Source organism: Psychrobacter halotolerans, from assembly GCF_039680845.1.
Classification (GTDB): domain Bacteria; phylum Pseudomonadota; class Gammaproteobacteria; order Pseudomonadales; family Moraxellaceae; genus Psychrobacter.
This window is the reverse complement of record NZ_JBDKWD010000001.1, coordinates 782,224-873,222: the sequence shown is the minus strand read 5'-3', so window position 1 is coordinate 873,222 and position 90,999 is coordinate 782,224. Positions and strand designations below refer to the sequence as shown.

Annotated in this window: 68 protein-coding genes, 1 tRNA gene and 2 pseudogenes (1 of these 71 only partly in view); 52 read left to right on the top strand and 19 right to left on the bottom strand. The window is 43.9% G+C overall.

The genetic code is table 11. The annotated features are described in order from the left end of the window. From AAJP47_RS03725 to AAJP47_RS03675, 11 genes are all read left to right on the top strand, one after another. On the top strand, nucleotides 1-363 hold a 363-nt coding region (locus AAJP47_RS03725; protein WP_497198672.1), incomplete at its 5' end, for an EF-Tu C-terminal domain-related protein. 375 nt (nucleotides 364-738) lie between these two features. Then, nucleotides 739-814, top strand: a tRNA-Trp gene (locus AAJP47_RS03720). A 51-nt stretch (nucleotides 815-865) separates the two neighbouring features. After that, nucleotides 866-1,351: a preprotein translocase subunit SecE gene (gene secE, locus AAJP47_RS03715; protein ID WP_346716542.1), complete on the top strand. Its 486-nt coding sequence runs from the start codon at nucleotides 866-868 to the stop codon at nucleotides 1,349-1,351. A gap of 107 nt (nucleotides 1,352-1,458) precedes the next feature. Beyond that, complete coding sequence (gene nusG, locus AAJP47_RS03710) at nucleotides 1,459-1,989, top strand: transcription termination/antitermination protein NusG (RefSeq protein WP_010201718.1); 531 nt, start codon at nucleotides 1,459-1,461, stop codon at nucleotides 1,987-1,989. A gap of 94 nt (nucleotides 1,990-2,083) precedes the next feature. Next, complete coding sequence (gene rplK, locus AAJP47_RS03705) at nucleotides 2,084-2,515, top strand: 50S ribosomal protein L11 (RefSeq protein ID WP_058025423.1); 432 nt, start codon at nucleotides 2,084-2,086, stop codon at nucleotides 2,513-2,515. Next, nucleotides 2,515-3,216, top strand: a complete 702-nt coding sequence (gene rplA / locus AAJP47_RS03700; protein WP_346716541.1) for a 50S ribosomal protein L1 — start codon at nucleotides 2,515-2,517, stop codon at nucleotides 3,214-3,216. Before rplK ends, rplA begins: the two co-directional genes overlap by 1 nt. 462 nt (nucleotides 3,217-3,678) lie before the next feature. Beyond that, complete coding sequence (gene rplJ, locus AAJP47_RS03695) at nucleotides 3,679-4,206, top strand: 50S ribosomal protein L10 (RefSeq protein ID WP_346716540.1); 528 nt, start codon at nucleotides 3,679-3,681, stop codon at nucleotides 4,204-4,206. 126 nt (nucleotides 4,207-4,332) lie between these two features. Continuing rightward, nucleotides 4,333-4,704, top strand: a complete 372-nt coding sequence (gene rplL / locus AAJP47_RS03690) for a 50S ribosomal protein L7/L12 (RefSeq protein WP_346716539.1) — start codon at nucleotides 4,333-4,335, stop codon at nucleotides 4,702-4,704. A gap of 719 nt (nucleotides 4,705-5,423) precedes the next feature. After that, the gene (gene rpoB, locus AAJP47_RS03685) at nucleotides 5,424-9,542 is read left to right on the top strand and encodes a DNA-directed RNA polymerase subunit beta (protein WP_346716538.1); all 4,119 of its coding nucleotides are present in this window, start codon (nucleotides 5,424-5,426) and stop codon (nucleotides 9,540-9,542) included. A 152-nt stretch (nucleotides 9,543-9,694) separates the two neighbouring features. Then, nucleotides 9,695-13,912 carry a DNA-directed RNA polymerase subunit beta' gene (gene rpoC, locus AAJP47_RS03680; protein WP_346716537.1) on the top strand — a complete coding sequence of 1,406 codons (4,218 nt, stop codon included), beginning with the start codon at nucleotides 9,695-9,697 and terminating at the stop codon, nucleotides 13,910-13,912. A 191-nt stretch (nucleotides 13,913-14,103) separates the two neighbouring features. Further along, on the top strand, nucleotides 14,104-14,625 hold the full coding sequence (locus AAJP47_RS03675) for a DUF6586 family protein (RefSeq protein WP_346716536.1): 522 nt from the start codon (nucleotides 14,104-14,106) through the stop codon (nucleotides 14,623-14,625). Nucleotides 14,626-14,728: 103 nt separating this feature from the next. On the opposite strand, the gene AAJP47_RS03670 is transcribed toward AAJP47_RS03675, so the two are convergent. Further along, a complete protein-coding gene (locus AAJP47_RS03670) occupies nucleotides 14,729-17,371 on the bottom strand; it encodes a penicillin-binding protein 1A (protein ID WP_346716535.1) in 2,643 nt (880 codons plus the stop codon). Nucleotides 17,372-17,564: 193 nt separating this feature from the next. Here AAJP47_RS03670 and AAJP47_RS03665 point away from each other — a divergent pair, with 193 nt between their 5' ends. From AAJP47_RS03665 to AAJP47_RS03615, 11 genes are all read left to right on the top strand, one after another. Then, nucleotides 17,565-18,620, top strand: coding sequence for a pilus assembly protein PilM (locus AAJP47_RS03665; protein WP_346716534.1), 1,056 nt, complete (start codon nucleotides 17,565-17,567; stop codon nucleotides 18,618-18,620). Continuing rightward, entirely contained in the window at nucleotides 18,620-19,273 is a 654-nt protein-coding gene (locus AAJP47_RS03660) for a PilN domain-containing protein (protein ID WP_346716533.1), read from the top strand. The genes AAJP47_RS03665 and AAJP47_RS03660 overlap by 1 nt, the downstream gene beginning before the upstream one ends. Then, nucleotides 19,270-20,007, top strand: coding sequence for a type IV pilus inner membrane component PilO (locus AAJP47_RS03655; RefSeq protein WP_346716532.1), 738 nt, complete (start codon nucleotides 19,270-19,272; stop codon nucleotides 20,005-20,007). Before AAJP47_RS03660 ends, AAJP47_RS03655 begins: the two co-directional genes overlap by 4 nt. Next, entirely contained in the window at nucleotides 20,007-20,540 is a 534-nt protein-coding gene (locus tag AAJP47_RS03650) for a pilus assembly protein PilP (RefSeq protein ID WP_346716531.1), read from the top strand. Before AAJP47_RS03655 ends, AAJP47_RS03650 begins: the two co-directional genes overlap by 1 nt. A gap of 27 nt (nucleotides 20,541-20,567) precedes the next feature. Then, nucleotides 20,568-22,952, top strand: a complete 2,385-nt coding sequence (locus tag AAJP47_RS03645) for a type IV pilus secretin PilQ (RefSeq protein WP_346716530.1) — start codon at nucleotides 20,568-20,570, stop codon at nucleotides 22,950-22,952. Between the two features lie 153 nt (nucleotides 22,953-23,105). Further along, nucleotides 23,106-23,666: a shikimate kinase AroK gene (aroK, locus tag AAJP47_RS03640; RefSeq protein ID WP_346716529.1), complete on the top strand. Its 561-nt coding sequence runs from the start codon at nucleotides 23,106-23,108 to the stop codon at nucleotides 23,664-23,666. A gap of 75 nt (nucleotides 23,667-23,741) precedes the next feature. Further along, nucleotides 23,742-24,860, top strand: coding sequence for a 3-dehydroquinate synthase (gene aroB, locus AAJP47_RS03635; protein WP_346716528.1), 1,119 nt, complete (start codon nucleotides 23,742-23,744; stop codon nucleotides 24,858-24,860). Nucleotides 24,861-24,974: 114 nt separating this feature from the next. Continuing rightward, complete coding sequence (locus AAJP47_RS03630; protein WP_346716527.1) at nucleotides 24,975-26,054, top strand: cyclin family protein; 1,080 nt, start codon at nucleotides 24,975-24,977, stop codon at nucleotides 26,052-26,054. A 911-nt stretch (nucleotides 26,055-26,965) separates the two neighbouring features. Then, nucleotides 26,966-31,429, top strand: coding sequence for a glutamate synthase large subunit (gltB, locus tag AAJP47_RS03625; RefSeq protein WP_346716526.1), 4,464 nt, complete (start codon nucleotides 26,966-26,968; stop codon nucleotides 31,427-31,429). Between the two features lie 178 nt (nucleotides 31,430-31,607). Continuing rightward, nucleotides 31,608-33,029, top strand: coding sequence for an FAD-dependent oxidoreductase (locus AAJP47_RS03620; RefSeq protein WP_346716525.1), 1,422 nt, complete (start codon nucleotides 31,608-31,610; stop codon nucleotides 33,027-33,029). A gap of 199 nt (nucleotides 33,030-33,228) precedes the next feature. After that, complete coding sequence (locus tag AAJP47_RS03615; RefSeq protein ID WP_346716524.1) at nucleotides 33,229-34,440, top strand: FUSC family protein; 1,212 nt, start codon at nucleotides 33,229-33,231, stop codon at nucleotides 34,438-34,440. Nucleotides 34,441-34,522: 82 nt separating this feature from the next. On the opposite strand, the gene AAJP47_RS03610 is transcribed toward AAJP47_RS03615, so the two are convergent. After that, nucleotides 34,523-35,665 carry an ABC transporter substrate-binding protein gene (locus tag AAJP47_RS03610; RefSeq protein WP_346716523.1) on the bottom strand — a complete coding sequence of 381 codons (1,143 nt, stop codon included), beginning with the start codon at nucleotides 35,663-35,665 and terminating at the stop codon, nucleotides 34,523-34,525. A gap of 289 nt (nucleotides 35,666-35,954) precedes the next feature. On the opposite strand from AAJP47_RS03610, the gene AAJP47_RS03605 reads away from it, so the two are divergent. Beyond that, the gene (locus AAJP47_RS03605) at nucleotides 35,955-36,752 is read left to right on the top strand and encodes a 3-oxoacyl-ACP reductase (RefSeq protein ID WP_346716522.1); all 798 of its coding nucleotides are present in this window, start codon (nucleotides 35,955-35,957) and stop codon (nucleotides 36,750-36,752) included. Nucleotides 36,753-36,770: 18 nt separating this feature from the next. Here AAJP47_RS03605 and AAJP47_RS03600 read toward each other — a convergent pair whose 3' ends face one another. Beyond that, nucleotides 36,771-37,610: a Cof-type HAD-IIB family hydrolase gene (locus AAJP47_RS03600; protein WP_346716521.1), complete on the bottom strand. Its 840-nt coding sequence runs from the start codon at nucleotides 37,608-37,610 to the stop codon at nucleotides 36,771-36,773. Between the two features lie 439 nt (nucleotides 37,611-38,049). Between AAJP47_RS03600 and AAJP47_RS03595 the strand changes: the two genes are divergently transcribed. The 4 genes from AAJP47_RS03595 (at nucleotide 38,050) to AAJP47_RS03580 (ending at nucleotide 40,649) form a co-directional block, all read left to right on the top strand. Continuing rightward, a complete protein-coding gene (locus tag AAJP47_RS03595) occupies nucleotides 38,050-38,640 on the top strand; it encodes a hemerythrin domain-containing protein (protein WP_346716520.1) in 591 nt (196 codons plus the stop codon). A gap of 130 nt (nucleotides 38,641-38,770) precedes the next feature. Beyond that, nucleotides 38,771-39,313, top strand: a complete 543-nt coding sequence (locus AAJP47_RS03590) for a BLUF domain-containing protein (RefSeq protein ID WP_346716519.1) — start codon at nucleotides 38,771-38,773, stop codon at nucleotides 39,311-39,313. A 96-nt stretch (nucleotides 39,314-39,409) separates the two neighbouring features. After that, nucleotides 39,410-39,895 (top strand): BLUF domain-containing protein, encoded by a 486-nt coding sequence (locus AAJP47_RS03585; RefSeq protein WP_346716518.1) that lies wholly within the window; start codon nucleotides 39,410-39,412, stop codon nucleotides 39,893-39,895. A gap of 265 nt (nucleotides 39,896-40,160) precedes the next feature. Then, nucleotides 40,161-40,649 carry a BLUF domain-containing protein gene (locus AAJP47_RS03580; protein ID WP_346716517.1) on the top strand — a complete coding sequence of 163 codons (489 nt, stop codon included), beginning with the start codon at nucleotides 40,161-40,163 and terminating at the stop codon, nucleotides 40,647-40,649. A 303-nt stretch (nucleotides 40,650-40,952) separates the two neighbouring features. Here AAJP47_RS03580 and AAJP47_RS03575 read toward each other — a convergent pair whose 3' ends face one another. Both AAJP47_RS03575 and parC read right to left on the bottom strand, forming a co-directional pair. Further along, nucleotides 40,953-41,441 (bottom strand): hypothetical protein, encoded by a 489-nt coding sequence (locus AAJP47_RS03575; protein WP_346716516.1) that lies wholly within the window; start codon nucleotides 41,439-41,441, stop codon nucleotides 40,953-40,955. 35 nt (nucleotides 41,442-41,476) lie between these two features. After that, on the bottom strand, nucleotides 41,477-43,807 hold the full coding sequence (gene parC, locus AAJP47_RS03570; protein WP_346716515.1) for a DNA topoisomerase IV subunit A: 2,331 nt from the start codon (nucleotides 43,805-43,807) through the stop codon (nucleotides 41,477-41,479). Between the two features lie 274 nt (nucleotides 43,808-44,081). Between parC and AAJP47_RS03565 the strand changes: the two genes are divergently transcribed. From AAJP47_RS03565 to AAJP47_RS03545, 5 genes are all read left to right on the top strand, one after another. After that, the gene (locus AAJP47_RS03565) at nucleotides 44,082-44,258 is read left to right on the top strand and encodes a hypothetical protein (protein ID WP_346716514.1); all 177 of its coding nucleotides are present in this window, start codon (nucleotides 44,082-44,084) and stop codon (nucleotides 44,256-44,258) included. 346 nt (nucleotides 44,259-44,604) lie between these two features. Further along, the gene (locus tag AAJP47_RS03560; RefSeq protein ID WP_346716513.1) at nucleotides 44,605-46,332 is read left to right on the top strand and encodes an AMP-binding protein; all 1,728 of its coding nucleotides are present in this window, start codon (nucleotides 44,605-44,607) and stop codon (nucleotides 46,330-46,332) included. A 574-nt stretch (nucleotides 46,333-46,906) separates the two neighbouring features. Then, complete coding sequence (locus AAJP47_RS03555; protein ID WP_497198679.1) at nucleotides 46,907-48,604, top strand: AMP-binding protein; 1,698 nt, start codon at nucleotides 46,907-46,909, stop codon at nucleotides 48,602-48,604. A gap of 281 nt (nucleotides 48,605-48,885) precedes the next feature. Next, complete coding sequence (gene rph / locus AAJP47_RS03550; RefSeq protein ID WP_346716511.1) at nucleotides 48,886-49,602, top strand: ribonuclease PH; 717 nt, start codon at nucleotides 48,886-48,888, stop codon at nucleotides 49,600-49,602. Between the two features lie 110 nt (nucleotides 49,603-49,712). Further along, nucleotides 49,713-50,216 carry a hypothetical protein gene (locus tag AAJP47_RS03545; RefSeq protein WP_346716510.1) on the top strand — a complete coding sequence of 168 codons (504 nt, stop codon included), beginning with the start codon at nucleotides 49,713-49,715 and terminating at the stop codon, nucleotides 50,214-50,216. 115 nt (nucleotides 50,217-50,331) lie between these two features. On the opposite strand, the gene AAJP47_RS03540 is transcribed toward AAJP47_RS03545, so the two are convergent. Beyond that, nucleotides 50,332-52,467, bottom strand: coding sequence for a WG repeat-containing protein (locus tag AAJP47_RS03540; RefSeq protein WP_346716509.1), 2,136 nt, complete (start codon nucleotides 52,465-52,467; stop codon nucleotides 50,332-50,334). 212 nt (nucleotides 52,468-52,679) lie between these two features. Here AAJP47_RS03540 and AAJP47_RS03535 point away from each other — a divergent pair, with 212 nt between their 5' ends. Continuing rightward, complete coding sequence (locus AAJP47_RS03535) at nucleotides 52,680-53,477, top strand: hypothetical protein (protein ID WP_346716508.1); 798 nt, start codon at nucleotides 52,680-52,682, stop codon at nucleotides 53,475-53,477. A 134-nt stretch (nucleotides 53,478-53,611) separates the two neighbouring features. Here AAJP47_RS03535 and hemJ read toward each other — a convergent pair whose 3' ends face one another. The 6 genes from hemJ to serB form a co-directional block, all read right to left on the bottom strand. Then, the gene (gene hemJ, locus AAJP47_RS03530; protein ID WP_346716507.1) at nucleotides 53,612-54,046 is read right to left on the bottom strand and encodes a protoporphyrinogen oxidase HemJ; all 435 of its coding nucleotides are present in this window, start codon (nucleotides 54,044-54,046) and stop codon (nucleotides 53,612-53,614) included. A gap of 83 nt (nucleotides 54,047-54,129) precedes the next feature. Continuing rightward, nucleotides 54,130-55,293: a biotin synthase BioB gene (gene bioB / locus AAJP47_RS03525; RefSeq protein WP_346716506.1), complete on the bottom strand. Its 1,164-nt coding sequence runs from the start codon at nucleotides 55,291-55,293 to the stop codon at nucleotides 54,130-54,132. Between the two features lie 225 nt (nucleotides 55,294-55,518). Continuing rightward, complete coding sequence (locus AAJP47_RS03520; RefSeq protein ID WP_346716505.1) at nucleotides 55,519-56,025, bottom strand: SCP2 sterol-binding domain-containing protein; 507 nt, start codon at nucleotides 56,023-56,025, stop codon at nucleotides 55,519-55,521. A 177-nt stretch (nucleotides 56,026-56,202) separates the two neighbouring features. After that, nucleotides 56,203-56,604 (bottom strand): AciT family ciprofloxacin tolerance protein, encoded by a 402-nt coding sequence (gene aciT, locus AAJP47_RS03515; protein WP_346716504.1) that lies wholly within the window; start codon nucleotides 56,602-56,604, stop codon nucleotides 56,203-56,205. Nucleotides 56,605-56,847: 243 nt separating this feature from the next. Further along, on the bottom strand, nucleotides 56,848-57,843 hold the full coding sequence (locus AAJP47_RS03510) for a DUF368 domain-containing protein (RefSeq protein ID WP_346716503.1): 996 nt from the start codon (nucleotides 57,841-57,843) through the stop codon (nucleotides 56,848-56,850). Nucleotides 57,844-58,006: 163 nt separating this feature from the next. Then, the gene (gene serB / locus AAJP47_RS03505) at nucleotides 58,007-59,188 is read right to left on the bottom strand and encodes a phosphoserine phosphatase SerB (RefSeq protein ID WP_346716502.1); all 1,182 of its coding nucleotides are present in this window, start codon (nucleotides 59,186-59,188) and stop codon (nucleotides 58,007-58,009) included. 437 nt (nucleotides 59,189-59,625) lie between these two features. Here serB and AAJP47_RS03500 point away from each other — a divergent pair, with 437 nt between their 5' ends. The 6 genes from AAJP47_RS03500 (at nucleotide 59,626) to AAJP47_RS03475 (ending at nucleotide 64,893) form a co-directional block, all read left to right on the top strand. Beyond that, on the top strand, nucleotides 59,626-61,092 hold the full coding sequence (locus AAJP47_RS03500; RefSeq protein WP_346716501.1) for a hypothetical protein: 1,467 nt from the start codon (nucleotides 59,626-59,628) through the stop codon (nucleotides 61,090-61,092). 181 nt (nucleotides 61,093-61,273) lie between these two features. Further along, nucleotides 61,274-61,510 carry a PA3496 family putative envelope integrity protein gene (locus tag AAJP47_RS03495; RefSeq protein ID WP_346716500.1) on the top strand — a complete coding sequence of 79 codons (237 nt, stop codon included), beginning with the start codon at nucleotides 61,274-61,276 and terminating at the stop codon, nucleotides 61,508-61,510. 291 nt (nucleotides 61,511-61,801) lie between these two features. Beyond that, the gene (locus AAJP47_RS03490) at nucleotides 61,802-62,359 is read left to right on the top strand and encodes a UPF0149 family protein (protein WP_346716499.1); all 558 of its coding nucleotides are present in this window, start codon (nucleotides 61,802-61,804) and stop codon (nucleotides 62,357-62,359) included. Nucleotides 62,360-62,488: 129 nt separating this feature from the next. Next, complete coding sequence (locus AAJP47_RS03485; protein ID WP_346716498.1) at nucleotides 62,489-62,935, top strand: YbjQ family protein; 447 nt, start codon at nucleotides 62,489-62,491, stop codon at nucleotides 62,933-62,935. A 78-nt stretch (nucleotides 62,936-63,013) separates the two neighbouring features. Further along, complete coding sequence (locus AAJP47_RS03480) at nucleotides 63,014-63,520, top strand: YbjQ family protein (RefSeq protein ID WP_346716497.1); 507 nt, start codon at nucleotides 63,014-63,016, stop codon at nucleotides 63,518-63,520. A 449-nt stretch (nucleotides 63,521-63,969) separates the two neighbouring features. Further along, complete coding sequence (locus AAJP47_RS03475; protein WP_346716496.1) at nucleotides 63,970-64,893, top strand: bile acid:sodium symporter family protein; 924 nt, start codon at nucleotides 63,970-63,972, stop codon at nucleotides 64,891-64,893. 223 nt (nucleotides 64,894-65,116) lie between these two features. Here AAJP47_RS03475 and AAJP47_RS03470 read toward each other — a convergent pair whose 3' ends face one another. Next, nucleotides 65,117-66,205, bottom strand: coding sequence for a formate/nitrite transporter family protein (locus tag AAJP47_RS03470; protein ID WP_346716495.1), 1,089 nt, complete (start codon nucleotides 66,203-66,205; stop codon nucleotides 65,117-65,119). A gap of 351 nt (nucleotides 66,206-66,556) precedes the next feature. Between AAJP47_RS03470 and AAJP47_RS03465 the strand changes: the two genes are divergently transcribed. The 8 genes and pseudogenes from AAJP47_RS03465 (at nucleotide 66,557) to AAJP47_RS03435 (ending at nucleotide 75,947) form a co-directional block, all read left to right on the top strand. Further along, nucleotides 66,557-69,511, top strand: coding sequence for a valine--tRNA ligase (locus tag AAJP47_RS03465; RefSeq protein WP_346716494.1), 2,955 nt, complete (start codon nucleotides 66,557-66,559; stop codon nucleotides 69,509-69,511). Between the two features lie 409 nt (nucleotides 69,512-69,920). Further along, nucleotides 69,921-69,986: a hypothetical protein gene (locus AAJP47_RS13445; RefSeq protein ID WP_497198678.1), complete on the top strand. Its 66-nt coding sequence runs from the start codon at nucleotides 69,921-69,923 to the stop codon at nucleotides 69,984-69,986. 246 nt (nucleotides 69,987-70,232) lie between these two features. Beyond that, nucleotides 70,233-70,907 (top strand): NYN domain-containing protein, encoded by a 675-nt coding sequence (locus tag AAJP47_RS03460; RefSeq protein ID WP_346716493.1) that lies wholly within the window; start codon nucleotides 70,233-70,235, stop codon nucleotides 70,905-70,907. A 41-nt stretch (nucleotides 70,908-70,948) separates the two neighbouring features. Further along, nucleotides 70,949-71,074, top strand: a pseudogene (locus tag AAJP47_RS03455) (hypothetical protein); the annotation flags it as partial. 157 nt (nucleotides 71,075-71,231) lie between these two features. Next, entirely contained in the window at nucleotides 71,232-72,695 is a 1,464-nt protein-coding gene (locus AAJP47_RS03450; RefSeq protein WP_346716491.1) for a Na+/H+ antiporter NhaC family protein, read from the top strand. 114 nt (nucleotides 72,696-72,809) lie between these two features. Next, nucleotides 72,810-72,953 (top strand): annotated as a pseudogene (locus AAJP47_RS03445) (hypothetical protein); the annotation flags it as partial. A 327-nt stretch (nucleotides 72,954-73,280) separates the two neighbouring features. Beyond that, complete coding sequence (locus tag AAJP47_RS03440) at nucleotides 73,281-74,477, top strand: hypothetical protein (RefSeq protein WP_346716489.1); 1,197 nt, start codon at nucleotides 73,281-73,283, stop codon at nucleotides 74,475-74,477. A gap of 162 nt (nucleotides 74,478-74,639) precedes the next feature. Next, nucleotides 74,640-75,947, top strand: coding sequence for a VWA domain-containing protein (locus AAJP47_RS03435; RefSeq protein WP_346716488.1), 1,308 nt, complete (start codon nucleotides 74,640-74,642; stop codon nucleotides 75,945-75,947). Between the two features lie 282 nt (nucleotides 75,948-76,229). Here the strand turns inward: AAJP47_RS03435 and AAJP47_RS03430 are convergent, their stop codons facing one another. Continuing rightward, nucleotides 76,230-77,360: a sterol desaturase family protein gene (locus tag AAJP47_RS03430; protein WP_346716487.1), complete on the bottom strand. Its 1,131-nt coding sequence runs from the start codon at nucleotides 77,358-77,360 to the stop codon at nucleotides 76,230-76,232. Nucleotides 77,361-77,984: 624 nt separating this feature from the next. Here AAJP47_RS03430 and AAJP47_RS03425 point away from each other — a divergent pair. Continuing rightward, nucleotides 77,985-79,652 carry a hypothetical protein gene (locus tag AAJP47_RS03425; RefSeq protein WP_346716486.1) on the top strand — a complete coding sequence of 556 codons (1,668 nt, stop codon included), beginning with the start codon at nucleotides 77,985-77,987 and terminating at the stop codon, nucleotides 79,650-79,652. A gap of 187 nt (nucleotides 79,653-79,839) precedes the next feature. Here AAJP47_RS03425 and AAJP47_RS03420 read toward each other — a convergent pair whose 3' ends face one another. Then, nucleotides 79,840-80,736 carry an ABC transporter substrate-binding protein gene (locus AAJP47_RS03420; RefSeq protein WP_346716485.1) on the bottom strand — a complete coding sequence of 299 codons (897 nt, stop codon included), beginning with the start codon at nucleotides 80,734-80,736 and terminating at the stop codon, nucleotides 79,840-79,842. Between the two features lie 495 nt (nucleotides 80,737-81,231). On the opposite strand from AAJP47_RS03420, the gene AAJP47_RS03415 reads away from it, so the two are divergent. Together AAJP47_RS03415 and AAJP47_RS03410 are read left to right on the top strand one after the other, a co-directional pair. Beyond that, entirely contained in the window at nucleotides 81,232-81,744 is a 513-nt protein-coding gene (locus AAJP47_RS03415; protein ID WP_346716484.1) for a YbaN family protein, read from the top strand. 242 nt (nucleotides 81,745-81,986) lie between these two features. Next, on the top strand, nucleotides 81,987-82,196 hold the full coding sequence (locus AAJP47_RS03410) for a cold-shock protein (protein ID WP_010201661.1): 210 nt from the start codon (nucleotides 81,987-81,989) through the stop codon (nucleotides 82,194-82,196). Nucleotides 82,197-82,487: 291 nt separating this feature from the next. Here the strand turns inward: AAJP47_RS03410 and AAJP47_RS03405 are convergent, their stop codons facing one another. Beyond that, nucleotides 82,488-83,615 (bottom strand): YeiH family protein, encoded by a 1,128-nt coding sequence (locus tag AAJP47_RS03405; RefSeq protein WP_346716483.1) that lies wholly within the window; start codon nucleotides 83,613-83,615, stop codon nucleotides 82,488-82,490. Between the two features lie 169 nt (nucleotides 83,616-83,784). Here AAJP47_RS03405 and AAJP47_RS03400 point away from each other — a divergent pair, with 169 nt between their 5' ends. Then, nucleotides 83,785-84,714, top strand: coding sequence for a LysR substrate-binding domain-containing protein (locus AAJP47_RS03400; RefSeq protein WP_346716482.1), 930 nt, complete (start codon nucleotides 83,785-83,787; stop codon nucleotides 84,712-84,714). Between the two features lie 219 nt (nucleotides 84,715-84,933). Here AAJP47_RS03400 and AAJP47_RS03395 read toward each other — a convergent pair whose 3' ends face one another. Both AAJP47_RS03395 and AAJP47_RS03390 read right to left on the bottom strand, forming a co-directional pair. Further along, nucleotides 84,934-85,395, bottom strand: coding sequence for a universal stress protein (locus tag AAJP47_RS03395; protein WP_346716481.1), 462 nt, complete (start codon nucleotides 85,393-85,395; stop codon nucleotides 84,934-84,936). A 199-nt stretch (nucleotides 85,396-85,594) separates the two neighbouring features. Further along, nucleotides 85,595-86,056: a universal stress protein gene (locus AAJP47_RS03390; protein ID WP_346716480.1), complete on the bottom strand. Its 462-nt coding sequence runs from the start codon at nucleotides 86,054-86,056 to the stop codon at nucleotides 85,595-85,597. A gap of 479 nt (nucleotides 86,057-86,535) precedes the next feature. Between AAJP47_RS03390 and AAJP47_RS03385 the strand changes: the two genes are divergently transcribed. Beyond that, nucleotides 86,536-89,616, top strand: coding sequence for an insulinase family protein (locus tag AAJP47_RS03385; RefSeq protein ID WP_346716479.1), 3,081 nt, complete (start codon nucleotides 86,536-86,538; stop codon nucleotides 89,614-89,616). Nucleotides 89,617-89,801: 185 nt separating this feature from the next. On the opposite strand, the gene AAJP47_RS03380 is transcribed toward AAJP47_RS03385, so the two are convergent. Then, nucleotides 89,802-90,999, bottom strand: the 3' portion of a protein-coding gene (locus tag AAJP47_RS03380; protein WP_346716478.1) for an AGE family epimerase/isomerase. It continues 86 nt past the right edge of the window; 1,198 of the gene's 1,284 nt are visible here — the last part of the coding sequence; its start codon lies beyond the right edge, outside the window; it ends in the stop codon at nucleotides 89,802-89,804.

Below are 90,999 nucleotides of genomic sequence, written 5' to 3'. Positions count from 1 at the left end.
TGTGGCGTACTACTACGTGGTACTAAGCGTGAAGACGTACAACGTGGCCAAGTACTAGCGAAGCCAGGTTCAATCACGCCTCACACCAAATTTGACGCAGAAGTATACGTACTGTCAAAAGAAGAGGGTGGTCGTCACACACCATTCCTAAACGGCTATCGTCCACAGTTCTACTTCCGTACCACTGACGTAACTGGCGCAATCCAATTACAAGATGGTACTGAAATGGTAATGCCTGGTGATAACGTTGAGATGGGCGTAGAGCTTATCCACCCAATCGCTATGGACAAAGGTCTTCGCTTCGCTATTCGTGAAGGCGGCCGTACGGTAGGCGCAGGTGTTGTTGCTAACGTATTAAACTAATCAATAAGTCTCAGCAATGAGCTTATGAGTTAGTCATAAAGAAAGCCATCCTAAACAGGGTGGCTTTTTTTTGGGTGATGGATAGAGCCTGTTTTAGAAAGACAGGATGAATGTATAAAACACGAGAGGATTGTAGTAAATGCAATCTATTACCGACTACGCTAACGAATTTATTTTCTCTTCTATTGTAATCTATGGCAGAGCTTGCTATATTAATGCTCCTCTTATCACGCGCTTATTTTATTAGTGACTTTAAAATACAAGCTAATAGAAATAGCCATTTAAGATAAGAGAAAAGCGAGATAAAAAACAATTTTACCGCTATAGGCTTGCATTTTATAATAAATATTGTATAATGCTGTCCTTTACACCCATAGGCGATTGGCTCAATTGGTAGAGCATCGGTCTCCAAAACCGAGGGTTGTAGGTTCGAGTCCTACATCGCCTGCCATCTTTTTATCATATCTTTGTTGTACCCCACCATCTCCGAAGTGAGTTCTTTATGAGCAATAATCAAGATAACCTCGAGACTAAGTTATCTGATGCCAAGGCGAGTGCGGGTGGAATGCTGTCTAAAGGTAACCACGTTTCAGCAAACAATACTTCTGCTGTAGAAGTGGCTAAGACCGGCTCAATGAAAGATGTGGTTTTGTGGCTACTTGCCGCAGTATTTTTGATAGGTGCGACTTTAGTCAACCAATACTTACCGGGTTACTGGCAACCTGCCAATGACGTCTGGACACGTATTGCGATTATCGTCGCCCTTATTGTATTTGCCTTAGTATGCTTGGCATTAACGCATCAAGGTCGCGCTTTTAAAATATTATTAAAAGATGCTGGCGTTGAGCTTCGCCGAGTCACTTGGCCAAGTAAAGACGAAACCTTTCAATACACATGGCAAGTCATTGTTATGATCGCTGTTGTTGGGTTTTTTGTTTGGCTACTAGATAACTTTTTTAATTGGTTCGTTGGTATATTTATCGGTTAATTTTTTAAAGCAAAATATTTACCGTACATTGCGGTTTATTTCAAATTAAATCTTTTAACTCGAATCTTAAATTATAACGACTTATTTATAATGATCAGGAGCGTAATATGCGTTGGTATATTGTCCAAGCATTTTCAGGATATGAAAAGCAAGTACAACGTTCATTAACTGATCGTATTAACCGTAGTGACTTTGCTGAGTCATTCGGTGATGTATTGGTTCCTACTGAAGAAGTCGTCGAAATGAAAGACGGCAAAAAGCGTAAAAGTGAGCGTAAATTCTTTCCAGGATATGTATTGATCCAGATGGAAATGAACGACAACACTTGGCACATTGTCAAAGATTGTCCTCGTATCATGGGCTTCATTGGTGGTACACCTGAAACGCCAGCACCTATTACGCAAGTAGAAGCGGATCGTATCTTAAATCGTCTCAATCAGACTGAAACTGACCCACGTCCTAAAACGCTATTTGAGCCGGGCGAAGAGTTGTTGGTTATTGATGGTCCATTTACTGACTTTAAAGGGTTGGTTGAAAAAGTGGATTATGAGAAGTCTAAGTTGCACCTAACCGTAAACGTATTTAATCGACCGACTCAGGTCGAGCTTGAGTTTAGTAAAGTTGAGAAACTAGACTAAACCGATACAAAGTTCATCAACCGGGGAGCTGTTAATCAGATTGGTATTGTTATCTAACACTGATTTAGCGCTAATACCCATTTAGGAGAAAATCATGGCTAAGAAGATTGATGGTTACATCAAACTGCAAGTGCCTGCAGGTAAAGCAAATCCTTCACCACCGATTGGTCCAGCATTGGGTCAAAAAGGCGTGAACATCATGGCGTTCTGTAAAGAATTCAACGCTGCAACTTCAGGTCAAGAGCCGGGTCTACCGATTCCAACTGAAATTACGGTATACAGCGATAAGTCTTTTACGTTCATCATGAAGTCTCCACCAGCTGCGTATTTGCTACGCAAGGCTGCGGGTATCGCTAAAGGCTCAGGTACACCAAATACCGCTAAAGTCGGTAAAGTTGATCGTGCGCAATTAGAAGAAATCGTTAAGACCAAAAATGCAGATTTAACTGCTGCTGACCTTGACGCTGCTGTTCGTACCATCGCTGGTACCGCTCGTTCAATGGGTATTACCGTGGAGGGTGTATAATGTCTAAGCTAACCAAACGTCAAAAAGAAATCCAAAGCCGTATTGATAACGAAAAACAATACACGATGGAAGAAGCGGTTCAAATCTTAAATGATTTGCCAGCGCTAAAATTCAAAGAATCTATTGATATCGCAGTAAACTTGGGCGTTGACCCACGTAAATCTGATCAAGTAGTTCGTGGCGCGACCAATCTACCTGCGGGTACTGGTAAAACCAAACGTGTTGCTGTATTTGCTCAAGGTGCTGCTGCTGAAGCCGCTAAAGAAGCTGGTGCAGATATCGTTGGTTTTGAAGATCTTGCAGAACAGATCAAAGCTGGCAACATGGATTTTGATGTTGTTATCGCTGCACCTGATGCAATGCGTGTTGTTGGTCAATTGGGTACTATCCTAGGCCCACGTGGTCTAATGCCTAACCCAAAAGTTGGTACCGTAACGCCAAACGTTGCTGAAGCGGTAACCAACGCTAAAGCGGGTCAAGCACAGTATCGTGTAGACAAAGCGGGTATCATCCATACCACTATCGGTCAGGTTGGTTTCACTGCTGAGCAAGTTATTCAAAACGCTCAAGCATTGCTAACGGATCTAAAACGCGCCAAGCCCGCTACTTCTAAAGGTACTTTCATTAAGAAAATTACCTTGTCTAGCACAATGGGCCCAGGTATCACGATTGATCCTGTTCCATATCGCGTTGCTAAATAATTAAGTGCTTTATCGATTCAAAGATTTTGAATGATGAGTACAACACATTTTAAAAAATTAGGTCAGCGTAGCGTTTGCTACGCTGTCTAAGACCGTAGGTAGAGAGTGGTTTAGCGGTATAAATAACGATTTTAAATGGTTAATTGTATCGATAAGTCATTTTTGTTAATCGACGACAGATGAAAATCTTAGTTGTCCTACGCAGACGGTGGCCCACACAGTTTAAGACACGAGCGAATAGACCGATAGGATTATTTATATATGACTATCGACTTATTACTCAACGTCATTCTGATAACGGTGCCGTAATCAGTCGTTACCAATAGATAATATTTGCAAGAATAAAATCGATTGGTAATGTGTCGTATCAAGTCAATATTAGCTTAAAGTTTAAGCGCACAAAAATTTCGATTTTTAGCGCTGTTACTATAAGCGGATTGATAAGATTAAAGGAGTCAACTTATGGCATTAACGCTAGAGCAAAAACAACAAGTTGTGGCTGAAGTGTCTGAAGTTGCTGCTAATGCTTATTCAGCAGTAGCTGCCGAGTATCACGGAATTGGTGTTGCAAAGCTTACTCAGCTTCGCGAACAAGCTCGTGATAAAGGTGTGGTTTTGAAAGTGGTAAAAAATACCCTAGCAAAACGCGCTTTTGAAGGCACTAAGTTTGAGAGCATGTCAGACCGTATGACTGGTCCACTACTTTTGGCTTTCTCTATGGAAGACTTGGGATCTGCAGCAAGAGTCGTTTTCGACTTTAGCAAAGATAACAAAGCTTTAGAGACCAAAATAGTATCAGTCGGTGGTGAAGTTTATGGTCCAGAAGAGCTAGAGCGCGTATCGAAGCTACCAACTCGCGACGAAGCAATCTCTATCTTGATGGCTACTATGAATGCACCAGTGACCAAGCTTGTCCAGACTATGAACGCTGTTCCTGGCAAGTTCGTTCGCACTGTAGCGGCAATCAAAGACGCAAAAGAAGCTGCTTAATTGCTTGTTTTAACGTAACTTTAACATCGCTAATTGCACTTTATTGCCAACCCTATTTTAAATTTTGGCAAGCAATCAAAGCGATATTAGAATCAATTAATTTTTATCAGATAACGGAGAGTTCTCATGGCACTATCTAAAGATGATGTGTTAAACGCAATCGCTGAAATGTCAGTAATGGATATCGTTGAATTAATCAGCGACATGGAAGAAAAATTCGGCGTAACAGCTGCTGTTGCTGCTGCTGCACCTGCTGCTGCTGGTCCTGCTGCTGCTGCTGAAGAAAAAGACGAGTTTGACGTTGTTCTTGCAAGCTTTGGCGAGAAGAAAGTTGGCGTCATTAAAGCGGTACGTGAAGCTACTGGTCTTGGCCTAAAAGAAGCGAAAGATTTGGTTGAAAGCGCTCCAGCTCCAATCAAAGAAGGCGCATCTAAAGCTGAAGCTGAAGAGTTGAAAAAGAAACTTGAAGAAGCTGGTGCAACTGTTGAACTAAAATAAGTTTAACACTGTACTAAAAAAGCTGGTAATGCCTTGCATTGCCAGCTTTTTTTTAGTATAATTCGTAGCTTGACCTTTTGTGTCTGCCAACATACGTATGCAACAACACGGTGGATACCCATCAAAAGGACAGACGATATACATGCAAGTACACATGCCAGTTTTTAAAATCAGTTAAATAAGCTAAACGTCTGTAGATGTTTGGCATTTTTTTGTGTCTGCATGCTTTTCCATTAACGCTATAGTTTATACTGATCTAAAAGTTATAGTCATTCCGATTATTAATTCTGAAAAGCTACTGATATTAGGTTATCTATTGAGTACGGCTTACTGTCAGTATGCAGACTCGCAGACAGTGTATATCGGCGACGACATTGGTTTTAGCGGTAAGCAGTTTAAATCTAAAGCAAGTTTAATAAAACTGGTTTGTCAGATTCCAATAGTATTTATTTTTCGTAAACATTGAACATATTGTCAGATTAGGCCGTGAAGGCATTGGATTGAATTTTTTGGTATGAGTAGTCATATACCATGACTTAGTTACCAATCACATTAAATAAGGTGTGTTGAATACACGCTGGTAAGTAAAGTTGTAATTTCTAAAAGATATGAATTGAATACCCGTTTTATATTATCGTTTACGTCGCTAAGTTTGCATCGTATTTATGCATACTGGCCACGCTTTTAATTTGTTTCCACGTTTACTGTAAGGACTCTCGATGGCATATTCTTATACTGAAAAAAAGCGTATTCGCAAAAGTTTTGCTGAATTGCCCACTGTAATGGACATTCCCTATTTACTGTCTATTCAAGTAGATTCCTACGAGCAATTTTTGCAAGAACACAAAAAGCCAAAAGCTCGTGAGAACACTGGGTTGCAAGCTGCGTTTTCCTCTATTTTCCCAATTGAGAGTCACTCTGGTAATGCTGAGTTACAATTTGTTGAGTACTATTTAGGTACGCCTGAATTTGATGAGCGTGAGTGTATCTTACGTGGTTCAACGTTTGCGGCTCCAATGCGCGTCAAAATCCGTTTGATCATCAAAGACAAAGATAGCAAAGATAAAGACAGCAAAGCGGCGATCAAAGATATTCGTGAGCAAAGCGTTTATATGGGCGAGATGCCATTGATGACGGCTAACGGTACTTTTATTATCAATGGTACTGAGCGTGTTATCGTATCACAGCTACATCGTTCACCAGGTGTATTCTTTGACCACGATAAAGGCAAGTCACATTCAAGTGGTAAAGTGCTTTACAACGCCCGTATTATTCCTTACCGTGGTTCTTGGTTAGATTTTGAATTTGATGCCAAAGACTTGGTTTTTGCGCGTATTGACCGTCGCCGTAAGCTATTGGCTTCAATCATTCTACGTGCACTTGGTCTGACGACTTCTGAAATCTTAGATCTTTTCTTTGATAAAGTGGCTGTATATAAAGGCGAAGAGCAGTTTGAAATTGATCTGGTAGCAGACCGTTTACGTGGCGAGATGGCTCAGTTTGATATCGTATCACCTGAAGGTGATGTGTTGGTAGAGCAGGGCAAACGTATCAACGCACGCCGTATTCGTCAGCTTGAAGAAGCAGGTATGACGAAAATTGCGGTACCTGATGAATATTTATATGAGCGCATTTTGGCAGAAGATATCGTTGTTAACGATGAAGTCATTGCCAAAGCCAACACGTTAATTGATCATGAGTTATTGGTTAAATTGAACTCGTTTGAAGCGAGTGGTGCTATTAAAGAATTTAGCATTCTGTTCACCAATGATATCGATCAGGGCAGTTACATTGCTGATACGATCCGTGCTGATAGCACGTCAACTCGCGAAGAAGCATTGATTGAAATCTATAAAGTCATGCGTCCAGGTGAGCCACCAACGGTTGAGACGGCTGAGAAGCTGTTTGAAAGCATGTTCTTTAATGCTGATCGTTATGACTTATCAAATGTCGGTCGTATGAAGTTTAACCGTCGCCTAGGCCTTGAATTTGATAACACTGATGATCCTGATATCCAGCGTGAACGCAGTGTATTGACCAATGACGATATCGTTAATGTGTTAAAAGAGCTGATCGAGATTCGTAATGGTCGCGGTGATGTTGATGATATTGACCATCTTGGTAACCGCCGTATTCGTTCAGTGGGCGAGATGGCAGAAAACCAATTCCGTGTTGGTCTAGTACGTGTTGAGCGTGCGGTTAAAGAGCGTCTAAGCTCAGCAGAATCTGATAACTTATCACCACAAGATTTGATTAACTCTAAGCCAGTGGCGGCAGCGGTAAAAGAATTCTTTGGTTCAAGCCAGTTGTCACAGTTTATGGATCAGAACAATCCATTGTCTGAAGTCACGCATAAACGCCGTGTATCAGCATTAGGACCCGGTGGTTTGACTCGTGAACGTGCAGGTTTTGAAGTACGTGACGTACATGACACGCATTATGGCCGTGTATGTCCGATTGAGACACCTGAAGGTCCAAACATTGGTTTGATTAACTCATTGGCAACTTTTGCCAAAACCAACAGCTTTGGCTTCTTAGAAACGCCTTATCGCCGTGTGGTTAATGGTCAAGTGACCGATGAGATTGAGTATCTATCAGCGATTGAAGAAGTCGGTACGGTGATTGCACAGGCGGATTCGCCAATGACTGAAGATGGTGCGCTTTCTGACGAGATGGTCAGTGTGCGTAGCTATGGTGAGTTTGTCCGTATGCCGCCAGAAAAAGTGACGCATATGGATGTGTCACCAAGTCAGGTAGTATCGGTCGCCGCAGGTTTGATTCCGTTCCTAGAGCATGATGATGCTAACCGTGCCTTGATGGGTTCGAACATGCAGCGTCAGGCAGTTCCGACGCTACGTGCTGATAAGCCGTTAGTTGGTACTGGTATGGAGCGTCACGTTGCTCGTGACTCTGGTGTTTGTGTCATCGCCAAGCGTGGCGGTGTGATTGAAGATGTGGATGCATCGCGTATTGTCGTTCGTGTCAACGAAGATGAGATGACTGCTGGTGAAGCGGGTATCGATATCTATAACTTGGTCAAATACACGCGCTCAAACCAAAACACCTGTATCAACCAACGTATCATTGTTAACCAAGGTGATGAGATTGCCTTAGGTGATATCTTGGCTGATGGTCCATCAACGGATCTTGGTGAGCTAGCACTTGGTCAGAACATTCGTATCGCATTCATGCCGTGGAATGGTTACAACTTCGAAGATTCAATCTTGCTATCTGAAAAAGTGGTTAAAGAAGATCGTTTTACCACCATTCATATTCAAGAATTGACGTGTGTGGCACGTGATACCAAGCTAGGTACCGAAGAGATTACAGCGGATATTCCAAACGTTGGTGAAGCGGCTCTATCAAGCCTTGATGAAGCGGGTATCGTCTATATCGGTGCTGAAGTTGACGCTGGTGATATCCTAGTGGGTAAAGTGACGCCAAAAGGTGAGACGCAACTGACGCCAGAAGAGAAGCTACTACGGGCAATCTTTGGTGAAAAAGCGGCGGACGTAAAAGACACGTCACTACGTGTACCGACGTCTAGTAAAGGTACGGTCATTGATGTACAGGTCTTTACCCGTGACGGCGTTGAAAAAGACTCGCGTGCAAGAGCGATTGAAAAGTCGCAACTTGACAGCTACCGTAAAGATTTAAAAGAAGAGCTACGTATTTTTGAAGAAGCCGCTCGCGGTCGTATTGGTAATCTATTAGATGGCCAAAAAGTCAGCGGTGGTGCAGGTCTAAAAGCGGGCACGGTTATGGCCATGGCTGATATGAAAGACATGAGCCTTGAGACTTTGCTTGATATTCAACCCGTTGAAGAAGAAATCTCTGAGCGTCTAACGCAAATTTCTGATTACTTGGTTGATAAGCAAAAAGACATCGATGTGAAATTTGCTGAGAAAAAACGCAAATTAACCGCTGGTGATGACTTGCAACATGGCGTACAAAAAATCGTTAAGGTATATCTAGCGGTTAAACGTCGTATTCAGCCTGGTGATAAGATGGCTGGTCGTCATGGTAACAAAGGTGTTGTCTCGCGCATCATGCCAGTTGAAGACATGCCTTATGATGAAAATGGTAATACCGTTGACATCGTATTGAACCCACTTGGTGTACCATCTCGTATGAACATCGGTCAGGTTCTAGAGACGCATTTGGGTATGGCAGCGAAAGGCTTGGGCGAGAAGATTGACGGTATGCTCAAATCTCAAGCAGCGATCAAAGAGCTACGTGAGTTCTTAGACAAAATCTATAACCAAGTCGGCGGTGAGCAAGTTGACCTAGATAGCTTGAGTGATGATGACATCATGGCGCTAGCAGACAACTTACGCGGCGGTGTACCGATGGGCACAGCAGTATTTGACGGCGCAAGAGAAAGCCAAGTTAAAGACTTACTCGAGCTTGCTGGTATGGATCGCGATGGTCAGCAAACGTTATATGATGGTCGTACAGGTCAGAAGTTTGACCGTAAAGTGACGGTTGGCTACATGTACATGCTCAAATTGAACCATTTGGTTGATGACAAAATGCATGCACGTTCAACGGGTTCTTACTCACTAGTCACGCAGCAGCCACTCGGCGGTAAAGCGCAGTTTGGTGGTCAGCGCTTCGGTGAGATGGAAGTCTGGGCACTAGAAGCATATGGTGCGACTTACACGTTGCAAGAGATGCTAACGGTGAAGTCGGATGACGTTGAAGGCCGTACCCGTATGTATAAAAACATCGTTGATGGTGAGCAGTACATGGATCCAGGTATGCCTGAATCGTTTAACGTACTGACCAAAGAAATCAAATCACTGGGTATTAATATTGAGTTAAAACAAAGCAACTAAGCACACTATTTGTCTTAGTTAGCCACTAAAAGCAGTACGCTCTATTGCTGCTGCTTTTAGTAATTTGTCTCAACCCTATTCATTGCCTTCATTCATCTTATCTGCGTCAACAGATAGCAGTCAGATGATTATAAAGATAACGGAGAAGCAACTTGAAAGATTTACTCGATATCATGCAAAGCCCTGCCGGCAACGGTAATCTAGAGTTTGATAGCATTCAAATTACTTTAGCCTCACCTGACGTGATTAAATCATGGTCACATGGCGAAGTAAAAAAGCCTGAAACCATTAACTATCGTACCTTTAAGCCTGAGCGTGATGGTCTGTTTTGTGCCAAAATCTTTGGCCCAGTAAAAGACTTTGAATGTCTCTGTGGCAAATACAAGCGCCGTAAGTTCCAAGGCGTGATCTGTGAAAAATGTGGTGTTGAAGTTACCACCGCTAAAGTCCGTCGTGACCGTATGGGTCACATTGACCTAGCTAGCCCAGTTGCACACATTTGGTTTTTAAAATCATTACCAAGCCGCATCGGTCTATTGCTAGACATGACGCTACGTGACATTGAACGCGTATTGTATTTTGAAAGTTACATCGTTACTGAGCCTGGTTTAACTTCTTTAGAGAAGTACCAATTGCTTGATGATGAAGACTACTACAAAGCCCTAGAAGAATTTGGCGATGAATTCACTGCCAAGATGGGTGCTGAAGCGGTTCAAGACTTGTTGAAAGATATCGACATGGATCTCGAAATTGATGAGCTGCGTGAAGCGATTCCACAAACTGGTTCTGAAACCAAGCTTAAAAAGATGTCTAAGCGTCTTAAATTGTTAGAAGCATTCCGTGATTCTAATAATAAGCCTGAGTGGATGGTAATGAATATCTTACCAGTACTACCACCAGATTTGCGTCCGCTAGTACCACTAGAAGGTGGCCGTTTTGCGACGTCAGATTTGAATGACTTGTATCGCCGCGTGATCAACCGTAATAACCGTCTAAAGCGTCTGCTTGAGCTAAGTGCACCTGATATCATCGTACGTAACGAAAAACGTATGTTGCAAGAATCAGTTGATGCCTTGCTCGATAACGGTCGTCGCGGTCGTGCGATTACTGGTAGTAATAAGCGTCCATTGAAATCTTTGGCTGATATGATCAAAGGTAAACAAGGTCGTTTCCGTCAAAACTTACTTGGTAAGCGTGTTGACTATTCTGGTCGTTCGGTTATCGTTGTTGGTCCAACACTACGTCTACATCAGTGTGGTCTACCGAAGAAAATGGCACTTGAGTTATTCAAGCCATTTACTTATAACAAGCTATTGTCTCATGGTTTAGCGACAACGATTAAAGCTGCCAAAAAGATGGTAGAGCGCGAAGAGCCACAAGTGTGGGATATGCTGGCCATGGTTATCCGTGAGCATCCAGTACTACTTAACCGTGCGCCAACGCTTCACCGTTTGGGCTTGCAAGCATTTGAGCCAGTATTGATCGAAGGTAAAGCCATCCAGTTGCATCCGCTGGTTTGTACTGCGTTCAACGCCGACTTTGATGGTGACCAAATGGCCGTTCACGTGCCATTAACACTAGAAGCACAGCTTGAATCACGTGCGCTAATGATGTCGACCAACAATATCCTGTCTCCTGCGAACGGTGATCCAATCATCGTACCTTCTCAGGATGTGGTATTGGGCTTGTATTACATCAGCCGCTCATCAATCAATGCCAAAGGCGAGGGCATGATTTTTGCCACCGTCAATGAAGCATTGCGTGCGATTGGTTCAAACGATTTGCATGTGAACGCTAAGATCAAAGTGCGTGTTACAGAGACGCATGTTGATGAAGAAGGTAACCAAACCAAAGAAGTCAGCATGAAGGAAACGGTTGCTGGTCGTTTACTTATCTGGAACATCATGCCTAAAGGTATGTCGTTTGATGAGTGTAACCAAGAGATGACGAAGAAGAATATCTCTCGTTTGATTAACTCTTGCTACCGTAAAGTCGGCGTGAAAGAAAGTGTTATGTTTGCTGACCAATTGATGTATCTTGGTTTTGCACAAGCAACACTATCTGGTGTGTCTATCGGTATCGACGACATGGTCATTCCACCACTGAAAAAGCAAATCATCGAAGTGGCAGAAGGCGAAGTTCGCGAGATCGAAGATCAGTTCGAGCAAGGGTTTGTGACGGCTGGTGAGCGCTATAACAAAGTAGTCGATATCTGGTCGCGTACCAATGACAAAGTCGCAAAAGCGATGATGGACAACTTGGCAACAGATAAAGTTATCAATGCACAAGGTGAAGAAGACGAACAGAAATCATTCAACTCTATCTTTATCATGTCGGACTCTGGTGCTCGTGGTAGTGCTGCCCAGATTCGTCAGTTGGCAGGTATGCGTGGTTTGATGGCAAAACCGGATGGTTCAATCATTGAAACGCCGATTAAAGCCAACTTCCGTGAAGGCTTGACCGTACTACAGTACTTCATCTCAACTCACGGTGCACGTAAAGGTCTAGCTGATACAGCATTGAAAACCGCTAACTCAGGTTATCTGACGCGTCGTTTGGTCGATGTGGCACAAGATTTGGTTATCACCAGTGATGATTGTGGTACTGAAGAAGGCCTACTCATGAAGCCGCACATTCAAGGTGGCGAAATCATTGAGAAGCTAGGTGAGCTAGTACTTGGTCGTGTGACTGCACGTGATGTCACTTATAACGATGATGCTGAAAAAGTATTGATTCCAGCGGGTACCTTGATCGATGAGTATTGGGTTAACGTCCTTGATAACAACGCAATCGATGATATCTGGGTACGTTCAGTTATTACTTGTGATGTTGAGCATGGCGTTTGTTCACAGTGTTATGGTCGTGACCTTGCTCGCGGACATAAAGTGAACATTGGTGAGTCAGTCGGTGTAATGGCAGCTCAGTCTATCGGTGAGCCTGGTACTCAGTTAACCATGCGTACGTTCCACGTGGGCGGGGCTGCAAGCTCAGCGTCTGTGGACAACAGCATCTCTGTCCGTAATGCTGGCCAAGCGCATTTTGAGAACATGAAGACGGTTCAACATACAGACGGTCACTTAGTTATCGTATCGCGTTCAGCAGAAATCGCCTTGACCGATGAGCTTGGTCGTGAGCGTGAGCGCTATAAAGTACCGTATGGTTCAAGCGTTCTTGTGAAAGACGAAGAGCAGGTTGAAGGCGGTCAGACCATCGCTAAATGGGATCCGCACACGCATCCTATCATCACAGAATTTGCTGGTACAGCACGCTTTAGTGATATCGTTGATGGTTCAACGGCGACTGTGAAGGTTGATGATGCGACTGGTATGAGCTCATTTGAGATTCTAGCCACGCGTGATCGTTCAAGCTCAGCCAAAGACCTGCGTCCTGCGATTATCTTGAATACGGACGAAGGTAAAGAAGTGGTTTACTTCTTACCCGCTGAAACTATCATTCGCGTCAGCGATGGTGAAAAGGTAGCAGCAGGTTCGATTCTAGGCCGTGTACCACAAGCGTCTTCAGGAACCAAAGATATTACCGGTGGTCTACCACGTGTTGCTGACTTGTTCGAAGCACGTCGTCCAAAAGATCACGCGATCATGGCAGAAATGACTGGTGTGGTAAGCTTTGGTAAAGAGACCAAAGGTAAAAACCGCTTCATTATTACCAATGAAGATGGTGAGGTTCATGAAGAGCTGATCCCGAAATGGCGTCAAATTAACGTCTTTGAGAACGAGACAGTAGCACGTGGTGAGATTATTGCGGATGGTCCACAAAACCCGCATGATATCTTACGTCTAAAAGGTCAGACGGCACTTGCTGATTATATCGTTAACGAAGTGCAAGACGTTTATCGCTTGCAGGGCGTAAAAATCAACGACAAGCACATCGAAGTTATTATTCGTCAGATGCTGCGTAAAGTTGAGATTACCGATGGCGGCGATTCAAGTCACTTCAAAGGTGATCAGGTCGAGTATGCTGATGTCAAAGCACTGAACGCAAAACTGGAAGCGGAAGATAAATTCCCAGTACAGTATGAGCGTCAATTGCTTGGTATTACCAAAGCAAGCTTGGCAACCGAAAGCTTTATCTCAGCCGCTTCGTTCCAGGAAACGACTCGTGTACTAACGGCTGCTGCCGTCACTGGTAAAGTGGATGAGCTACGTGGTCTGAAAGAGAACGTGGTTGTTGGTCGCTTGATTCCTGCTGGTACGGGTCTTGCTTATCATAAGACACGTAAAGAAAAAGCGGATCAGAAACTGCAAGATAAAGATCTGAATGCCGCCTTCGATATGACGGCGAGCACAGACAGCAAAGATTTTGCTAGCTTTGATGAAGCCTTTGCTCAAGAGCTGAATCAAGACAACTAATCTTAATCAGTTGGTATAAGTACCAAAAAAGCCTGCAATCAATTGCAGGCTTTTTTATGTTTTGTGAAAACCGCTAGGGCATGATTTTCTAGCAAAAAAGGCTTAGTTAATAGTACACTGACTAGCCAACATGACCAGTTAAAATGATGCAAATGAGCAGTGCGTATTATCAATATAAGGATAAGTAACCAATGGCCGGTAAAACTCGCGTCGCAAAATATCAAGCCGATCGTACCAATCAAAAACTGTATTTCTGTCGTCTGTCCTGTCAAGCCGCAGGTAGTATCAATGATAAGCAGCTGTATCAAGCCCATTGTGAGACAGCCATTTTTCATTTGTACGGCGCTTTTTTGGCGTTTATACAAGAGCTAAGTCACTTTTATAGTCTGAACATGACCACGCCCACTTTGGCCGATATTGAACAAGCGTTGCAGGAACGTACGCAGGTATCTCCTGAGATTCAGCGCTTGCAACAACTGCGTCAACAAGGCTTTCTCGCTGATGTAGAGCGAGCTTATCAGCGTTGTTTGTACGCTGTACCACCTGACACTGTGGTAGAGCAAAATCCAGCCATCGCACCCTCAGTGGATCTGATTGTGAATGTCGTCACGCTGTCAAATCAATGGCTACCAGATGAGGCGACCATACGCGAATGGCGGCAACAATTGTTAGAATTGATCGAGCAGTTACGCGCTGGTATGGTTGAGTTTTAGATTTTGTAGGTGCTATAGTTAAAAATAAGGCCTGTCTAGCGATCGCTAAACAGGCCTTATTTAATAGTGTGCATTGCAATATCATCATACCCAAGGCTTTTATTTACTCAGGCATCGGCGGCATGTCTTCAACTGGAGTCACTGATAGAGGGTTTTGCGGAACGCTGTCATTACTCCGACTATTATTGCTTCTCGCCACTGCTGCATTACGCGTCTCTTCTGTAGCTGTGGTGGCGGGCGCTCTTCGTTGTTGGGTTTGAGTTTTAACCGGTTTTTCAACGGCGTTGTCGTTTATATCTTCGTCATCACTAATGATACCGTCATCTGTCATTTCTATAATTCTCTGCTTTTGTTTTTTAGACTTAGAGCGGTTATCGATAGAAACCCATTGCCGCGGCGTGTCTTCAAGCTGCGCTTTCATAAAGTCCATCCAGACGGGGAGGGCTGCTACGCCGCCGTACTCATGGCGTCCCATCGTAGTCGGCTGATCAAAACCTAGCCATACTACGGTGGCATTGGTAGGATGAAATCCTGCAAACCATGCATCTTTTGCTTCATTGGTTGTGCCTGTTTTACCGCCGATATCATCGCGACCTAAAGCCTTGGCTCGTACGGCTGTACCTCGCTGAACCACATCGCGCAAGATATCTGCCATTTCAAACGCCACTCTCGGTTTCAAGATGCGCGGCGCTTGTTTTGCCGTCACATATTGTACGGCTGGCGCTTTTAGTCGATCTGACTGTGGGCTTGCATCATAAACGTCTAAATCTATCGTACTAGTATTTTTTGCAGGCTCTTCACTATTCGTTGTATCTGGTTCTTTATTGCCAGCTGCCTCATCAAGCGTATTATTTTCATTCAATTGATTATAATCTTCAATCGATTGTTTGTTGAGCTCCTCAAGTTGTTCGTTAAAACATAACGCGCAAGCTCTAAGAGGATTGGCTTGAAATAGTAGCTCATTTTTATAGTTGTAGATTTGCTCAATAAAGTAAGGTTGTATACGATGACCGCCATTGGCAAAGGTCGAATAAGCCGTTGCCATCTGTAAAGGGGTAGCCTGACCTGCGCCTAGGGCTAATGATAATGTCGTTGGCAGCTTCTCTTTATCAAGACTAAATTCCCCCAACAAGTTACGTACATCAGAGATACCGATGGACTGTAACAAGCGAATAGAAACCAAGTTACGCGACAAATAAAGACCGCGGCGCAAAGTAATGTCCCCTAAAAAACGTTCATCAGAGTTTTTAGGTTGCCAATCGCCCACTTGAATCGGTCTATCTGAAACGATACTGTCTGGACGGTAGCCTTTTTCTAAAGCCGCGGTATAGATAAGAGGTTTAATGGTTGACCCTGGTTGGCGCCAGCCATGTAAGGCGCGGTTGAACTTACTATAATTAAAATCGAATCCACCGACCAATGCATTAACAGCGCCCGTTTCTGGGTTTAACGAGACCAAACTACCTTGTACCTCAGGTATTTGTCCTAACTGCCATTTGCCATTTGCCGTTGGTATTAAACGAACGATGTCGTTTTTCTTAACAATTTGGCTGGCGTTATTAGGAAGGTAACCGACACGATCGGCAGAAATGTACTTGCGTGCCCAGCTCATACCAGACCAGTTGACGGTCACATTTTCGCCAGACGCTATGGTTGCCTCAAAACTTTTGGCATTTACCTTGGTGACTTTGGCAGGTGACATATTGCTATAACGTCTGAATTTTTCTAAAGGCTCATCATTGGCTTCAGCACCGCGCCAGCCATGACGATGCTCATAAGCAACCAATCCTGTCAGTATGGCCGCTTCTGCATCTGTCTGCGCTTCGCTATCAACGGTAAGGCGTACGCGCCAACCGCTATGCATGACTTGCTCGCCATAGCGCTCAACCAAAGCGCCGCGAGTCATTTCTGCTAGGTAGGGCATATTGACGTCAAGTTTTTCTTTATACAGTTTGATGCCTACTGGTGAATCGATCGCTTCATCACGCTGTGCTTTACTGATATATCCCAGCTCGTGCATGCGCCCAATGATCCAGTTGCGGCGAGTCAGTGCGCGACTGGGATTGGCAACAGGGTTGTATTTAGAAGGGGCTTTTGGCAGACCCGCCAACATTGCCATCTCGGCGACGGTTAGGTTTTCAAGTGATTTACTATAGTATTTTTTGGCGGCAGCTCTGATACCATAAGCTCCTTCACCCAAGTAGATTTTATTCACATAAAGGGTTAAAATCTCGTTTTTGCTCAGCTCATCTTCCATCTTACGCGCTACAAAAAGCTCTGTTAATTTGCGATTCAGCGTACGCTCAGGACTCAGAAAATAATTTTTTGCCACCTGCATGGTGATGGTAGAGCCACCTGTCTGTCCTTCATCATCAGTAACCACTTCAGTAACCGCGCGCCCAAGCCCTTTGATACTAATACCACTATGCTGGAAAAAAGAGGCATCTTCTGCCGCTAAAAACGCATGTATTAGGTCTTCTGGAATATCGTCAAACGTGACCGGTAGTGACAAACGATTGCCATATTGCCCGATCAACTTGTCATCACTACTATAAATCTGTAGCGGCATCTCAAGATTTGCCTTTTTAATCTCTTGAGTGCTTGGCAAAGTGGGTGACAAATACATTGCCATACCATAAAAACCGATAGGCACAGCAAGGGCTAAAATAACCGCTAACGCTAAGCAGGCAATAAAAACTCCCACCAAAAAATGAATGAGACGAGCAGCAGCAGTTTTTTTGGTCATAAGAAGTCTTATTAATTAAAATTTGTAACAGGCGAGGTATTATACCTTGAACAAAATAGGGAGGTCACATTAAATGTGTAAGTTGACCTTAATAGCCTATTTAAACGCTTGAATCTGTCTATCAAGTAAAGTATTGTGTACAATTATTACAAATAACTATCAGAGTTTACACTTAATATAAGGTATAGAGTTTGTGAGGCTATTTACTTCCAAAAGTCGACATCTGATTGGCGTGGATATTTGTGCCACCTCAGTAAAGCTGGTTGACATACACCGCCAACAGGGTACCTTTCACTTAAAGTCTTATGGTATTGAGAGACTGCCAGAAGGGGTAGTCGTCGATAAACTTCTGGTAGATACTGAAGCAGTTGGCAATATTATTGCATCTCTTGCTAGGCGTTGCCAGGTTGCTGGTAGTAATGCTGCCACCGCCGTGTCAGGATCGGCTGTGATTACCAAGATTATTGATATGGATTTGGCGTTAAGTGACGTTGAGCGTGAGGCTCAAATACGCTTAGATGCCGATCAATATGTACCTTATCCATTAGAAGATGTCAATTTAGATTTTGAGGTTTTGGGACCTTCCTTGATAAGTGATGATATGGTGCAAGTCCTACTTGCCGCCTCTCGCTCCGAAAACGTCGATCAACGAGTTGATGCCTTAACGTTTGGCGGCTTGCAAACAAAGGTCATGGATATAGAGTCCCATGCGATTGAGCGCGCTTTTGGACTGATGGTTAATAGCTTGCCTAACCTTCCAGAATTAGTAGCACTGGTGGATATTGGTCATAATCAAACGACCTTATACATCGCAAAAGATGGTGAGTTTATCTATAGCCGTGAGCAATTATTTGGTGGTATTCAGTTGACGGAGGCCATACAGAATCGTTATGGACTGTCATCTGAAGAAGCAGCTATCAGTAAGCGTGAGTACAATTTACCCGATGACTACTATACTGAGGTATTGACGCCTTTTATCGAAAATACGATCCAACAAATCACTCGCTCATTACAATTCTACTTCTCCTCAAGCCAATACAGTAATATCGATCATATCGTTCTTGCCGGTGGTAGTAGCTCTATCGTCGGTCTTGCGGGTATGGCGCAGCAAAGACTGGGTGTGAGCGTCAGTATTGCCAATCCATTTACCAATATGACCATTGCTGCAAATATTGATAATGAGCAATTGGCCATTGATGCACCAAGTTTAATGGCCGCGTGCGGTCTTGCGTTAAGGAGCTTCGACTAATGGCTCGTATTAACCTTCTACCTTGGCGACAAGAAGAGCGTGAACGTCGTAACAAAGAGTTCATAACGTTAGTGGTTGCGATCACGTTACTGACATTATTGGCCGCCTTTGCCTCGTGGAGCTATTTTAACCGTGAGCTTGATGATCAGCTTGACGCAAATGCCTTGATTGAACAAGAAAATGCCCGCCTAGATACCGCTTTGACTGAAATTGATAGCTTGGAGCAGCGCCGAGAAGATATTATCTCACGTATGCAGGTTATTCAGGATCTGCAGGGTCGTCGTCCTGTACCAGTACGCTTATGGGATGATCTGGCTAAGGCGACGCCGCCCGCCCTTTATTTGACCAATCTAAAACGTGAAGGTGATACGCTGACGCTGACGGGTCTTGCTGATAATCCAAACGTCGTGTCAAGCTTGATTCGCAATCTTGATAGTAGTAAATGGATGGACAATTCAGCGGTGAGTACTATTCAACAGAACATTAATGCTTATGAAGCCGCGCCAGTGCTTAGTAGCCCCACCACTACTGGTGAACAACCGCGTCCCGTTTATCCTGAAGACAGCTACGTTCAGTTTGTCGTAACGACTCAAGTACAATCAGAGTCTGAAACACCAGCTGATGCTGTTGCTGGGCCTGGAGGTGCGTTATGAAGTTTGTCCGCAAAAAAAGCCTAGTTAAAACCAAAAAAACGGATTTGAAACCCAAAAAGCAATTCGACTTAAAAGAGTTTCGTCGCAGTTTTGAATCGTTGGATTCTGAAAATTATGGCAGCTGGCCGGTACCTGTAAAGGTAACGGTTATTGCGTTGATTATCCTTTTTATCGCTGCATTAGCGTGGGCGTTACCAATTAGTAGCAAAATTGATGCAATCAATGCCGCTGAAAGTCAGCAAAAAACGTTGCTTGATAGTTACCGTGAAAAAGAATCACGTGCGCGTCATCTAAAAACGTATCAAGCACAAGTTATCCAAATGGAGACGGAGTTTAATACGTTACTCGATCAGCTGCCAAAGGATACGCGTGTATCAGAGCTGGTAGAAGGGATAAATATGACAGGCGTTGGTAGTAATATACGTTTCCAAGACATTTCAGTAGAGCCTGAAATTGAGAACGAATTCTTTATTGAACAGCCTATTCGCATTGCCGCTTTAGGTGAATATCATCAGTTTGGCAGCTTTATCAGCGGTCTTGCCGCTTTACCGCGAATCATTACAATGCATGATTTTGAAGTCAGTAATCCTCAGCCGTCTTTAGATGTTTTGCCGGAGCTTACTTTAGTATTGCAAACCAAAACCTATCGTTCAAAAGAAGCGGATCCTGAAGGCGAAGAAGCGGCTGCCACTGATGCAGCTCCTACGGCTACTGATACTGCAGGAGGCAATTAATGAGCATGCAAAAAATGCCTTTGCTACTGATCTTAAGCAGCGTGATTTTATCCATGACAGGTTGTACGGACCGTATTGGTATGGCTGAGCAAGCAATGGCTGATATACGTAATCAGCCAGCGCAGCCTATTGAGCCACCGCCCAAAGCTGAGCTAGTGGAAGACTTTGTTTATAGTGCTAGCGCCCAGCGTAGTCCATTTTTACCACCAAGCTTGGTCAATGTGTCAGGTCCTACCACCTCTATTGATGGTGTACGTCCTGATATTACAAGAGTAAAAGGACCGCTTGAGCAATATGAGCTATCCCAGCTGATCTTTCGTGGTGTCGTAATTTCACCTGAAGGTCAACAGTATGCGTTGGTACAACGCCCTGATGGCTCAGTCGCTAGTGTCAAAGTAGGTGATTATCTTGGATTGAATGACGGCCGTATTGTTGAAATCACGCCGACTCAGATTAATTTGATTGAAATTGTGCCAGACAGCCGCGCCGGGTTTGTTGAAAAACCCCAGTCGCTGGTTTCCCCTATAAGTTAAGTCGGCAGATTTTTTGAGGAATAAATAATGACAGTACGCAATAACAAGGTAATGATGATGAGCAACCGCATGTCTTCTGCTTTTGCTATTTCAGCATTGGCAATCAGCATGGTAGCAGTGAGCAACAGTGCCCATGCTGCACAGCGTATTAACAATGTCTCTGTGGTACAGACGGCGCCCGCGGTAACGCAAATGCGTTTGGGTTTTGCAGGCGTACCCGTATTACCTGCCGCTTACCAGCTTGATGATCCGAGCCGTTTGGTACTGGATTTTGAACAAGTACAAAATGGGCTGGCAAGTCGCTTTAACGAATACAATATTGGTATGGTCAATGATGTCACTACGTTAAGTAGCGACAGCACCACGCGTCTGATTGTTGGTCTTAAGCAATCTGGTAACTATACAACGGTGATTGATGGTAACGATTTATTGCTAACCATCACCGATCCTAACCGTCCTGTTATGACCAATGTTACCAATGACCCTATTCAGGACGTGCTGAATGACAATAATGCTGTGACGACCACAGCCGTTGTTACGCCGATTGTAGAAACCAAAAGCGTTCCTGTTGCGGCTGTCCGTACAACCAACACGGCAGTGGTAAAAAATGAGGTGCCAGCTGATACGATGGTAGTAAGAGTCAATCCATTACTAAACCCACAACTTGCTTCTACCCAAGTGAGCAAACAGTACAGTTATGACGGTTTGAGTTCGGTCAATTTTGCGGCAGGTAATGATGGTGGCGGTAGTGTCAGCATGGTACTTGCCAATGAAGCCATTCCAGTTGATGTACAACGTCAAGGCAATCAGCTGGTGGTGCGTTTAACCGGAAGCACCGTTCCTAGAAATCTATTACGCCGCTTAAATATTAATAGCGGTCTTGTTGAGAGCATTGACACCAAAAACCAAGGTCAAAATGGTGTGATTACCATCAACATGACAGAAGATTATGAGTATCAAGCATACCAATCAGGTAACCAGCTAAATATCAGCATCAATAAGCCTGAGCTGCTGCGTGAGCCAACCCTTGAAGAAAGGGTGTATAGCGGCGAGCCTCTGTCTATGGAATTTCAAGACGTTGAGATTCGCAGTGTGTTAGATATCTTAGCGCAGTTTACAGAGATGAATATTGTCGCCAATGATTCAATTACTGGTAATATCACCCTTCGTCTGATCAATGTTCCTTGGGATCAAGCGCTTGATATTATTTTAAAAAGTAAAAACCTAGGCAAACGTGAAAATGGCAATGTGATTTTAGTAGCCCCAGCAACAGAGCTTGCTGAGCAAGAAGCACGTGAGCTGGAAGCACAGCAAGCCGTTCAATCTTTTGCGCCTCTACGTACTGAATACATTCGTTTAAGCTACGCAAAAGCCCAAGACGTATTGACTCTGATCTCCCAAGGTCAAGGAAGCGGCGCATCTGGTAATATTGGTGTAGGCGGCACAAGCGGTATCGCAAACCGTGCGAATGACAATAATACCTTGTTGTCCGATCGCGGAACGGTAACGGTTGATGAGCGTACCAATACCTTAATCGTTAAAGATGTAGCCAATAGCATTGAAAATATTCGTACGTTGATTGGTAAGATTGACATTCCTGTGCGCCAAGTTATGATTGAAGCGCGTATCGTGAGTGCCACTGACAGCTTTAGTAAAGAGATTGGCGTTCGTTGGGGTATTTTATCGAATGGTGCCGCCAACAACCGTAGCTTATTGGTAGGCGGTAGCGACCAAACTTTATGGGATTTGAAAGATTTTGATGTGGAGACGACCACAGTGAATGGTCAAACGGTTTCTTATCCTTCGTATGATATCAGCCGTCCTGATAACTTAAACGTGGATTTAGGCGTTGCTAACCCAGCGGGTAGTATTGCCTTTGGCCTACTGAGCCTGTCTGATGTGATGCTTGATCTTGAATTGTCAGCATTGCAAGCAGACAACCGCGGTGAGGTCATCTCTACCCCGAAAGTGTTGACGGCTGATAAGCAAACAGCGAAAGTCTCTTCTGGTACCCAGATTCCTTATCAAGAAGCTTCGGCTAGTGGCGCCACCACAACCAGCTTTAGAGAAGCGGCACTAAGTCTAGAGGCCACCCCAAACATTACGCCTGATGGTAAGATTGGTTTGCAATTGCTTATCACTAACGGTACGCCCGTATTTACCAATGGTATCGTGGCTATCAATGAAGACTCTATATCAACCAACGTGACTGTAGAAGATGGTCAAACCGTCGTGCTGGGTGGCATCTTTAGAAACCGTACCAACAATGAGGTGAGTAAAGTACCCTTCTTAGGAGACTTGCCTTATGTTGGCCGCGCATTCCGTAGAGATGTACGCAATAACAATAAGGAAGAGCTGTTGATATTTGTGACACCAAAACTCATTAATGATGGTATCAGCCGTTTGGATTAATTCACTGTTGATTGATTTTTGATTAAAAAAAGCAAGCGTTGAAGCTTGCTTTTTTTTGCATGAATGTTGAGTAGGGCGAACAATAATCATTACTCCTTACTAGCCAGAATATCAATGACGTTGTATCATAGCTAATTTAGCTGAGTAAGTACTATGATGGAGGAATTACCGTCGGTGTTTTTAGTGGGACCGATGGGAGCAGGGAAGACCACAATCGGTAAATTGCTTGCTAAGCAGTTAGGGCGCCCCTTTGTGGACAGTGATTGGTATATTGAATCTCAAACAGGCGCTGATATTGCTTGGATATTCGCCAAAGAAGGCGAAGTCGGCTTTCGGGAACGTGAAACGCGAGCCATTGATGAGTTAACCCAAAAGTCCCACATTGTCTTAGCAACGGGCGGCGGCGCAGTGCTGTGTGCTGAAAATCGTGCCTTTTTAAGGCAACGCGGTATTGTGGTTTATCTCAATGCACCTGTCGATGTACAAATGGCGCGTACGGCCAAAGATAAGTCACGTCCTTTATTACAACAGCCGAATCCCAGAAAAATCTTGCAAGACTTATACAACACGCGCGATCCACTATATCGTCAAGTTGCCCATATCGTCATGCCTACCGGTCATACCTACCCTCGTCATATGGTCAACCAGCTTTTGCAGCAGCTTGGTGCGTTTAATACCTCTATTTCTGAAGAACCAGAACCTAAAAAAGAGTAACCATACAAAATAATTAACGATAGTGTTGTGTAAAGTACGCAGCTTTTATCTCAAAAAATAGTTAGGGAGTGTCTAATGTCACTGTTTCAGGATGGCTTAACGGTTCATACGCACAGTCATGATTACCCGATTATCATTACTGAAAAGACGGTGATAGAAAATAGCAGCATGGCGAAGCAAGTCGCTCCCTATATTAAGGGTCGCCAAGTATTGATCGTCACCAACGATACCGTTGCACCTTTATATCTAAACGCTTTAGAAGAAGAGCTGAGCGCGACGTTTACCGTTAAGGTTTGTGTACTGCCAGATGGCGAGCAATATAAGAACCAAGACAGTATCAATCAAATTTATGATGTCCTGATGGCTGAGCATTTTAATCGTGATGTGACCCTCATCGCGCTTGGCGGCGGAGTGGTTGGTGATATGACGGGTTTTGCTGCCGCAAGCTTTATGCGCGGGGTGGATTTTATCCAGATTCCAACCACGCTACTGTCGCAAGTTGATTCAAGCGTTGGCGGTAAGACGGGTATCAACCATGCGCAGGGCAAAAATATGATTGGTGCATTTTGGCAGCCGCAGATGGTATTGGCTGATATGAGCACGCTTAACACACTACCGGCGCGCGAGCTATCGGCGGGGCTGGCTGAAGTGATTAAATACGCCTTGATTATGGATGAAGAGTTTTTGACGTGGCTTGAAGAGAATCTGCCTGCCATGATGGCATTGGATTTGGCCATACTGGGCGAAGCGGTGAAGCGCTGTTGTCAATATAAAGCGGATGTCGTGGCACAAGATGAGCGAGAGTCAGGTGTGCGCGCGTTACTGAATTTTGGTCATACCTTTGGCCATGTGATTGAAACGCACCAAGGCTATGGCAATTGGTTACATGGCGAGGCCGTGGCGGCTGGCATGGTACAAGCGGCTGAGCTGTCACACAAACTTGGTTGGTTAAATCAGGAAGAAGTTGCCCGTGTTAAACGTATTTTGACTTTAGCCAATTTGCCCACCACACCGCCGCCTATTGAGGTGCAAACTGCGCTAAACTTGATGGGGCATGATAAAAAAGTGAAAAACGGACAAATCCGTCTTATTTTGTTAAAATCACTAGGCGAGGCGGTATTGACCAATGAGTTTGATACCAAGCTTCTGTCTGACGTTTTGTCGCAACACAGTGCACCGCCTCTCACAGTCTAAAAAGTTATAAAGGTGCACTGGACATAAGTACTCCATATGTCCTAGTTGACCTTATCTCAGCTGAATACGCATCTGTCTTGTGCGGTTAAATGTATTTTTACCAAGGATATTCTCATGGTCGCCTCAAGACCAACGCCTCATACCACCAGTCAATCTTATCGCCGGCAGGCACTGATTTGGCTCATAGTGACCCTGCTGTTAGGCGTGGTTACTGCATTGATTTGGATGCTTAGTCAGACGCCAGCAATGGGTGCCAAAATCGAAAATGCGCCAATATCTGCCCCGCAAACCTTAAGTACCGAGCTTGAGCAGCCTTTGAAAATTGAGTCGTTGCATGAGCTTGATACTGACGTGCAACCGATCAGTTTCGACACGACGGTTCGTGACTTGCGTAACTATCCTGACGAATTTAAAGACAAGCGTTATTTGCTGGCCAACAAAGGCAAGTGGACAGTACAAGTTATGAATGTCGCTGAAAACGATGTGATTGTCAGCTATCTACAAGGCCGCGAGGATCGTGATAAGTTTGCTTATTTCCGTTACTTAGATGATGAAAAACAAGTGCGCTATATGCTGACATACGGCGTCATGAGCAGCCCGCAAGAAGCAGTCGGTGCGGCAAAACTGATCGATTTTAAACTGCCCAACAATGTGCGTGTGTTGCCAGAAGAGATGAATCGTTATGTCGGTATTATTGACAACTACGAGCGCCCAGATCCAGTCAAAGATCTCAGCGCCAAACGCACACGTTCGGTGAATTTAAAACCAACCAGACGCGAAGTTCCTGTTCGTCAGCAAGCACAAGAAACCAGTAACAGTGATAATGATCAAGCAGCAAACAATAATACCAATCGTGGCAATCAAGAAGCGCTTAGTGGTAATGGTGAAAGTATTCGTCAATCAGCGGATACCTCTGCCACGCTCTCAGTGAGCGAAGAGCGCATCGTTGGTTCCGAAGAGCAATCTTCTACAACGACGTCTAGAAGCACAGATAGTACAAACAAGCCTGCGGCTCAAGACAGCAAAAAACCGGCGACTTCTGAGGCCGATACCAGCACCAGAAAACCGCCTGTCGTGCCAGCGCCTAAACCGCCAAGTAGCACCAACTCAAATACGACTGGTAGGAATGCCAATGCTGCACCGAAAAACAATAACGATAGCATCAAAGCCTTGATAGAAGATAAAAGTAATTAAAGATCAAGGACGGTCAAGACTCAATACCTTTGCGCTCGTTAAAATCTAAAAACCCACCAATAGCAATATTTGGTGGGTTTTTTTAGGCGTTCTATCTCTGTTTATTGACTGGTGGTAAGCGTATTATTGTTTCTTGGTCAAGATAGCTAAAAACAGTCAGTCACAAAAACAGGTTTTCATTAAGACCATTAACGCTTACTTTATATTAAATTCTTATTAAAGTTTTTATTTGTCCTATAACTAATAGTAATATATGTTCATACAAAATATGGCGAATGAATCTATAGAAAAGACTAGATTTTTTGTCCATCATTAACTAATATAAGTGTGGGCGACGTTCTGTATAGTTAACGTAAAATTATTTATTTAACAATCATTTAGTCAACTTTTCTTACTGATAAGATGGGTGACTGAAATTTGTTGTCTCAAGCGCGGCCACTTGTTATTCAAATTGAAGCCATGGCAAGTGACACAACCTCTCTTATTATTACTCTTTTTAGAGTGAATAAAGCGCTTGAATACAGAGCGTCTGATATTCAAAACCAATCAAATGCACTGTTATTCACCGCCTCGCTAATCAGCATTAAGCGCTATGTATGACACGATGACAAGCGATATTCAAGATACGACAGTACGTTATCAACGAATGAATAGATAGAATCGTGTGTCTTCCCACGGATAAGGGTTGCCAGCTACTTTTCTGTCCATAAACGACTGATCTGTTAAAGCATCATCTGATAACTGAGAGCTTCAAAAATTTCATTTGACTCTCAACGCATGATGTCTACGAGTGTCACACCATCCATTAATTCGGTTGTTCGAATATTAATTAACAGCCCGTTCTGCTTACGGGTATCAGCTTATATTCCGCATTGGATACTAGGCGATCCGTCTACTCAAAAGGACCAGCTATGTCAATGATTTCCTCGCAAACCCACTTGGCCACGCCAGATGACTTTTCAGACAACTGTGGTTTTGGTTTGATTGCTCATATTGAGGGCGAAGCCAGCCACGATTTGGTAAAAACCGCTATTCATAGCTTAAGTTGTATGACTCACCGTGGTGGTGTTGCTGCTGATGGTCGAACTGGTGATGGTTGTGGTCTATTACTAGCGATGCCGACCAAGTTCTTTCAAAAGATTGCCGCAGAAGAGCAGTTGGCCATTACTGAGAACTTTGCTGTGGGTATGGTATTCGTCAATCTAGATGAAGCGAAAGCCAAGCACAGCGAGCAAGTACTCAGTGATGAAATTACGGCACAAGGATTAGAGGTCGCTGGATGGCGTAATGTACCGCTTGATTTAAGTATTGTTGGTGATATTGGCCGTGAGACCTTACCAGATTTTAAGCAAGTATTTGTTAATGCCCCCGATGATTTAGCAGCCGACGATTTTAACCGTAAACTATTTGTTGCTCGCAAAAAGGCAGAACAGCGTTTGGCGGATGATGAGCTGTTTTATGTTTGCTCATTGAGTTGTCAGACGATTATTTATAAAGGTTTGGTGATGCCATCGGACTTGCCTGCGTTCTTTTTAGACTTACAGGATAATCGTCTCGCATCGCATATCGTTGTTTTCCACCAACGTTTTTCAACCAATACGTTACCGCGTTGGCCATTGGCGCAGCCGTTCCGCTACCTTGCCCACAATGGCGAGCTGAATACCATTACAGGTAACCGCAATTGGTCTGAAGCCCGTACGCCAAAATTAAAATCAGAAAAATTGCCTAATTTGAATGAATTGACACCTTTGGTGAACAGTACTGGTTCTGACTCTTCAAGCTTAGACAACATGCTTGAAGTGCTGATGTCAGGCGGTATGAATCTGTTCCATGCCATGTCAATCCTAGTACCACCAGCGTGGCAGAATGTCGATAGTATGGATATGGACCTGCGCGCATTTTATGAGTTTTATTCGCAGCATATGGAAGCGTGGGACGGTCCAGCTGGTTTGGTCATCCAAGATGGTCGTTATGCGGTATGTATGCTTGACCGAAACGGTCTGCGTCCGTCGCGTTGGGTCACCACCAAAAATGGCTATATCACCGTGGCCTCTGAGGTTGGGGTATGGGATTACTCACCAAAAGATGTGTTGGCAAAAGGCCGCGTTGGCCCAGGTCAAATGCTGGTTATTGATACCTTGACGGGTCAGATTTTAGACACTAAAGCGATTGCGACCTTACTCAAAAAAGCCCATCCGTATCGTAAATGGTTACGTGAACAAGCCACCCGTATTCGTGATGATGAGCGCTTAGAGGAGTCACTTGCAGCGCAGTCTTGCCGCGATGATCAGCTAAAAGCGTTGCAAAAGATGTATCACATCACCAATGAAGAACGGACAGAAATCATTCGTCCCAATGCCGAGAATGGTCAAGAGCCAGTTGGTTCGATGGGTGATGATACGCCAATGGCCGTATTGTCTCAGCAAATTCGTCATGTCGGCGACTTCTTCCGTCAGCAATTTGCTCAGGTGACCAACCCACCGATTGATCCCTTGCGTGAATCTATTGTGATGTCGCTACAAACTTGCTTGGGGGCTGAAACCAATGTGTTTGCGCCATCGGCGAGAGATGCGCACCGTATTATTTTATCGTCGCCTGTATTATCAGCCAGCAAGATGCAGCAGCTTGAAACGTTAGATGATCCGTCATTCAAGATGGCTCGTATCGATTTGAACTACGACCGTACGCTCACGTTGTCGGATGCGATTATCGCTATCTGCGAGCAAGTAGCGAGTAGCATTCGTGCGGGTAATACCCTAATTGTATTGTCTGATAAAGCCATTGATGCGGATAAAGTACCCGCCAACGCTATCATGGTGACAGGCGCTGTTCATCATTATTTGATTGGTCAAGGGATTCGTACCGATGCCAATTTGATTGTTGAAACGGGGCTTGCGCGTGACTCGCATCAAGTGGCGGTATTGATTGGTTTTGGCGCAACCTGTATTTATCCGTACTTAGCGTATGATGTCATCGATGACTTGGTTGCAACCGGTGAGCTGCTGGGTGATCCGATTCAAGCACGAGTGAATTTCCGCAAAGGCTTGGATAAAGGATTGTTAAAAATCTTATCAAAAATGGGTATCTCTACCATTGTTTCTTATCGCGGTGCCCAGCTATTTGAAGCAGTTGGGCTCTCAGAAGAGGTGGTCAGCTTATGCTTTAAAGGCGTGCAAAGTCGTATTAAAGGCGCGACATTTGAAGATTTGGCGGCTGATCAAGCGCAATTGGCAGCCAATGCCTTTAAGCGCCGTTTGCCAATCGATCAAGGCGGCTTGCTCAAGTTTGTCTTTAACAAAGAATATCATGCCTTTAACCCAGACGTGATTAACAGCCTACACACGGCGGTACGAACGGGCGATTATGAAAATTATCGTCAGTATGCCAATTTGGTCAATAGCCGCCCAGTGGCGACATTGCGTGATTTGCTGCAACTAAAGACGGATAACAGCATTGATGTCAATGACGTTGAAGACATCTCTGAGATCTTGACGCGCTTTGATTCGGCGGGCATGTCATTGGGTGCATTGTCTCCTGAGGCCCATGAGTCTATTGCTATGGCGATGAACACCATTGGTGGACGTTCAAACTCTGGTGAAGGCGGGGAAGATCCTGCGCGTTATGGCACCTTGCGTAACTCAAAAATCAAACAAGTGGCGTCAGGCCGCTTTGGGGTAACGCCTGCGTATCTGCGCTCAGCAGAAGTCATGCAAATCAAAGTCGCTCAGGGTGCCAAACCGGGTGAGGGCGGTCAGCTACCGGGTGGTAAGGTCAATGCACTGATTGCGCGTCTGCGTTATTCTGTACCGGGTGTAACCTTGATTTCACCGCCGCCGCATCACGATATCTATTCTATCGAGGATTTGGCGCAGCTGATTTTTGATTTAAAACAAGTCAATCCGGATGCGTTGGTTTCTGTTAAATTGGTGTCACGTCCTGGTGTCGGTACCATCGCAACAGGGGTGGCAAAAGCCTACGCTGATTTGATTACCATCTCAGGCTATGATGGTGGTACAGCGGCGTCTCCGTTATCGTCCATTCATCACGCTGGCTCTCCGTGGGAGCTGGGTCTGGCCGAGACTCATCAATCACTGCGTGTCAATGGACTGCGTGATAAAGTACGTGTGCAAACCGATGGTGGTTTAAAAACTGGCCTTGACGTGGTGAAAGCGGCGATTCTTGGCGCAGAAAGCTTCGGCTTTGGTACCACACCAATGATCGCGGTTGGTTGTAAATACCTACGTATTTGCCATTTGAATAACTGCCCAACGGGTGTTGCCACACAAAAAGCCATGTTACGCGATGAGCATTTCATTGGGGAAGCTGAGATGTTGATCAACTTCTTTAAGTTCGTGGCAACCGAAACGCGTGAGTGGCTAGCGGTGCTAGGCGTGCGTACGATGGAAGAGCTGGTCGGACGTACTGATTTGCTAGACGTGCTAGAGGGCAATACGGACAAGCAGCGTCATCTAGACTTAACGCCATTATTGTTTAGTCATCCAGCCGCGGCTGGCAAAGCGCAAACGTGTCAAGTAGAGCGCAACGAGCCTTTTGATAAAGGGCTGCTTGCTGAGCGAATGATCAGTGATATGTTATTGAGTATCCGTCAAGGAACGGGCGGCGATTATAGCTATTATGTTGGCAACTGTGACCGTTCTATCGGGGCGCGTATTTCGGGCGAGATTGCTCAATTATGGGGCAACCTTGGCATGAGTGATATGCCTATCAAGTTGCATCTGACTGGGACGGCAGGACAGAGCCTCGGCGTTTGGAATGCAGGCGGTCTTAACATTGAACTCGAAGGTGATGCCAACGACTATGTTGGTAAAGGCATGGCAGGCGGCGAGATCGTCATTTATCCACCGAAAGACTCAAGCTTTAATGCGCAAGAGACGGCCATTATTGGCAATACCTGTCTATATGGTGCGACTGGTGGTAAATTGTACGCAGCGGGTACGGCAGGCGAGCGCTTTGCGGTTCGTAACTCAGGTACGCACGCGGTCATCGAAGGCACAGGCGATCATTGCTGCGAATATATGACGGGCGGTATCGTGACCATTCTTGGCCGTACCGGTCTCAACTTTGGGGCAGGTATGACGGGTGGTTTCGCTTATGTACTCGATATGGAAGGCGACTTCTTTGATCGCTGCAACCATGAGCTGATTGATCTTAACCGTATTTCCAGTGAGCAAACAGAAGAGCATCGCATCTATTTGCAACGAGTGATTAGCACGCATGTTGATAAAACAGGTAGTGCATGGGGTCAGACAATATTGGCTGATTTTGAACACTACATTCGTAAGTTTTACTTAGTGAAGCCAAAAGCGGCGAACATTGCGAGCCTTCTTAAAACGACGATGGCGGATCCGCAATAGTTGAGTGATCATGCTGATTTTTAACAGCTTTGATAGATGATTCAACCATAGGATTTTATAGACGTTTTTACTCACAAGTTTTAGGCAGGCAAGTGACAGTAACGATTTATGCGGCTCAAATAGACGATCAATTAAATGTCGTTAGCTGTCACCGCCCACTATAAAAGAGATTTTTACCATGGCAAAACGCTTAGAAAATAGTTTTCAGTTCTTAGATGTACCAAGGCTTGATCCGACGAAAAAAGACATCGCAACGCGCTCAACGGAATTTGTCGAAATTTATAGACCGTTTGAGAATGAGGCAGTGGCTCAGCAGTCGCATCGTTGTCTTGAGTGCGGTAACCCATACTGTGAATGGAAATGTCCAGTACACAACTACATTCCCAATTGGCTCAAACTGGCTGCCGAAGGTCAAATTTTCCAAGCGGCAGAGTTATGTCACCGTACCAATACGTTGCCTGAAGTTTGTGGACGGGTCTGTCCTCAAGACCGCTTATGTGAAGGCGCCTGTACTTTAAACGACGGCTTTGGCGCGGTGACCATTGGTAATGTCGAAAAGTACATTAATGATACCGCCTTTGCCCTTGGTTGGCGTCCGGATATGTCGGATGTGGTTTGGACAGACAAAAAAGTTGCCATTATCGGTGCAGGGCCCGCTGGTCTTGGCTGCGCAGATATTTTGGTCAGAAATGGCGTCAAGCCAGTCGTCTTTGACAAACGTCCTGAAATCGGCGGCTTGCTGACCTTTGGTATTCCAGAATTTAAAATGGAAAAAGACGTCATGCGCAATCGCCGTGTCATCTTTGAAGGCATGGGCATCGAGTTCCGTCTTGAAACAGAGGTCGGTACTGACATTACTATCGATGAGCTACTGAGCGATTATGATGCGGTATTTATGGGTATGGGTACCTATACGTATATGCGCGGCGGCTTTGCGGGTGAAGAGTTGGATGGCGTTTACGATGCGCTAGATTACCTCATTGCCAATGTGAATCGTTGCAACGACTGGGAAAAAGATGCTGAAGAATACATCGATTTTAAAGGCAAAAGGGTGGTGGTATTAGGCGGCGGTGATACCGCGATGGATTGTAACCGTACTAGTATCCGCCAAGGCGCTGAAAAAGTGGTTTGCGCTTATCGCCGTGATGAAGAAAATATGCCAGGATCGCGCCGTGAAGTGGTCAATGCTCGCGAGGAAGGCGTTGAGTTTTTATTCAACCGCCAACCCACTGAGATCATCGGCTTAAACGGCAAGGTCAATGGTGTAAAAGTGGTCACGACTCAGTTGGGTGCGCCCGATAACCGTGGTCGTCGACGCCCTGAACCGATTCCTAATTCAGAAGAAATTATCGCTTGTGATGCGGTAATCATGGCGTTTGGTTTTAGACCAAGCCCTGCTGATTGGTTTGAAGGTTATGAAGTTGAGATGAGCCTTAACGGTCTGGTATTAGCGCTTGAAGAGCAGCCTTACAAGTTTCAGACTAAAAATCCTAAAATCTTTGCAGGCGGTGATATGGTACGCGGTTCTGACCTAGTCGTCACAGCGATTTGGGAAGGTCGTCAGGCGGCAGAAGGTATCCTAGATTTCTTAGAAGTATAATCAAACGCTTCTGGCTTGATCCCTCCATTGTTAAGCATGGTTCTAAAACGTCTTTTGCCTTTTAATGGGCAAAAGGCGTTTTTTTTGCTAATTACTTGATAAGTGCTTTGTAAATGCAGGCGTGGCTGCTAGCATGTTCATTTTTAGCGTGTCATTCCTATTTTGTACTTCAACCATCAATTAAAAAGAGTGATCCTGCGTGAAATTACCTCTGTGGCAACGATTTACCGCGCCGTTTATTGAGCCTTATGTCCGCTATCAACATGCAGACATTTTGCATGCCATACGTTTGGGCATGGCGGTCATACTTGCTCTATTAGTCAATATGCTTACTGACCTACCGCATGGTGAGTGGACGACCATTACGGTTTTTATCATTTTGGGTTTGTTGCAATATCAGGGCGCTATCTATACCAAAGCGAAAGAGCGGGTGCTGGGCACGTTATTGGGTATTGGCGCCGCACTTGCTGTGTTATGGTTCAGTCATAATGTCGGCGCGTGGCTGTGGGTGGACTATGCGCTCATTGGTCTGCTTAGTGGGATCATTGGCTATTTGGCAATCAGGCAGCTTGGATACACGGGGTTGCTGACGGGTATCACGATGCTGATGATTGTGTCAGACTTGGGTGAAAATAGCATCGGCGCAGATGGAATCTACCGCGCCCTCAATATTTTGCTAGGCACAGGCGTTGCAGTGGCAGTAACCTTGATTTTGCCGCTAAAATCGACCTTGATGTGGCGTTTTTTGCTAGGCAGTAACCTTGAAGCCTGCAGCAGTCTTTATGCTGGTGTGGGCAATCATATTGAGGCTACCGATAGCGGGGTAGCAAATCCTAGCCGACAAATGCATTCAGTCGTGCTTCTAGCCACTGATGTGCCTGTTGACAAGGAATTAGTCACCTCCCTACAGCAGATAAATAAGCGGTTGCTGGCTGTACGTCCGCATATCGCGGCGACGGCAAGTGAGTCGGGTATTAAAAAAGAGACGTTGGAGACCATTCAACGTACGCACCGTAATATTATTGGCACGATTGATTTATTATTGAGTGCCGCGCCGCGTTTGGCAAACATCGATATTGATGAGGAAAACCACACATTGCTGATTCACTATCAGCATGAGCTGACCCAAGCCATGCAGCATATGGCAGCGGTACTGCGCAGTCCAAGCGATGAGATGTTCCGTCCCATTACTCGTATAGCAGTGTCGGAGTACCCAAGCGTACAGCATTTGGCTTTTGAGTGGCAGGGATACTTTTGGTTAACTCAGACCTTACAGAGCCAGTTGCAACAATTGAGTGACTTGCTGCAAACCACCAAGCCGCATTGGTTTGCAGCATCGGGTTTGGGTTATCAGCGCCGTGAGCAGCGTAAAATCAAACAGCAAGGGCGTGAGAAAGATTTGCACTTATAAATATTTGCATTTATAAAACAAAAACGCTGACTTAAAGAGTCAGCGTTTTTTTTATTAATTATAACCTCTAAAAAACGTGCGACTAGCGTCCCGTTTTTAACTTATCCCAATACTGCTGGTACACTTGCAAGGCTTCGTCACCCACGTCTTCTTGGAATTCTGCTTTGGCAAGCACGTCTTTGCTAGGATAAATCGTGGCATTGTTACGCACTTCGTCATCCATCAGTTCACGTGCTGCCATATTGGGAGAAGCATAGCCAATCTCTTCGCTAACGATTTTGGCCACTTCAGGACGCAGGAGATAATCAATGAATTGGTGCGCGGCATCGACGTTTTTTGCGTTCTTTGGTATGACAAAATTGTCCATCCATAAGATGGCACCCTCAGTTGGATATTTATAAACCAAACTGGTCAGGCCGTCATCGTTTGCCATTACTGCTTCGCCATTCCAGCTCATACCGAGCGCCGTTTCACCTTCGATGTAGGGCATACGCATCGCATCAGAGTTAAAGGTTTTGACGTTTGGCATCAAGGTAATCAGCTTATCGTAAGCCGCTTTGATCTCATCAGGATTGCTCGTATTCCCCGAATAGCCAAGCGTCAACAATGTCATACCGAATACTTCACGTACGTCATTGGCTAGCATTACCTGACCTTTGTACTCAGGACGCCATAAATCGTTCCAGCTATTGACCGTAGCAGGATCGACGCTGTCGCCATTGATGGCCAAACCAGTACTGCCCCAGACATAAGGAACAGAGTATTTATTCTCAGGATCTACTTTGGTGTTTGTAAATGAGGTATCAAGGTTTTTAAAGTTGCTCAGCTTTGATTTATCCAATTCTTGCAAAAGACCTTCTTTGGCCATTTTTTCAACATAATAAGTTGAAGGGATCGCCAAGTCATATTGGCTGGAGTCATCAAGCAGCTTGAGCTTGGCGTACATGGCTTCGTTAGAATCAAACGTGGTGTAATTGACATTAATACCCGTCTCTTCCTCAAAGCCATCAAGAATCTCCTGAGGCATGTATTCTGACCAGTTATACAAATTAAGGGTCACATCGCTCGTAGCGGCGCTGCCTTCAGCAGTAGCGTTGTCGGAGTTGCTACAGCTAGCAAGCGCCAAGCCGACAGTCATGGCCAATAATGCCTTTGGCAGCAGACGACCAATAGAAGCGGCAGGACTCGCGGGTCGATGGGACGATGACGATGATAAATGGGTCAAAATATCTCTCCTAAATAAAGAGGGTACAAGTCAATAAAGATCAGTAAAAACAGCCAGATATTAAATGGCCTAATGTAGCCAATAAAACTATTATGGTTACCACTTTGTATAATTTAAAGGGTAATTATCAAGACAATGCATCCTAACGTTAATAAAGGTTGCCAGTCTTGCCATTATGAGCCGGACAAGGGCTGTATATAATCATGCTATGATAAGCGCAGATTTAACAATCAAAAAGCGATAAGCCTTATCATACTAACCTTACTGCCATAATAAAGGATGCCATACCATGACCCAGCGTCACTCAGTTATACCCGCTTTACTCACGGATAAAGTCGTTATTGTCACAGGTGCCAGTCGTGGTCTTGGGGCACAGATTGCTCAGCAAATGGCAGCAGCGGGCGCTCTTGTTTGCGTCAACTACCTGAGTAGTAAAGAGGCGGCAGGCAGGGTAGTCAATGACATTGTCGCAGCAGGCGGGCAAGCGTTTTCGTATCAGGCAGATGTGACTAAGCTTGAACAGATGCAGGCGATGGCGGATGAAGTGGTGGCGCAATATGGCCGTATCGATATATTGGTCAATAATGCGCTGCCAAGCTACCAGTTTAACCCAAGCGCTGACTACACCAGTATCGAGACAGTTAAATGGTCGCACTTCTCGCAGCAGATGGACGGCATTGTCAAAGGTGCGGTCAATACCGTGCAAGCCGTAATACCACAAATGAAAACGCAGCAGATGGGCAAAATCATCAATATATCGACCAACCTTGTCTACAATCCGGTGGTCACCTATTACGATTATACCACTGCCAAGTCGGCACTGATTGGGCTGACGCGCAACCTAGCCGCTGAGCTTGGGCAATACGGTATTCGCGTTAACTTACTAGCAGGTGGGTTGCTAAAGACCACTGATGCCAGCCGTTTGACGACGGAAGAAGTATTTGACTATATCGCAACCACCACGCCGCTGCGTCAAGCGACGTCAGTCGCTGACTTTGCCAATTCAGTGCTATTGATGGCGTCTGATTTGAGCGCGGCTATCACTGGGCAGTCTATCGCGGTCGATGGCGGTTTGACGATGCCTTGATGGTTTTTTTAGCCCCTTTTATTTTATAGAGGCGGTGGCGTAGAAAGGTTCAAGCACCGCCTGTATGCCGAACTCTTCGATCGTCCCAGTAATAAAGTCAGCCCGTTCTATTAAAGCGGGCTGGGCATCACCCATCGCTACGGCAAATCCGACCAAATCAAACATCTCAAGATCGTTCATACCATCACCGAACGCCATACACTCGCTAACATCGGCACCATAATACTGGCACATGTCTTTGATACCGCGCGCTTTGGATGCGTCAATCGGTAAAATATCAGCACCGATATGATGCCAATGCACCAGCTTTAACTCATCTTTTGCAAAATCGACGTCTTGCATTTTGTCTTCTTGACTGTTGAAAAATACCGAACACTGATAGACGGTGTTTGATTTATAGTAATCTGGGTCAACGAAAGAGTTGGGCGTTCTTGCATTGTAGTCGCGTAAGCGCTCGTTTTCACCTGACCAAACGATATGGGTTGCTGAGTCAAATTTATGAATCAGCTTACTTTGCTTACATAGGTAGGCAATCTTGTCCGTCTGCTCAGCGGTGAGAGGATAATGACTAATCATGCCACTGCGATCAAAACTGTATTGACCATTCATACAAATAATCGCATCCAAAACCCCTGCATCAAGCAGTGCTAAAATATCTGCTGGCAATATGGCTTTGGAGCGTCCAGTTGAAATCACCAGTTTGATATCAGTATGAGCAAGCTGCTCAAGAGTGGCTTTGTTGTGCTCAGCGATAATACCGTTACGGCTCAAAGTATCGTCAATATCAAAGAAGATAATTTTGGGTGCAGGGAGGGTAGGACTCATAGTGGCTGTATCGGCCTTATCAACGATAAACATGCGTATCCTTTGTGGTTTATTTTTTATGGTGATGGTTTGTTAACTACCGCTCGGTACTGTTAACAGTTGTGTTATCGCAAGCCAGTTGCGTCATTGCAAATCAGCTGTGTTATTGCAAGTCAGCTGTGTCATTGATGGTTATTTGCTTTATCCTACAGACTCATAAACGAAAAATGATAAGATTTTGGCAGCTTTGTGTAACACAACAATCAAATAGTGATTTCTATCTTGCCTCGTTGTAGAGTGGGTAAACAAAAAGTTGATTTTTTTATCATTAACTCTATATATGTCCTAAATATTTAGCCCATAGGTTTTAGTATGGCTAACGAATACTTTATGCTACTTTTGATGTCGTACTTTTTATTAAAACCGCTTTATTGAAACGGTTGTCAAAGTCAAAAAGATAGCATAAGTGAAAATGAACTATAAGGATAACACCATGGCTGATTCTAATCATAATGTAACCTCGCAAGGCCCAGCAAATCAGGTGTCTGGTCTGTCACCGCGCCATCCTGAGAGTCGGCTTGAGACGGATTGGCTGTTTTTATATGAGCAGCTGCCGCCTACTGACTGGTTCGAGGCAGCTTATGTCTATAAAACCTCAGGCTGGCTCAATATTCATGCCGATATACGCAAACGTCAGCGTATTCTTACCCAAATCAGTGAGGCGTACCGAGTCAATGATTTTGACTGGTCAGCGTATCGTTCACAAATCCTACCACGGATTAATCAATATATTATGAAATTGCATCACCATCACAATATCGAGGATCAAGCTTATTTTCCAACCTTCATTCGTATGTATCCGCAGCTAAAAGCAGGGTTTGAGATATTAGACCGTGATCATGTGCATTTGGATACGCTACTAAATGAGCTACAAGCATTGAATGGCCAGTTAGCAAACAGCGAGAGTGAAGACAAAGCACTTGCTGAGCAATTGCATCATACCTTGGTCAATGTGAGTGAGTTACTCTCGCAACATCTGACTGATGAAGAGGATCTCGTCATTCCTATTTTGGGGCTAAATTAAAGTGGCTCGACTATTATCTATCAACAGTCAAAGGTTACAAAACAAACAGCCAAATACCAAAATTATCGTTGAGTAGAATTTATTTTAAAGGGTATATTAATAAACATAATTTTTATAAATCGAGATTTTTATGTATAAAATTATCAATCATTTGCTAGAAGAAAACAGTGGGACGTTTGAAGAGAAGAGTAGAGACGACTCTATTCTGGTCAACCTGACGTATATTGGTAAAAATAGCAAAGAAAATTCAGGGATCTTTTTGGTTCGTACTTTCGAAAAAGCGCGAAGAAATAATGAGAGGAGCAACATAACCTCAGCACTTGCCATTAATGATGATTATTTCATTCAAAATCTCGAAGGATCAAGATATGATATCAATAAGTTTTTGGCAAGAGTGATTAATGAGCGTCCACATCTTTTGCTTCAGGTCATAAATGTTGAAGAAATAGCGTCGCGCCGATGGGATGGTTTTTTGATAAAATATCTAACGTCAAAAGCACAGGATGAAGAAAATATGCTGATGAGCTTCTCAGCAGGCGCCGATTTCAATCCTTATCTCATGAGTCAAACTCAAATTGCAAATTTTATGACATCGGTCTTTGAAAAGAATGCATTCGATGCAGACTCAAGGGCGGTTATTTCAAAGTTATCTGAAAGTGAGAGTAAAATATAAGTTGGGTTTTTGACCAATCCTCGTTGAATATTTTTGCCAAACACTTCTTTAAGCAATGCTTTAGGTTAAAATCAAATTTTATTTATCGGATTCTTTATGCAGAATGATACTAACTATTCCCCAAATGGTAATGAGTGTGGCGAAAATACGCTAATAAGTCTCACATACATTGGCAAAAATAAAGGAAAAAATGATGGTATAGAGTTAATTCGTACCCTTGAGAAATGGCGAATTAGCAACAAAAAAACAGACGTCACCTCAGCACTTGCGATCAATGACAACTACTTTATTCAAAACATTGAAGGATCAAGGTTAGTCATCAATGAAGTACTCGCTCAGTTGCTTGCCGAGTATCCAGGCGTTGCTCTCAACGTTGTAGAAGTTAAGGAGATTAAGGGACGCCGATGGGACGGTTTTTTAATCGAGTACCTAGCGCCAAGCAGTCACGGTATCGCGTTGACGCTCAAAAGCTTTTTGGCAGGTGAAGATTTTAATCCTTATCTCATGAAACAGACGCAAATCATCAGTTTGATAAAAGCGATTTTTGAAGAAAAAGAACCTCAAGTTGAGGCAGTGGTTTAATGTAACCTGCTCATTTCTACAATGAAGCTCTGGAAAGTGATATCAAGTTAGAATGAGTGTAAGTAACTCACTACAGCTGGATAATAAAAAGGTTCAATGATTGCTATCGCACGATTGAAATAAGGTAAGATTGAAATATAAGAAAGTTTCTTAGCGACGCTTGAGTCGATATTGAAAATAAGGTTTAATCAAACAACAAAGTATTGTTGATTAAGACGTATTTTGAAGATTACATCAAATTACCTTTTTATTAATTGGATCGTTTATGCAGGCAACTACAGATTTTGAACCAGAAGTGAAGAATAGGAGTGGCGAGCATATTCTCATTAGCCTAACGTATATCGCCAAAAAAACCGAAGCAAATTCAGGAATGGCATTGACTCGTGCTCTCGAGCACTGGCGAAGATATTTTGAAGAAACTGGCATAACCTCAGCCCTTGTATTTAATGAAAATTATTTTATCCAAAATGTTCAAGGGTCAAGACCTGCTATCAATGATGCTTTAGCTAAGATAATTGGTGAATATTTGGAAGTCTTACCTCATGTTATTGATGTAGAGGAGATAGAAACACGGCGATGGGATGGGTTTTTGATCAAATATTTAACATCAAGCGCTGAAGACGAATTGCATGCGTTAAAAAGCTTTTCGGCGGGTTCCGATTTCAATCCCTATCTGATGAAAACAACGCAAATTGCTAGCTTTTTAAAATCAATTTTTGGGGAAAAAGAGTTTCACATTAATAATGTTATTTAAATTGAAGTGCCGTTTTTTTAGTAATTGCTGGTGGAGTAGTTAAATAAAGGCTCAATGGTTTACTCTTTCAAAATCTGACCGATAAAGGAGATTTGGTGGTTTCCATTTTTGGTTAGCCTTTTAATACCATTTATAGATTAGATAGTTGATTTATTTAGTGTTATAGGCGCGCTCCATGTAACAGTAATATTCTCTTACAGTCATACGTGGAACGCACTCTAGATCAATTATAAAAAATTATTTTAGCTCGAAAAATCTAATGTAAGTATTGATATATAACCACATGCATATTTCTTTTTCATACTAGATCTCAGAATCGTTTAAGTTTCCCATATTATTTTTGTTTCTACGTTCGTTTTTGCGTTTCTTACGTTTTTTCCATTCTAAATTATCCTTCTGATAGATTCTTAAGTCTTCAACGTAACTAACTTTGTTTAACCATATTATTTCAATGATGAAAGACGGAGTCATAAGTACAAGAAATAACCAAATTGAAGAATTCAAAATACCATTAACTAGTAAGAATAAAAAATTTATTATTATTACAAACGAGAAGGTAATGAACCAGTTTTGAGATTTCTGTAATTCATATAAGTAGTGGCGGTCGTCATGACGATTATCTTTTATTCTAATAAGTGTTTTCTTGCGGAATAATCTTTGACAACTTTTAAACAATAGAGGAGCTTTCCCAAGATAGCCTTTTATTTTAGAAAAAAGCCATACTACTATAAGAAGAGCTATACCATTGACTAAGGTCTCTATTTTAATCATTTCCCAAAAATAACTTACCATGTGCGCTTCCAAATTTTGATAGCAATTAACTTTGCTTAACTAACCTCAACACTCGTCACATTCTGAAACCCTCTTGGCAACTGCCCACCGCGATTACCACGCGTTCCTGTATAGTTTGCCAAATCATTTGGCTTTAGCGTCACATGACGTTTGCCAGCAGTAACGATTAAGCTGTCTTGTTGACTGAGTGGGGTGATAGCCAGTACCTCTTCACCTTCTTTTAATTTGATCAGTTTATTGCCTTTACCGCGTGCCTGTTCAGGCAAATCATCAAGCGCAAATATCAATAGATAGCCGGCGTTGGTGACGACAGCGAGATGGTCAGGTGTCACTTTTACAAGGCTGCTTCCACCTTCCGTATTATTACTACTATTGTCACTACTATTATCACTCATCTCTACTGGCGCATCGATACGCGCAACTGGTAGCAAGCGACTGTCAGTTGTTAACGTAATGATGTTTTTACCTGCTTTTTGATTGCTGTCCAAATTACCAAGGGTGTTGATAAATCCGTAACCTGCTGAGCTGGCAAGAATGATGCGCTGAGCATCGTCACCAGTTAATAATTGCTCAAAGCTGGCACCTGCTGGTGGCTTCAATACGCTTGTGAGTGGGTCGCCTTGACCACGGGCAGAGGCAAGGTTGTGCGCGTCAATGCTATAGCTTCGTCCCGTACTATCGAGTACGTAGATTTTCTCATTGGATTTACCGCGCACGTGCGCCTGATAGCTATCCCCTGAACGATAGCTCATACCTGCGGCGTCAACGTCATGGCCTTTAGCAGCGCGAATCCAGCCTGCTTTTGATAGGATAGCGGTCACAGGCTCGCTTGGCACCAGATCAGACTCTTTTAATGCTTGCGCTTCTTCGCGTTCTGCCAATGGTGACACACGCTCGTTACCGTGTTCTTTCATATCAGCGGTGAGCTCTTCAATCATCAGATTGGTTAGACTCTCTGGATTGTCCAAATACTCTTGGATGACCGCGCGTTCGGCCGCCAGCTCATCTTGCTCGCGGCGCAGTTCAATCTCTTCTAGTTTTGCTAACTGGCGCAGGCGAATGTCCAAAATAGCATTGGCTTGGATGTCGGTTAAGTCATAACCTTGCATCAACGACAATTTTGGGTCGTCTTCTTCCCGAATGATGCGAATCACTTCATCAATATTAAGATACGCAATCAACAAACCTGCAAGAATGTGCAAACGCTTATCGATTTTATCCAAGCGATACTGCAAGCGGCGCGTGACGACAGAGCGGCGGCAGATGAGCCATTCTTCTAGGATGTCTTTGAGGTTTTTGACCTGCGGTTTACCGTTTAGGCCGATCATATTCATATTGACGCGGTAATTGCTTTCTAGATCCGTGCTGGCAAATAGATGACTCATGACGCGTTCGACATCGACGCGCGTGGAGCGCAGCTCAAGCACGATACGGCAAGCATTTTCATGATCAGATTCGTCATGAATGTCCGTAATCCACGGCAGTTTTTTGTCTGTCATGAGCTTGGCAATTTGCTCTTGGATCTTATTTCCTGACACTTGATAGGGCAGGGCATCGATAATGACAAGATTCTTCTCTTTGCTATCGATATGGAACGTTGCGCGCATTTTATAGCTGCCACGGCCGCTCTCATACATCGACTGTAAGTCTTTTTTACTGGTGATGATCTCAGCTGGCGTTGGCAAATCAGGGGCGGGTATCGACTGGGTCAACTGCTTGACGGACAGTTCAGGGTTTTTGAGCAAACGAATAGCCGCGCGTACCACTTCATTTAAGTTATGCGGTGGTATGTCGGTCGCCATACCAACGGCGATACCAGTTGTGCCATTTAACAAGATATTAGGCAGGCGGGCAGGCAAGGTGGTTGGTTCTTGCAAAGTACCATCGAAGTTGTCTTGCCAGTCGACCGTGCCTTGTCCAAGCTCAGCGAGCAAGGTATTGGCGTAAGCGGACATCTTGGCTTCGGTATAACGCATGGCGGCAAAGGATTTTGGATCGTCAGGACTGCCCCAGTTGCCTTGACCAGTAATCAGCGGATAGCGGTAGCTGAATGGCTGTGCCATCAGTACCATCGCTTCATAACAGGCACTATCGCCATGCGGGTGATATTTACCCAGCACATCACCAACCGTACGCGCCGACTTTTTTGCCTTAGCAGAGGATTTTAAGCCAAGCTCACTCATGGCATAGACGATACGGCGCTGTACCGGTTTTAGACCGTCAGCAATATTGGGCAACGCCCGATCCATAATGACGTACATGGCATAGTTGAGGTAGGCTTGCTCGGTGAATTCTGCCACCGAGCGGGTATCCATAGGTTCGTTGGGAATGATTGGGTCGATCGTATGATCAATAACATCGGACATAAAATAGGGTTCGCTTTTGAGTTTTAATAGGTATTAATAAATGGCGCAAATAGACAATAAGAATAGTGCTATCGTAAAGGATATTGGCACAATTAAAAAGGTATAAGTCACAATAGACGACAATGCATGACGTGCTTATATCGCATCGCACCGTACTTCGATCAATGCGTGATTCAATGGCTTTTAGAAAATAAGTGAAGTAACGTTAATAAGTAACGTTAATAAGTAACGTTAATAAGTATCGTTAATCTAAATATTTTTTATCATTTTACTTATGATGCTGACCGATGGTGACTTCAATGTCGGCATCAGTAATATCGATGACATGCTAGATTTGTTCAAAGTGAATATACTAATGATTGGCGATATATTGATGGTACAAAACTGGCGAGTAGTGTACGGGCCCGTCAGCCAAACAGGGATAAAGAGGGTACGCGACGCAACTTTGTGACCTTGACTGAGCTTGCTACGGCCTTTAACAGTCATAAATAATCGTCAAAAAAGTATGAATATTTGCGTAAAAATGGGGAGTAAATAAAGGCGATATAGGCAATATTGTTGCACGTCAACCCAGTTTGCGAACGCAAGTAACAATCTTTTGTATTGAGTAGTCTGTACAAAGTGTGTATGTTAATTAGAAAAGGGATATTGACTATCATATCGTTCGCTTATCATACGATAACCTCATAGCCTTGCTCACCATGACGGTGAGTTTGAACGTTACGTTTTTGTATGTTTACCACGTTATTATTTTGGTGAGTGGACGACCGCGTACTATTACTAGGAGAAAAAGGATTATGGAAAATCAAGGCAACCAAACTCGTCGCAATGACAAAGTATGGCTCAAAACTTACGAAAAGCTTGGTATTCAGTACGATATTGATATGCCACCTGCCAATACCTCTTTAATCGATATTTTGGAGACAAACTTTGTTAGCTATGCTGGCAAAACCGCTTTTGTATGCATGGATGTCGAGCTTTCTTATGAAGAATTGGATCGCTATAGCAAGCAAGTGGTCGCCTACTTACAATCGCTTGGACTAAAAAAAGGCGATAAAGTGGCCGTGATGATGCCCAATATTTTACAGCTGCCTGTTGCTGTGCTGGGCGTACTACGTGCTGGGTTGACCTTGGTTAATGTAAACCCGCTTTATACCTCAAAAGAGCTGGCGCACCAGTTAGAAGACTCTGAGGCCAAAGTGCTGATCCTGTTGGAAAACTTTGCCAAAACTTATGAAGACATTGGCAAGGACTTGGTCGATCAGGTGGTGATTGCGTCAATGGGCGATCTGATGAGCCCATTAAAAGGCTTTATCGTCAACGCCGTGGTTCGTCATGTCAAAAAAATGGTACCTGATTATGATATCAAAGGCAGTGTTAACTTCAAAAAAGCACTGAACCGCTTTTCAGCCAAAAAATACAAGCGTCCCACCAATATCAGTCTTGATGATGTGGCCGTCCTTCAGTATACGGGCGGGACCACAGGCGTGGCTAAAGGGGCTATGCTAACCCACGGCAACTTGGTCGCTAACCTTATCCAATGTAATAGCTTATTGGGCGACGCGTTCGATGATTTTGAAAAGAAAAATGAGCAACCAGTCATCATGACTGCGCTACCGCTGTATCATATTTTCTCGTTTACCGTATGCGGTATGTTCGGACTTTATCGCGGATGTATTGGACTGTTGGTGCCCAACCCACGCGATCTTGATAGCCTCATCAAAGCCTACAAAGGGCATCCACCTGCATTTTTCCCGGCAGTCAACACCTTGTTCAACGCATTAGCCAACAATGCAGAGTTCAAATCGCTGGATCACAGTAAGCTGGTGTCTTCAATGGGCGGCGGTATGGCGGTACTGAGAGCAACGGCTGAGCAATGGCAACAAGTGACAGGCAACGTTATCTCACAAGGGTACGGTCTGTCTGAAACGGCACCTGTCGCCACTGCGACGCCAATGGGTAGCGACGTTTTTGACGGTACGATTGGTCTGCCAGTGCCGGGCACTGATGTTGCCATCTTAGATGAAGCGGGCAATGAAGTAGAGCTGGGTGAGCGCGGTGAGATTGGTGTTCGCGGCCCGCAGGTCATGAAAGGCTACTGGAAGCGTGACGACGCCACGGCTGAAGTCATGACGCCTGACGGTTATTTCCGTACGGGCGACATCGGTGTGATGGATGAAGAGGGTTACTTTAGAATTGTCGATCGTAAAAAAGACATGATCTTGGTGTCGGGCTTTAACGTTTATCCAAACGAAGTCGAAGATGCCATGTCAGTGCATCCAAAAATCTTGGAATGCGGTGTTATTGGGATTGAGGACGAGAAGAGCGGCGAAGTACCAAAAATTTATGTGGTACGTAGTGACAAAAGCTTGACGGCTGAAGAGGTCATCGCCTATGGTAAAGAAAATCTAACGGGTTATAAGCGTCCGCGTCATGTTGAATTCATTGATGAGCTACCAAAATCTAACGTTGGTAAAATTTTACGTAAAGATCTACGAGCGCTTGAAGAAAAGCAACACGGTTAATAGGCTAATGAATAACTGCAAGCGACAACGTTTATAAGCGACAACGTTTATAAGCTATAGCGGCTATAAAGATAGCGGTTATAAATGATAAAAGCGAAAAATGATAAGGTTGCTAATAGGCGACCTTGTCATTTTTTGTCTTCTATGTTTTTGCAGATGGGCAACGACATGAGTATAGATAGAGAATTTGGAGCAAAACTGATATAGTGCTCATCCACCTATTTTTGTATTTTTTTACAAAAGGGCTTCAGTTTTGCTCCATGTGTTTGATAACACCATAACGGTGAGAGTAATCGTAAACTTGATTCTAGTGGACGATTATGCCACTTATTAGAGACTTAGCATTGTGCTTTTACAAGCGTTTGCTGTCACTGATCACGCTTAAAAATGGTTTTTTTCATATATTATTTTACGTTTTTCACAGTAACGTTTAGGGAAGATTATGACCGACGATATCAATCAAGAGACAGCAAACGATAAAGCCGTCACTGACAACAAAGATAACGCATCTGACAATACGAATAAAGAGGCAGCGAATGGCAAAAAGATCTATCAAGACAATGCCTTTCCGACTATGCCAACAATAGCGAGTGATCGCCCTTGGTTGGGTGCTTATGAGCGCTATGGTATTGATGCCACTATCGATATGCCAGATGACAATACCTCTTTACTTGATGTGTTTGAGCGTAATTTTAGTCGTTACGGACAAAAAACTGCCTATATCTGTATGGGTGCTGAGATTAGCTATAAGCAATTGGATTTATACAGCCGTCAAATTGCCAGCTACTTACAGTCATTAGGACTGAATAAGGGCGACAAAGTTGGGGTAATGATGCCCAACCTTCTACAATATCCGGTGGTGGCATTGGGTGTCATCCGTGCAGGCATGGTACTGGTCAATGTCAATCCTTTGTACACCAGTCGCGAGTTATCTCACCAGCTACACGACAGTGGTACAAAAGCCTTATTCATTGTCGAAAACTTTGCCAAAACCTATCAAGAAGCAGAAGACAAAGGGCAAGTGAAGCATGTTGTTGTCTGTAAGATTGGCGATATGTTAGGAACGCTCAAAGGGACAGTCGTCAACCTTGTCGCGCGCCATATCAAAAAAATGATACCGTCTTATAACTTGCCAGACAGTGTGAGCTTCAAGCATGCGTTGAATGCGGTGTCAGCCAGCCATTATAAGCGTCCTGATCTGAACCTAAGCGATGTGGCGTTGTTGCAGTACACGGGCGGTACGACTGGGGTTGCAAAAGGCGCAATGTTGTCGCACGGCAACTTGGTCGCCAACATGCTGCAAATCAGCGCCCTTATGAACAGTGCGTTTGAAGATGATGTAGACGCAAGCGATGTTATTTTGACCGCATTGCCGCTGTATCATGTCTTCTCATTTATGGTGTGCGGTATGTATGGCATGTATCAAGGTTATGCAGGTTTGTTGATTCCAAACCCACGCGATCTTGATGGACTGATCAAAGAAATGGGCAAATATAAGCCATCCTTTATTCCTGCGGTCAACACCTTGTTCAATGGTTTGGTGCACAAAGACGCTTTTGCAGACTTAGACTTCTCGAACTTAAAAGCGTCTATCGGCGGCGGTATGTCAGTCTTACCAAGCGTGGCCAAAGAGTGGCACAAAATCACAGGGCTGCCAATTGTTGAAGGCTATGGTTTGTCCGAGACGTCACCCGTGGCTGCCTTTAATCCCATGACCATCGCTGAATTTACCAATAAGATTGGTATTCCTGCTTCTAGTACAGATGTCATCTTGATCGACGATGACGGCAACGAAGTCGCTATGGGCGATCGCGGCGAGATTTGCGTAAAAGGCCCACAGGTCATGATTGGTTACCAAAATCGTCCAGAAGAAACGGCCGAGTCCTTTACTGACAATGGTTATCTCAAAACTGGCGACATCGGTATCATGGACGAAAAAGGCTTTATCAAAATTGTGGATCGTAAAAAAGACATGATTTTGGTCTCAGGCTTCAATGTTTATCCGAATGAGATCGAAGAGGCCATGAGTGAGCATCCAGCAGTGACGGAGTGCGGCGCGATTGGCGTACCTAGTGAGGAGCGCGGCGAAGAGCCAAAATTGTTTGTGGTCAAAAAAGGCGAAGTCACAGAAAAAGAACTGTTAGATTTTGGCAAAAAACAGTTAACTGGCTACAAGCGCCCACGCCACATACAGTTTGTGGATGAATTACCAAAGTCGAACGTTGGTAAGATCCTACGTAAAGAATTGCGTAAGATGGAAGGCTTAGAATAAATTAAAATAAAGACGTCGGAATAATTGTTGAGCCGTTTTTATTATTGATTCAGCTTTTTACGGGCATTATCTGAGTGACATGGCAGCGTAATAGCTTGAGACAATCTTGCTATTGCGCTGCTGTCACGTTAGGATAGCCAAATATTTAAGTCTGCCAAGACGTCCAATCGTTCTCTATTTTAGTGTGCACATACGTTGCTATCTGGCAATTGGATCATCAAATGGCGACCAAACTCTCACTTTTGTGAGACTGCTTTTAAAACATTGTACTAGGGATTTTTATGCGTAATGACAACCGTGATCTTGACCAACTTCGCTCGATCAGCTTTGAGCGCCATTATACCAAGCACGCCGAAGGCTCTGTATTGGTCAGCTTTGGTGATACCAAAGTCCTGTGTACGGCAAGTGTGGAGTCAGGGGTTCCTCGCTGGCTAAAAGGTAAAGGCAAAGGTTGGATTACCGCTGAATACGGTATGCTGCCACGCGCGACCAATACTCGCAATCAACGTGAAGCGGCACGCGGCAAACAATCGGGTCGTACGCAAGAAATCCAGCGTCTCATTGGGCGTAGCTTACGTGCCATGATTGACTTAAATAAGCTGGGTGAAAACACCATTTATCTGGATTGTGACGTCCTGCAAGCAGATGGTGGTACTCGTACCGCTAGTGTAACAGGGGCGGCAATTGCCCTGATCGATGCCTTAGAAAGCATTCAAAAAAGCAAAAAACTCAAAGCCGATCCATTGATTGGTTTGGTAGCGGCGGTCTCTGTCGGTATGAAAGATGGCGAAGCGTACTTAGATTTGAACTATGAAGAAGACGCCAGCTGTGATACTGATTTGAACGTGGTTATGACGCAAAAAGGCGAGTTCATTGAGATACAAGGAACCGCGGAAGAAAAGCCGTTCACGCGTGCGCAAGCTGATGACATGCTTGCCATGGCAGAAAAAGGCATCGCCGAATTGATCAAAATGCAGCAGACCGCTTTAGGCTGGTAGTCGACTACTGAGGCCGCATTAGAACGACAACGCGCTCTCGATTTTTTAAGAATGCTTATCCATGTATAAACGCTCTTAACCACTAGATATCTGGTAATAGGTAATCACTCATGCTCAAGCTGACCGATGATGGCGCCAAGATCACCTTACAAGGTCAGCCGCCAGCGTCTGACAACGGCCTGTTTTGGTTTGGCTTTGCTCTGCTAGTAGGGGCAGTCGCAGTTGCTTTGGCGATGAGCCTACTATCTGAACGTTTGGCAATCGGGGCGCTTGCCTTGCTCATCGTTGGCAGTTTTATTTTTAATCGCCAACGCCAACAGCGTAAAAAAGCCATGACAGGGGTGATCACTAGCGGTGTGTTGTGGCTGCGAGCGGGCGAGCTGGTGCATGATAACTTGGGTAAGCGTGAACACATTCATTTGACTGATGGCGATACAATCAGCCTTGTGGGTGAGCAATTACAGATTGTCGATGGTGACGGGCAACAAAAATACCATATCAGCGGCTTTGAGAGTATCCAAGAAGCAACGGCTGCTAAAGCCATTTTGCAAGGTCAAGCGTTGAGTAAGCGTCACGTCAATATTAAGATGAATGATGATGAGGGTAGACCTTAGCATTGAAAATTAGCATATTGTTTAAACACCATAATACGTAATGACGTAATGGCTTAAACCGTAACGTATATCTGAAATACTGAGTGAGTGTACTTTATGTTGTGGCTTTAATTTATTAAGGTAGCTTCTCTATAAGAATAAATTCTTTCGTTTTTTTGTTGAAAATGAATTTTTGCTTATCGCTTACAAAATGTAATTCATCCTTATAGCCGTAATCAAACGGCTCGTCTTCAAAGTCTATAGGAATGATTATTTCTCCTTTAGCATCAATTAATCCCCATTTTCCTTCTGACTGAACGACAATACTGTCATTATTCAATGTGATGATTTTAGAGAACAGTTTATTGGGATGAAGACGCTTGCCCTGTGCGTTGTATAGTTGCCAATCTCCTGGTTTAGAAAATCCTACCATCGTAGTTGTCATGCTATCTGTCGTTGCGCTATCAAATAGACTAAACTCTTTTATGTCATGGTATTGGATAGGGACTATTACCTTATTCGTCGCACTTATCATACCCCATACGTTTGATTTTGCCGCAAAGTAGCTTTGCGTCCCAATTTGCATCAGTCTATTGTACATGGGGGGTATAAGCACGTTGCCTTTCAAATCTATAATGCCAGTCTTGCCGTTTTTACTGACCTTATAGCGATTAGGACTGTTATAGGTAATCGTATCAAAGGGTAGCGGTAAAACCTTGTTGCCTTGTTGATTAATAAACCATTTTTTATTATCAGTTTCGACCACCGCAATACCGTCATGAAATGCTTGCGTACGGTTATAAATGTTTTTGATAACCAGTGTCCCAGTAGTATTTATATAACCCCATTTGCCGTCTTTTTGAACTGCTGATAGGTCATCACTGAACGGAGATATATCTTCATATACGATAGGAGTAATGAGTTTTTGTTCTTTATTAGCCAAACCTTGTAAACCATCACGTACCACTAAAAATAGCCCATTTAGTGAAACGCCTTCATAATCGTAGTCATCAGATAAATATATCTTCCCAGACGAATCAATAATTCCTTGACTATTGCCTTTCGCGATAGAGCCGTAGCCATTTGTATAGCAGCAAATTAACATATCATATTCAGGAGGTATCAGTATGCTGCCTTGTCGATCGATAAGTCCGTACTTGTCCTTTTTTCTAACCACTCGGACACCTGATTCATCATCTGGATATTCCAGTTTATCGTATTCTACGTCTAAGATGATCTCGCTGGCGGCATTAATGAGGCCGTATTTTTTGTTTTTTTCGACCACTCTCAAACCTTGTTCATCGGCGGTACTGATATTATCGTATTCAACTGGGACAATAAGTTGACCTGCGGTATCAGCAAGGCCGTAAACATTGTCATTTTCTAACTCATATTTGTTATCGTCAAAAACATCGACGCTATCGTAGTTGGCTGATGAGACAATCTTACCTTCGTTATTAATAAAGCCATATTTGCCATCTCGTTTAAATTTCTCAACGCCGACCTCATTGGGGTAGAACCTAGGGAGTTGGTCAAATTCAAAGGGATGTAAAACATGACCCTTTACGTCCATTAAACCCCATTTACCTTGCTTCTTTGCCTTTAGTATCATAGGCTTGTAAGAGAAAGCCTTGATACTTTGATACTCAACTGGGGTTAAAGGCGTTCCTGATAGGCTGATTAGCCCATAGTCGTTACCGATAGCAACTTTTCCATAATTTGTCTCTCTACAACAAAATAATTGGTCATACTTTGCAGGTAAAACAATATTACCCTCTTCGTCGATCAACCCTCTTTTTTGCTGTTTTGAAATTATTACCCGATTGCGGTTATCGTCATTGTCTAGACTGCCGACCCAATCATACTCTACTGGTAGGACAATGTTTCCACGAGGATCAGCCACGCCATACTTTCCGTCTTGATTTAGGCGAAAGTAGTGATTGTCATAGAGCGTAATGCCATCATAAACGGTCGGTAAAATCTGTTTCCCTTGTTTGTTGATGATGCCTTTTTTACTGCCAAGAGCTACTCCGAATAGCGTGTCATTAATATCGACAACGTTGTCGAACGCATATTCTGTTAATAGCGCACCTTTTTCGTTGACCAAAGCCCATAAGGTGTTATCAAGCGTTGCCACCGTTAATTTATCTTCACGTAAACAGCCGACATAAGCAGCATCCGTCACTGACGGTTTAACGCATTCTTCATTGGCATGAACCATAGAAGTAGTCATAAAAAGACAAACAATAATCAGTTTTTTAATCGTTAACACGCTATTTCCTAAGTTTTTTATTGTTTAGACGCATAATAACTCAACTAAATTTAAATAGTAAGGCGGCCTTAAGGTTTTCTTATAGTGCATTTGGCTTTGAGAATGTATTCACAAAGCTTGCAGGTGCCTAGCGAAATAGTTTATAAGTAAGCTTGCAACGTTTGGTTGTCATTTATGCCATCACTTATATTTTATTGGCAAGGAGTTAGCCTATGTCGTGTTCGCCTCTATCGTTGGTTTCAGCGTCGTGTAGTTTGTTTTTGTTAACTTTTGGCGTGGTCGGTCAGGCTCAAGCAGACAGTATGAGCGCACTCATTGCCCAAAAATCCGTCCAGTCTGATTATGCTTCACCTTCATACTCTTCAGTACCTTCCGCCAAAGTAAGCACTCGCTCCACCATTCAACGTGCTGGTACTTACCGTGCTAATGCTGTCAATACGCAGCCAACCATCACCACTTACTCAGCTACCAGTACTATCAAGCCGAGCACTTATCCCACGCAGCCAGCACCAACGTATCGCTATTCAGCACAGCAGCAAACGCCTGCATTACTGCCCTCACTGTTGTCTGGTAATTATGACAATGTCGATAGCCAGTATTTACCACTACTCAGCACTGCTGAGACGCAAAGTAGTTTGGCGGCACGTGAAGTGGTCAGTACGGCACGTAAGATGGCTCTAGAAGAACGTGCCATTATTAAAGGCGGCTGCTGGGACTATCTTAATGCCGTATTCAATCGAGCAGGGGTGACTCGAGATACCATTCATAAAGGCACTTATGGTCAAGGGCCTTATGCTCGTAGCGATGAGATTGAAGTCGGTGATTGGCTCTACTACATCAATCACGGCTATAACCGCGTTGAGCACAGTGGGCTGTTTGTAGGCTGGGTCGATGAGAATGCCAAACAAGCCTTGATACTCAGCTATGCAGGCGAAAACAGACGTGAACCGGCGCGTTATCGGGTTTATGATTTGAGCAATGTCTATCAAATCATGCGGCCAAGCGTTTAAGGATATTATCGGTTTTTATGATAAGCGTGGTTGTATCAAGCTTATTAGGGAAGCTAGTGATAGTGAATAAATAAAAAAGCGTCCGTTACTCATATAAGTGACGGACGCTTTTTTATAAGTGGTTAGATGATTTATTAAAAAGGTTTTACCACCACCAAAATAACAATAATCACCAAAGCAAAAACAGGGACTTCATTGAACCAACGCCAAAACTTATGCGTTTTATAATGTGGATTGTCCATCAGTTTTTTACGATAAAAACCGCAGGCACCATGATAGCCAGACAGTAGCACCACTAGTAATAGTTTGACGTGTAACCAGCCTTGGGTTTTATAAACATCCCAGCCAAGTAGCACCATCCATAAACCAAATACCCAAGTTGCGATCATCGCTGGTGTCATGATACCGCGGTATAACTTACGCTCCATAATGATAAAGCGGTCATGACTGATCTTATCATCGCTCATCGCATGATAGACAAACAGGCGCGGCAAATAGAAGATGGCAGCAAACCAGCAGACCATCGAAATAATGTGCGCCGCTTTAATCCAATTAAAATAATCTGGCATGATAGGGTCTCTTATGTATCATCACTTATGTGAGCGAGCAAGCTTAACGTAGATTTTTCAATAATGGTAGCTTTGAACCAAAACTACTCCGCCAAGACGACTTGTGATTGATGACCACTCATCGCATCCATAACAGGCACTTGCTTGGGCGCTCTTGGTGCGGCAAATTGCTTGGTGAGACCAAGCTCACGCATGAGTCTGTCGTCTCCTGATTGACTGGCATTGCCCGTAGTCAATAACTTGTCGCCATAAAAGAACGAGTTGGCACCTGCCATAAAGGCCAAGGCTTGCTCAGAATCCGACAAGCTTTCGCGTCCAGCTGAGAGTCGTACATAGCTGGTCGGGCAGCAAATACGCGCCACCGCAATGGTGCGTATCCACTCAAGCACGGACAATTGGCCTTCTGCAAGCACTCGATCACCAATGGGAGTTCCTGCAATAGGCACCAATAAATTAACAGGAATCGACTCGGGCGCTTTTGGCATCTTGAGCAGCTCATGCACCCAGTCAATGCGATCATCACGGCTCTCGCCCATGCCCACGATATTGCCACTACAGACATTGATGCCTGAATTGCGCACATTAGCGAGCGTATCCAAACGCTCATCATAGCTGCGGGTACTGACCACTTGCTCATAATAACGCCGTGAGGTATCGAGATTGTGATTGTAGTAATCCAAACCTGCATCGGCCAGTTGTGTGGCTTGATCCGTATCGAGCATACCAAGAGTCATGCAAGTCTCCAACCCTAGCGCTTTGACTTCTTTGACCAGCTCGACCACATAAGGCATGTCTTTGGCGCTGGGATGTTTCCAAGCAGCGCCCATACAAAATCGTGATGAACCCGTGGCTTTGGCGCGTTTGGCAGCGGCAATGACTTTGTCAATCTCTAGGCGTTTTTCTGCTTGTAATTTGGTGGTATCGCGATGATGACCCGACTGTGAGCAATAGCCACAATCTTCAGGACAGTTGCCCGTCTTGATCGATAGCAAAGTGCTGATCTGTACTTCATTGGCGGGGAAATTTTCTCGATGAATGGTTTGTGCTTTTAACAACAAATCCATCAAAGGCAAATCGAACAGCTCTGCAATGTCTGCACGCGTATATTGATGAGCGACGTTTTTATTCGTTTTGGTCGCGTCTGCGGCTAGGTCTGCCGAAAAATCAGGGTTGGTATTCAGTTGCTTGTCGAAGGTGTCGGTGGGGTGATTGGCACTCGGTTCTGAGATGCTAAGTAATCCTGCCATGGTCTAAATCCTTTTGTCATACTGTTAGAGCGTATCAGATAGATTCAAATACTATTATCTCTCATCATTTTTGAGACAATAAAAAAGGTTGCGATACAGTATAACGCAACCTTTTTAGAAAAACAGAGTACGGCTGGATAAGATTTATTATCCATACAATAACGCACACAAGTCGCCATTATTCGTTAGCAAATACGATTATTGCGCTTGGGTGAGTGAGTTTTATTACTTACCCAGTTTATGCTTGGCAACGCCTATCCAATGAGTTGCTAGCTGCTGCGCTTTATAAGCATAAGGTTTGGCTTTTTGGATGTAAGGTTTGTATTCTTCTGGAATGGCTGGCACGATATGTTTGGCAAGCTTATTGAACCACATCATTAGGCTATAATCGCCTTCAATGCTTAGATTGCCTTCTTGAACCGCCGTCATAAAGGCTGGCAGATCCCCTTTAGTCAAGAGCTTAACGCCTGTCATAGAATCTTTAAAGTTGATGGTTAGATCCGCTTTTTCGGCATGACCGCCGTGCTGGCTAAATTCACCGTTATCAAATTTAAAATAACGCGCCACTTCAGATTCCTTACTGGCAATCTCAATCGTGACTTGACGATCAGCGAACAGTGCTTTGACGTCTTCATTGTCGCTATCGGCCAGCATGGACAAGCGATAACCAATCACTGCCAATAACACATCTAATGGATCAGACTTAATATCTAGTACAGGAACGGTAAACATAATTGAACTCCTAAAGAAAATGGGACGCAAATATTGCGTACTTTATAACAGTTTCATTGACAAATACATAGCTGGATTATAAATGATGAATATATGTCAATTCTTTAGGAGTTACGTAGAGAGCGTTAAGTATCTTGTAACATCAAATGACGGCAATTGAGTTATTGAGTCATTGGCTTAATGGAAACGGGGTTGATAATCGTCGTCATAGACAGGCGTGTGCTCTTTGTAACGTGCCGCTTCTAAAGCGCGTTGCTCTTGTAGCGTACGGCTCACGTCTTCGTAGCGTATTGCTCGGTACAAGACCCAGCCCACCAACGGTAACCAGCTAATACCCATGGCAATGACATAGCTGTGCCACTCCGACAGCTCAGCCAACATCGGACGCGTGTATAGCACACTTTGGATGGTTTCGACCACTAGCCAATACGCCATACCGCCGAATAGATACCACAATAGCCAGCGCTGTGACGATAAACCAAGGGCTATAATCAAGCCTATGAGTCCGCCATAACCAAGTAATGCCGTACCACTCCATGTGGCAAGGCCAATAAAAGAAAAGACAGTCAGTAACATCATTCATCTCGCTATTCATAAGGTGAATTCCAATAGAGCCATTATGAAAGTTTGCTGGACAAAGCTAAAGAGGGTAAAGGCGACTTTGCGACAACCGTTGACGTTTGGTTTTTTAGCGCATTTTGAGGGTTTTTTTGCCAGATATGAAACCAACCACCTATCACTAAGGCAGTTGGTTTTGTATTTAAAAAGGAAAGTTCACGGAGGGTTTGAGTACGTGATTGATTAAAGGTTTGATGAGTTATTTTATACGCGATTGCTACGATTGCCCCACCAAGACAATAAAGACACCAAAACCGCCCCAAGTAGCATAAGCCCTAGTGTGGTGAACCAATGAGCGCCAGTAGGATATTGCCATGGCATGACATTGGTTATTGCATCGCTATTGAGCGTGCCTAACGCATCGACTTTCCACGGCCATACTTTTACTAAAGAGCCTGCGATAAAGCCTGTAAGCAGTGCCAACGTTGCTTGATAGTAGCGAGACAACAACCATTTAAGCGCACGCGTGAATAATAACAATCCCGTTACCATACCTGCCATGACTGTGAAGATAATGGCAAAGTTAAGGGTATGTACCGCCTCTAACACGGTGTCATAAGCGCCTAATAGCAGTAGGATAAAAGATCCTGAAACACCGGGCAGTATCATGGCGCAAATGGCAATTGCGCCTGCCATAAACAAATAAGGCAAGCTTGGTGTTGTCGCGAGTATGGGCAAGCTACTAATCACCACGGCGGCGACCAATCCCAATGCAAACAAGGCAATTCGCCCTACATTCCAGTGTTTAATCTCACTTAATAGGATAAGGACGGTGGCAATAATCAGGCCAAAAAAGAATGACCAAATATAGAGTGGTTGATTGTCTAGTAGGTATTTAATAATACCCGCTAATGTGGCAAAGCTTGTGGCAATACCCAGTAATAAAAACAACAAAAAGGTCGCATCAACCTCTTTCCATACCGCAAGCAATCCTTTGAAACCGCCTTTTTGCCGAAATATCTGCCAAAGGTTGGGGCCGATGCTACTAAGCGCGTTGATTAAGCGCTCATAGATTCCTGCAATCAAGGCAATGGTACCACCAGACACTCCGGGCACGATGTCCGCTGCACCCATCGCCATACCTTTAATATAAACGCCTAATAGTTGCTTTGGACTATTGGTGTTCTCTGGATGCCTATTATTATCCATTGGCTGTGGCGCTGATGGCTCGTTTGGCTGCGGTGATTGTGATGCCGTCATGGACAATCCTTTATTGTTTAACAATAAACGTGGTGAGTTAATGGTGTTGTTTGCTTGTTTGCTTGTTTGCTTGTTAGTTAGGGCGTGTGTCATACCATATAAAAGCCAGATCAATGATACAACCATTAATCTGGCTTAGGGTAGAGACTTATGCGTTTGCGATCTATTTAGTCAGGGCAAACGCCGGATAACCAAGGGCATAAAGCGTACCTTCAAGCCCCGTCACATTGACAGCGGCATCGGCGCGCGCCTGCACAATGGGTTTGGCATGATAGGCAATACCCAAATCTGCAATACCCATCATCGGTAAGTCATTGGCACCATCACCAATGCAGACGACCTGCGACATCTCAATACCCAGACGCTCAGCGGTATGCTGGACGATAGCAGCTTTTTTGGCGCCATTCACGATAGGTAGCTGCACCTGTCCAGTCACTTCACCTTCTTCAATGTCTAAGGCATTGGCATGAACTTCATCCATGCCCAGTTGCTCAGCGATATAGCGCGCAAAATAGGTAAAGCCGCCTGACACCAGCACCGTATGATAGCCCAGTGCTTTTAGCGCACTGATTGTGGTGCGAGCGCCCATCGATAGCGTTAAGCGCTCACATATCTCATCGAGTACATCGGTTGAGATACCCGCTAGCAATGCCACACGCTGGGCAAAAGATTCATCAAAATCAATCTCACCACGCATGGCCGCTTCAGTGATGGCCTCAACCTTTTCTCCGATACCCGCAGTTTTGGCAAGCTCAACAATGACTTCTTGCTCAATCAGGGTTGAGTCCATATCAAAGCAAGCAAGCTTATGGGTACGCAGCATGTGACCGATAGAGAGAATGTGGCAATCGACAACTTCGTCATTATTTGCCTGAGTCTCGCTCTTATACGCTTCGGCTAAGTCATGACGCAAACGTGTCGTCAGCTGATCATCAATGATGTGAGCGGCTGCGGTTTTTTTCGCTGGGTGCATAAGCGTATCGGTTACGGGTACCAATAGATAGCGGAAGACTTGTGATTGGGTAAAGGGCAGACGCTGCGCGTTTTCTGCCGTCGGCTCGGTATCAGAGACGACAAGATCGACAAAACTGGCATCCGCATCTTCTGCGACGGTGACCAAATGCCAGTTTGGCTGCTCATCGACCCACGACTGCACATACTCATGAATATCAAGCGTTGATACTTTATTAGGTAGCACGACAATTAGGGCAAAAACAGGGAGTGATTGTAGCGCATCAAAATCTTGCAAATTGGTATCGTTTGGTAATAGTGACGCAATAGAATCGACGGCTTGTTGCCATGCTTTGCTGTCTTTTGGTAACGAATAAGATGTATTGTTTGGCATGGCTCAATTGTCCCTTGTATGCTCATATAAGATTAGGAATAATACCAGTTTTACTGGGCAGCGCCTATAGATGACCTACAAAGTGTCATGACCGCTTAAAAACAACGACCGTCACTCAAAAAGCCATTAAAACTGAATACTCGTATTGTGATAAATTTCTAAAACGGCGAACGCTATAAGGTTTATTATGGTGATATAGTAGCTGGGATACGCAGATTATGTTGATGAGACTTTGAGCAGTCAAAGCGCGTACCCGCTGTTTTGAGTCAGAATATATTTTAAATAAAAATACTTTGAACCACGTTGCGTAATCTAAGTGTTACGTGATTTCAGTAACGGTCTATAGGGTATAGGCAGTACCGTTTTTTTAAATTAGCCAAAAAATGAGCGATAGCCTTGTTTTTTAATTTCTCTTATCCGAAAAAGTTTACCATATCATGACCTATTTAGCGCCGCGGCAAGGGTTGTTTGCCATTATTCTTCTGGTTAGTTTTTGTTTGCAGACCCTGTTATTGGTCATCAGTACCGATCAACAGCTGAGCAAAAGTCGTGCGTTAAAAGGCGAGCAGATGGTCGCCCAGCTGATTGATGAGGCAAGGCTGTCTTTAGAAAATAAAGACCGTGTCAGCCTCAGTGTCATTGCCAATCGCTATACCAGCGAGCAAGACGTGACACGCATACTGATTAAAGACAACAATGACGATATCTTGGTACCAGTTGGCAACGCGCCGATGCAACAAGGCGATACCATTCGCCAGATTGCGACCAAAGACGATGCGGTTATTGGTAGTGTTGCCCTGACCTTAAAAGATGTCAGCAAAGGCGAGATTATCGCTATGCAGTGGCCATTTGTCATCGGTACTATGCTATTGCATTTACTACTTTGGCTCATTTATGGTTACTTGGCGCGCCCAACCAAAGAGCAAATCAATGCGCTTAGCCGTGAGATTCAAAACTTGCATCGTGAACAATATATGCAAATCGATCCACGAAACTATGATCGTGATTTTGAGCGCCGCTCAGCGGATAGAGAGCCAGCCGCATCTTTAGATAAGGGTACAAGCGAGGGCGACACACCCAACGTACGCAAGCTTGATGTGCATAGCGAAGTCAATCAATACTTAAGAAAGCAGCAAAATCAGAGCGCGGCAGGTGAGGTGACTGGTTCTGGCGCAAGCGCAGTTGATATGAACGACGAAGCGCGGACAGCGGGTCAAACAGCCGATAGTACGCAAGACGATAGCAGTAGTGTCAGTGGTACGCCTTCTAAAGCTGGTAATGCCTCGCGCCTGTCAGCCACACGATCGTTCGACAGTGTGCGCGTACAAATTGTCTTTCATGATGAATTCAATATGCTTGAGCGTCTGGCACCTGCCCAGCGTCTGCCTTATATGGCACTTTGTACCCAACTATTGAACCAAGCCGTGACCGAACTATTAAAGCAGCCTTTATTGCTGGGTGTAAGCCTAATGAATGAGCCACGCTTTGAAGACAGTGGCGCGAGTGTGTTGTTAAAGGCGGATAACAGCCATGCAAAAGTGGCGCTTTCAGGCGTGATGCTTGGCAAGCTTTATTTAATGTTGAACAAAATTATCCATGATAAACATATCGAGCTGTCACGCTTTGCATTACCTGCCAAAGCGGGTGTCAGTGACGACGCTCAATCAGAAGCAATGACGCAGCTATTACACAGTATCGGTAAAAAAGAGCAAATGCTCATCTTATTACCCAATGCGGGCATCAAACAAATCAGTCATCATGTCCAAGTCCATAGCGTCATGCGTCCAACGACTGTCTATGAACGTGAATGTGCCATATTCGATGGGGGTAACGACGCCATGATACAACGCTTAGCAGATGTTCGTAACGCGGTATTGATGATTGAGCATGATAACGAATCATAAAATTAACAGCCAGTATCTTGATTATTTAATATACAATTGTCGGCTATATTATTGAGTGAGTATTGGTTAAAAAATACGTCATAGTGATAAAAAGGATTGACAACATTCAGCTTAGACTTTATAAGGCATATATATATTGATATGTTTTCAATACCCTTGCTAAAAACGATAGGAGTTTGTCATGAGTGACACTGATATTGACGACGATTTTGATGATGATTTTGTTGACGATGATGATGCAAAGATGGTTGAAGAGGCTGAGACGAGTGTGCGTACGCGCTTAAGCAGTCTTGAAAAGCGCCGACTGATCGACAACCTGCTAGAAGAAAAGCGTTTGGCGAAAGAGCTAAAAGATGACTTAGATGACATCGATAATTTTGATGAAGATGGCGATGACTGGGACGACGATGACCTTTAATATTGGGTATAAGTGACGGTTTAGAATGAGAAAGCGGCATCATTTAAGCCGACTAAAGCCTTTTAATAATAGCTTTTTGGTACTGACTCTTTATCTGATTGTGTTAAGCTGACGGTAACTGATTTGTTGTATGGCTACCGTTATGACCAACCCGTTTTAATCAATGATGCTTACTTATTTTGGTTGTTTGGTTTTTATCCAGACAGCCTTTTTTCAAATTATCCGCGATCCTACCTTTACCTGATCATTTATTGCGACTGACGCAATCCCTCTTTTAAGGACAATGACATCATGAGTAACCCACTAAGCTTCGATGAATTACTAGACTATTTGGACAATCAAGAGAGCGAGTTTGTGCTCGATAGTGTTGCGGCTCACGGTTTTTTGACCGCCACTGTGATTGGACGTCCATTACCCAATTGGCTGGATGCGCTGTTTGAAGGTCACACTAGCGAGATTCCAGAAAACGTCATTGATGGTATCAAGCGCTGGCGCGATGCCATCATGGCTGAGCTAAAAAACGAGACACCGATTGAGTTGCCATTTGGGGAAGACGCGGGTAATGAAGAAGTGGCTGTCGATTTTTCAGATGAGTCAGACATCGTTGCTTGGTCAATTGGCTTTGTCGATGCCATGTATGCTGATGAAGCCAGCGATTGGTTTGAAGATGAAGAGACGGCAGAAGACGTGGCCGTATTGACCTTGCCTATGATCGTCTTAAGCGGTATCGATGAAGAAGATCCAGAGCTTGCTGAAATGCGTAAGGACGAAGACAAGCTTGTGCAAATGGCCAATAGCATCGAAGGCAATTTGACTGAGCTGTTTTTATTGTTCCATACCAACGATTAGATTTGATTAAAAGCCATGCCATACGGGTTATTAGTGCCAGTATGGTGAATGGCGATTGATGTTACGATATTACCAAGGCGAATCAAAGCGCCCTAAACACCGCTATTAAGTTACCAAAAAGGTCAGACTATGACTGTGCAGCTCTCAAACCTTGAGCACTTGCCCAACTATCAAATCACTGAACGCCTAGACGTAGTGTACGGTAGCACCGTGCGCTCAAAGCATGTCGGCAAAGACTTGTTTGCTGGGCTAAAAAACATCGTAGGCGGGGAGCTGACAGCTTATACCGAGTTGCTAGAAGAGTCGCGGCAAGAAGCAATAGACCGCATGGTCATCAAAGCAGAAGCCTTGGGTGCGGATGCTATTGTTGGTTTACGTTTTTCAACGTCAAGCATCGCACAGGGTGCTTCTGAATTGTTCGTCTATGGCACGGCGGTGAAAGCGGTGCCAATGCCGCAGCAAACCCATCAAAATCCACCTAACGATTTTTATGGTCAATCTACGCAAGCGCAAAACCCAGCATCAACACCACCTGCGCCAACAGATGATTTACCACGTTTCAATCCCTTTGGTTAATCTATGTTTTTGGTTAATTAGCCAAATTTCAAAGTATTATTTTAAAGCACTGATGCTTTTTATGATAAGAGACGTGCCATGAATAACTATTCTCTCACTCAAGTTCTGATCAACTATGCACCGTTTATTTTATTATTCGCGGCTGGTTGGTTTTTTGGGTCGCGTCATGAGCGTCGGCACCTGGCGCAGTTGCGTGTGGCTGAGCAAACGCTAAGTCATATTATAGTGTCAAGTGAGCGTTTTTATCGTCCCAAACTGGCGGCTGATAGTGAGGGCGAGTTGGTACTTGGTAGCGTCGTTATCGCGCAAGATTACTTTAAAATGATTATCGCGCGCGTACTGAGTCTCTTTGGAAAAAACTTGACCACGTACGAGACGCTATTGGATCGGGCGCGCCGTGAAGCGGTGGTTCGTATGCGTACGGCGGCTCATGCCAAAGGCTACACGCATGTTTATGGATTACGCATGGAAGTCACTAACATCAATCAGTTGGGCAGTATGGTCGAAGCCATTGCTTATGGCACGGCAGTGATTAGTACTGATACTAAGGAAAAGGCGATTTCTGCTCCTAAAACCACTGTTTAAATAATTTTTTACGTCCTCGCTTTTGCCTCTTCTTGTCTTTATTCTTATTTTGTTCCCTCTCTATATACACCCTTAGCCCCCTTTGCTTTTTTATTTTTGAGGATAAACGGTGGCATTTGACTGACCAGTAGTTGAATAAATCAAACATAGCGACTTTCACAACGATATACTGGATTTTCATGTCTTATTATTATAGGACTTATTATAGGACGTGAAAACACGTCCCGTGGGAATGCGTGCGGTACGAAAAATACCATGACGGAAAAATGCCTTTTGCCAGACGAAAAGTACAAACCTAAAAAGTACAAATAGGGTAAGTGCCAAGTAAAAAAAGGCAAATAACGTCAATGGCTTTTGTCCAAACGATCAGCAAGGTTGGCTGATAAGTATGACGGGATGATCATAAACTGACCCAAGCACGGGTCTTATCTACAAGGATGTAGTCAGTTATGGAAAATCTTGAAATAGTCACGTTAGTTAATACGGTTATTGTCCCCATTTGCTTGTTTTTCATTATGATGGGCATGGGTCTGACCCTTGTGACCGATGATTTTAAACGCGTTTTAAAATATCCAAAAGCCGTCGGTATTGGCTTGACCAATCAGCTGTTGCTGCTTCCTGTCATCGGTTTTGCACTAGCCAACATCATGCCGCTAGAGCCTGAATATGCAGTGGGTGTCATGCTACTCGCCCTATGTCCAGGCGGTACTACCTCAAATTTATTCACTTACTTAGCCAAAGGCGATGTGGCGCTGTCTGTCACTATGACCGCGATTGCCAGTATTATCACGGTGTTTAGTATTCCGATTGTGCTCAGTCTGTCATTGATTCACTTTATGGGTGAGGGCAGCGAATTTCAATTACCCATCCTAAAGACCGTCATCACTTTAATCTTGCTGACGATTATACCCATCAGTATTGGCATGTTGGTCAAACGCTTTGCGCCAACGTTTGCGGACAACTCACAGCGTTACGTGTCCAGATTTGGCGTGATATTTCTGTCGTTTTTAGTGCTCTTTCTATGTTATGTACAAAGAAGTACCATCGTTGAAGCATTTTTTGCTACAGGCCCCGTCTCGTTGCTATTGAATCTCTCTACCATGGCGCTTGGTTACTACACCAGTAAATGGTTTGGACTGAACTTGGCGCAAAGAACGTCTGTGACGCTAGAAGTTGGCTTACAAAATAGTACCTTGTCGATATTTATGGCATTGTCGTTATTTGCCAATTATAAGATGTCAATCACACCCGCTATCTACACGTTAATCATGTTCTTGACGGCGGGCATTTTGGTTCGAGTGTTCAGTGCGAAATACCATAAGCGCCAAAAGATTGAAATAGAAAATGGTGTCTTGGCCTCACGTCAACTTTAAGGATTGAGTGATTGTTAGTTTTAAAAAAGCGCTTTTAAACAAGCACTTTTAAACAAGCGCTGTTAAATAAGCATGAATAAACAAGAAAGATGGCATAAGCTGATAAATTAAAAAACCTGCGAAATCAGTGAACAGGTTTCTTATCTCACAACGAGCTGACAGTATCTAAACTCGTTGTGGGAGATAGCAGCTTTTGTGACGGTTTTAGAGTTGTTTATCAATACTAAGGTCGATGGATAGGTATGTTTCTTCGCGCCTCTGCTCTGTCATTAGACGTTTGCTCTTTTACCTTTTCTACATCGAATAAGAAAGTACGGTTTTTAAGTACCGCGACAAACACCACGCCGCCCACTGTATTGCCGACCAACACCACTGCTAAGAATACCAAATAGCGCCACAAGCTGACGGTATCGCCGTATAGTAAAGCCGAGAACACCTCGATATTGCCAACGATGCTGTGATGCAAACCCAAAAACCCAATACTACCCGTGATAATTGCAACGAGTACGATACGGCTTAGCGTGTCGCGTGCTGAGGTTACCAGCCAAGCTGTCACGCCCATCATCCAACCTGCCAATATCGCGCTGCCAAATATCACCCACCAGTCGAATTCCAGAATATGCTCAGCATAGGCATTGATATCATTAATGCTAAACAGCTTCATGTTTAAGCCCAAACCGATCATTAAGCCGGCAAACAAACAACCACCCACGACGTTGCCAGCCACCACAATGCCCCAAAGTCGCAGTAGTTTGCTTAAAGGCTCAAATCCGTTCAGTACCGGCAGACTTAATAGAGAAGTTTGTTCGGTAAATAACAATGACTGCCCGATGACCACGATGATAAAACCAATTGGATAAAGCAGTGAGGCCAGTACGAGGGCATAGTGATTGCTCATCACACCACTGAGGAGAGAAAAAGCGGATAAAATCATAAAAAAGCTGATGCCAATCTCAAGTCCAGCGGTAAAGGCACTGGTAAATAATGAGCCAAGCGAGCGCTCAAAGGTTTTTCTGGCATCCATGGACTGTTCAACCAAGATGCTGGCATGACTTTTTGCTTGGCTCAAATTGTCATCGTTAGCGACTTTTTTGATGGTTTCTTTGTCTTCTTCGCTAATGTCTTCAGATAAGTCTTCATCTTCTAAATTTTCAGTGACAGCAAGGGTATCGTTATCGTTGTCACTGTTGCTGTCATCGTCTTCTTCTTTGTCTCCAGCGTCATACTCAGGATGAGTGGCACCTTCAATGAAAGGCTCATCGTCTACCTTATTGGTCTGAGTATTGGTTTTATGTTCTGTTTTTGGGGACACGGTCAGCTCGCTGTTGGTCAAATAATGTTTTTAATGGTCTTCAGGACTTTTAATATTTTTAAGACAATGTTTCTCAAGGCAGTGCTTTCTAAAACAATGCTTTTTAAGAGAAAGGTCTTACCTATATTCTGTCGCATGACTGGTATTTTATCGCATGAATAGGGTATGTTCTGTTGAGCGTTTAACCGATTGGGGTTGTTAATTGTTTAATGCCCCTTTGTAATTCTGATAAATTGCCTTAGCATCTAACAAAATCTGGCTATCTGCGTTAAAATCACGGTACTAACTATTTAGCTTACTTTTCCAATAATTTGTGTGACCCATTCATTTTTAACAAAAGACACTCCTATTATGAGCAATCCTGACATCACCAGTACCCATACCAATCTGACCCAGTCCATTCAAGCCGCGTTGACTCAATTAGAAAATGCCTATAACCCAAGCGATGTCGAAGCAGGCATGTATCAAGGCTGGGAAGAAAGCGGCTATTTTAAGCCAAGCTTTGATAAAGATGAGTCGTTCTCTATCGCGCTGCCGCCACCGAACGTCACAGGCTCACTGCATATGGGACATGGCTTCAACAATGCGATTATGGATGCGCTCACACGTTTCCACCGCATGGATGGTGACAACACGCTTTGGCAACCGGGTACGGATCATGCGGGTATCGCAACCCAGATGGTCGTTGAACGTCGTCTGGAAGCGCAAGGCATCAAGCGCCGTGACATGACGCGTGCAGACTTCATCGATAAAGTGTGGGAATGGAAAGAAGAATCGGGCGGCAACATCACCAGCCAAATTCGCCGTTTAGGCAGCTCGGTCGATTGGTCGCGTGAGCGCTTTACCATGGACGATGGTTTGTCCAATGCGGTTAAAGAAGTGTTCGTGCGCCTGTTCGATGATGGTCTGATTTATCGTGGTAAGCGTTTGGTCAACTGGGATCCAAAATTCCAAACCGCATTGTCTGATTTAGAAGTGGAAAACCATGACGAAAAAGGCAGCTTGTGGCATTTCCGTTATCATTTCACCGACAAAGACATCACAACGCAAGATGGCAAAAACTACTTAGTCGTTGCCACCACACGTCCTGAGACTCTGCTTGGTGATACGGCGGTCGCGGTCAATCCGAGCGATGAGCGTTATGCGCACTTAGTTGGCAAAACCATTACCTTGCCCATTACTAACCGTGTCATCCCTATTGTGGCGGATGATTATGTCGAAAAAGACTTTGGTACAGGCTGCGTAAAAATCACGCCAGCGCATGACTTTAATGACTATGAATTGGGTCGTCGTCATAACTTGCCCCTCATCAACATTTTGGATGAGCGCGCCAATATTTTACCAGCGATGGAAGTTTATCCTGACTTGCAAACGCGTGAGCCAGAGCTTGAAACCACGCCAAGCGAGTATGCAGGACTTGAGCGTTTTGCCGCGCGTAAATTCCTCGTTGAGCAAGCAGGTGAGCAAGGCTGGTTAGAAGATATCGAAGACTACGCACTTAAAGCCCCACGTGCCGAGCGTGGTGGCACAATCGTCGAGCCGTGGTTGACCGATCAGTGGTACGTGGCAGTGAGTCAGCTTGCTAAGCCTGCCATCGATGCGGTAGAAGATGGCAGCATTGAGTTTGTTCCTGCCCAATACAAAAACATGTACATGGCGTGGATGACCGACTTACAAGACTGGTGCATCAGTCGTCAGCTGTGGTGGGGTCATCGTATCCCAGCTTGGTATGACGATGCGACAGGCGAAATCTACGTGGCGCGTGATGAAGCGGAAGTTCGTAGCAAGTACAATTTAAGCGATGATGTGCAACTGCGCCAAGATGATGACGTACTCGATACCTGGTTCAGTTCCGGCCTATGGACATTTAGTACGCTTGATTGGGCAGACGTCAACGCTGATCCGCGCGTGCTGGAAACCTTTCACCCAACTAGCGTGCTCGTAACAGGTTTTGACATTATCTTCTTTTGGGTCGCTCGCATGATCATGATGACCATGCATTTTGTCAAAAACGAAGATGGTACGCCACAAGTACCGTTCAAGACCGTCTATGTCCATGGTTTGGTGCGTGATGGTAATGGTCAGAAAATGTCTAAATCTAAAGGCAACGTCTTAGATCCGATTGATTTGATCGACGGTATCGAGCTTGAAGCGCTGGTCGAAAAACGCACCAGCAACATGATGAACCCAAAAGATGCGGCCAAAATTGAAAAGCAAACGCGCAAAGAGTTCCCAGAAGGTATTCCTGCTTACGGCACCGATGCGTTACGCTTTACCTTCACGTCCCTAGCCAGTACGGGTCGTGATATTAACTTTGATCTAAAGCGTGTTGAAGGCTACCGCAATTTCTGTAATAAAATCTGGAACGCCAGCCGTTTTGTCCTCATGAACTGTGTTGATGGGGAAGGCAGTGCTAAGCCGATCGACCAAAGCGCCAATCCTGACGTGTGGGAACTACCAGAAAAATGGATTATGAGTCGCCTAAACTCTAGCATCAAAGACATTCATCAGCATTTCGCCCAGTATCGTCTCGATATGGTCAGCCAAGACATTTATGAATTTATTTGGAACGAATACTGCGATTGGTACGTGGAGCTTGCCAAAGCCAGCCTAAATGATGACTCGGTGTCGGACGAACGCAAAGCACAGATCCGCTATGTACTCTTGCATGTGCTTGAGACGGCGCTACGTTTCACCCATCCAATCATGCCGTATCTGACTGAGCAAATCTGGCAAACCATCGCGCCGCTACTGGGTCGCAAAAACACTGACAGTATCGTAGTTGCCAATTATCCACAAACCGATAACGCGCAGATCAGTGAGCAGGTTGAGGCGGACATGGCATGGCTACAAGAGCTGATCGCAAGCGTCCGTAACATCCGTGGTGAGATGAAACTGGGTAATGCGGTACGTCTGCCAGTACTGCTACAAAACGTCTCTAGTGAAGAAGAAGCGCGCCTATCACGCATCAAAAACCAGTTCAAAGCGCTTGCCAAAGTTGAGAGCTTAGAGATCGTCAAAGAAGGCGATGAGGTGCCACTATCGTCATCAAGTATGGTCGGTCAGCTACGTGTCCTCGTACCGATGAAAGGGCTAATCGATCCAACGGCTGAGCTGGCGCGTCTGGACAAAGCGCATGAAAAACTACAAAAGCAAGCTGACGGTATCGCGCGTAAGCTGGGTAATGAAGGCTTTGTCAGTAAAGCACCTGCGGAAGTGGTCGATGCTGAGAAGACGAAACTGGCTGAGTTAGAAGGGCAGTTGACCGCGATGACGGCGCAGATGGAGCAGTTAAAGGCGTTGTAGATCTACCCAATGATATGTACTATCTTTACCCTTGTTGCTACCATAGTCTTGGCGATTCTCTATTTATATAGGAATCGCCATAGCTCGGTTAGTAAGTCCTTTATCCTAGCCACGCTACTTATGGTAGTGTTTAGTGTGTCGATATTTTACTTAGAGCAAGATTGGCATCATCAAGAATACTATGATAGATTTTTAGACTTTGCCATCATGGGTTGTGGGTCTTATTTTGTCATACTGTTTTTTCAAGAGGAAGATGATATCGGCATGGCATTCGTAAGGTTTTTGGGCTGGCTTGGGTTGATAATTTCACTTCTGGTTGTGGTAGGCGGTAGAGCATACTTAAAAACCCATCTTGATAGCTATTAATTATCGGTGTTTTGTAAAATAGGGACACATCCTAGACAATATAATGAGAGGCTTCGTCAGTAAAGCACCAGCCGAAGTGGTCGATGCAGAAAAAGCGAAATTGGCTTAGCTAGAAGGGCAGCTCACCGCGATGACAGCGAAGATGGAACAGTTAAAAGCGTTGTAACTTAGTAATTTTATTTATGATAAGGATATTTGCAAGTTTGCATAATACCTTAGAGGTAGTATATACTAGAATTACAACTCACCCTTAGTATCTAGAATTAAGTTTTTAGCTTGCATAGGGCAAAAAAACCGTTACAGTGTCATGCTGTAGCGGTTTTTTTATATCGACAAAAAAGTTAGGCGGTTAAACTTGAAAACCAATGTATATATTGATGGCTATAACCTGTTTTATGGTTGTCTAAAGCACAGTAATGATAAATGGTTGGACCTATATCACCTATTTGCAAATCGTATTATTCATGCACAAGATCCAAATGCAGTGATTGAAACTGTCTACTTTTTTACCGCAGACATTAAGTCGAAAATATCAACGCAGGGAGAATCTGCCCAAAACGCTCAACAATCCTATCATAGAGCGTTGCAAAAAATGTATCCTGACAATATAGCAATCATAAAAGGGTATTACGCGCTTGAGAAAGGCAACTTACTTAGATACAAACAGCCACCTGATAAAAGTGACCGCGTTGAAGTATGGCGTCTAGAAGAAAAGCAAACCGACGTTAACATTACATTGACCGCTTACCGAGATGCGATACAGAACAAGGCACAGCAAGTGGTCTTTGTCACCAATGATACTGATATTGAGCCAGCGCTTAGAGCACTACGTGAAGATATGGGGGATGCTATTGTCATTGGCATCATTATCCCTATACGTTCTAATAGCCGTCGTCCACCAAATGAGCGACTAAGCAAATATGCAGACTGGACACGCTCCTATATTACCGATGATGAGTTAGCAGACAGTCACTTACCGGATAAAATCTCTACTGCGAAAAAACCAATTTTAAAGCCTGAATATTGGTAAATTTCGTATTTTCCACAAGTCATTCCATAATTAAAAAAGTTGGCAAGCTAGGCAATGAAGGCTTTGTCAGTAAAGCACCAGCGGAAGTGGTTGATGCAGAGAAAGCGAAATTGGCTGAGCTAGAAGGGCAACTGACCGCGATGATGGAGCAGTTGAAGGCGTTGTAATTGGCATAATAATATTTGTAGTAATAAAAAACGCTGTCACAAGTGTGATGGCGTTTTTTATTGTCTGTATGGCAATATGTCTATCGCTCATCAATTCTCAGATTTTAAGCCCAATGAATAAACCCCCTCTATTTGAAATAACCGTTTAAGGAGCACTATGTTATCTGCTTATCGCCAGGATACGTTTTTTCTTAACCGCACGTTGCCTGTCCTAATCGGCTTGGCTGTTATTTATGGTCTGTTATGGCTGCTTGCTATTCCAATTAATGCGGTGGTACTGGCCATTACGTTGATGGTTGTGTTCTGTCTTATCAAAATCCCTGTGGCCGTATCGCTGGTCTCAGCAGCCTTGCTTGGTGGCCTGTACGCAAAAATGGCCTTTCCTGATATTTTACAAGTGTTGAATGACAACTTGCTGAGTGGTGCACAAGTCGGGATAACCTACATCATGGTTGGCGCGTTTGCTGTGGCGCTGGCGAGAAGCGGCATTCTCGATTGGGTCGCGCAAAAGATGGCGAGCAGCCTCAATCGTGAGGGCGCTCATGTGCGCCAGCAGGTCAAATGGATGCTGTTTGCGCTGTTTATCGTGGCCTCGTTGCTCTCACAAAACTTAATACCAGTACACATCGCATTTATTCCTGTACTGATACCGCCCCTGCTTGGACTAATGAACCGCTTACGACTCGATCGCCGTGCCGTTGCCTGTATTTTGGCTTGCGGTATCAGCGCATCCTATCTGCTCTTGCCGTTCGGGTTTGGTGCGATTTATCTGAATGAAATCTTATTAGAGAATTTTAATAGCGTTGGCGCAGCGTCTGGGTACGCAGCGACTGCCAGTATGGCACCCAAAGCAATGTTCTTTCCTGTTATGGGGCTACTCGCTGGCATGCTGTTTGCCGTATTCATCACCTATCGTAAACCGCGTGATTATTTGCAAGTGACGAAAGCGGAAACAGAAAATGCTGACATGGTCGCTACTGACGAAAAAATCGAGATTGGTCTACAGCCGCTGCTATTTACAGCGCTGGCAGTGGTCACGGTGTTATTGTTCCAGATTTATTTTGATTCGCTATTTATTGGCGCGATGATTGGTTTTATGATTCTTGGGTTTTCGGGTATTTACCGCTGGCAAGCGCAAGATGATGTGTTTACGCAAGGCGTACGCTTAATGGCAGAAATCGCCGTTATTATCACCATTGCGTCGAGCTTTGGCGCGCTATTGACGGCTACTGGCGACATCGACCCACTCGTGGCATCAGCGACTCAGTTCTTTGGTGACAATAAACTGTTTGGCGCAGCGGTCATGCTGGTCGTTGGCTTATTTATTACGATTGGGTTTGGCGATTCGTTTGCGTCTGTCCCTATCTTAGCGCCGATTTATATTCCGCTGGCGTTTGCGCTTGGGTTCTCTCCACTCGCGGCTCTTGCCATGCTTGGTGCGGCGGCTGCATTGGGCGATGCGGGTTCGCCAGCGTCTACGATTACGCTTGGTGCTACCGCTGGTCTAAATGCTGATGGACAGCATGACCATATTAAAGACAGTGTGATTCCAACTTTTTTCCACGCTAATATTGGAATGTTACTGTTCACGTGGGTGGCGGTGGTGTGGTTGTTGGGTTAGGTTTGGTGTTTAGGAAAATTTTTACTATCCATTCATCGGATGGTAATCATATTTATATGATGCAACTGAAAATTTGTGTATTATCTTATGGATCGGTTATAACGACTTTGAGTACAAGCTAAAGTTATATTGTGTAAGCTGGATAATGAAGGCTTCTTCAGTAAAGCACCTGCGGAAGTAGTCGATGCGGAAAAAGCGAAACTGGCTGAGTTAGAAGGGCAGTTGACGGCGCAGATGGAAGAGTTAAAAGCTTTGTAGTAGCAATTCCCGCTTTCCGCTCATATCTTACTTGACTACTAAGTCACTGCAACCTAGTGGTCAAGCAATTATATCCGCTTCAATCGGGGCTAAACTTCTCTATCACTCATGATTCAAGCGTTAAATTCAAAATCTTAAAGGATTTTTTTTGTCTGACTCGAATATTACCAATATAATTTTAGGTTCATTTAATAATAGAGACCGAGCTTTTGTAGTCTGGTTATTTGTTATTTTCGTTTTTATTTATTTCAAAGTCCCCGATATATCCACGCAATTAAAACAGTTGCTCAAATCTTTCTTTCAAAAGAGTATTGTTATAGTTTTTTGATGCTTCTTTTAAATACTATTATATCTGTTTATATCTTAAAAAAATCAGGGTTTTGGGATTATGGGCAATTTAGAAATACTATTTGGTGGTTTTTCGGTGTTGGATTTGTAAATATATTCAGAGCAGTTGAAAGTAGGGATATCGAGAGCTTCAAAGAGAATATAATAAAAGACAATTTGAAGATATTATTGGTAGTAGAATTTTTTATAAACGTTTATACACTGAGTTTTATTTTAGAGTTGATACTACTTCCTATTCTATTTTTAGTAATATTGTTTGCTTCGTTTACAGACGGGAAAGAGGAATATAAAGAAGTTAATATCTTATTTACTACACTACAGTCTATTATAGGCTTTATTCTATTGATTTATTCTACATGTTCGTTATTCAATAACTTAGATTTTTTCCATAATTTTCAGATTTACCAAAATTTTTGGAATCCTATATTTCTATCCCTATTAAGTATTCCATTTCTATACATTATATTTACTTATACTTCATATGAAACCACCTTTTCAATAATGAGCATAATGATTAAAGATGAGGAAGCTTTGAGTTATGCTAAACGTACATCAGCCTATAAATTCAAGTTCAACATTAATGAGTTGAATAGGTTTAAAAAGTTACTATCTACACAGCCATGTAAAACCAAACACGATGTTGATAGTTTAATTAAGCTAATAAAAGAGCAGTCTAATAAGCAAAAGAGTCCACCTAACATAGACACATCAAAAGGTTTGAGTCCATTTCAATGTATCGACTATTTAAAAGAATATGGTTTAAATTTGCCATCTTATGACCCATTATATTTGGAAAAATGGAGAGCTAGTTCCAATATTCTTAAAACTGGTAAGAATGCAATTTATGACTATATAAGTTACGCTTTTGAAGGCAGTGAAAACTATGTAACTTTTCTATCCCTTTCTATCAGAGTTAATTCAGACGAATACGATATAGGAAGTCTCAAGTTATTCAAAGAAATAGCAGGAACACTTTTAAATAAGTCTACACAAACTGATTTAAATAACGAAATGGAAGATTGTATTATTAACTTAAATTCTGATGTTTTTGAAGTAAATCAATTATTTAGTATAATAGTAAACTATAAAAAGCATACTCAGGGTGAAGGATTTAAATATACCTTTGATATTGTACATAAAACCCATAGAACATATACTGCTAATGATTTTATTTAAAAAATAATACTGTGAATACAAAGGACAATATCAGCACCTAAAATCTTATTTTTAGCCTGCCTAGGGCGAAAAACCATTACAATGTTATGCTGTAGCGGTTTTTTAATGTCAGTAATTAAGCTACTATCTTTCAAAGAATAACACGCTAAAGTAAGGAACACCATGAACCATCTCACCGTTGGACAACGCTTACCCTTAAGCAGCCTTACTATCGATGACACCGCGCCCATCACGCTCAAGTTCACCCGTCAAAGTCCGATAGAGATGGACATCAGCTGCTTTGCATTAGACGCAGCGGGCAAACTGATTAATGATGATTACATGGTGTTTTACAATCAGCCAGCTTCGCCATGTGGGCAAATTAAGCTGACCCATTACGAGTCGCAGCTAACGGCAAATAAAAGCATCCAAGCTGAGTTTGAAGTTAATTTATCCAAACTACCTGCCAACGTTGACAGCTTGTTTTTTGTGTTATCAGCCGACATCCCGCTTAATCAAATACAATCGTTAGAGATTGGTATTTGGCAGCAGTTGCAAAAAGCGCAGGCAGAGTATCAAGCAGCCGATTTTGCCCAGCAGCAAGCCAGTATGCTCATGCAAATTTATCGTAAAGGCGGTATTTGGCGCTTAGCAAATGTTGCGCAAGGCTTTAACGGCGGTTTGGCAGCAATCGTGCAGCACTTTGGCGGAGATGTAGCAGAGGATGAGAGTAAAGCCACGTCTTCACCTGTTACTTCATCAGCTAAGATAAACACTTCAAAAGTCCCGTTAGAAAAGGTGATGCTAGAGAAAGCGCCCAAGCTCGTTAACCTTGCCAAAAAGGCCACCATTTCTTTAGAAAAACGCCAATTACAACAACTGACTGCCAAAGTTGCCTTAGTATTGGATGCGACTGGTTCGATGAATCGACAGTATAAGGACGGGCGCGTCCAAGAAGTGATCAATCGTCTATTGCCGTTGGCTGTCAGTTTCGATGATGATCAAGCATTGGACTGCTGGGCGTTTGGCGAGAATTGTGCTTACTTGGGTGAGGTTGAACTGAATAACTACGCGGATTTTATCGACACGGTACAAGGCGGCTGGCGCAACTGGCCGCTGGGCGCACGCGCCAACAATGAAGCAGGCGTGATGAAAGCGGTCACTGACTTTTATAAAAAGGATGGTCTTGACGTTCCGGTGTACGTTTTATTTATCAGTGATGGTGGCGTCCGAGACACGCGCGGTATTACTGACATCATGATTAGGGCGGCAAAGCTTCCTATCTTTTGGCAATTTGTCGGGTTGGGCGGTAGTAGCTACGGCATTCTAAAAAAACTAGATGATATGACAGGTCGCTTGCTGGACAATTGCAGCTTTTTTGAACTGGACGATTTAGACGATGTGAGCGAAGAAGTCTTGTACGAGAATATGCTAGAAGAGTTTCCAAGCTGGCTAAAAGAAGCGCGCGAGATAGGCTTGATAAAGAAATAATAGTATTGATTATTGCCAAATAAAAACCGCCACAGTGTTTGCTATGGCGGTTTTTTACTGTCCGAAGAGTCTTTTTAGCTCTTGCTGCTAGTTTGCTTTACTGAAATTTCTTAAATCTATTGCCTTTTCTACTTTAAATAAGTTTTTCATCCAGTCTTTGAGCCAGCAGCAAGCCAGTATTCTCATGCAGATTTATCGTAAAAGTGGCGTTTGGCGCATCTGTAGGTTAAAGAGGATTTATAGCTACCAGTCTTGTAGCGGATAAGAGCTTGAATAATCAGGTCAATTTTTTTTGCGTTGTTTGTGTTGCAGCGGATATACCAACTGCGCTACAAAGCCCTCTGGTATCTTTGTATTGGCTGTCGTACCGTATTTTTTGGGTAAATGGTCTGGCAGATGCACTGTTTTAAATAACACATCATAAATGGGTAAAAAGGCGGCAAAGTTTTTGTCCCATGCCTCTTTTTCTGACGAGTGATGCCAATGATGGAACTCTGGAGTTGCCAACACCCAGCGAAAATACGGAAAACGAAAACGTACGTTGGCATGAATAAAAATGGCGTGAAAAGAGATAAACACCAAATAAGCATAAGTGGCCGCTGGAGAGAACCCCATAAACAATAACGGAATATAACCGACAAAACGATTTACTATCAGCTCAAATACATGCACCCGACTCGCCGCTAGCCAGTCCATGTGATGCGAAGAATGATGCACGGCATGGATGCGCCACAGAGACGGGACTTTGTGCATACTGCGATGAATCCAATAACTAAAAAAATCCACTATGATCAAAATTTCTATAAATTGCAGTGCTAAAGGCTGACCACTTACCGTCTGGTGCCATGAGGGATTGAGCCATTGGTTGAATAAAATCTGTGCAGGAATGATGGTAAAAAAACTCAGTAACTGAATACCCAAATGACTAAACATGAAGTATTTAATATCGGTTACCCAGCCAGATCGCAACAGTTCTTGTTCTTTATATTTGGCATAAAACCGCTCCATAGGAATAAACACCAGCGCGGAAATTAACAGCGTTAAAATAAAATAGTCCAAGCCTGCATATATACTACGGTCGTAGTAATTGGGCTCGATCTGCCCTGATGCGAGGAGCGCCGCAAAGCCATTGAGTAATATACCCGCCATTCCCCACCGCTTAGACGGATTGCGTAGTAGGCTAATAAAACCCGACACAAAGCCAATGATCACACTTGCAAACAACATGCCGCGTAAAATCTGTCCATTATATAGGGGTCTAAAATCTGGCGTGGTGAGTAGGTTAGGGAATAAAAAACACAAAGCAGCAAGCGTGGTAAGTATGCCCAAAGATACCGCAATAAAGGCGGACACTTGCCCTGAGCCTTTTTTTATTTCACGGTCTTCTAAGTGTTTTCGGAGTAATTTGCTCATAGTTTTAATGTGTTAATGCGATTTGGATCTAATTTAGCATTGTTCGATACAAATCACTATATTAATTACTCAACATTATTAGATAAATACTGTAGATTGTGATGATACCTGTAAGGTAGCTATCGTTAGCTTACAACTCACCCTTAGTACATAAGATTTCTCTCTTATCTTGCCTAAAGCAGACTGCTAACCATAAGTGTCAGACAGGTTCGGCTACAGTGAACATCACTTTAATTAGCCCAAAAAACGTCCCCTTAAAGGATAGGGTATTTGACCATCGCTATACGGCTACCCTGCAATCATTATGTGACTGATGGCTAAAGCAAGTGAAGTAGGTAGGGTCACTTGTAGACTTATCGTTGAACCACGACGATGCCAAAACTATGCTAATGAAAGTCCTACTGCTAATCGTAATTTTATTCTTCTTAAAACAATACTGTTGGATAGCAATTTATGACTGATTTGACAACCCACTCTATATGCAATCGAGCAACCGTTTTGGCTTCTTTACCATTGAGCATTTTACTAGCGTTACCTATCAGTGGCTGCTCTTTGGAATCATCTGTTGATAATAACAGGGACTCGGTAGACACAGACGCGGTAGATAGAACCGCATCATCGAGCATGCATGCAGATACCAATAATACGAGTAGTCACAAGCCCAACTATGCTTTAAAGCAAATTATAGCGCTTCCCTTTACTAAAAAGACGTCACAAAACGGTCAACAAAGGCCGTTATCAGCGTTTCCAGTTGAGACGAATAATAAACAGCTCCAAGAGCTGCTATCGCGTGATTATATGAAGCGTGCAGGATTCTATCAGCTCCCTAATAAAGATGATATGCAAATCTTTGTCATATTCCATGCTTATGAGAGCGAGTCTCTTGAGCTTGAAGATACATCTGGCTTAACCATTGACCAACTTGAAGACCAATACAGTTACCTTGTGACTATTAAAGAAGCGCATACTTCAAATGCCAATGACACTGTTGATATATTTGAACTGGCTCAAAATAACTTTGTAATAGCAAAAGACTATCAACAGATCATTAACTACTATTATCAGTTTAACCGCCAACCCATTCATTATCAGTTAACTGATGATGGCTCAGTGCGAGCAGACCGAAGTATCACCAATGTCACTACACTGCCTTTTAGTAGTTATAACGTTGATGATGCCATTCAACTCGATACTAATCTGGTCACTGATAAATTTTTGATAGGTGATCAATTACTTGCCAAACAAGTTACTAATAAGCTTAAGCCTATTTTGGGTGGTTCCTCTGACCAAGGTTTTTTTAAACTGCCCAGCATTGGCAACATTGAAGTGTTTTTGGCATACGGGTTATTCGAGGATAGCAGCGCGGACTATGTTACTGATGATAATCCTGAAGGCATGTTTGTAGACCCTGAATATTACCTCATTACTGTTAAAAATGGCAATATCGCCATTGCCCCTTTAGGTAGCAAATTCACTATTGAAAAGGATTACCAAGAAATATCAGCAGTGGACAAGTATTTTCAAATCACGGTCACAGGAAAGATTGTTCCTGTTGATAGACGTCCTAAACGAACACCAGTAAGGGCTAAGATTACGCAAGCAAACTATAAACAGTTTTTTCCCAGTCCTTTATTTGCCAGTTTTCATTTCGATATCAATAATGATGGCAAGCGTGACTTAATAGTGGTTAAAGATAAGTCTAATGGCGATGGCCAGCAAGATGATGCGTTATACGTTTATTTAGCAAAAGGTAAACATTATGAGTTAGATTTGTCTTCTATTACATTTGCTGATGCCCCTGCTACTCTTTTTTCTACCGTCACCCCTAGACATAATAATAAGGGCTTCATTGTAAGTACATACCGGGCAAATAGTGAAAAAGACTACATCAAAGAGTACCTGTTTGAACAGGTTGGTGCTGAATGGTGGGTGACCTATGGCGTTTTAAAAAGCACAGTAGATACAGGCGCGGCATATTATTGTCAAAGTAGAACGCAATATAATGCCACGACGGATTTTGCTCGATTTGATTTAGATAAAGAAATCGACGATGGCTACAAATTGAAAAATTGTCCCATACCGCCTACCAGCTATAAGGTGGTCAGTGATAAAGCAGAAATTTTAAGTGAGGATTTTATGCCTAATAAACCCCCAAGCTATTTTATAAAAGGCGATATCATACAACAACCCGACATTTTTTACGGACAAAATCAGGATTGGGTTAGAGTAAGCTATAAAGATGATTCAAAGTCAGGGTGGGTGCGTAAGCGTGATTTGATAGGTATGAAATAGGATCTTTGATCGTTTAAATACTAAGACGGCTTATGAGTAATGTGGATTTCCATAACACCTGTGAGGTAGCTATAGCTGGCTTACAAATCACCCTGAATAGCTAAAATCAAGTTTTTAGCTTGTCTAGGGCTAAAAACCGCCAAAGCAAACGCTATGGCGGTTTTTTATTACTCAGACTATTTTAATTCTACAGTTCCCAAAGCGACTGATACTGCTCATCAGTCAACGTCACAATATCGATCTCTGCCAGCATCTCACGCAGTTCTTGCCACTTACTTGCATCAGGCTTGATAGGCGTGATCAATCTACCGAGCGTATTATCAATGATGGCATCCATCAAGGCATCGGCTTCGGTTTTACTATAGTCGTAATACATACGGTGAGCAGCATCCGGATCGTTTTTACACAGCTCCGTCATCTGGTTGGTCACTTGGATAAAGGTATCTATCGCGTCTTTTTTCGCCCTATAAATCTCATCTGTCGTGAGGATTTCTAACGCCGAAAAGTTCGGATACGGTGACAGATGTTGGTCGATAAACGTAAAGTCTAGCCCTTCATGAGTCGCTTCAACGCCTTCAAAGTTATAAAAGCAGAGCCACGCGCCATCAAGGCTTGGGTCTTGTTGTAGATTTTTTATATGGTAAAAGTCTTTTTGTACAAAGGTGACATTATCACGGCTGATACTAAAGCCGTTTTTCTTGGCATAGCGAGATAAAATCTCAAAGCCAATGCGATTGGTTTTTTCCTCAGCGGCAGGCGTACATATTCGAATCGGCTGATTGTTCTGTAGCTTATCCATACTGGACTGCTGCATCAATATGCCGCCATCAGTCTCAAAAAAGCAGCCCAGTGCACGCAAATTAGGCGCGTAATGCTCAAACAAATGAATAGGCTCATTGACGTGCAAATCAATCGTTTGATTCTGTAATTCGGCAAAGCCGTCATAATGATCATCAGGCTCGATAATGGTAATATCAAGTCCTGCTTGCTCATATGCGCCCGTGGTCACACCAGCGATAAAAGACAGATGATCAGGGTTTAAAAACCATTCGAGGGTGAGGGTAAGCTTGGTGGTTGGCTGCATCGTTGTTTCCTTTTTTAGGTGGGAAACAATCAGACTGATACTGTTTAGATAAAACAAAAAAGGCAAAACAAGGAAGACAAAATCTCAAAGCCAGACGCGCCATTACAGGAATGCATCACCAAAAGATTTGTTAAAACGTGTCATGCTTGTTTCCTACGTCAGTGCTAACTGCTTCAGGTTCACGGGTATGTCTCAGCAATGTTTTTGATTGTCTTATAACGTCAAAAGCAAAGCACCCCGACAAGATTGATTGGTACTGCGTCATCATAAAGGACTTGCCAGCGGTGATGCAAGGCTTCGTGTGGATTGCAACCTACATTATCTTACTCGCTTTTCACAAGCAAAAATGCTTGATGTTTAGGTGTAAAATTTAACGAAAGTTAGGTAAGACTAATAGATGCACATTTTCCACACTTACTTAAATACTCATCAAACACACCCAGCAATAGCAAAACTCTTATAAAATTCACCTTGTACCGTTTTTAGCGATATTGCATGCTTACTACCCTATATGAGCAGCTCTCCCATTTAATAAGTGATAGCGGTTCAACTTCTATATTTTTATTGCCACACGACAACACTTCTATGACTGCAAACAAAAAAGCTTTCTATCATCGACCCCATACCAATCAATCCAAAAACCCAACCGTACGCTGGATGTTTGTGATATTGGGTTGGGTATTTTTTGTATTGGGTATTATTGGCGCGGTGTTGCCTGTCATGCCGACAGCGCCCTTTGTATTATTAGCTGCATGGTGCTGGGCGCGTAGCTCAAGACGCTTTCATTTTTGGCTTATTAATCACAAATATTTTGGCAAATTTGTCCGAGATTGGGAAAAAAATCACGCTGTACCTTTATATGCCAAGTGGCTGGCTACTATCATGATGACCATCTCAACGACCATGTTATTTTATCGTCTACCTAGTGACATGATGTGGATGGCATGGCTAGTGGCCGCCGTCTGTAGCGGGGTAGCGGTCTATTTATTCAGATTACCAAATGCTTGAAATCATTATATTTCCGTCTAAAATGATGAAAAAACACGGTTAGTTACACGAAATATGAGATAAGACTTGCGATACCAGAATGTACCCCTTATAATACGTCCAAGCTTAAGAGCAGTTCTGCACAAATCATTACCTCGTAGTATTAGTTATAATCCTTCGTTTTAATATTTATCGTTCAGTAGCTATTTGCAAGCGTTATCGGTCACTAGACCATTAATAAATTTAAAAGTAGGATTATCAATATGTCAGATACTCAAAAAGGTACAGTTAAGTGGTTCAACGAAGCTAAAGGCTTTGGTTTTATCGCTCCAGAAACTGGCGCAGACGTTTTTGCTCATTACAGCGAAATCACTGGTTCAGGCTTCAAAACTTTGGCTGAAGGCCAAGAAGTTGAGTTCACTGTAACTCAAGGCCAAAAAGGCCCACAAGCACATAACATCGTTGCTATCTAATTTGTCTTTTATAGACTGATAGATAAATAGATGTTTAAAAGACGAACCTTCGGGTTCGTTTTTTTCGTCTTTAATTTAGAGTAAAAAGCCAGTTGCTTTATTAACACCAGTTGTTTTGATAAAAAGTAAATCAAATATAGTAGATTCGCTTTAAAATAATACAGCGATGCTGATATGAATTTTGCGATGCCTTTGGTGTGCAAGGCGTACAGCAAGGGAGGGAAAATCGTACCAGCAGAGTACCATGTCAATCTTATCTTTTTTATATTAGGCAGACTGTAGATGGGCCTATCAGATCAAACTGATACCAACATTAATTAAACCACCGCCAATGATCAACCATGTAAACATGATCGCGCCTAAGATAAGTGGTCTCACTCCAGCTTGTTTGACAGCGCTTAAATGTGTGGTCAATCCAAGGGCAAACATGGCCATTGTGAGCAAAAGATTATCGATCATCACCATACTACGCTCAAAACTGACGGGCATTGGTACCCAAGTATGTAGCAGTACAATCACAATAAATATAAAGGCGAACCACGGCACATTGACTTGCTGTAAACGGTTTATCATGGAAGGTTTATTATTTTCAGAATTAACGCCTTTAGAATCAGTGTCTTTAGAATTAACAGTTTTAGAATGATAACCTTTGGTCAAAACAAAAGACAATATAAGTAAAAAGGGCGCCAGCATCATCACGCGTATCATCTTGGTGACCACGGCCGTATCACCAACGTTAGTGCTAATAGCATTACCTGCCACCACCACTTGCGCCACTTCATGGATGGTTGAGCCAGTATAAATGCCATATTGCTCGGCACTCAGCCAAGATTGCAACCAGCCCAGCTGATATAAAAAAGGGTAGAGCAGCATCGCGATTGTACCAAACACCACCACCGTGGCGACCGCAATCGTTACCTTGTGAGCGTCTGCCTTAACCACTGGCTCTGCGGCAATCACCGCTGCGGCGCCGCAAATACTGGCTCCAGAGCCAATCAGTAACGTCGTTTGTCTATCGACTTTGAGCCATCTTGTACCGAGCCAATAAGTCAGTAAAAACGTCGATGTCAGTACCAAAGCATCAGTCATGACCGCTGGCATACCCACGCTTGCGACTTGTGTCAATGTCAGCTTAAAACCATAAAGCATGATGGCAAGGCGCAGTATCTGACCTTTGGCAAAGGTGACACCCACGTCTAAGTGATCAGCAACAATGGGGTAGACCGTATTACCCAGCACCATACCCAGCAAAATAGCCAACGTTAAAGAAGACAGTCCAACGATGCGGCCATCTGCCCAAGTTGCCACGCTGCCCTCAAGCCATAGACAAAACACACTACCGACAAGCACGACCATCAACCCTGCGATATGACGGTTACTGGGGACATAGTGGGTCAGGGTTTGAGTAAAAGCTTGCATGTCTTGTCCTATCTCGATAATTATTGCTAATCCAAATAAGCATAAGCTTATGACTCGACAGTATAAGTCATGCTTGTTTATAATAAAAATAGATTAATAAGATACAAACTATCGATTTTTTAGGTTAATTATATATAAGACGAAAATACCTTGCGTCAGGATGACCATAATGAAAAAAGCAGTGCAGACATTACCGAAGATTACGCTTAAACAGCTGTCTGTTTTTGTCAGTATTTATCAAACGGGCAGTACCAGTCGCGCCAGTGACGAGTTGCATTTGTCACAATCAGCGGTCAGTAGTGCATTGACTGAGCTAGAATCAAGACTACAAATGCCATTGTTCGAGCGTGTTGGTCGCCGCCTCAATCAACATCCAAACGCCCATCCCATTTATGTCCAAGCGCAAGCGATTCTAGGACAAGCCGTGACGTTGGAGCATTATCATAAGCACCAAGCTGGTCAAATTCGTATTGGTGCCAGTACGACGATTGGTAATTATGTGTTGCCGCCGCTTCTCGCTCAGCTATATCACGCGTTGCCAGAGGCAAACGTCGATATGTATATTGCCAATACGCAAGAGGTGGTCAATGAGATCGAGCAATTAAATCTTGATATCGCCTTGGTAGAAGGCGTGCCGCGACCGACCGACATGAAAGCCATTGAACAGCGGGCATGGCGAACCGATACGTTAAAGATTTTTGCCAAGCGTGATAGTCAGTGGTTGACTGAGGTGGCGACATACAATAATGCTGCCAATCGTTACGAGTTAAGCGTGGAACAACTGGCACAACTGCCGTTATTGGTACGTGAAGCGGGATCGGGTACGCGGCAAATCATCGATGAGCAATTGCTAAAGCATCTACCGAATGCAGAGGTCGTTAAGGCTATTCAACAATCAGAGGCAATCAAGCATATGGTCAGTGCCGACATCGGTCTTGGCTGTCTGTCGCAGCACGTCATTGAAACAGAGCTTATGACAAAAGAGTTGGTAGAAGTGAGTGTCGCGGGTATCGATTTGTCGCGGACATGGTGGCTGGTTTGGCACAAATCCAGTCACCAAAGCGCTATTTGGCAAACCTTTATTGACATTATTCATTAAAACATTGGACAGACTCTAAAGCGCTTATTCATGTGGTGCTACTAAGCGGCTCATGAGACTAAGCTTGTTATCAAAGTCCGAGTGTGACAGACCGCGATTGATGTTAGGTGATTGGACGACACAATCGTCTCTAAAACGTATGAGCAATAAAAAAGCGCCGCGGAATAATAACGCGACGCTTTTTAAACATGAGTATAAGAAGACCGTTACAGCATGTCTTTATTTTTCAATAGGCTTATCGAGCCTAACCACCAAGCTATCACAAGGTACATTTGGCAAGATATTATCCGCTGTCGCACCGCTCAGCCAAGCGACAATGCCATGCCGCTCATGACGACCGATGACCAGTAGATCCACCTCATGCTTATGGCAATAGTTGACAATGCCTTCGCTATTAGAGATGGCCGTGGTCACCTCAGAATTAACGGCGTGTAACTCATTGCGTTCCAAAAACTGCGCCAGCTTGGCACGCGCTTCTTGGCAGCGCCCATCATCGATCTGATCGTATAAGCTTGAAGCCGGCACCAGCTCATAGCCGAAGCCAACCATGGTGTCTTTCACAATATGCAACACCGATAACTTGGCATTCGGACGATTTTCCACGATGCGTTTGGCTTTTTGAGCGACAATATCGGCATCAGGAAGTAAGTCTGTGACCAGTAGTATATGTTCGTAACTCATAACGTCCTCCTCGTGTCAGATGATTCTTACTATAGCACTATGATAGAGCGCTGTTAAGTAAAGCTTGACGATCTTCAGATTGTTCCGGCGACGGCGAGTATAAGGGGCTGCTTTTATAAACAACGACTTTTATAACCAACAACTCTTATAAAAGACTGTCTCAGCTGCCTAGTAAGCAAAAGTAATCCATTCAACTCAATTATTCTGCTACTGGCTGATCAAGCTTGACGACTAAGCTATCACAAGGGACGTTTGGCAAGATACTATCGGCAGTGGCACTCACTAACCAAGCCGCGATACCGTGGCGCGAATGACGTCCGATAATCAGTAAGTCCACGTTCTTTTCATGACAATAATTCACGATACCTTTACTATTAGAGATGGCCGCAGTTACTTCAGAGTTGACGGCTTCTAGCTTGTTACGTTCCAAAAATTGCGCCAGCTTAGCACGGGCTTCCTGCCACTTTTCACTATTGACATCACCAGAGAGGCTAGAGGAGGGGACGAGCTCATAACCGAAGCGTACCATTTCATCCTCTACGATATGCAATACCGACAATCTGGCGTCAGCAGAACCTGCGAGGACATGTTTGGCTTTTTGAGCGACAATATCGGCATCAGACATTAAGTCGGTAACCAATAAAATATGCTGGTAACTCATGAGCGGCTCCTTGTGATAGATAATTCTCACTATAGCACTCCCACTGGCTACTGTTAAGTAACCTAAAGTATAAGGGATATAGGGTAAATGTATGAGGCTCATGAATCAGGTTGTTCTATTGTGAGAATCTATTGAGTATAAATCTGATGCTGTTTTTAATGGTTGCCTTTCTTGCTTATCTTTTAGAGTGTGCCTTGACTTATCAAACGCAAAACCCCATCTATTATCGTTAGGCAAATTCTTATTCAATGATGGAAGCTTGCCCCTATTATATATACAGCATACGCAGCGCTTAAATACGAATATTACCCAAAAGATTTTTGCATTGATTGACATCGATGCCTGATAAACTGACTTATTTTATATCCACTATTTTTATTCATTATTGGTTTTTACCCGCCTAAGCCGCACAACAGGCAATTTTTGAGCGAACATCACGCTCATATTGATGGGGTTAAAGACGTTTTATAAGGAACACTATGACTGACACGCTATTTACCGCTGATTTAACCCTGCATCCAGCGTTTGAGCTGCTTGAGCATCGCCATATTGACGCGCTGTCAATGGACGTATTGATTAGTCAGCATGTCAAGACAGGCGCGATGCATTATCACTTGGCGCATCCGAGTGATGAAAATGCGTTCTTGGTGGGTTTTCGTACCCAGCCTATGGATTCAAAGGGTGAGGCGCATATTTTAGAGCACGTGGCCTTATGTGGATCAGAGAAGTTCCCTGTCCGTGATCCGTTCTTTTCGATGATTAAGCGCTCGCTCAATACTTTTATGAATGCGATGACCGCCGCTGATTGGACGGCATATCCGTATGCAACGCAGAATAAAAACGACTACTTTAACTTGCTTGCCGTCTATCTTGATGCCTCATTTTTCCCTAATATTCATCCGCTTGATTTTGCGCAAGAAGGCATTCGTGTCGAATTAGACAGTGAAGACAAGCCGCATTTCAAAGGTATCGTATTCAATGAGATGAAAGGCGCCATGAGTGGCGAGATTGATCAGCTGTATCATGCGGTAGCACATCATTTGTTCCCAACGACCACTTATCATTATAATTCGGGCGGTGATCCTGCTGATATTCCTGACTTGACGCATCCTGAGCTGGTGGCGTTTCATCAAAGCCATTATCATCCATCAAACAGTGTGATTATGAGTTTCGGTAATATTCCCGTGGCCCAAACGCAGGCGAAAATACATGACGATGCTTTGATTCAGTTTGAGGCAGGCAAAAAGCATGTGTCGCGTCCTGAAAAGCGTCTGTCTGCACCGATTAGTGCAACCGATACTTATACCGCTGACGAATCTGGTCCCGATCAAACCCATCACGTGGTCGCTTGGTTGTTGCCTTCTATTACTGATCCAAAACAGCGTTTGGCACTGCGTCTACTAGAAGGCGTGTTGGTTGAGCATTCAGGTTCACCGCTGCGTGCTTATCTGGACAGTCATCCGCTGGGTAAAGCGCCAAGTCCACTACTTGGGCTTGATGACAGTCATTATGAAATGGTCTTTTATACAGGCTTACGTGGCTCTAACCCTGAGCACGCCGAAGTGGTAGAGCAGGGTATTATTGACTTACTTGCTGATGTTGCCAGTGCGCCGATTGATGATGAGACTATTGAAACCATCTTGCATCAAATCGAGATTGATCAGCGTCATATCGGTGGTGACAGCGTGCCTTATGGTCTGAACCTAATGCTAGAAGGCTTTAGTACGGCTATCCATGACGGCAATCCTATCGATGTTTGGGAAGTTGACGAGCATTTGCAATGGCTGCGTGAGCAGGTCAAGGATGAGCAATGGCTGCCCAATTTAATCAAAACTCACTTGCTTGAAAACAATCACCGCGTCCGTGTCACTTTGACACCTGACAGTGAAAAAACCGCGCGTCTTGCGGCAGCAGAGCAAACTCGCCTTGATACCATCGCGATGGACTTGACCGCCGATGACAAAGACATTTTGCATAAGCAAGCACTGGATTTAGCCGCACGCCAAGCAGCGCCTGATGATTTGAGCTTGTTGCCAAAAGTCGGTTTAGAAGATGTACCAACGGATATCAGCTTTAAACAAGGCACCCAAAAAACAGTCCGTCTAAACGGACAAGACAGCACCTTGTTTGAGTACGAAGCGGGAACCAACGGTATTTATTACTACCAAGTGATCGTGCCCTTGACCGATGCGATTGGTGGCAATAAAAATGACCAATTACCGGTGAATGAGGTCATTAACCATCCGTTACTGCCCATTTATTTAAGTCTGCTATCAGAGCTCGGTACCGACTCGCTCAGCGCTCACGAAATGCAAGCCAAGCAAGCAGCGCACTCATCAGGGGTGACCGCGCGTATCAGTCAACGTACCAATATCGATGATAGTCAGTCTATTAGCAGCTACTTTGTGGTTGCCACGCGCGCGCTGAACCGCAAACCTGAAGCGATTGATTTACTTAAAGAAGTCATGGAGCACAGTGTCTTTACTGAGCATGACCGTATCAAGGAGATCTTGCAACAGCGTCAAGCCAGCTGGCAATCAAACCTTGCTGGTTCTGGGCATTCTTATGCCATGCAGACTGCCAGCCGCGGCATGAGTCGCCAAGCACAGCTAGAGTATGTGCGTAGTGGACTCCCAGCGCTCAACGCATTAAAAGAGTTCTTAGCTCATGCCAGCACAGACGAGACGCAGTGGGATCAGCTAGCAACAAGTTTGATGGACTTGCATCAGCGTTTGATTGGCTTGCCAAAACATGCCGTTATCATTTGTGAAGCCGAACAAACCGAGCGTTTGAGTAATTTGATTGTTGAAAGCTGGAAAGACAGTCAGGCTTCAGAGTCTAATCGTTCTGCCAACCTTATTGAGAAAAATATTCCCAGTGAGTTTGCCGAATTACACTTAGATACTATGTTAAGTGGCCAAGCAGAAACAGCAGAGACAGCAGAAAATGATGCTGATGTTAAAAATACAACGGTTGATGTTGAGGATGTGGCGTGGTTGGTTCCGACCAATGTTTATCATAACGCCAGCGCTTATACGGTGCCAGCGGCTGACCATCCGGATACTGCTGCCTTGATGGTATTAGCGCCTTATTTACGTAACGGCTATTTACACAGCGCCATTCGTGAGCGCGGCGGTGCTTATGGCGGCGGTGCTGGTTACGATGCCAATGCTTGTGCCTTTAAGTTCTTTAGCTACCGTGATCCCCAATGTGCTGAAACCTTTGATAATTTCGAAGCCAGCATCGAATGGTTGCTCAATGAGCCGCAGACAGATGAGCAGCTAGAAGAAGCGATCCTCGGTATTATCTCAGGCATGGATAAGCCCGGCTCGCCAGCCGGTGAAGCGATCAAAGCCTGTTTTGCTAACCTGCACCATCGCGGTGTCGATTGGCAGCGCAAAATGCGTGCGGCTATTTTGGCCGTCACCGTTGCTGACTTACAGCGTGTCGCCAAGAAATACTTGCAAGGGAAAAAACATGTACGTGCGGTGTTAGCACCGTATGACAAAGAAGAGCAGGTCAAAGGCTTGGGCTTTAATGTTTGCAGAATTAAGAGCTAAGGTTTAAAGACGGTCTAGCCGTTTACTTTTGATATAAAAAAGCCGCCCCTTCCATTATTGACAATGAAAGTGGCGGTTTTTTCATTTGAACACTGTTTTTACCTATTAACTGTTTTACCTATTATATAAAAAGTATCAGTAGCGTTTAATACGGTTGTTTTATCAATGGTAGTTATGAAGGACGACTACCATTGAGCATTAAGCACGTGTGTACGCAGTCCACCTGCTAGCGATGCCGCAGTAGGAATTAGAGGCGTGATCGTGGCTTGAAAGTCGTGGTAAAGATCTTCGCGTGTCGGATAAACCACGGTGCTCAAATGACCATCTGCATCTACTTCATGACGCCAGCCGCCAGCCTCACGATCAATTAGCACGCTTGCAATATAATCCCATGCTAACCGATAGTAGTGTTCAAACCTAGATTGTCCTGTGCGCCGAGCCAGCATCAGCGCCGTATTGGCCATTTCAGCTTGCACCCAGTAAGGACGGTTTGGTACGGAAATCTCATCCTCCCAGCTAATGGTATAAACCATGCCTGATTTGCCATCGGCTGCCCATCCGCGACTAATAGCATTGTCAAACAAGGTGATGGCGTCAGACAGTAGCCAGTCAGGCGCGCTCCGTCCTCGTACCTGACAAGCAGACTCAACCTTTAATAGTAATCCTGCCCATTCGATAAAATGACCGGGCGTGAGACCCCACGGACGCAAGTCATCAAAAGGCATATCGGCGTTGTAATCAGGTAGTAGATTCCATTGACCATCAAAATGTTCAGGCAGCCGGCCATGGTAGGTTGCAGGGATATCATGACCAAAACGTTTGGCCAAACTTAATGCTCGCTCAAGCCAGCGTATCTCGCCAGTAGCATCTGCCAGTGCTAAGCAGGCTTCGGTAGTATGCATATTGCAATTAGCACCGCGATAGTCTTCAGGATCAGACCAGTCAGCCGCAAAAGAAGGTAACATGGAGTCTTCATCTTCTAGCCAAAAGTGCTGATCGATAACAGCTATTGCCGCTTGCATGAGCTCAGTACCACGTGGACGCCCAGCGATACTAGCAGAAGCGCCAGCGAGCGCAATAAAGGCATGAACGTAAGCTTTTTTACGTGACGAATGGTCATGAGCTGAAGAGGCGTCACTAAACCAGCCATCATATGTGTGATCACGCAATGGGCCATCGAGCAATGCATCTAAACCATGATCAGCAAGCGCAGCCGAACCAGGAATACCCATGAGAGTAGCGAGAGCATAGCAATGCACCATCCTTGCCGTAATGATGGTTTTGGCAGTGTCATCTACCATATTGCCATCGTTGCCAAGGGTGGCAAAGCCAAGTGGCACACGCGCCTTGGCATAATGTTCGAGCAGGCGCTGCCCTTCAGCG

Bases quoted from the DNA above. Each gene is read 5' to 3' on its own strand.
- secE (WP_346716542.1), top strand. From the start codon at position 866: ATGAGCAATAATCAAGATAACCTCGAGACTAAGTTATCTGATGCCAAG.
- nusG (WP_010201718.1), top strand. From the start codon at position 1,459: ATGCGTTGGTATATTGTCCAAGCATTTTCAGGATATGAAAAGCAAGTA.
- rplK (WP_058025423.1), top strand. From the start codon at position 2,084: ATGGCTAAGAAGATTGATGGTTACATCAAACTGCAAGTGCCTGCAGGT.
- rplA (WP_346716541.1), top strand. From the start codon at position 2,515: ATGTCTAAGCTAACCAAACGTCAAAAAGAAATCCAAAGCCGTATTGAT.
- rplJ (WP_346716540.1), top strand. From the start codon at position 3,679: ATGGCATTAACGCTAGAGCAAAAACAACAAGTTGTGGCTGAAGTGTCT.
- rplL (WP_346716539.1), top strand. From the start codon at position 4,333: ATGGCACTATCTAAAGATGATGTGTTAAACGCAATCGCTGAAATGTCA.
- rpoB (WP_346716538.1), top strand. From the start codon at position 5,424: ATGGCATATTCTTATACTGAAAAAAAGCGTATTCGCAAAAGTTTTGCT.
- AAJP47_RS03675 (WP_346716536.1), top strand. From the start codon at position 14,104: ATGGCCGGTAAAACTCGCGTCGCAAAATATCAAGCCGATCGTACCAAT.
- AAJP47_RS03670 (WP_346716535.1), bottom strand. From the start codon at position 17,371: ATGACCAAAAAAACTGCTGCTGCTCGTCTCATTCATTTTTTGGTGGGA.
- AAJP47_RS03660 (WP_346716533.1), top strand. From the start codon at position 18,620: ATGGCTCGTATTAACCTTCTACCTTGGCGACAAGAAGAGCGTGAACGT.
- AAJP47_RS03655 (WP_346716532.1), top strand. From the start codon at position 19,270: ATGAAGTTTGTCCGCAAAAAAAGCCTAGTTAAAACCAAAAAAACGGAT.
- AAJP47_RS03650 (WP_346716531.1), top strand. From the start codon at position 20,007: ATGAGCATGCAAAAAATGCCTTTGCTACTGATCTTAAGCAGCGTGATT.
- AAJP47_RS03645 (WP_346716530.1), top strand. From the start codon at position 20,568: ATGACAGTACGCAATAACAAGGTAATGATGATGAGCAACCGCATGTCT.
- aroK (WP_346716529.1), top strand. From the start codon at position 23,106: ATGATGGAGGAATTACCGTCGGTGTTTTTAGTGGGACCGATGGGAGCA.
- aroB (WP_346716528.1), top strand. From the start codon at position 23,742: ATGTCACTGTTTCAGGATGGCTTAACGGTTCATACGCACAGTCATGAT.
- AAJP47_RS03630 (WP_346716527.1), top strand. From the start codon at position 24,975: ATGGTCGCCTCAAGACCAACGCCTCATACCACCAGTCAATCTTATCGC.
- gltB (WP_346716526.1), top strand. From the start codon at position 26,966: ATGTCAATGATTTCCTCGCAAACCCACTTGGCCACGCCAGATGACTTT.
- AAJP47_RS03620 (WP_346716525.1), top strand. From the start codon at position 31,608: ATGGCAAAACGCTTAGAAAATAGTTTTCAGTTCTTAGATGTACCAAGG.
- AAJP47_RS03605 (WP_346716522.1), top strand. From the start codon at position 35,955: ATGACCCAGCGTCACTCAGTTATACCCGCTTTACTCACGGATAAAGTC.
- AAJP47_RS03600 (WP_346716521.1), bottom strand. From the start codon at position 37,610: ATGTTTATCGTTGATAAGGCCGATACAGCCACTATGAGTCCTACCCTC.
- AAJP47_RS03595 (WP_346716520.1), top strand. From the start codon at position 38,050: ATGGCTGATTCTAATCATAATGTAACCTCGCAAGGCCCAGCAAATCAG.
- AAJP47_RS03590 (WP_346716519.1), top strand. From the start codon at position 38,771: ATGTATAAAATTATCAATCATTTGCTAGAAGAAAACAGTGGGACGTTT.
- AAJP47_RS03585 (WP_346716518.1), top strand. From the start codon at position 39,410: ATGCAGAATGATACTAACTATTCCCCAAATGGTAATGAGTGTGGCGAA.
- AAJP47_RS03580 (WP_346716517.1), top strand. From the start codon at position 40,161: ATGCAGGCAACTACAGATTTTGAACCAGAAGTGAAGAATAGGAGTGGC.
- AAJP47_RS03575 (WP_346716516.1), bottom strand. From the start codon at position 41,441: ATGGTAAGTTATTTTTGGGAAATGATTAAAATAGAGACCTTAGTCAAT.
- parC (WP_346716515.1), bottom strand. From the start codon at position 43,807: ATGTCCGATGTTATTGATCATACGATCGACCCAATCATTCCCAACGAA.
- AAJP47_RS03565 (WP_346716514.1), top strand. From the start codon at position 44,082: ATGATGCTGACCGATGGTGACTTCAATGTCGGCATCAGTAATATCGAT.
- AAJP47_RS03560 (WP_346716513.1), top strand. From the start codon at position 44,605: ATGGAAAATCAAGGCAACCAAACTCGTCGCAATGACAAAGTATGGCTC.
- AAJP47_RS03555 (WP_497198679.1), top strand. From the start codon at position 46,907: ATGCCAACAATAGCGAGTGATCGCCCTTGGTTGGGTGCTTATGAGCGC.
- rph (WP_346716511.1), top strand. From the start codon at position 48,886: ATGCGTAATGACAACCGTGATCTTGACCAACTTCGCTCGATCAGCTTT.
- AAJP47_RS03545 (WP_346716510.1), top strand. From the start codon at position 49,713: ATGCTCAAGCTGACCGATGATGGCGCCAAGATCACCTTACAAGGTCAG.
- AAJP47_RS03535 (WP_346716508.1), top strand. From the start codon at position 52,680: ATGTCGTGTTCGCCTCTATCGTTGGTTTCAGCGTCGTGTAGTTTGTTT.
- hemJ (WP_346716507.1), bottom strand. From the start codon at position 54,046: ATGCCAGATTATTTTAATTGGATTAAAGCGGCGCACATTATTTCGATG.
- bioB (WP_346716506.1), bottom strand. From the start codon at position 55,293: ATGGCAGGATTACTTAGCATCTCAGAACCGAGTGCCAATCACCCCACC.
- AAJP47_RS03520 (WP_346716505.1), bottom strand. From the start codon at position 56,025: ATGTTTACCGTTCCTGTACTAGATATTAAGTCTGATCCATTAGATGTG.
- aciT (WP_346716504.1), bottom strand. From the start codon at position 56,604: ATGATGTTACTGACTGTCTTTTCTTTTATTGGCCTTGCCACATGGAGT.
- AAJP47_RS03510 (WP_346716503.1), bottom strand. From the start codon at position 57,843: ATGACGGCATCACAATCACCGCAGCCAAACGAGCCATCAGCGCCACAG.
- serB (WP_346716502.1), bottom strand. From the start codon at position 59,188: ATGCCAAACAATACATCTTATTCGTTACCAAAAGACAGCAAAGCATGG.
- AAJP47_RS03500 (WP_346716501.1), top strand. From the start codon at position 59,626: ATGACCTATTTAGCGCCGCGGCAAGGGTTGTTTGCCATTATTCTTCTG.
- AAJP47_RS03495 (WP_346716500.1), top strand. From the start codon at position 61,274: ATGAGTGACACTGATATTGACGACGATTTTGATGATGATTTTGTTGAC.
- AAJP47_RS03490 (WP_346716499.1), top strand. From the start codon at position 61,802: ATGAGTAACCCACTAAGCTTCGATGAATTACTAGACTATTTGGACAAT.
- AAJP47_RS03485 (WP_346716498.1), top strand. From the start codon at position 62,489: ATGACTGTGCAGCTCTCAAACCTTGAGCACTTGCCCAACTATCAAATC.
- AAJP47_RS03480 (WP_346716497.1), top strand. From the start codon at position 63,014: ATGAATAACTATTCTCTCACTCAAGTTCTGATCAACTATGCACCGTTT.
- AAJP47_RS03475 (WP_346716496.1), top strand. From the start codon at position 63,970: ATGGAAAATCTTGAAATAGTCACGTTAGTTAATACGGTTATTGTCCCC.
- AAJP47_RS03465 (WP_346716494.1), top strand. From the start codon at position 66,557: ATGAGCAATCCTGACATCACCAGTACCCATACCAATCTGACCCAGTCC.
- AAJP47_RS03450 (WP_346716491.1), top strand. From the start codon at position 71,232: ATGTTATCTGCTTATCGCCAGGATACGTTTTTTCTTAACCGCACGTTG.
- AAJP47_RS03440 (WP_346716489.1), top strand. From the start codon at position 73,281: ATGCTTCTTTTAAATACTATTATATCTGTTTATATCTTAAAAAAATCA.
- AAJP47_RS03435 (WP_346716488.1), top strand. From the start codon at position 74,640: ATGAACCATCTCACCGTTGGACAACGCTTACCCTTAAGCAGCCTTACT.
- AAJP47_RS03430 (WP_346716487.1), bottom strand. From the start codon at position 77,360: ATGAGCAAATTACTCCGAAAACACTTAGAAGACCGTGAAATAAAAAAA.
- AAJP47_RS03425 (WP_346716486.1), top strand. From the start codon at position 77,985: ATGCATGCAGATACCAATAATACGAGTAGTCACAAGCCCAACTATGCT.
- AAJP47_RS03420 (WP_346716485.1), bottom strand. From the start codon at position 80,736: ATGCAGCCAACCACCAAGCTTACCCTCACCCTCGAATGGTTTTTAAAC.
- AAJP47_RS03415 (WP_346716484.1), top strand. From the start codon at position 81,232: ATGCTTACTACCCTATATGAGCAGCTCTCCCATTTAATAAGTGATAGC.
- AAJP47_RS03410 (WP_010201661.1), top strand. From the start codon at position 81,987: ATGTCAGATACTCAAAAAGGTACAGTTAAGTGGTTCAACGAAGCTAAA.
- AAJP47_RS03405 (WP_346716483.1), bottom strand. From the start codon at position 83,615: ATGCAAGCTTTTACTCAAACCCTGACCCACTATGTCCCCAGTAACCGT.
- AAJP47_RS03400 (WP_346716482.1), top strand. From the start codon at position 83,785: ATGAAAAAAGCAGTGCAGACATTACCGAAGATTACGCTTAAACAGCTG.
- AAJP47_RS03395 (WP_346716481.1), bottom strand. From the start codon at position 85,395: ATGAGTTACGAACATATACTACTGGTCACAGACTTACTTCCTGATGCC.
- AAJP47_RS03390 (WP_346716480.1), bottom strand. From the start codon at position 86,056: ATGAGTTACCAGCATATTTTATTGGTTACCGACTTAATGTCTGATGCC.
- AAJP47_RS03385 (WP_346716479.1), top strand. From the start codon at position 86,536: ATGACTGACACGCTATTTACCGCTGATTTAACCCTGCATCCAGCGTTT.